General features: G+C 32.8%; 106 protein-coding genes and 1 pseudogene (1 of these 107 running past the window's edge). 66 read left to right on the top strand and 41 right to left on the bottom strand.

Translation table 11 applies throughout. The features are described from left to right. From BOW57_RS20890 to BOW57_RS11450, 9 genes are all read right to left on the bottom strand, one after another. On the bottom strand, nt 1-1,215 hold the 5' portion of the coding sequence (locus BOW57_RS20890) for a pitrilysin family protein (protein ID WP_256371869.1). It extends 840 nt beyond the left edge of the window; only the first 1,215 of its 2,055 coding nucleotides appear in the window; it begins with the start codon at nt 1,213-1,215; the stop codon falls past the left edge of the window. Continuing rightward, complete coding sequence (locus BOW57_RS20975) at nt 1,154-1,894, bottom strand: pitrilysin family protein (RefSeq protein ID WP_256371868.1); 741 nt, start codon at nt 1,892-1,894, stop codon at nt 1,154-1,156. Before BOW57_RS20975 ends, BOW57_RS20890 begins: the two co-directional genes overlap by 62 nt. A gap of 241 nt (nt 1,895-2,135) precedes the next feature. Then, nucleotides 2,136-3,752: an asparagine synthase B gene (gene asnB, locus BOW57_RS11480; RefSeq protein ID WP_129054385.1), complete on the bottom strand. Its 1,617-nt coding sequence runs from the start codon at nt 3,750-3,752 to the stop codon at nt 2,136-2,138. 313 nt (nt 3,753-4,065) lie between these two features. After that, nucleotides 4,066-5,742, bottom strand: coding sequence for an asparagine synthase B (gene asnB, locus BOW57_RS11475; protein ID WP_129054383.1), 1,677 nt, complete (start codon nt 5,740-5,742; stop codon nt 4,066-4,068). Nucleotides 5,743-6,370: 628 nt separating this feature from the next. Beyond that, nucleotides 6,371-6,820, bottom strand: a complete 450-nt coding sequence (locus BOW57_RS11470) for a hypothetical protein (protein WP_129054381.1) — start codon at nt 6,818-6,820, stop codon at nt 6,371-6,373. Nucleotides 6,821-6,885: 65 nt separating this feature from the next. Further along, nucleotides 6,886-7,416: a GNAT family N-acetyltransferase gene (locus tag BOW57_RS11465; RefSeq protein WP_089055460.1), complete on the bottom strand. Its 531-nt coding sequence runs from the start codon at nt 7,414-7,416 to the stop codon at nt 6,886-6,888. Between the two features lie 169 nt (nt 7,417-7,585). Next, nucleotides 7,586-9,337 (bottom strand): TonB-dependent receptor, encoded by a 1,752-nt coding sequence (locus BOW57_RS11460; RefSeq protein ID WP_129054379.1) that lies wholly within the window; start codon nt 9,335-9,337, stop codon nt 7,586-7,588. A 122-nt stretch (nt 9,338-9,459) separates the two neighbouring features. Next, nucleotides 9,460-10,323: a PhzF family phenazine biosynthesis protein gene (locus BOW57_RS11455; protein WP_129054377.1), complete on the bottom strand. Its 864-nt coding sequence runs from the start codon at nt 10,321-10,323 to the stop codon at nt 9,460-9,462. A gap of 85 nt (nt 10,324-10,408) precedes the next feature. After that, the gene (locus tag BOW57_RS11450; RefSeq protein WP_129054375.1) at nt 10,409-13,423 is read right to left on the bottom strand and encodes a tetratricopeptide repeat protein; all 3,015 of its coding nucleotides are present in this window, start codon (nt 13,421-13,423) and stop codon (nt 10,409-10,411) included. Nucleotides 13,424-13,765: 342 nt separating this feature from the next. Between BOW57_RS11450 and BOW57_RS11445 the strand changes: the two genes are divergently transcribed. Both BOW57_RS11445 and BOW57_RS11440 read left to right on the top strand, forming a co-directional pair. Beyond that, nucleotides 13,766-14,449, top strand: coding sequence for a cell division ATP-binding protein FtsE (locus BOW57_RS11445; protein WP_089055468.1), 684 nt, complete (start codon nt 13,766-13,768; stop codon nt 14,447-14,449). Continuing rightward, complete coding sequence (locus tag BOW57_RS11440) at nt 14,450-15,328, top strand: glycosyltransferase (RefSeq protein WP_129054373.1); 879 nt, start codon at nt 14,450-14,452, stop codon at nt 15,326-15,328. An 8-nt stretch (nt 15,329-15,336) separates the two neighbouring features. Here BOW57_RS11440 and BOW57_RS11435 read toward each other — a convergent pair whose 3' ends face one another. The 3 genes from BOW57_RS11435 to BOW57_RS11425 are packed head-to-tail and all read right to left on the bottom strand — an operon-like array spanning nt 15,337 to nt 17,925. Further along, nucleotides 15,337-16,422 (bottom strand): glycosyltransferase family 4 protein, encoded by a 1,086-nt coding sequence (locus BOW57_RS11435; protein WP_129054371.1) that lies wholly within the window; start codon nt 16,420-16,422, stop codon nt 15,337-15,339. After that, nucleotides 16,419-16,823, bottom strand: coding sequence for an FdtA/QdtA family cupin domain-containing protein (locus BOW57_RS11430; RefSeq protein WP_129054369.1), 405 nt, complete (start codon nt 16,821-16,823; stop codon nt 16,419-16,421). Before BOW57_RS11430 ends, BOW57_RS11435 begins: the two co-directional genes overlap by 4 nt. 4 nt (nt 16,824-16,827) lie before the next feature. Further along, nucleotides 16,828-17,925: a glycosyltransferase gene (locus tag BOW57_RS11425; RefSeq protein ID WP_129054367.1), complete on the bottom strand. Its 1,098-nt coding sequence runs from the start codon at nt 17,923-17,925 to the stop codon at nt 16,828-16,830. A 167-nt stretch (nt 17,926-18,092) separates the two neighbouring features. Between BOW57_RS11425 and BOW57_RS11420 the strand changes: the two genes are divergently transcribed. Then, a complete protein-coding gene (locus tag BOW57_RS11420) occupies nt 18,093-18,989 on the top strand; it encodes a glycosyltransferase (protein WP_129054365.1) in 897 nt (298 codons plus the stop codon). A 94-nt stretch (nt 18,990-19,083) separates the two neighbouring features. On the opposite strand, the gene BOW57_RS11415 is transcribed toward BOW57_RS11420, so the two are convergent. The 7 genes from BOW57_RS11415 to BOW57_RS11385 all read right to left on the bottom strand — a co-directional run bounded on the left by BOW57_RS11415 (nt 19,084) and on the right by BOW57_RS11385 (nt 26,151). Beyond that, nucleotides 19,084-19,830, bottom strand: coding sequence for a transferase (locus BOW57_RS11415; protein ID WP_129054363.1), 747 nt, complete (start codon nt 19,828-19,830; stop codon nt 19,084-19,086). After that, nucleotides 19,811-21,319 carry an oligosaccharide flippase family protein gene (locus BOW57_RS11410; RefSeq protein WP_129054361.1) on the bottom strand — a complete coding sequence of 503 codons (1,509 nt, stop codon included), beginning with the start codon at nt 21,317-21,319 and terminating at the stop codon, nt 19,811-19,813. The genes BOW57_RS11415 and BOW57_RS11410 overlap by 20 nt, the downstream gene beginning before the upstream one ends. A 3-nt stretch (nt 21,320-21,322) precedes the next feature. Further along, nucleotides 21,323-22,477 (bottom strand): DegT/DnrJ/EryC1/StrS aminotransferase family protein, encoded by a 1,155-nt coding sequence (locus BOW57_RS11405; protein WP_129054359.1) that lies wholly within the window; start codon nt 22,475-22,477, stop codon nt 21,323-21,325. Nucleotides 22,478-22,601: 124 nt separating this feature from the next. Then, nucleotides 22,602-23,552 carry a FemAB family protein gene (locus tag BOW57_RS11400; protein ID WP_129054357.1) on the bottom strand — a complete coding sequence of 317 codons (951 nt, stop codon included), beginning with the start codon at nt 23,550-23,552 and terminating at the stop codon, nt 22,602-22,604. Nucleotides 23,553-23,636: 84 nt separating this feature from the next. Continuing rightward, nucleotides 23,637-24,239 carry a trimeric intracellular cation channel family protein gene (locus BOW57_RS11395; protein ID WP_089055448.1) on the bottom strand — a complete coding sequence of 201 codons (603 nt, stop codon included), beginning with the start codon at nt 24,237-24,239 and terminating at the stop codon, nt 23,637-23,639. Between the two features lie 84 nt (nt 24,240-24,323). Then, complete coding sequence (locus tag BOW57_RS11390; protein ID WP_129054355.1) at nt 24,324-25,172, bottom strand: hypothetical protein; 849 nt, start codon at nt 25,170-25,172, stop codon at nt 24,324-24,326. A gap of 235 nt (nt 25,173-25,407) precedes the next feature. Continuing rightward, on the bottom strand, nt 25,408-26,151 hold the full coding sequence (locus tag BOW57_RS11385; protein WP_129054353.1) for an RDD family protein: 744 nt from the start codon (nt 26,149-26,151) through the stop codon (nt 25,408-25,410). Nucleotides 26,152-26,171: 20 nt separating this feature from the next. Between BOW57_RS11385 and BOW57_RS11380 the strand changes: the two genes are divergently transcribed. From BOW57_RS11380 to BOW57_RS11315, 14 genes are all read left to right on the top strand, one after another. Next, nucleotides 26,172-27,152: a stage II sporulation protein M gene (locus BOW57_RS11380; RefSeq protein ID WP_129054351.1), complete on the top strand. Its 981-nt coding sequence runs from the start codon at nt 26,172-26,174 to the stop codon at nt 27,150-27,152. Between the two features lie 12 nt (nt 27,153-27,164). Continuing rightward, nucleotides 27,165-27,932, top strand: a complete 768-nt coding sequence (locus BOW57_RS11375) for a DUF4129 domain-containing protein (RefSeq protein WP_129054349.1) — start codon at nt 27,165-27,167, stop codon at nt 27,930-27,932. After that, nucleotides 27,932-29,137, top strand: coding sequence for a DUF4350 domain-containing protein (locus tag BOW57_RS11370; protein ID WP_129054347.1), 1,206 nt, complete (start codon nt 27,932-27,934; stop codon nt 29,135-29,137). Before BOW57_RS11375 ends, BOW57_RS11370 begins: the two co-directional genes overlap by 1 nt. Nucleotides 29,138-29,172: 35 nt before the next feature. Beyond that, entirely contained in the window at nt 29,173-30,186 is a 1,014-nt protein-coding gene (locus BOW57_RS11365) for a MoxR family ATPase (protein ID WP_089055441.1), read from the top strand. Nucleotides 30,187-30,276: 90 nt separating this feature from the next. Further along, nucleotides 30,277-31,608 carry a DUF58 domain-containing protein gene (locus BOW57_RS11360; protein ID WP_129054345.1) on the top strand — a complete coding sequence of 444 codons (1,332 nt, stop codon included), beginning with the start codon at nt 30,277-30,279 and terminating at the stop codon, nt 31,606-31,608. A gap of 111 nt (nt 31,609-31,719) precedes the next feature. Further along, nucleotides 31,720-32,805, top strand: coding sequence for a phosphoglyceromutase (locus BOW57_RS11355; RefSeq protein WP_129054343.1), 1,086 nt, complete (start codon nt 31,720-31,722; stop codon nt 32,803-32,805). A 247-nt stretch (nt 32,806-33,052) separates the two neighbouring features. After that, a complete protein-coding gene (locus BOW57_RS11350) occupies nt 33,053-33,844 on the top strand; it encodes an RNA methyltransferase (RefSeq protein WP_129054341.1) in 792 nt (263 codons plus the stop codon). A gap of 14 nt (nt 33,845-33,858) precedes the next feature. Next, nucleotides 33,859-35,397, top strand: a complete 1,539-nt coding sequence (locus tag BOW57_RS11345; RefSeq protein ID WP_129054339.1) for a serine hydrolase — start codon at nt 33,859-33,861, stop codon at nt 35,395-35,397. Nucleotides 35,398-35,580: 183 nt separating this feature from the next. Then, a complete protein-coding gene (locus BOW57_RS11340) occupies nt 35,581-37,803 on the top strand; it encodes a bifunctional (p)ppGpp synthetase/guanosine-3',5'-bis(diphosphate) 3'-pyrophosphohydrolase (RefSeq protein ID WP_129054337.1) in 2,223 nt (740 codons plus the stop codon). An 88-nt stretch (nt 37,804-37,891) separates the two neighbouring features. Continuing rightward, nucleotides 37,892-38,350, top strand: coding sequence for a Fur family transcriptional regulator (locus BOW57_RS11335; RefSeq protein WP_026981862.1), 459 nt, complete (start codon nt 37,892-37,894; stop codon nt 38,348-38,350). 96 nt (nt 38,351-38,446) lie between these two features. Next, nucleotides 38,447-39,718: an adenylosuccinate synthase gene (locus BOW57_RS11330; RefSeq protein ID WP_129054335.1), complete on the top strand. Its 1,272-nt coding sequence runs from the start codon at nt 38,447-38,449 to the stop codon at nt 39,716-39,718. 59 nt (nt 39,719-39,777) lie between these two features. Continuing rightward, nucleotides 39,778-40,359 carry an NUDIX domain-containing protein gene (locus BOW57_RS11325; RefSeq protein WP_129054333.1) on the top strand — a complete coding sequence of 194 codons (582 nt, stop codon included), beginning with the start codon at nt 39,778-39,780 and terminating at the stop codon, nt 40,357-40,359. A gap of 36 nt (nt 40,360-40,395) precedes the next feature. Next, nucleotides 40,396-40,893 carry a hypothetical protein gene (locus BOW57_RS11320; protein ID WP_129054331.1) on the top strand — a complete coding sequence of 166 codons (498 nt, stop codon included), beginning with the start codon at nt 40,396-40,398 and terminating at the stop codon, nt 40,891-40,893. 111 nt (nt 40,894-41,004) lie between these two features. Then, nucleotides 41,005-41,889, top strand: coding sequence for a L,D-transpeptidase (locus tag BOW57_RS11315; RefSeq protein ID WP_129054329.1), 885 nt, complete (start codon nt 41,005-41,007; stop codon nt 41,887-41,889). A 59-nt stretch (nt 41,890-41,948) separates the two neighbouring features. Here the strand turns inward: BOW57_RS11315 and guaB are convergent, their stop codons facing one another. From guaB to BOW57_RS11295, 4 genes are all read right to left on the bottom strand, one after another. Next, the gene (gene guaB, locus BOW57_RS11310; protein ID WP_129054326.1) at nt 41,949-43,421 is read right to left on the bottom strand and encodes an IMP dehydrogenase; all 1,473 of its coding nucleotides are present in this window, start codon (nt 43,419-43,421) and stop codon (nt 41,949-41,951) included. 155 nt (nt 43,422-43,576) lie between these two features. Then, complete coding sequence (locus BOW57_RS11305) at nt 43,577-44,974, bottom strand: DUF5723 family protein (RefSeq protein ID WP_129054324.1); 1,398 nt, start codon at nt 44,972-44,974, stop codon at nt 43,577-43,579. Then, a complete protein-coding gene (locus BOW57_RS11300) occupies nt 44,971-45,522 on the bottom strand; it encodes a hypothetical protein (protein WP_129054322.1) in 552 nt (183 codons plus the stop codon). Before BOW57_RS11300 ends, BOW57_RS11305 begins: the two co-directional genes overlap by 4 nt. 78 nt (nt 45,523-45,600) lie before the next feature. Then, nucleotides 45,601-46,467, bottom strand: a complete 867-nt coding sequence (locus BOW57_RS11295) for a hydroxymethylglutaryl-CoA lyase (RefSeq protein ID WP_129054320.1) — start codon at nt 46,465-46,467, stop codon at nt 45,601-45,603. A gap of 262 nt (nt 46,468-46,729) precedes the next feature. Here BOW57_RS11295 and BOW57_RS11290 point away from each other — a divergent pair, with 262 nt between their 5' ends. Continuing rightward, nucleotides 46,730-47,344, top strand: a complete 615-nt coding sequence (locus tag BOW57_RS11290) for a hypothetical protein (protein ID WP_129054318.1) — start codon at nt 46,730-46,732, stop codon at nt 47,342-47,344. Continuing rightward, nucleotides 47,341-48,048 (top strand): DUF3307 domain-containing protein, encoded by a 708-nt coding sequence (locus BOW57_RS11285; protein WP_129054316.1) that lies wholly within the window; start codon nt 47,341-47,343, stop codon nt 48,046-48,048. Before BOW57_RS11290 ends, BOW57_RS11285 begins: the two co-directional genes overlap by 4 nt. On the opposite strand, the gene BOW57_RS11280 is transcribed toward BOW57_RS11285, so the two are convergent. Further along, the gene (locus BOW57_RS11280) at nt 48,043-49,077 is read right to left on the bottom strand and encodes a quinone-dependent dihydroorotate dehydrogenase (RefSeq protein WP_089055426.1); all 1,035 of its coding nucleotides are present in this window, start codon (nt 49,075-49,077) and stop codon (nt 48,043-48,045) included. The two genes, BOW57_RS11285 and BOW57_RS11280, sit on opposite strands and share 6 nt — an antisense overlap. A gap of 284 nt (nt 49,078-49,361) precedes the next feature. Here BOW57_RS11280 and BOW57_RS11275 point away from each other — a divergent pair, with 284 nt between their 5' ends. From BOW57_RS11275 to BOW57_RS11250, 6 genes are all read left to right on the top strand, one after another. After that, nucleotides 49,362-49,943 (top strand): hypothetical protein, encoded by a 582-nt coding sequence (locus tag BOW57_RS11275; RefSeq protein WP_129054314.1) that lies wholly within the window; start codon nt 49,362-49,364, stop codon nt 49,941-49,943. Nucleotides 49,944-49,985: 42 nt separating this feature from the next. Then, nucleotides 49,986-51,212 (top strand): OprO/OprP family phosphate-selective porin, encoded by a 1,227-nt coding sequence (locus BOW57_RS11270; protein ID WP_129054312.1) that lies wholly within the window; start codon nt 49,986-49,988, stop codon nt 51,210-51,212. 96 nt (nt 51,213-51,308) lie between these two features. Further along, complete coding sequence (locus BOW57_RS11265; protein ID WP_129054310.1) at nt 51,309-52,268, top strand: DUF6515 family protein; 960 nt, start codon at nt 51,309-51,311, stop codon at nt 52,266-52,268. Between the two features lie 96 nt (nt 52,269-52,364). Beyond that, nucleotides 52,365-53,501 (top strand): formylglycine-generating enzyme family protein, encoded by a 1,137-nt coding sequence (locus BOW57_RS11260; protein ID WP_129054308.1) that lies wholly within the window; start codon nt 52,365-52,367, stop codon nt 53,499-53,501. A 118-nt stretch (nt 53,502-53,619) separates the two neighbouring features. Further along, a complete protein-coding gene (pepT, locus tag BOW57_RS11255) occupies nt 53,620-54,897 on the top strand; it encodes a peptidase T (RefSeq protein WP_129054306.1) in 1,278 nt (425 codons plus the stop codon). Continuing rightward, a complete protein-coding gene (locus BOW57_RS11250; protein WP_129054304.1) occupies nt 54,898-55,485 on the top strand; it encodes a YdeI family protein in 588 nt (195 codons plus the stop codon). Between the two features lie 244 nt (nt 55,486-55,729). On the opposite strand, the gene yajC is transcribed toward BOW57_RS11250, so the two are convergent. The 3 genes from yajC to BOW57_RS11235 all read right to left on the bottom strand — a co-directional run bounded on the left by yajC (nt 55,730) and on the right by BOW57_RS11235 (nt 58,285). Next, complete coding sequence (yajC, locus tag BOW57_RS11245; RefSeq protein WP_089055418.1) at nt 55,730-56,005, bottom strand: preprotein translocase subunit YajC; 276 nt, start codon at nt 56,003-56,005, stop codon at nt 55,730-55,732. A gap of 69 nt (nt 56,006-56,074) precedes the next feature. Continuing rightward, complete coding sequence (gene nusB, locus BOW57_RS11240) at nt 56,075-56,986, bottom strand: transcription antitermination factor NusB (RefSeq protein WP_129054428.1); 912 nt, start codon at nt 56,984-56,986, stop codon at nt 56,075-56,077. 192 nt (nt 56,987-57,178) lie between these two features. After that, nucleotides 57,179-58,285, bottom strand: a complete 1,107-nt coding sequence (locus BOW57_RS11235) for a Glu/Leu/Phe/Val dehydrogenase (RefSeq protein WP_129054301.1) — start codon at nt 58,283-58,285, stop codon at nt 57,179-57,181. A gap of 203 nt (nt 58,286-58,488) precedes the next feature. Here BOW57_RS11235 and BOW57_RS11230 point away from each other — a divergent pair, with 203 nt between their 5' ends. The 3 genes from BOW57_RS11230 to BOW57_RS11220 all read left to right on the top strand — a co-directional run bounded on the left by BOW57_RS11230 (nt 58,489) and on the right by BOW57_RS11220 (nt 61,401). Next, nucleotides 58,489-60,267 (top strand): ABC transporter ATP-binding protein, encoded by a 1,779-nt coding sequence (locus tag BOW57_RS11230; RefSeq protein ID WP_129054299.1) that lies wholly within the window; start codon nt 58,489-58,491, stop codon nt 60,265-60,267. A 69-nt stretch (nt 60,268-60,336) separates the two neighbouring features. Further along, nucleotides 60,337-60,705 (top strand): PUR family DNA/RNA-binding protein, encoded by a 369-nt coding sequence (locus tag BOW57_RS11225; protein WP_078227816.1) that lies wholly within the window; start codon nt 60,337-60,339, stop codon nt 60,703-60,705. Nucleotides 60,706-60,852: 147 nt separating this feature from the next. Then, the gene (locus tag BOW57_RS11220) at nt 60,853-61,401 is read left to right on the top strand and encodes an alpha/beta hydrolase (protein ID WP_089055415.1); all 549 of its coding nucleotides are present in this window, start codon (nt 60,853-60,855) and stop codon (nt 61,399-61,401) included. 80 nt (nt 61,402-61,481) lie between these two features. Here BOW57_RS11220 and BOW57_RS11215 read toward each other — a convergent pair whose 3' ends face one another. Next, entirely contained in the window at nt 61,482-61,817 is a 336-nt protein-coding gene (locus tag BOW57_RS11215; RefSeq protein WP_129054296.1) for a tRNA-binding protein, read from the bottom strand. A 174-nt stretch (nt 61,818-61,991) separates the two neighbouring features. Here BOW57_RS11215 and BOW57_RS11210 point away from each other — a divergent pair, with 174 nt between their 5' ends. Together BOW57_RS11210 and BOW57_RS11205 are read left to right on the top strand one after the other, a co-directional pair. Continuing rightward, entirely contained in the window at nt 61,992-62,546 is a 555-nt protein-coding gene (locus BOW57_RS11210) for a thioredoxin family protein (protein WP_089055413.1), read from the top strand. A 413-nt stretch (nt 62,547-62,959) separates the two neighbouring features. Beyond that, nucleotides 62,960-63,355 (top strand): GreA/GreB family elongation factor, encoded by a 396-nt coding sequence (locus tag BOW57_RS11205; RefSeq protein WP_089055412.1) that lies wholly within the window; start codon nt 62,960-62,962, stop codon nt 63,353-63,355. A gap of 111 nt (nt 63,356-63,466) precedes the next feature. Here the strand turns inward: BOW57_RS11205 and BOW57_RS11200 are convergent, their stop codons facing one another. The 8 genes from BOW57_RS11200 to BOW57_RS11165 form a co-directional block, all read right to left on the bottom strand. Continuing rightward, nucleotides 63,467-63,781: a cytochrome c gene (locus BOW57_RS11200; protein WP_129054293.1), complete on the bottom strand. Its 315-nt coding sequence runs from the start codon at nt 63,779-63,781 to the stop codon at nt 63,467-63,469. A gap of 94 nt (nt 63,782-63,875) precedes the next feature. Next, nucleotides 63,876-64,808 (bottom strand): peptidylprolyl isomerase, encoded by a 933-nt coding sequence (locus BOW57_RS11195; protein WP_089055410.1) that lies wholly within the window; start codon nt 64,806-64,808, stop codon nt 63,876-63,878. A 46-nt stretch (nt 64,809-64,854) separates the two neighbouring features. Continuing rightward, a complete protein-coding gene (locus tag BOW57_RS11190; RefSeq protein ID WP_241687434.1) occupies nt 64,855-66,006 on the bottom strand; it encodes an MFS transporter in 1,152 nt (383 codons plus the stop codon). Nucleotides 66,007-66,151: 145 nt separating this feature from the next. Then, nucleotides 66,152-66,496, bottom strand: coding sequence for a cupin domain-containing protein (locus tag BOW57_RS11185; RefSeq protein WP_129054291.1), 345 nt, complete (start codon nt 66,494-66,496; stop codon nt 66,152-66,154). A gap of 12 nt (nt 66,497-66,508) precedes the next feature. Next, nucleotides 66,509-67,414, bottom strand: coding sequence for an archaemetzincin family Zn-dependent metalloprotease (locus BOW57_RS11180; RefSeq protein ID WP_129054289.1), 906 nt, complete (start codon nt 67,412-67,414; stop codon nt 66,509-66,511). A gap of 14 nt (nt 67,415-67,428) precedes the next feature. Next, nucleotides 67,429-68,304 carry a sugar phosphate isomerase/epimerase gene (locus BOW57_RS11175; protein WP_129054287.1) on the bottom strand — a complete coding sequence of 292 codons (876 nt, stop codon included), beginning with the start codon at nt 68,302-68,304 and terminating at the stop codon, nt 67,429-67,431. A gap of 131 nt (nt 68,305-68,435) precedes the next feature. Continuing rightward, nucleotides 68,436-68,897 carry a nuclear transport factor 2 family protein gene (locus BOW57_RS11170; protein WP_206734742.1) on the bottom strand — a complete coding sequence of 154 codons (462 nt, stop codon included), beginning with the start codon at nt 68,895-68,897 and terminating at the stop codon, nt 68,436-68,438. Between the two features lie 129 nt (nt 68,898-69,026). Then, nucleotides 69,027-69,353: a hypothetical protein gene (locus tag BOW57_RS11165; RefSeq protein ID WP_129054285.1), complete on the bottom strand. Its 327-nt coding sequence runs from the start codon at nt 69,351-69,353 to the stop codon at nt 69,027-69,029. Between the two features lie 227 nt (nt 69,354-69,580). Here BOW57_RS11165 and trmD point away from each other — a divergent pair, with 227 nt between their 5' ends. From trmD to BOW57_RS11100, 12 genes are all read left to right on the top strand, one after another. Beyond that, the gene (gene trmD / locus BOW57_RS11160; protein WP_089055404.1) at nt 69,581-70,255 is read left to right on the top strand and encodes a tRNA (guanosine(37)-N1)-methyltransferase TrmD; all 675 of its coding nucleotides are present in this window, start codon (nt 69,581-69,583) and stop codon (nt 70,253-70,255) included. A gap of 176 nt (nt 70,256-70,431) precedes the next feature. Next, a complete protein-coding gene (gene rplS, locus BOW57_RS11155) occupies nt 70,432-70,782 on the top strand; it encodes a 50S ribosomal protein L19 (RefSeq protein ID WP_089055403.1) in 351 nt (116 codons plus the stop codon). Between the two features lie 277 nt (nt 70,783-71,059). Then, nucleotides 71,060-73,282, top strand: coding sequence for an NADP-dependent isocitrate dehydrogenase (locus BOW57_RS11150; RefSeq protein ID WP_089054640.1), 2,223 nt, complete (start codon nt 71,060-71,062; stop codon nt 73,280-73,282). A 148-nt stretch (nt 73,283-73,430) separates the two neighbouring features. After that, the gene (locus BOW57_RS11145; protein WP_129054283.1) at nt 73,431-75,812 is read left to right on the top strand and encodes a TonB-dependent receptor; all 2,382 of its coding nucleotides are present in this window, start codon (nt 73,431-73,433) and stop codon (nt 75,810-75,812) included. A gap of 38 nt (nt 75,813-75,850) precedes the next feature. Beyond that, nucleotides 75,851-76,699, top strand: a complete 849-nt coding sequence (locus BOW57_RS11140; protein ID WP_129054281.1) for a DUF4249 domain-containing protein — start codon at nt 75,851-75,853, stop codon at nt 76,697-76,699. After that, nucleotides 76,683-77,165, top strand: coding sequence for a GyrI-like domain-containing protein (locus tag BOW57_RS11135; RefSeq protein WP_089054652.1), 483 nt, complete (start codon nt 76,683-76,685; stop codon nt 77,163-77,165). The genes BOW57_RS11140 and BOW57_RS11135 overlap by 17 nt, the downstream gene beginning before the upstream one ends. Nucleotides 77,166-77,182: 17 nt before the next feature. Next, nucleotides 77,183-77,629, top strand: a complete 447-nt coding sequence (locus BOW57_RS11130; RefSeq protein ID WP_129054279.1) for a DinB family protein — start codon at nt 77,183-77,185, stop codon at nt 77,627-77,629. A 123-nt stretch (nt 77,630-77,752) separates the two neighbouring features. After that, on the top strand, nt 77,753-78,415 hold the full coding sequence (locus BOW57_RS11125; RefSeq protein ID WP_129054277.1) for a thiamine diphosphokinase: 663 nt from the start codon (nt 77,753-77,755) through the stop codon (nt 78,413-78,415). A 214-nt stretch (nt 78,416-78,629) separates the two neighbouring features. Then, nucleotides 78,630-79,580, top strand: a complete 951-nt coding sequence (gene rlmF / locus BOW57_RS11120; protein ID WP_129054275.1) for a 23S rRNA (adenine(1618)-N(6))-methyltransferase RlmF — start codon at nt 78,630-78,632, stop codon at nt 79,578-79,580. Between the two features lie 400 nt (nt 79,581-79,980). After that, nucleotides 79,981-80,922 carry an alpha/beta fold hydrolase gene (locus BOW57_RS11110; RefSeq protein ID WP_129054273.1) on the top strand — a complete coding sequence of 314 codons (942 nt, stop codon included), beginning with the start codon at nt 79,981-79,983 and terminating at the stop codon, nt 80,920-80,922. A 46-nt stretch (nt 80,923-80,968) separates the two neighbouring features. After that, nucleotides 80,969-82,960, top strand: coding sequence for an excinuclease ABC subunit UvrB (gene uvrB / locus BOW57_RS11105; protein WP_129054271.1), 1,992 nt, complete (start codon nt 80,969-80,971; stop codon nt 82,958-82,960). A 103-nt stretch (nt 82,961-83,063) separates the two neighbouring features. Next, nucleotides 83,064-85,247, top strand: coding sequence for a prolyl oligopeptidase family serine peptidase (locus BOW57_RS11100; protein WP_129054269.1), 2,184 nt, complete (start codon nt 83,064-83,066; stop codon nt 85,245-85,247). Between the two features lie 45 nt (nt 85,248-85,292). Here BOW57_RS11100 and BOW57_RS11095 read toward each other — a convergent pair whose 3' ends face one another. Beyond that, nucleotides 85,293-85,694 (bottom strand): excinuclease ABC subunit B, encoded by a 402-nt coding sequence (locus BOW57_RS11095; protein WP_089054632.1) that lies wholly within the window; start codon nt 85,692-85,694, stop codon nt 85,293-85,295. 57 nt (nt 85,695-85,751) lie between these two features. Here BOW57_RS11095 and BOW57_RS11090 point away from each other — a divergent pair, with 57 nt between their 5' ends. The 4 genes from BOW57_RS11090 (at nt 85,752) to BOW57_RS11075 (ending at nt 89,220) form a co-directional block, all read left to right on the top strand. Next, complete coding sequence (locus tag BOW57_RS11090) at nt 85,752-86,549, top strand: alpha/beta hydrolase (RefSeq protein WP_129054267.1); 798 nt, start codon at nt 85,752-85,754, stop codon at nt 86,547-86,549. 31 nt (nt 86,550-86,580) lie between these two features. Then, the gene (locus BOW57_RS11085) at nt 86,581-87,591 is read left to right on the top strand and encodes a dipeptide epimerase (RefSeq protein ID WP_129054265.1); all 1,011 of its coding nucleotides are present in this window, start codon (nt 86,581-86,583) and stop codon (nt 87,589-87,591) included. A 3-nt stretch (nt 87,592-87,594) separates the two neighbouring features. Beyond that, entirely contained in the window at nt 87,595-88,617 is a 1,023-nt protein-coding gene (locus tag BOW57_RS11080) for an aminotransferase class I/II-fold pyridoxal phosphate-dependent enzyme (protein WP_129054263.1), read from the top strand. A 135-nt stretch (nt 88,618-88,752) separates the two neighbouring features. Further along, nucleotides 88,753-89,220: a DUF1456 family protein gene (locus BOW57_RS11075; protein ID WP_129054261.1), complete on the top strand. Its 468-nt coding sequence runs from the start codon at nt 88,753-88,755 to the stop codon at nt 89,218-89,220. A 67-nt stretch (nt 89,221-89,287) separates the two neighbouring features. On the opposite strand, the gene BOW57_RS11070 is transcribed toward BOW57_RS11075, so the two are convergent. Together BOW57_RS11070 and BOW57_RS11065 are read right to left on the bottom strand one after the other, a co-directional pair. Beyond that, nucleotides 89,288-89,995, bottom strand: coding sequence for a LytTR family DNA-binding domain-containing protein (locus BOW57_RS11070; protein WP_129054259.1), 708 nt, complete (start codon nt 89,993-89,995; stop codon nt 89,288-89,290). Nucleotides 89,996-89,998: 3 nt separating this feature from the next. Beyond that, nucleotides 89,999-91,039, bottom strand: coding sequence for a sensor histidine kinase (locus BOW57_RS11065; protein WP_129054257.1), 1,041 nt, complete (start codon nt 91,037-91,039; stop codon nt 89,999-90,001). A 222-nt stretch (nt 91,040-91,261) separates the two neighbouring features. Here BOW57_RS11065 and BOW57_RS11060 point away from each other — a divergent pair, with 222 nt between their 5' ends. Further along, the gene (locus tag BOW57_RS11060; RefSeq protein ID WP_129054255.1) at nt 91,262-92,059 is read left to right on the top strand and encodes a DUF5694 domain-containing protein; all 798 of its coding nucleotides are present in this window, start codon (nt 91,262-91,264) and stop codon (nt 92,057-92,059) included. A gap of 210 nt (nt 92,060-92,269) precedes the next feature. Here the strand turns inward: BOW57_RS11060 and sucC are convergent, their stop codons facing one another. Continuing rightward, complete coding sequence (gene sucC / locus BOW57_RS11055; protein ID WP_089054649.1) at nt 92,270-93,463, bottom strand: ADP-forming succinate--CoA ligase subunit beta; 1,194 nt, start codon at nt 93,461-93,463, stop codon at nt 92,270-92,272. A 415-nt stretch (nt 93,464-93,878) separates the two neighbouring features. On the opposite strand from sucC, the gene gltB reads away from it, so the two are divergent. The 18 genes from gltB to BOW57_RS10965 all read left to right on the top strand — a co-directional run bounded on the left by gltB (nt 93,879) and on the right by BOW57_RS10965 (nt 112,564). Next, entirely contained in the window at nt 93,879-98,393 is a 4,515-nt protein-coding gene (gene gltB, locus BOW57_RS11050) for a glutamate synthase large subunit (protein ID WP_129054253.1), read from the top strand. 93 nt (nt 98,394-98,486) lie between these two features. Continuing rightward, on the top strand, nt 98,487-99,941 hold the full coding sequence (locus tag BOW57_RS11045; protein WP_129054251.1) for a glutamate synthase subunit beta: 1,455 nt from the start codon (nt 98,487-98,489) through the stop codon (nt 99,939-99,941). 672 nt (nt 99,942-100,613) lie between these two features. Continuing rightward, nucleotides 100,614-101,906, top strand: coding sequence for a diaminopimelate decarboxylase (lysA, locus tag BOW57_RS11040; protein WP_256371702.1), 1,293 nt, complete (start codon nt 100,614-100,616; stop codon nt 101,904-101,906). A gap of 359 nt (nt 101,907-102,265) precedes the next feature. Next, a complete protein-coding gene (locus BOW57_RS11035; protein WP_129054248.1) occupies nt 102,266-102,577 on the top strand; it encodes a GIY-YIG nuclease family protein in 312 nt (103 codons plus the stop codon). 159 nt (nt 102,578-102,736) lie between these two features. Continuing rightward, nucleotides 102,737-103,135 (top strand): helix-turn-helix domain-containing protein, encoded by a 399-nt coding sequence (locus tag BOW57_RS11030; RefSeq protein WP_129054246.1) that lies wholly within the window; start codon nt 102,737-102,739, stop codon nt 103,133-103,135. 93 nt (nt 103,136-103,228) lie between these two features. Further along, complete coding sequence (locus tag BOW57_RS11025; RefSeq protein WP_129054244.1) at nt 103,229-103,870, top strand: hypothetical protein; 642 nt, start codon at nt 103,229-103,231, stop codon at nt 103,868-103,870. A 64-nt stretch (nt 103,871-103,934) separates the two neighbouring features. Continuing rightward, nucleotides 103,935-104,384 carry a hypothetical protein gene (locus tag BOW57_RS11020; protein ID WP_129054242.1) on the top strand — a complete coding sequence of 150 codons (450 nt, stop codon included), beginning with the start codon at nt 103,935-103,937 and terminating at the stop codon, nt 104,382-104,384. A 58-nt stretch (nt 104,385-104,442) separates the two neighbouring features. Further along, a complete protein-coding gene (locus BOW57_RS11015) occupies nt 104,443-104,805 on the top strand; it encodes a hypothetical protein (RefSeq protein ID WP_129054240.1) in 363 nt (120 codons plus the stop codon). Continuing rightward, the gene (locus tag BOW57_RS11010) at nt 104,802-105,182 is read left to right on the top strand and encodes a VOC family protein (protein ID WP_129054238.1); all 381 of its coding nucleotides are present in this window, start codon (nt 104,802-104,804) and stop codon (nt 105,180-105,182) included. Before BOW57_RS11015 ends, BOW57_RS11010 begins: the two co-directional genes overlap by 4 nt. Nucleotides 105,183-105,428: 246 nt before the next feature. After that, entirely contained in the window at nt 105,429-106,613 is a 1,185-nt protein-coding gene (locus BOW57_RS11005) for a hypothetical protein (RefSeq protein ID WP_089054617.1), read from the top strand. A 43-nt stretch (nt 106,614-106,656) separates the two neighbouring features. After that, nucleotides 106,657-107,211, top strand: a complete 555-nt coding sequence (locus BOW57_RS11000) for a hypothetical protein (RefSeq protein WP_129054236.1) — start codon at nt 106,657-106,659, stop codon at nt 107,209-107,211. Between the two features lie 207 nt (nt 107,212-107,418). Continuing rightward, on the top strand, nt 107,419-107,745 hold the full coding sequence (locus tag BOW57_RS10995; protein ID WP_089054615.1) for a helix-turn-helix transcriptional regulator: 327 nt from the start codon (nt 107,419-107,421) through the stop codon (nt 107,743-107,745). Next, the gene (locus tag BOW57_RS10990) at nt 107,735-108,235 is read left to right on the top strand and encodes an SRPBCC domain-containing protein (RefSeq protein WP_129054234.1); all 501 of its coding nucleotides are present in this window, start codon (nt 107,735-107,737) and stop codon (nt 108,233-108,235) included. The genes BOW57_RS10995 and BOW57_RS10990 overlap by 11 nt, the downstream gene beginning before the upstream one ends. A gap of 43 nt (nt 108,236-108,278) precedes the next feature. Next, on the top strand, nt 108,279-108,776 hold the full coding sequence (locus BOW57_RS10985; RefSeq protein WP_129054231.1) for an SRPBCC domain-containing protein: 498 nt from the start codon (nt 108,279-108,281) through the stop codon (nt 108,774-108,776). An 83-nt stretch (nt 108,777-108,859) separates the two neighbouring features. Beyond that, the gene (locus tag BOW57_RS10980; RefSeq protein ID WP_129054229.1) at nt 108,860-109,726 is read left to right on the top strand and encodes an alpha/beta hydrolase; all 867 of its coding nucleotides are present in this window, start codon (nt 108,860-108,862) and stop codon (nt 109,724-109,726) included. Between the two features lie 5 nt (nt 109,727-109,731). Continuing rightward, on the top strand, nt 109,732-110,418 hold the full coding sequence (locus tag BOW57_RS10975) for a GNAT family N-acetyltransferase (protein ID WP_129054227.1): 687 nt from the start codon (nt 109,732-109,734) through the stop codon (nt 110,416-110,418). A 35-nt stretch (nt 110,419-110,453) separates the two neighbouring features. Further along, on the top strand, nt 110,454-110,822 hold the full coding sequence (locus BOW57_RS10970; RefSeq protein ID WP_129054225.1) for a nuclear transport factor 2 family protein: 369 nt from the start codon (nt 110,454-110,456) through the stop codon (nt 110,820-110,822). Nucleotides 110,823-110,974: 152 nt separating this feature from the next. Further along, complete coding sequence (locus BOW57_RS10965; protein ID WP_129054223.1) at nt 110,975-112,564, top strand: ABC-F family ATP-binding cassette domain-containing protein; 1,590 nt, start codon at nt 110,975-110,977, stop codon at nt 112,562-112,564. Nucleotides 112,565-112,756: 192 nt separating this feature from the next. Here the strand turns inward: BOW57_RS10965 and BOW57_RS10960 are convergent. Further along, nucleotides 112,757-113,650: pseudogene (locus tag BOW57_RS10960) on the bottom strand (YifB family Mg chelatase-like AAA ATPase); the annotation flags it as partial. Nucleotides 113,651-113,686: 36 nt separating this feature from the next. On the opposite strand from BOW57_RS10960, the gene BOW57_RS10955 reads away from it, so the two are divergent. Continuing rightward, on the top strand, nt 113,687-115,343 hold a 1,657-nt coding region (locus tag BOW57_RS10955; RefSeq protein ID WP_164973695.1), incomplete at its 3' end, for a recombinase family protein.

Here is a 115,343-nt window from a genome sequence, read left to right as displayed (position 1 = left end):
AACTTGTACAAAAGCAACAGCCTGAGGATCATTTAAACTAGACTCTAAATAAGTATTGTATTCATTGATTGTTTTGGTTAACTCATTTTGAGGGAAAGTTGAATTCACCAGCAAATCACCCAAAATTTCCATAACTTCTTTGAAGCTTTCTTTGTACGTATTAATGCTTACTGACAAATTTTGCCCAGAATAATTAAAATTCAAACTAGATTTTAACTGATCTAATCGATCACTTATTTGTTCTTTTGTTTTGGTTTTAGTTCCTGTTTTTAGTAATTGAGCGAGGATGGCTCCTGTATCTGTTTTTCCAGCTAAATCTTTTTCATTACTTACAGGAAATTTAAAACTAGCTTGAACTTTTCCGCCTTTTATTTCTTTTTTAATAAGACCATATTTTGCTCCATTACTTAATTTTCCTTCAACAAAATTTTGTTTTAAGTTTTTTATTGAAGCTTCAAAAGCTGCCGTTTCTTTCTCTAAAGCTTTTCCTTTGTAGTCTTTTGTAAAAGCGGCTAACTGCTCATCTGTATACTCTGAAGGTTTAACTCTTTGCTCGTCTTTTGATGGAATAAATATCCCGATTGTTCTATTATTACTTCTAAAATAGCGTTCTGCAACTCTTTGAATATCTTCTTTAGTAAGGTTTTCGATTGCATCTCTGTATAAAAAGCCCAATCTATAATCACCTGCACCAATAATTTCAGTAAGATTTATAGCAAATGAAATTGTGTTATTTTTTACACCTTCAATTTGCTTAATAAGCTTCGCTTTAGCTCTGCTTACATCTTCATCTGTATATTTTGTAGAAGCTATTTTGTCTAACTCAGTTCTTACCAGATCTCTTGTTGCTGCTACATCTTTATCATTAGGAACTGCAACTCCAAAATACATAAAACTAGCGTCTCTTGTAGTTGGCTGCCAGAAATATATACTAGACACTTTTTGAGTTTCTACCAACGCTTTATACAAATATCCTGAAGGATCTGCAGTCAAAATTTCACCTAAAGCATCAATCGCTGCATAATCTTTATCGACATAAGCTGCTGTGTGATACAAAGCTCCAACATTTTTACTATCACCGGCTCTTTTAAGTTCTACATACTTTTCACCATCTTGCGCTGGTTCAATTGTATAGGTTTTGTTTAGAACTCTTTTAGGTTTGGCAATTGCTCCAAAATATTGTCCGATATATTGCAGTGCTTTTTTTCTCGTCAAATTTACCCGCTATAATCAGAGTTGCATTATCCGGCTGATAATATTTCTCATAAAAAACTCTAAGCGTATTAGCTTTTACTCTTTCTATATCTTCTTTACTTCCAATAGTACTATTTCCGTAATTATGCCAAAGATAAGCTGTAGATAAAATTCTTTCTTGTAAAATGCCATCAGGATTGTTTTCCCCGATTTCAAATTCGTTTCGAACTACCGAAAACTCTTTATCTAAATCAGTTTGCAAAATGGTAGCATTTATCATTCTGTCCGCTTCCATTTCAACACTCCATTTTAAGTTTTCATCGGTTGATGGAAAAACTTCATAATAATTAGTACGATCTAACCAAGTAGTTCCGTTTGCGCTTCCTCCTTTATCGGAAAGCATTTTCTTAATATCACCTAGATTTTTTGTGCTTTTAAAAAGCATATGCTCTAATAAATGCGCCATCCCTTTTTCGCCGTAACCTTCATGTCTAGATCCTACGTTATAGACAATATTTACAACCATATTGCTTTGTGAAGCATCTGGAATCAGCAGCACTTTTAATCCATTATTCAAAGAATATTCCTTTACACCTTCAACATTTTTAATGTATTTTGGTGCTTCAATCTTTTGTGCATTAACAGGACTCATGGAGGCAAATGCACAATACAACGCTCCACTTAGTAATAGTTTTCTCATAGGTAATAGTTAGTGATTAAAAAAGCAGTAATTTTTTTGGTAATCAAATATAGTATTTTTCCTAACTAAGACAAATTGAAATTAACTTAGTTTTAGCATTTTATCTTTGAGCTAAACTTCTAACTGACTGCACAATAAAACTTCTCAATTCTAAACAAAAAAAATCCGAAACTCACCTTTAAAATGTAGTTTCGGATTTTATACTTTATATTTTTAATCAACTTAAAATAGACTTCTAACTTTAGATTGCCAATCCTGATTTTATAGTTTCAACATCATCAGAAATGTGCGCTGCATTTGCTCTTCCGCTTGGATCAAGATTGTCCTGCCATTTCGGAATCCATTTTCTAACGGTTTGTCCCGCACTAACCTGTGGATAGTATTTATGGAATATTGACCTGTAATAATAAGCTTCTTTTGTTGTTGGTGTATTGTACGGGAACTCAGCAGCTGCACCAGCCAATTGTTCATCTGTAACTTGAGACGAACAATATTCTATAAGCTCATCAACCCAGCGATACCCAACTCCATCAGAAAATTGTTCTTTCTGCCTCCATAAAACACTCTCTGGTAAATATGGATCTTCTGGTGTATCAAAAGCTTTACGTAAAATGTATTTTTCAATTCCATCGTACATCTTAGGCTGTTTTTCTTCTGTTTTAATTCGAATTGCAGCATCTAAAAAATGAGAATCCAAAAACGGAATTCTTGCTTCTATTCCGTTTGCCATTGTTGTCTTATCTGCACGAAGTAAATCTGCTGTAAATAACTTTTGAACTCTTTCGATTGTTTCGTCTTGAAATTCATCTGCCGAAGGCGCATTTCTAAAATACAAATGACCTCCAAAAATTTCATCAGCACCTTCTCCTGAAAATATTATTTTTATTCCTTTTTCGCTGATAACTTTCGACAATAAATACATTGGAACTCCCGAACGTACTGAAATAATATCATATGTTTCAATGTGATATATTACTTTTTCTAATGCTTCTACTCCTTCTGCAACAGTAAAATGAATCTCATGATGATCTGTTCCTAAAAATTCAGCTGCTTTTCGAGCTTTTTTATTATCTGGTGAATCAGCATCTAAACCAATAGAAAATGTTGGCAGTTTTTTGCCTTTTTCCTTAAAGAAACGTGAAGCAATCGAGGATATTAAAGAAGAGTCTAAACCTCCTGATAATATAGCACCAACCTGCACATTACCCATCAAACGTTTACGAACAGATTCTACCAATGTATTGCGAATCAAATCTAAATCAAGAGATTTATTAGCCTTTGATCGATCTTCATATTCTGGATTATAATATTTTACAAAACCTTTCTTTGCTGTATAATAGTGTCCCGGAGGGAATGTTGAGAATGATTTGCATTGGTCTGCGATCGATTTCATTTCTGAAGCGAAATAAATTCTTCCTCTTTCATCTAAACCATAATACAAAGGTTTAACACCAATTGGATCACGTCCGGCAATATAATTATCTCCGTCGATAATCACAAAAGCAAAATCACCGTCTAACTTATTACAAAAATCATATCCAAATTCTTCATACAAATGCACGATAACCTCAGAATCTGAATTTGTTCTGAATGTATGCTCTTTTAAAATCGTATTTTTTAATTCCTGATAATTGTAAATTTCACCATCATGAACCATCCAGGCTTTTTTAGTTCCCTGAATAGGCTGTTTCCCTGACTGCAAATCTATAATGGATAAACTTTCATGACAAAGTATACTGCCATTCTCCATAATCTGTAAATCACTCTCATCGGGACCACGATATGACATTCTTTTAGAAAGCTCTTTTACAAGCTGCGGGTCTTTTCCTTTGCCTATAACGGCTAATAATCCAGACATACTATTCTATTTTTTTATTACATTCCCTTCAATGAAAATTCAAATTGAATCCAACATTAAAAAATCATTAAAATTTCTATTAAAAGCAAAGCTAAATATTAATTCTTTCTTTTCTAATTTTTTAGTATTAAAAAATGCTTCGATTTTATTTTATTTTGATAAATATCAAATATAAAACGAAAGCTAAATCAATTTTCCATTTTTCACTCTTAAAAAACTAAAAATCAAACAATTTAACATTCTTAGACAAGAAAAACGTCCTCGGGAAGAGAACGTCTTTCATCAAAATATACTAATTCTAAAATAAACTTTTTTATGCTTTAGCATAAGCATCATCATGAACACTTGCAACTGCTCTTCCAGAAGGATCGTTCATGTTTTTAAATGCTTCATCCCATTCTAAAGCGATTTTTGTACTACAAGCTACACTTGCTTCCTGAGGCACACATAATGCTGCTGCATCACTTGGAAAATGTTCTGCAAAAATAGAACGATAGTAGTACTCTTCTTTTGAAGTTGGAGTTTGCAATGGGAACTTGTATTTTGCATTTGCCAATTGCTCATCCGAAACTTCTCTTCCTACCACTTCTTTCAAAGTATCAATCCAGCTGTATCCTACTCCATCAGAAAACTGCTCTTTTTGTCTCCATGCAACACTTTCTGGAAGCATATCTTCAAAAGCTTTACGAACCACCCATTTTTCCATCGGATGTTCTTTGTTGATCATTTTATCTTGCGGGTTGATGCGCATTGCAACATCCATGAATTCTTTATCTAAGAAAGGCACACGACCTTCGATTCCCCACGCCGCTAAACTTTTGTTAGCACGCAAACAGTCGTACATATGAAGTTTTCCTAATTTACGAACGTTTTCTTCGTGAAATTCTCTAGCGTTTGGTGCTTTGTGGAAGTATAAATACCCTCCAAATAACTCATCTGCACCTTCTCCAGAAAGAACCATTTTAATTCCCATTGATTTGATAACTCTCGCCATTAACCACATAGGAGTTGAAGCTCTTACAGTCGTTACATCATAAGTCTCTAGGTTGTAAATTACATCACGAACTGCATCTAAACCTTCTTGAATAGTAAATTTAATTTCGTGGTGAATAGTTCCAATATGATCTGCTACTTTTCTTGCAGCTGCTAAATCTGGCGAACCTTCTAAACCAACTGAGAAAGAGTGCAATTGCGGATACCATGCATCTGTTGTATCATCTGACTCAATTCTTTTTTGTGCAAATTTTTTGGCTACAGCCGAAGTAATAGACGAATCTAAACCTCCTGAAAGTAAAACACCGTAAGGAACATCACTCATTAATTGTCTGTGAACCGCAGCTTCTAATGCTTTTTTGATTTCCGGAATACTTGTTTCGTTATCTTTTACTGCATCATATTCTGTCCAATCTCTTTTATACCATTGTACAAATTCACCGTCTTTACTAGTCATATAATGTCCAGGAGGAAATAACTCAATTTTTGTACAATATCCTTCTAAAGCTTTTAATTCAGAAGCAACGTAAAAAGTTCCGTGCTGATCCCAACCGATATACAAAGGAATAATTCCCATATGGTCACGAGCAATAAAATACTCATCTTTATCGACATCATAAATAGCAAATCCAAAGATTCCGTTCATTTCATCTATAAAATGAGGTCCTTTTTCTTGGTATAAAGCCAAAATAACTTCACAGTCACTTTCAGTCTGAAAGTTATATTTTCCTTCAAATTGTTTACGCAGCTCTCTGTGGTTGTAAATTTCACCATTTGCAGCCAAAACCAATTTTTTATCTTCTGTAAATAATGGTTGTTTTCCTGAAGCTGGATCTACAATAGCCAAACGCTCATGAGAAAGAATTGCTTTATCATTGCTGTAAATCCCGCTCCAGTCTGGTCCGCGGTGACGAATGATTTTAGACATTTCTAATACTTGAGGTCTTAAAGTCTCGGCTTTTTGTTTTAGATCAAAGGCACATACAATTCCACACATAATCTTATATTTTTATTTTTAAATTTTAATTTGATAAGGCAAAGATGCGATATAAGTTACAATTTAAAAACACAAACACTTAATTCGATTACAATTTGAAACCATAAAACAAATTTTACATGTAAAATGTAAAATTTTAGCACAAAAAAAAGGGCTAAACTTATAATTTTTAATTTTAGAGATAAAACATGAGTAAAATTTAAAGTTTTACAGAAATCTTTAAATTAAATGTTTAGATATTTAAAAAACATTAAAAATATACCAAAGCACAAAGAAGTTTTAAAAAGGAAAAAGAATTTTTCTCAATATTGTCATTTCGACTGAAAGGAGAAATCACACATGTATATCGACAAAGATTGGTGTTTTTCTTTGCGGAGTTTCTAGTGCGATTTCTCCTTTCAGTCGAAATGACAAGATTGCGGTTATGGTAATGCTTTAAAAAAATAGATTATTCCTAAAACTATAAACGTAATTATAGTAGTCCAATTTTTGAACGTCTTAAAATTAACTTCAGATTTATATCGTTTATTATTTTCTGTAACATCTTTTTTCCACAGTTTATGAAGTTTATAAAAAGCAAAAGATGCTCCAAAGAAAGAAAAACTGCATATTAAATAAGGGTAATCCATTAATTGATTTCTTGAATGAGATACTTTGTACCGTTAATCTCAAACTCAAAACCAACTTTATTTCCCATTAAATGATTCCCCAGCGGAGATTGCGGAGAAAGTGCAATAACATTAATACCGTCGATTGTAATTTTTGGAAGCGCAACACTTAAGTACAAATAGATTCCATTTGCTTTTACCAGACTTCCTAAAATAATATTCTCGGTAGTTTTAGATGGATCAATTTTATCCAAAATCGCTTTCTGCGCAATTGCTTCTTTCAATTTATTGGTCAACTTTTCCTGTTCGATATGCATCATCGACAAAGCCGTTTCGTGCTTATCACCGGCAGATCCTTTAGCATCATTTTTAGAATCTTCTGTCAATCCCGAAATCATGTCTTTAAAAACATCAATTCGATCCTGAACCATTTGTAGATAATGATTGTATATTTTTTGTTTGAATTCCATTCTATAAAGGTAGTGAGGTTCTGAGTCGCAAAGATGCAAAGGTTTTTTTTCTTTGTCTATTTTTTTTATTCAAAAAAAGTACTTGGATAAACTACATTTCCGCTAATACCAGATAATCCATTTTCAGTCAAAGAGATTACCATACAGTTTTCAGCAGGAACATCAAAAGGCATTTTGATATTGTATTTTTCACAAAGTTCATAACCAAATCTTGGGTAATAATCTTGATGTCCCAATAAAATCACCGATTTATACCCTAACTCTTTTGCCAATTCATGACCGTATAAAATAAGTTTTGAGCCAATTCCTTTTCCTTGAAATTCTGGCAAAACCGAAACTGGAGCAAGTGCTAAAGACTGAAACGATTGAAATTCATTTTTAATCTCCAATTTTGTAAATAAAATATGCCCGACGATTTTATCCTCAACTTCGGCAACAATCGATAACTCTGGAATAAAAGCTTCCGATTTTCGCAGTCTTTCAACCAAAAATTGTTCTTTGTGATCGCTGTATTCTTCTTTTTCAAAAGCTTTTTCAATCAGCTGAAAAACACTTTTGTAATCATTTTCATTTTCTTGTCTCAGTTTGATTTCCATCTTCTTCTCTAAAGTTACAAAGGTTCTAAGTTACAAAGATGCAAAGGTTTTGTACAGTCACAAAAAAAGTTAGCCGCGAGTTCACGAATTTTTTAATTAATTCGTGAATTCGCGGCTAAAAATTTATACTAAAAACTTCGTGTCTTTGTGCCTTCGCGGCAAATAGCTTTTAAAAATCGAATTTATAATTTCCTCCAGCTAAAACCTGAAATCCTTGTACGGGATAATTCAACCATCTTTCATACGCTTGATTTCTTATATTATTCAGTTTTAAGAAGAAAGTCAAACGTTCGCTGTATTTGTATCCTAAATGCGCATTGGCATCAAAGTAACTTTTTAAGGTAATTGGATTTCCAAGAGTCGCAACATTTAAATTAGTCTGCATGTCTTTACGTTCACCTACATAAAAAACATTTAAACCTGCATACCATTGTTTTGTAATATTAACATCTAGGTTTGAACTCAATTTCATAGAAGGCAGATTCCATGCTTCTAATCCGTCTGTTTTATAACTATTAAAAGTTCCGTTGATTCCAAAAGAAACATTCTGAGAAAAATCAGCTTTTAATTCTCCGTAGAAACGCAAAGTTCTAACATCATCATAAATTACCCCAAACGAGTTTCCGAAAGCATAATTTTGATTTGAAAAATCTTCTGTATAATCATTGCTTTTAAACAATGCTTTGTCTTTCTCATTCAAATAGGAAGCAGTTAAATTATAATTGATATTATTAGCCAGCTTACCTTTTAATCCTGCAAAAACATTATATTGAGTACTGCTTGGTCTCATATTTAAAGTTGGAGACAAAAATGGATTTTGAGTAACAAAATCAGCATAAGAGTTTTGATTTAAACTTCCGTTTACTCCTGTATAAAAAATCATTAAATCGCCTACCAATTTGTATGAAGCATTTACTTTTGGATAAACATAAAACTTGTTACCGCTGTTTTCCGAATCTAAAGCATAAAATAATCCAGCTCCTAACTCAAGCGTCCATTCGTTTTCATGAATCACAAAACTTGGTTCAACTCCAAAATTTGTTAAACTATATTTTAATGGCTCTAAATTATTATAAGCATAATTATGGTCAAATGAACCGCTAACATGATCTATAATAATATTGGTATTGATTGCCTGATCCATAACATCAACTTTAAAAGTCGGCTTCAAATAAAAACGATTCTCTGAAGAAGAAAAACTATCCGAAAAATGCGTAAATCTCGCATCGATTTTATTGAAAATACTTTCACTGAACTCTACATTTCCTCCTAATGAAATAGTATTATAAGAATGATTTGGATTAATGCCTCTAATCAAATCTTCTTGTGTTGCAGGCGGCAGCGTCATTCCAAAATCAGAAGGCAGCCCGTACCAGTTGTAAATTTGGTTTTGATAACCCAAATCAACTCCCCAAGATACATCACGATTTATTACGCCATAGCCTACATTTAATGCTGTATCATAAAACTCATCGTTCAGATTAACATCTTTAATTCCTCCTTGTGAAGAATGATGACGAAACATTCCAGCTAAATAATCGTTATTTCCTAAATCCTGCGTTACAAACAACTCAGCATTTAGTGTTCCGTAATTTCCAACACCTAAAGTCGCATAATTATTAAACAATCTTTCTTTTTTAGATTTTTCAACACCTTCTGCTTTTCCTTTTGATGGTGTAAAAGTCGACGCTACAGGAACTGACAAAATACTATATTTTATCGTTTCTTTAGGCTGATTTCCAGCATCATCCAGCGAAGGAGTTTCTTTTACTTTAAAAGCGTCTGAGATTGTCGGCGAATAAGGTTTTACCACATTTACAGTTTCAGTTCCGATGTTTTCATTTTTCTTTTGCGAAAACGAAAGCTGACCAACAAGCAACACTAGTAAAACGATGATTTTATTTCGGCAATTAATTTTCATATATCTTTTTTTTTGTAAAATGTAAAATGTAAAAACTACTCCAGAAGCATTTCACTTATCACATTTCACTTTTTTACATCTTACAATTATCTAATTTTCTAATTCTCTCAATTTTCTAATTTTTAAGCTTCCCACTCGCCTTTTGCAACAAATTGAGCTTTTCCACCAATTTTGATATCAAACTCATTCTCCTTTAATTCTCCCTTAAAATAAATTTCTGAAGGACGATTAATATAATCTCCTTGATAATTAACTATTTCAAGTTCTGGTTTATGGTATTTTAATAAAAATGCTTGTAAACAAGTACTCGCGCTTCCTGTTGCCGCATCTTCAACTAATTGGTTATGTTCAATACACAACATTCTGCTGAACAATTTTGATCCTTCTAAATAATAGAAGTACAATGCTCTGTGTGGAGTTTTGCAATTCTTCTTCAACCATTCATCGGTTTTATCTTTGTCTAATACCAAATCTTCAAGCGCTCTTTTACTGCTTAATCCAACCATTACAAAAGCACTTCCGGTTGTAACTTCCTGAATTGGAAATTGATTTTCAAAATCGTGATTTTTCAAATTACTGAATATCGAAAAATCTTCTTTCGAAAAAATATCCCAAAATTTTGGTTGTGCTGCTTTTAACCAAATCAAATCTTCAGATTGTTGAATTGAAATAGGCCCAATTGGCACATTTAGTTTTATACTCTCTGGCGAATTATCAAATACTTTATTCATCAAAACCCACGAAGTTCCAATTATCGGATGTCCTGCAAATTGCATTTCATGAGCCGGAGTAAATATTTTTATTTCTGCTTTATTATTTTCTTTGTCCAGTTTGGTTACAAATGTGCTTTCTGCAAAATTTATTTCTCTTGCAATCTGCTGCATTTGATCCTTACTTAAATTTTCTGCCTCTAAAAAAACCGCCAGCTGATTTCCAGCATATTTTTTATCAGCAAAAACATCAACTATATAAAAAGGTAAACTCATTTCTTTCTTTTTTTTTGAGAATAGAGGAAAGAATAAAGAGGAAAAACTTTAGCAATCTTTCTTCTTGCCTCTATTCTCTTTTTTCTTATTTATTAATCGACGAATTGGTTTTAGACTCTTCCATTTTAATCGCACTCAACTCTTTTTTAGCCTCATCGACAACATCTGGAAAATCGGTAAAATTGTTAATTACGTTATCCAAAATATAAGTTGCCTGATAGCTGTCTTTTAATCCGTAGAAGTTTTTAGCCATTAAAACCAAGCCTTTTGCTCCATAATATTTATAAGCCGAATAATTCTTCGCTAATTTTTGTACTGAAACATTTGAAGCATCAAACTTGCCTTCTTTTGTTTTAAAATAAGCGTCATAATACAAAGCTTCTGCTGCTAATTCTCCTTTTGAAGTTGCCGAAAGTTTCGCATAAGCCGTTTTTGCCTTTTCTTCGTCACCAGTCTGCATTGCCGCACGCGCTACAATAATTTGAGCATCAGCTTTTACGTTTGCATCCGTTTTTGCATTTTGCAATACTTTATCTGCATAAACAACTGAATTGTTATAATCCTTTTTATCATAATAACATTTCATCAAATTAGCCTGTGCAAAACTTTTATTTTGAGGAAAATCAGCTTCGTTTTCTAAACGAACTAAAACTGGAATCGATTTATCACAATCTTTTGCTTTTAGGTAAATTTGAGCCAATCTGCTTAACGATTGTTCTGTAAATTCACTTCTTGGCTGATCAATAACATATTGATAATTTGTTGCAGCTTTTGTTTCAGAACCTTCAGCATAAGTCAGCTGTGCTAAATAAAAATTAGCTTCAAGTGCGTGTAATCCTGTTGGAAACTTGCTCACATAACCTGCAAAACCAGTAACTGCAGCTTTGTTATTACTTTGGCTGTATTGTTTGAAAGCGGCATCGTAAGTATCATTATCCAACTCAGCATCTGTAACCGAAACGAAATCCAATGTTCGAACCCAAGTTGCATATTCATCCACTTTTCCTAAATCTACATAAATCAATCTTGCAGTCGAAACAGCTTCAAGCGCTTCTGGTGTTTTTGGAAATTCAGCAGCCACTTTTTTGAATTTTGTTAAAGCTTGTTCGTCACGATCTGAATTGTAATAAATCAAACCTTGTTTTAAAATCGATTTTGAAGTAAATGAACCATTTTTATATTCTGAAATCAACTGATCGAAAGTTTTAATCGCTAAATCATTCTTTTTATCAGCCACATACGTATTTCCTAATTCATACAAAGCATCATCACGATACTCTGATTTTTTATACATTTTAAGAAAGTTGTTCAACTCAGCAATTTTCTGATCGTCTTTAGACATAAAACCATAAGAAAGTGCTTTTTGAAATTGAGCGTAATCAGCATCAACTCCTTTTGCATCAATTGCTTTTCCGTAAGCTTCATTTGCCTGCGCATATTTTGAAGTCACAAAACGTGAATCTCCTAAACGCAAATACGAATCGTTTAAACGAACTTTATCTTCTTTTGAATTATCAATTTGAGCTTGAAATGAATTAGCCGCCTGATCGTATTCTTTCAGTTTAAAATAAGTATAACCAATGTTATAATTGATGTTTTTATATTCAGCAGTAGATTTTGCCACAGCAAGTCCAGCAAACTGTTTGTAAGTCAATAATGCATTTTGAAAATCATCTGTAACATACTCTGTTTCTGCTTTCCAGAAAGTAGCGCGAGCTGTAAACTCAGGTGTTTTTTGTTCGCTGATTGCATTTTTAAACATTTTTCCAGCCTCAGCATAATTCGATTCATTAAACAATTCTACACCTCTGTAAAAAAGCACTTTTTGATAAGCTGCTTTATTTTCGGCAGTTCTATTTTTTTCCAATAAAGTCAAAGCCTCTTTATAATTTTTTGTAGAAATATAAGAATCTACCAAAAGTTTCTCTACTTCTGCTCTGCTGGAATTATTTGGATACTTTTTCAAGAAATCAAGTAAAACACCAGGAACCGTTTGATAAGCATTTCCAATATCATAACTTACTTTAGCATAATTTAATGCTGCATCTTCCTGAATCTGCGCATTAAAATCCATTTCCGAAGCATTTTTAAACGCATTCAGCGCTTCTTGTTTTTTGCCTGTATTCAAATAACTTAAACCTAAATGGTAGTATGCATTTTGCGCTACAAAATCCTTTCCTTCAATGATTTTATTGAATTGCGAAATGGCTTTTTCGTAGTTTTTCTGCTCATAATACGCATAACCTAACTGATAAAAATCGGTATTATTCCACTTCCCTTTTTTTCCTGCATATTGCTCCAAAAACGGAATGGCTTTATCGTATTGTTTTAAATTGAAATAACTTTCACCAATAATTTTATTCAATTCTGATTTTTCTATTTCATTTGATTTTGCCATTGCCTTTTGACCCAAATCAATTGCTTTTTGGAAATTTCCAAGTTTAAAATTCATATCGGCTTGATAATACGAAAGCTTTTCTTTGTATTTTTCTTCACCTGAAACTTCATCAAAATATTTAGTTGCTTCTTTGTAGTCGTCGCCTTCATAAGCCATAAATCCTAAATAATACTTGGCTTGAGAACCAAAAACAGGAGAATTCACCACTTTATTAAAATAAGTTGTGGCTTCTTTTTTCTTCTTAGCAGTAAAATAGCTGTATCCTTTTTGGAAATTGAATTTATCTGAGTCCGATTTACTCATGTAACTTTCATCTACTTTATCGAACCATTGCAACGCTTTTGGATAATTTCCCTGCTCAAAGAAATATTGCGCAACTTCGATATAAGCCTGATTTTGCTTTGTACTTGTTGGATAATCGTCAACAAATTTTGCCATTAACTCATCGGCATTAACCTGATTTGTTCTAATAGCGCAATTGGCAATATAATAAGCGCAGTCAGATTTTACTTCTTCAGTATCTGCATGATTTTTTACATACTCAAAAATATGTTGTGCCGAAGCATATTGTTTGTCATTATATAAAGCCAGTGCTTTGTCAAAATCCTTTAAATCGTAAGTATAAATAGCTGATTTTTGTGCTGAAATCGTGGTCGAGATAAGGATAATTTGGAATAAAAAGAACCAGGAAAGTTTACGCATTTTAGTTTTATTTAGTATTCAAATTTATCATTTTATACCGTTTATAACGAAACGTTTCAGACTTTTATTATGAACAAAAAATTAAGATCTACAGTTTAAAAGCATAATTCAAACCATATAAGTCTTATAAGTAATTATAAGTCAAGAGTTTTATAATCTTTTTCCAATGCTGAGAAATCATATAAGCTGCCGTAGTAAAAATCCCAAACAAACATCTTTAAAATGGACTTATATGACTTATATGGTTTAAAATCACATTTCGATTTTTTATAAGAAATGATTGAAATTTATTTTGAATCCAACCGTTATCTTATTACTTTTACCAATCAAATCAATTTTATTATGTCACAAACCGTACTATCTCTTAAAGAAGTCACTATATATCAAGAAGGAAGAAAAATTTTATCTCACATTAATTTAGATGTTCAACATGGTGAATTTATTTACATCATTGGTAAAACCGGTTCTGGAAAAAGTAGTTTCTTAAAAACTTTATATGCAGATTTACCACTTACGGAAGGTGAAGGTCACATAGTCGATTTTGATTTGGCTACTTTAAAAGAAAATGATATTCCGTATTTAAGACGTAAAATTGGAATTGTTTTTCAAGACTTCAAATTACTTCCAGATCGTTCTATAAAAGACAACATGCTTTTTGTTTTAAGAGCAACCGGCTGGACTGAAAAAGAAGCCATGGAGCATAAAATCGATGAAGTTTTAAACAAAGTAGGAATGGGAGATTTCCTAAACAAAATGCCTCACCAACTTTCTGGAGGAGAGCAGCAGCGTGTTGCAATCGCAAGAGCTTTGCTTAATGATCCAGAATTTATCTTAGCCGATGAACCAACAGGAAATCTTGATCCTCAAACGAGTTCTGAAGTTTTAGAAGTACTAAAAACGATTAACGCTAATGGTAAAACTATTATCATGGCAACTCACGATTATGCATTATTGATGAAATTTCCATCTAAAACATTAAAATGTGAAGATGAAAGAATCTTCGAAGTGGTGCAAAGAAACGTGTAAATGCTTTCGATTTTAATTCCGGTTTACAATCAAAATGTTTTATCGCTCGTTAACGAACTCGTAAAACAATGCCGTTTATGTGGAATTAATTTTGAAATAATTGCTCAGGATGATGCCTCAAATTCTGTACTAAACAAGGAAAATGAGTCTATAAATTCTTTGCAAAATTCTTCTTTTATTTCTTTAGAAAAGAACATTGGGTTAAGCTCTAATCGAAATTTACTTGTTTTAAAAGCTAAATACGAGAATCTTCTTTTTATTGATGGAGATTCTATTATTATCAATCCCAGTTTTATACAAAATTATCTCGATACTATTTCTTTTGACATCGTTTATGGCGGCAGAATTCATCCGCTGAAAGTCGAATCTAAAGAACAAAAATTAAGATGGAAATATGGACGATTGATTGAAGACAAAACTGTTTCTCAAAGAAATTCTTCTGTTTTCAAAACCCTGATGTTCAACAATACTTTGATCAAAAAAAATTGTTTTAACACCATACAATTTGATGCGGATTTAACAAAATACGGTCACGAAGACACTCTTTTTGCTTTTCAAGTCAGTAAATCAAACTTTAGCGTAAAACATATTGATAATGCTGTTGAACATGGAGAAATTGACAACAGCGATACTTACCTTTCTAAAGTAAAAAACAGTCTGGAAAACCTGATTATTTTAGATCAAAAAAAACAAATTGATTCTAGTTTTGTAAAAATATTATACGCACACAATCTGCTCAAAAAATATAAACTAAAATTTGCTTTAGGATTCTTTTACAGTTGTTTTAATCGAATTATCTGCAAACAATTAAACTCCCACAATCCTTCTTTAATGCTGTTGAACGTATTCAAAATAAGTTATATCTGCAGCTTAAAATAAAGTTGCAACTATAAACTTTCCAGCAATTTCTTCCATTTTTCCATTACAGCATCAATTTCGTAAAACTGCATTGATTCTTTTGCATTTGAACCTAATTGTTTTCGTAAATTTTCATTCTCAATCAAAACTGAAATTTTCTCTGCAAACAATGCTATATTTCCATCAGGAACCAAAAATCCATTTGTTTCATTATTAATAATAGATCTCGGACCCGCGGAACCATCGTAAGCAATACAGGGCAAACCAAAAGACATTGCTTCGATTAAAGTCATAGAAAAAGCTTCAAATCGAGAAGTTGTCACGTAAATAGATGCTTCTAAATATATACTCTCAATATTTTTTTGAAAGGAAAAAAAATTAACTCTTGAACTTAATCCTAAACGAATAATCTCTTTCTTCAACGAATCGGTTTCATTTGTATAAATATCCAAAACCCAGTCAGAATGTTTTTCATTTACTTTTGCCCAAATGGGTAATAATCGGTCTAAACCTTTTTCGTATGAATTTCTGGCAATGGCGATTACTTTTTTGTTTTGTAAAGAAGCCGTTTCTTCCGTTTTAACCCAAGATGGATTAGGAATTACAATTGCATTTTTCGCATTCCATTCTTTTAAATTCTCATTTGATAAAACAACAACTTGCGTAAAATTTTGTGCACCAAAATCTTTAAAACGATATTTTATTCTTGAAACTAATTTTGACAAGAAACCTGATTTCTGTTGTTTCTCTTCAATAAATTTAGAGCTGTGACATTCTAGAATAATTGGACTTTTTGTACTAATTAGAAAAGGAAAAGCAAATGCTTTTAAACCGTTATCAGCGACCAAAATAACATCAGGATTTATTTCCTGTATTTTTTGACTGATTTGTTTTTGGTAGGATTTCAAGAACTTAAAAGCATTTCCCTTTAGTTCAATAGAATAAAATACAACGTTAGAATTGAAGTCATAAAAAGGCAATTCATCATTTTCATTTTGAGATAAAATATGCACTTCATAATTAAAATGTTCAATAAAATAATTGACTTTAACAGATAAAACTCTAGCAACGCCATCGGCATTTTTTATTGTGGGAACAATATAAAGCAGTTTCATTTTTTAGACTTCAAAAAAGTTTCATAATCTCTGATATAATCTATTTCCTCAAAAACATCTGAAGCTAAAACAAGACAAACTGAACCTGAAGAAAAATTTTCTAATTCACGCCAAATGCCGTTTGGTAAATGTAATCCAACATTTGGTTTATTCAGCAGATAGCTTTTTTTCTCAATTCCATCATTTACAATCACTTCAAAACTGCCGCTCAGAGCAATTAAAACTTCGTGTTGATCAATATGCGAATGTCTGCCGCGAAAAGCTGTACTTGGCACATCAAAAAGATAATAAACCCGCTTGAATTCAAAAGGCAGAATTCCGTTTTGAATAAAAGCCAAATTCCCGCTTAAGTCTTCTATTACAGGAATTTTTACCAATGTTATATCTTGAATTGTGGTCATATTTTTAGTTCAAATTCATTAAATTCAACCATTGTTCGCCTATTTTTTCTAATAAAAAAGGGCTGATACTTTTAGTTGCATTTTTTTTACAATGCAGATATAAATTCTCATCTGAAACAAACAAATTGATTGTTTCGGTAAACTTTTCCCAATTTTGATTTTCGACTAAAATACCATTTTCAAAACTTGAAATCATATCTCTTGGGCCAAAATCACAATCGAATGAAACAACCGGAGTTCCGCACGCCAAAGCTTCTAAAATAACATTTGGAAAACCTTCATTTTTACTGCTTAAAACCAAGAATTTTGCTTTGTTGAGATATTTAAATGGATTGTTCTGAAAACCTAAAAGATGAACAAAATCAGCAATATTATTCTCTAAAATTACTTTTCTGAGCTTATTTTCATTCCCATTTCCAATTATAACCAAATGAATTTTATTTCGAAGCAAATCAGATTCAGCGTAACTCGAAATGAGTTTATCAAACTGTTTTATTTCATTTTCATATTGTCCAATTGCAATTATAAAATCAAACTGTAAATCTATCTTTTCATTCTGTTTTTGCACAATCTCATCAAAATTTACAGGGTTTGCAATCGTTACCACATTTTTTAATTGATGTTTCGTTTCTATCAATGTTTTCATTTCTTCGGTAATGGCAACATTTGCCAAACAATGATTGTACATTAATCGTGTGAGCCAAGAATTATTTGGCATATAATGATCAATTAAAAAACTGTGAACCGTAAAAATAGTCTTTGCATTATAAATAAATCGAGCCAAAATAAGCTCTTGAATAACCTTAGTTCGAAAGCGAAAATCAATAATAAAATCAAATTGATTTTGATTCAAATAATCTCGTAAAGCCTTTAATCTTTTGGCTTTATTAAAGAAACCATTGCTTTTATTTTTGAGCAAACCCAGGTTTACCAATTTCCCAGAATAGAGATAACTTACTTCGTCTAAAACAATAATTAAATCAACTTCAAAACCTTTACTTTCAAAAAAAACAGACAAATTTGCCATTACTTTTTCACTTCCGCCTCCGCTTAAGCGATAACCAATCAGCGCAATTTTCTTTTTTTTGTGAGACAATATCATTCGTGATTTCTTATTTTCGTATCAAATATAACTTTTTAAAATAAAATAAGATTTAGAACCATTAAGACATTAAGTTGCATAAAGCTTTGTCTTAATTTTCTTAAAGGAGAAAATTAAGCTTGTGTTTAACTTTATTTCCTTAATCTCTTAATGGTAAAACAAAAAACATGAAGGATAAATCATTAGTGACTATAATTTGCTTGTGTTATAACCACGAAAGGTTTATTGTCGAGAGCTTAATGTCGGCCGTTAATCAAGATTATCCTTATGTTGAATTAATTATTGTTGATGATTTCAGCACCGATAATTCAAAAAAAGTCATCAAGAACTGGCTTATCAATTATCCTGAGATTTTATTTATTGAAAATGAAACGAATCTAGGAAGTACCAAATCGTTTAATAAAGCGCTTCGGCATGCAAAAGGCAGCTTTATAATTGATTTAGCCTGCGACGATATTTTAGCAGCAAATTGTGTTTCATTGCAAATAAAAGCATTTCAAAAAAGTCAATACAAAAACCTTGGTGTTGTTTACGGAAATACGGAACTGATTACTGAAAATGGCGAGTTTGACTCTTATTACTTTCCTGTTGATTCCTCAAAAAAAACAATCGAAACCCGAAAAACAGGCGATATTTATTTAAGTGTCATTTCTGGCGGTAATAGTATTTGCTCTGTTTCATCGATGGTTAAAAAATCTGTTTTTGATGATTTACAAGGTTATGACGAAAATCTTGCTTATGAAGATTTAGATCTGTGGATTCGTGCTTCCCGTAAATATGACTTTGATTATATTGATGAAATTTTGATCCAAAAACGAATTGTCTCAACTTCTCAAGGAACTCATTTTTTTCTTAAAAATGACGAAAGATCTAGAAAAATAAATTATTCTACTTATTTGATTATTCAGAAAGCAATTGCTTTAAACAGAACAAAAGAAGAACATAAAGCCATTTTAAAACGAATGCACTATGAAATGATTTTGGCGTTTAAAACTTCGAATTTTAAATTATTATTTAAATATATTCTGCTTGAAGTAAAACAACGAATTAAAATACTTTTGTAAATAAAATACAGCCACGAATACACGAATTTTTAATCATTAAAATTGGCAAAATAATTCGTGAATTCGTAGCTGTTTTTACCAAATTCTATTTTTACTAAATAGACAAAAAATCATCTAATTGCTGTTTTTCTCCCTGCCAGTCTCTGGAAATATTATTTCGGATCAATTTAGCAGGAATACCGCCAATTAAAATATTTTCGCCTAAAGCTGTATACTCTTTTGTACATAAACTATTTGATGCAACGGTGCAAAAATCTGGCGTTTGAGTTCCTTTAAGAATCGAAACTCTGTTACTCATAAAATTATAATTTCCGATGTGAATTGGAGCTGATTTTTTAAACTTCTCCCCTGTTTGAGTATCAATTAAATCATGAAAATTAGTATCTATAATCTGCGATTCAGAACCAAATCTGGCATAATCTCCTAAAACAACTTTTTCAGTACAAATTACTTTTGAACTCGAAGCCATTGAAGCCATATTGCCAAGTTCACAAACGGCATTTTCGCCAACAAATAGAAAGTAATCTTTTCCAAATTGAAACTTTCCTTTAAAGAGCAATGCTCCATAAACAGCAATTTCAGCAATTCCTTTATGAACAGAATTCAATTCGTAAGGCTGACCAAAACCTATCATTCCTTTTTGAATTTTTCCGCTAAGCTGAATCTCGCCTTTTATCGAAGTAAATTTCACAGGCCCATAAAAGAAAACAGGAAGTTTTTTTGCTGTTTTAAAAGGGAATTTCTTGAAATTAAAATACAGCGTTTTGATCCAGTTTACTTTGCAGTAAAACTTGGTTTTATTGTAAAAAGAACGGCATTTTTTATAACTGCTCTGAATCATTTCTGTCTTTTTTTCGCTTCACAAATGAAGTAAATATTTCGCTTAAATTTATCTTTTTATTGATTTGGAACCAACTAAACCAAAAAGAAAGCAAAATCATAATGGATAAAAAAGTGTATTTTAAAACCTCAATTTCAATATATCTAACTAAAAATGCAGTGAGACAGATTGCAAAACACACGAGGTAAACTGCATAGAAATCTTTCTCAAAATACAAATTGTACCGTTTTTTAGTAATTATTTTTAAACCAATAAAATGGAATAAAAAATAAAAACAGAAACTAAAACCAAGACCTTCTAAACCATAAAAATAATAGCCTGAAATATTCATCAATAATGACAATATATTAAAACCAACGGCAGTTTTTACAAACATTTTCGAATCACCTTTGGCAATTAAAATAAATCCTATTGCCCATGAAACGGCACGAAACAACATTCCTAAAATTCCAATACAAATCATTGGAATTACAACATCAAATTTTGTAGTATAAATAAGCCGAACAATTACCGAACTTAAAGTAAGAAACAAAACAATGATTGGCGTGATAAGTAAAATTGAAATAAAAGCTTGCTGCTGTACACTGGTTCTAATTTGATTGTTATCTGTATTTACAGCCGCTAATTTTGGAAAATAATCGGTGCTCATCACTGTAAAAATAATTCCAACATAAGAATTCAGCAAAGTAAATCCTGCATTGTAAAAACCTACTTGTTCCAATCCGCCGGTTTTACCAATATAAATCTGAACTAAATAGGTTGACAAAAGCGTTAAAACACTGCTTATAGTCAGCATAAAACCCAATTTTACAATCCATTTTCCTTCGGCAATTACTGCTGTTTTTGAGATTTTTTCTTCCTCCATTTTTATTTTACTGGAATAATAAAATGAAAAAATTAAAGCAAATAATGACGCAATGAAAATGGTGGGAACTATGGCATTAATTCTTAAAAAATAATACAACGGAATGGAAAATAGCAATCCAAATAAATTACCATATAGATTGGCTACTGCTAAAAATCGGAATTGACGCAAGCCTTGCAAAACAGCTAATTGCCCTGAAGATAATTGTTTAAATAAAACGGTTACAGAAAGTAATGCAAACGAATAGGTTTGACTTGAATCGCCAAAAGCAATGATACTTAAGGCTTTTGAAAAAATTAAAGTAAGCAGCATTCCCACTATTCCAGTTATAAAAACAATCTTTTTTACAATTTGAATTGTTTTTGAAACTGTTTTTATATCATCGTTTTTATAATTTTCGGAAATGCTTTTTACTGCGCTGGTTTCAATTCCTAAACCTGAAATACTGTTTAAAACACTCAAAGTTGAGTTCAGCAAAGCAACAATTCCCATTCCTGCAGGACCGATAAAAACAGCAATTAACTTCGTCCTAATAACGGAGATTAAAATCAAAAAAAACTGTACTCCTCCAAAAACAGAAGTTGTTTTTAAAATATCTTGATATGATTTTTTACTATCAGACACTAATTAATATTGATTAAGTGTTTCGATAATAAAATCAACCTCTTCTTCTGTTAAAACAGGACTTATTGGTAAACTTAAAACTTCGTTGTGAATTTTTTCGGTGATAGGAAAAGATAAATTATTCCACTCTTTAAATGCATTTTGCTTGTGCGGCGGCACTGGATAATGAATTACGGTTTCAACATTATTATCTTTTAAATAATGCTGCAAATCGTCTCTGTTTTCAGTTCTAATGATAAATAAATGAAAAACGTGGTTATTAGAATCATCCCAATAAGGCAATATGATTTTATCGTTTTTAATTTCAGTCAAATAGCGTTTTGCAATTGCTCGCCGTTTACTATTATCAGCATCTAAATTGGGTAATTTTAAATTCAAAAATCCTGCCTGCAATTCATCTAATCTCGAATTTACGCCTAAATATTCGTTATAGTATTTTTGCTGCGAACCATAATTTCGAAGCGTAAAAAGCACTTTTGCCAACTCAAAATCGTTTGTCGTAATCGCTCCACCATCGCCCAAACAACCCAAATTTTTCCCCGGATAAAAGCTGTACGCTGCGCTTGACTTTAGATTTTTGACTGCTGATTTTTGATTGCTGATTTTATCTTCCTTTCTGTTTGGAATTTGGAATTTAGAATTATTAGAATTTTCAATCGCTCCATGCGATTGTGCGGCATCTTCTATTACTAAAAGATTATTTTGAACAGCAATTTCATTTATTCTATCCATTTCGGCCAATTGTCCGTAGAGATGAACTACTAAAACAGCTTTTGTTTTTGTTGTAATTTTCTCCTGAATCAAATCAGGATTTATATTGTAGGTTTCTAATTTTGGTTCCACTAAAACGGGAACTAGATCTTCTTGCAAAATGGCCAAAATACTGGCAATATAAGTGTTTACAGGAACAATAACTTCGTCGCCTTTTTGCAGTTTGCCAAGTTGTATGTAACCCTTAAAGATTAATACTAAAGCATCAAAACCATTTCCTACTCTAATACAGTATTTTGTTTGGCAATATTCGGCGAAAGCCTTTTCAAAAATTTCAACTTCTTTTCCTAAAATGTACCAGCCATTGTCTAAAACCATTTTCAGTTTTTCCTGAAAAGCAGTTTCATAAGGCTCGTTAATTTTTTTTAGATCTAGAAATGGTATCATATTTTGTATCAGCCACGGATTAAAAAGATTCACATAGATAATTCTAAAAATCTATTTGAATTAAATTGTGATCTCAAAAATAGGTATTTCGCTTATCAAAATACGTATAGCTCTCGAATAGAAATTATTTTATCTCGATTTTGTAAAAATCTTGATTGTAAATCGTACAGCCTAACTCTTCTTTTTGTTTGAGTAATCCAGCGTGATAACCTGAATCATTGTCATCATTTACAATTCCCATATCAAAAAAATGCTTTCCTTTTCGTTTGTATTTATGGATCAAATTGATGAATAAAAAATCGAGTGCTCTTACTTCTTCTCCTTTTTTAGAAGTGGCACCGTATTGTGATTTTACAATATTCTTGGTTTCAAAAATCGTTATGCCGGCAATAATTTCATCATACTGATATACAGAAAACTGTTTTATATTTTGAGGAAACCTGTTTTTCAATAAGGCAATTTCTTCTTTTGAATGAACTGGCTTTACATTAAACTTTTCTGATAATCTTGGTTCCAGAACTTCATTCCAAAAAGGCTGAAAATCTTCTTCTTCAATGATATCTAAATCAAGATTTTCAATTCGTCTAAAATGCTTTAGTTTACTTTTGGAAATCTTTAAAGGCAGATTTAAATTTACAGCTAAATTCATTTCTTTTCGTTCTAACACGGCACCTCTTTTAAATAAAAAAAAGTCGATTTCTTGATTTCCACCTGAAAGATAAAAACTTGGAATTGGTTTATAATAAAAGGTTTCAATGCTGTTTTCATTCAAAAAAAACAAAACGGCATCTAAAATTGACACTGCTTTTTCTCCGTTTAATTTGGCTGAAAAAACCAAACCGCCGTATGTAAGTCCTTGATGTGAATAAACAGAATTTGATCGTTTATTTGCAGGCAGAATAGCTCGTAATTTTTCATCCTCAAAAATTAAAAGCGAAAAATCTTTAAAACGATCTGCGTGATATTCCATAAAATCACGATGAAACAAAAACGTAGCATTTTTGGCCTGATCGATAAAATCATTCCAAATATCGTAATCGCTTTTCGTGTATTTTTTTACTATAAGGTTTTTCATTTTTCGACAGATTAAGTGATTTTTAAAATCATTAGCCAAAAAAAACCTTCTGATCCATTTAATCTGTGGCTAAAAATAAAAATCTTATTTATGATCAAATGCTTGTAAATGCCATTTGTATTTTACTGCAAGTAAACGTACAGAAATAATAACTACAGAAGTTACCAGATACAACGCATCGTCTGCCAGATTCCATTTTCTTAAAACAAAAAACACAACTCCGCCAAAAATACAGATGGTTGCATAGATTTCTCTTCTAAAAACGGTTGGGATTTCATTGCATAAAATATCTCGAAGTACACCGCCAAAACAAGCTGTCATTGTACCAAGCGCCACACAAATTACTGGATGCAGACCAACCATGATTCCTTTTTCAAGGCCTATCAAAGTAAAAACACCTAAACCAATTGTATCAAACAAAAACAAAGAGGTTCTAAGTTTATCAAATTTTTTTCTAAAAAGAATAGCCAGAAAAAAACCTAAGATAATAACATATACATATTGTAGATTGAGCATCCATCCCACTGGGGTTCTGCCAATTAAAACATCTCGCAGAGTTCCGCCTCCAACGGCGGTTACAAAAGCAATAATAAAAACACCAAACGGATCAAGCCTTTTGTGCATTGCCGTTAAAGCGCCAGACATTGCAAATGCCATTGTGCCGATAATATCTAATAAATGAAACATTCTTTTTTAAAGTTGCAAAGGTTTAAAGATGCAGAGATACAAAGATTAAACCATTTGCAACTCTATAAGTTGTTCTTTAAGTTGTTATTTTTTTACGTAAATCGGGCTTCTTTTTAGCAAATACTGCACAGAATCAATCCAGCTGTCTTTTACTGCTAAGAAAGGTTTACGTGTTTGCGAATATATTTTTGATGCATTTTTATACATATCAAAATATATGGTGTAATAGTAATACTCTTGCGTATTGGCTGTTGTAGTCGAAATATCGCTGGTTTTTACCTTCTTGTTATTGTCACTTACTTTTGCATTCCCGCTGTTGTAAGTCGTTGCCGTTGTGCCAGATCCAATAGTATATGAAATTTTAGCCGCTACAATATTATCAACGCCTAGAATTTTTTCAAGATCTTCAATTGGCGTTTCGTCAATATTTTTATAATCAATTCCAGCTTTACGAAGCAAACTGTTAGTCGTTCTTAAATCCTGAACCGTTAAAGGAAAAATATTTGATGATTTATCCAGCAGTTTATTGTAAAGATCATTTTGTGCAAATTTGGCCATATCTTCAGAACTTTCTTGTGTATCTGAGTTTAAATATGGAACTGGAAGTACTGCAATTGTATTTTGTTTCATTTCAGAAGAAACAACTGCTGTTGATCTTGTTGATGGAGAACTGCTTGCTGGCGTTACATCAAATGTTTGTGAACGTCCGCTTGCAAAATCAATACGAGCAATTTGTCCCGTATCTAACGAAATTTGCAGTGTTTCTCCCGGAAGAGAATATTCAACTGCTTTATCAGACATTTTACTAATTGTACATTCAATTACCTGATAATCTCTTTTTATAATTTTATCTAATTTTTTTGTGCCCTGAGCAAAGGCTGCAATAGATACCAAAAACAGTATCAAAACAACATGTAAGTTTTTAATTTTCATTATTTTATATTTAAATCTTCCTACTCTTTGGCTTTTCGGTTACGCCATTTTTAAAGAAACTTAGTGCTAAGTTCTTTAACAAATTTAAGAAATCATCTAACCCATTTTTAGCTTAAAAGCATTTTTTTTCGACGATTTGCGAAGTATGTTAAAAAATTATACTACAAATTTGAAAACTATCATTTTTCTGAATAAACTCTGCAGTATCGAACGACTAATTACAAAAAAAGTAACATTACATGTTTTGAGTGTAAAAATTATAATCTTTTAACACTATTCTAATAAAATCAACATTATTTCCGGATTGATTCTTTATTCCTGTTACATTTTCAATCTTAGCAACTAATTTATAAATCACTTCGTGATCGTTTTTTGCCTCAGCTTTTTGATATGTTTCTTTGATGATTCTCATATCATTATCAGATAATTTAATAACCAAAGGATAGGTTGGCACATAAGCGTCTCCAATTTCCTCAAGAATAGTGTGACTTATATTGATTTTGTTTTTTAGTGTAATTACTGCCGTTCCTGCAGCCATATCGCCTAAACGCTGTGCTTTTTTGCTCGAAACAACTGAAATTAAACCAACTAACCCGTAAAATGATGAAAAATCAATTATTCTAAAAAACCATCTCATTAAATAATCACCAAATCCTGCTTGATAACCATCTATTTTAACCACTTTTATTTTGACTAATTTCTTTCCAAAAGACTGACCTTCAAAAATACTTTCTAGAGTAATAGAGTAAATAATTAGAGGGAAATAAAGCATTAAAAATATTGCACCTCGTGACCAAGTATCTAAATTATCCATCAACGGACCAAGGTCAAGCCAATAAAAAACAAGCAGTGAAACAACAATTATGTATGATAATTTAATGCCTAAATCTATAAAATAAGCACCCATTCGCTCACCTACCGTGGCGGCGATAAAATTTATTCGAACATTTTGTGTCGTATTAATAGATAATTCTGACATATTTTATATTTTAGCCTTCAATGAGAGAAGTTGCATTTATAAAACAAAATAAAGAAAAATGGCTGGAATTTGAGCTAGCTATTTTCGGCAAAGCTAAGAAAAATCCTGACGAATTAGCTAATTTGTACATTCAATTAATGAATGACTTGTCGTATGCACAAACTTATTACCCTAAAAGTAAGACGGTTGTATACTTAAATCATCTTGCTTCGCAGATTTACCAAAAAATTTACAAAACGAAACGAACTGAAAAAAATAGAATCGTTGAATTTTTCAAAACCGAAGTTCCGCTGCTTTTATTTGAATACAAAAGATATTTGATGTACGCTTTTGTTTTATTTTTTGTGACTGTCGCAATTGGAGTCGTTTCGGCACGATATGATTCAAATTTTGTTCGTTTGATTTTAGGCGATGACTATGTAAATATGTCTCTGGATAACATCAAAAAAGGAAATCCAATGGCGGTTTACGGATCCGGATCAAACTGGGGAAGTTTTATCGGCATTACGATGAATAATCTTTATGTTGGTGCAAAATGTTATATGTTCGGAATTACCGGCGGTATTGGCACATTTTACATCTTTCTTCAAAATGCAATAATGCTGGGATCTTTTCAGTATTTTTTCTACGATCAAGGCGTATTCTGGAAAAGCGTTCGCGGTATTTGGATTCATGGTTCAATGGAAATTTTTGCAATTGTTATAGAATCTGCTGCAGGATTTATTTTAGGAGCTTCTATCTTATTTCCTAAAACTTTTTCGAGAATGAATTCATTTAAAATTGGTTTTAAAAACAGCTTCAAAATATTCTTGAGTACTTTTCCTTTTACAATAGGTGCTGGTTTTTTAGAAGGTTTTATAACCCGATATTCTATTGATATGCCTAATTGGTTAAGCAGTTTTATCATCCTGTTTACGTTAGCGATAATTTCATTTTATTACCTGATTTATCCTTTTATCGTTCATAAAAAAGTACAAAAACTATCTGCCAAATCGAATTAATCTACACCAGTAATGAATAAATTTTTATTTATTTTATCTTTTCTCTTTTTCTGCAGCATCTCGCATGCGCAGGATTCTTTGGTGACAGAAGAACCTCCAAAAATTAATTCAGTAAAATATACCGAAGCTGATATTCAAATTGATTCGAGTACTGTAGAAGCAAAAACATTCTCAAAAAATTTCAAAAAGAAATATACCGATCAAGATTTTATCTACGAGCAGAAAGCTCCAGAAAAAAGCTATTGGGATCGCTTTAAAGATTGGCTTGCCAGTATTCTGAGAAATATTTTCTCTTTCAGTACAACTGAAGCTTCATTAAAATTTACCGTTCTTTTTCTAAGAATCATCGCTATTCTGGTTATTGTTTTAGTGATTTATTTAATTGTAAAAGCCATTATCAATAAAGAAGGGCAATGGATTTTTGGCAAAAACTCGCAGAAAAGAACAGTTCATTATTCTGATATTGAAAAAAATATTCATCTTCTAGATTTCGAAAAACTGATAAAAGAAAGCCTTGCTTCGGGCGAAAAACGCACCGCTGTTCGATACTATTATCTTTGGCTTTTAAAAACGATGGCAGAGCATAATTATATTGAATGGGATATTGAAAAAACCAATTCAGATTATTTGTACGAACTTCAAAAACCAGCTCACAAAGAAGAGTTTACCTATTTATCTTATCTCTATAATTATATTTGGTACGGAGAATTTGAAATTAACGATACAACCTTCAACAAGGCTGAAAATCGATTTAAGAATGCTTTAAAAACCTTTAGCTGATGAGTAAAAATATCAAAATTTACATTGGAATTCTGGTTTTTATCTTGATCTTAATTTTAGTTTCAGATTACAACAAACCAAAACCTGTTGATTGGAGACCAACCTACTCTGTCAATGACAAAATCCCTTTTGGGTTGTATGTTTTTGACAAAGAAATTGGCGGTATTCTTAAAAATCAAAAAATTGAAAAAATTGCTGATGTCACACCGTATGAATTTTTAGATTCAAAATACGATGAAGACACTTTAGTGCAAACTTATACTGTAAAAGGTACTTTTCTAAACATTTCGGCACAAAATACTATTGATGATCAATCTATTAAAGAGATCATGTATTTTGTTTCACATGGAAATAATGCTTTTTTAAGCATGACCAATTTTCCAAAACCTTTATTAGACAGTCTTAAAATAGATTACAATTCTGGTTTTCTTCAAACCGATAATAATTCTGTTTGGATGGCGAATAAAAAACTGAGTTCAAAAATCTATAAATCATCAGGCAATATTGTTGATTACTTTTCTAAAATCGACACTTTAAACACTACTGTTTTAGGTTACCAAGGAAATCCAAAAGAGAAAAAAAATATCAACTTTATAAAAGTTGCCTACAAAAGCGGTTATTTCTATCTGCACATGAATCCCGTGGCTTTTACCAATTATAATTTGCTAAAAGAAGATCGATATCAATATACTGAAAATGTATTATCATACATTCCGAAAGGCAATATTTACTGGTATACTAAAGGACAAAACAATGAAAATATTTCAGAATCACCGCTTCGTTATATTCTAAGTCAGCCCGCATTAAAATGGGCTTGGTATTTATTTTTAATCGGAATGCTGATTTTTATGATATTCAATGCAAAACGAAAACAGCGTATTGTTCCTATTTTGCAGCCATTAGCAAATTCTACTATAGATTTTACTAAAACAATAGGTAATTTGTACTATCAAGAAGGAGATCATACCAATATTATTGATAAAAAAATCATTTATTTCTTAGAAAAAATTCGAACTGAATATTTAATCGATACCACAAAGCTTGATGATGATTTTGTAAAAAAACTGCATCATAAAACTGGAAAAAACGAAACAGATATTCAGGAACTTATATTTTTAATCAACGAACATCGAAACGGTTATCATGCCAGTATTGAACAAGATTTAATTAGAATTAATACTGCAATTGAAAAGATTTTAAACTAATATTTTATACCCTTAAATAAAAAACATACACAATCATGGACGATATTAATACTCAAGAAACTGAAATCACCAATGAAAATGTGAATTTTGAAGCCAGAATAAATCTAGCTCCGCTTTTAGAACACGTAAACGAGATCAAAAAAGAACTAGAAACTGTAATTGTTGGCCAGCACAAAATGGTCGATCAGCTTTTAGTTGCCATTTTATCAAACGGTCACGTTTTATTAGAAGGTGTTCCTGGAGTTGCAAAAACAATTACAGCAAAGCTACTTTCAAAAACATTAAACATTGGCTTTAGCCGAATTCAGTTTACGCCGGATTTAATGCCTTCGGACATTCTGGGAACTTCAATTTTTAATTTGAAAAGCTCAGAATTTGAATTTAAAAAAGGCCCGATTTTTTCTAACTTAATTTTAATTGACGAGATTAATCGTGCTCCAGCAAAAACTCAGGCCGCACTTTTTGAAGTTATGGAAGAACGCCAAATTACAATTGATGGTTCTGCCTATCAATTAGAAACTCCGTTTTTAGTAATTGCAACCCAAAATCCAATTGAGCAAGAAGGAACATATCGTTTGCCAGAAGCACAGTTAGACCGTTTCTTGTTTAAAATTACAATTGATTATCCAAAATTAAACGAAGAAATTTTAATTATCCAGAGAGAACATTTATTGCAGGATCATGGCAAATTAGAAGCCATTAAAACCATTCTTTCATCATCTGAAATAAACAACTATCAAGCTTTAGTAAAACAGATTAGAGTAGAGCAAAATTTATTAGAATACATTGCAAGAATCGTAGTTAACACTCGTGAAAATGCCTTTTTATATTTGGGAGCTTCGCCTCGAGCGTCTATTGCGATTTTAAATGCTGCCAAAGGATTTGCTGCTATTCGCGGACGTGATTTTGTTACGCCGGAAGATATTAAAGAAGCTGCTATTCCTGTTTTACAACATCGTGTGATTGTCACTCCAGAACGTGAAATGGAAGGAATTACAAGCTCTGAAATTATCAAACAAATTATCGAAACAGTAGAGATTCCGAGATAAAATGTTAATAGTGAATTATAACTTTCAATTCTGTCCTGCTGAGCGAAGTCGAAGCAAACTTGAAACGTGAAACCTGAAACTTGAAAAAAAGTGAATTTTATAAAAAGTCTATATCTGAATAATTTCTTTTTCTATGTGCTTTTGGGCATTATAGGATTATTTGTCTGCGCTTTTATTTTTCCAAATTTGTACAATGCTGTATGGTTTGTATTTTTGATTCTATTCACTTTCTTAGCCCTTGATATTCTGATATTATATCTCACAAAAACTGGAATCGAAGCAGAAAGAATTACGCCCGAAAAGCTTTCAAATGGAGATTTAAATCCTGTAAATATTCAAATAAAAAACTATTATACCTTTCCTATTTTAGTTAAGATAATTGATGAAATTCCATTTCAATTTCAAGTGCGCGATTTTAAAATCGTAAAAAAAATCAAAGCTTCAGATCAAAAAGAAATTGGCTATGATTTACGCCCAACAGAACGTGGTGAATATTATTTTGGCTATTTAAATATTTATGTATCATCTCCTTTACGATTAATTTCCCGCCGATTTTCATTTGCCAAAGATCAAATGGTTCCAACATATCCGTCGTATATTCAGTTGAGAAAATACGATTTATTGGCGTTTTCTAATAATTTATATCAATACGGAATCAAAAAAATACGCCGAATTGGTCACACAATGGAGTTTGAACAAATTAAAGAATATGTTCAAGGCGACGATCTTAGAACTATAAACTGGAAAGCCACTGCAAAGAAAAACACTTTGATGGTGAACCAATTTCAAGACGAAAAATCGCAATCGGTTTACATGGCAATTGATAAAGGGCGTGTGATGCAAATGCCTTTTAATGGATTAAGTTTATTAGATTATGCGATAAATTCGACTTTAGTTTTATCCAATGTAATTCTGAAAAAACAAGATAAAGCAGGTCTTTTCGCTTTCTCTAAAAAAGTAGAAAACAGAGTTTTTGCTGAAAGAAGAGGCTCTCAAATGCAAAAAATACTGGAAACTTTATACAACATTAAAACTGATTTTTTCGAAAGTGATTACAGCAGATTGTATGTCGATATTAAGAAAAATATCAACCAAAGAAGCTTAATAATCCTGTACACCAATTTTGATACTATGGACGGTTTAAATCGCCAATTACCATATTTAAAAGGAATTGCAAAAAGCCACTTATTGGTAGTTGTCTTTTTTCAGAATACAGAATTAAACGATATCATCAACAAAAAAACGGATACTATACAAGAAGTTTACGATAAAGTTATTGCCGAAAAATTCATGTTCGAGAAACGCCTTATTGCAAATGAATTAAAGAAATACGGAATCCATTCCGTTTTAACGCAGCCAGAGAATCTGACTTTAGATGCTATTAATAAATATTTGGAAATTAAGGCGCGAGGGATTTTATAACAACGTAAATTGCAGTTTAAAAAATGAATTGTATCAAACAATTATTTTCAAAACTATATTTTTAAAATCTTTGAACCTTTGTAACTTACAACCTTTGTAACTAAAAAAAACATGAAAAAACTATTTTTAACCGCATTTATTTTAATAAGCTTTTTAAGCAGCGCACAAAAAACAGAAAACATTATTGTAATTACCACAGATGGCTTTAGATGGCAGGAAGTTTTTAAAGGACTAGATCCTGCAATTGCCAATGATAAAAAATTCAATCAAGGTGACAGCACTTATATTTATAAAAACTACGCTGGTGCTGATTATGCATCATCTCGTAAAAAAATAATGCCTTTTTTCTGGTCAGAAATTGTTTCAAAAGGACAAATTTATGGCAATCGTGATCTTGGCAACAAAGTCGATGTCGCAAATCCATATTGGTTTAGTTATCCTGGGTACAGCGAAATCATGACAGGAAATGTTGATCTTAAGGTAAATTCAAACAGCTACAAAGCCAATCCGAATGTAAATATTTTAGAGTATTTAAATCAGCAGCCAAAAATAAAAGGCAAAACCGCAGCTTTTGGGGCTTGGGATGCTTTTGACCGAATTCTAAACGAAGAACGAAGCGGTTTCCCTGTTATTTCAGCTTTTGATAATGTGGGAGGAAGTAAACCAACGGCAACTCAAAAATTGTTGAATGATATGCGTAATAACTCGTACAAACCTTTTAATGAAGGTGAATGTCTTGATGTTTTTACACATTATCAAGCGATGAATGAGCTAAAAACCAACAAACCAAAAGTACTTTATGTTGCTTATGGAGAAACAGATGAATGGGCACATCATGGACAATACAAATCGTATCTTGACGCTGCCAATCAAGTAGATAAATGGATTAAAGAAATCTGGGATTTTGTACAAAATGACCCGCAATACAAAAATAAAACAACCATTTTCATTACAGTCGATCACGGACGCGGCGACAAAATAAAAACACAATGGACAGATCATGGTTCTGACATCGCCGGCGCATCACAAATTTGGTTTGCAGCAATGGGCCCTGAAATTGCTCCAAAAGGTGAAATCAAAACAGAATCTCAAATTTATCAAAAACAGTTTGCTCAAACTATTGCCAAAATTATGGGATACACTTTTAGCGCAGATCATCCTGTAGATATTGAGGTTAAAGAAGTTTTTAAGAAATAAAAATCTTGCTTTTGCCACGAATTTCACAAATTTACACGAATTAAATTTTACTTATCACTGGTAAAAATTTGTGAAAATTTGTGAAATTCGTGGCAATTTTTTTATTTCTATTTGTTCAGTAAACACCAGCAAGGTTTTCAAAACCAAGTAAAAAAATAACCTATCAACCTTTGCTGCTTTGAACCTTTGTAACTTTTAGAAAAAACTCTGTACCTTTGAACCTTTGCAACTTTGAGCCTTTAAAAAAATGAAACAAATTACTTCAGTCCAAAATCCGTTTATAAAATCGCTTGTTTTATTACAAGAAAAAGCAAAAGCCCGAAAACAAACCGGAACATTTTTGATTGAAGGACAACGCGAAATTTCACTTGCTATAAAAGGCGGCTTTGAAATTGAAACGGTTTTATTTTTACCTGAATTAGTTACAGAAAATCAAATTTATGAACTAGTTTCTAAATCGGTTCAATTGATCGAAATTAACAAAGAAGTTTACCAAAAACTGGCGTATCGAGATACAACCGAAGGTATTTTGGCAGTTGCCAAAACCAAATCTTTAAAACTGTCTGATTTAAAATTATCAAACAATCCTTTAATTTTAGTTGCCGAATCTCCTGAAAAACCAGGAAACATTGGTGCACTTTTACGTACTGCAGATGCAGCAAACTTAGATGCCGTATTAATTGCAAATCCAAAAAGCGATTTATACAATCCAAATATAGTACGTTCCAGCGTTGGCTGCTTATTTACCAATCAAATTGCCACAGGAAGCACAGAAGAAATCATTACTTTTTTGAAAGAAAAAAAGATCGATTTTTACTGCGCTACCTTACAAAATTCAACTTCTTATCATACCCAAAACTTCACAACTCCAACCGCTTTAGTTGTTGGCACAGAAGCCACTGGATTAACCCAAGATTGGCGTGATGCAGCAACACAAAATATCATTATCCCGATGCAGGGCGAAATAGACAGTATGAATGTTTCTGTAGCCGCCGCGATTTTAATTTTTGAAGCCAAACGTCAAAGAGGATTTAACTAAAAAAACTTTCCATCATGAATTACAAATTATCGCTTTTAGCATTATTATTTAGCTTTTCTGTTTCAGCACAAATAACCAATCAAGAAGTAGATGACTTGGTAAATCGAACTATAAAAACTTTTAATGTTCCAGGAATTGCAGTTGCGATTGTAAAAGACGGCAAAGTAGTTTTATCTAAAGGATATGGCGTAAAATCAGTTCTAACACAACAAAAAGTAGATGAAAATACATTGTTTGGAATTGCTTCAAACAGTAAAGCTTTTACATCTGCGGCGTTAGCAATGCTGGTTGACGAAGGTAAAATAAAATGGGACGATAAAGTAATTACTTATCTTCCAGATTTTAAAATGTATGATGATTTTGTAACTCGCGAATTTACAATCCGTGATTTACTAACGCACAGAAGCGGACTTGGTCTTGGCGCAGGTGATTTGATGATTTGGCCTGACGGAAGCGATTTTAAAGCTCAAGATATTATTCATAATTTACGTTATTTAAAACCTGTTTCGAGTTTTAGAACAAAGTACGATTACGACAATTTAATGTATATAATTGCGGGCGAAATTGTACATGTGGTAAGCAAACAAACTTGGGCTGATTTTGTTGAAGAACGAATCATGAAACCATTAGAAATGACCAATAGTGTGGCATCAATAAAACGTTTAAAAGATACCACAAACGTAATTACGCCACACGTTCCGATTGATGGAAAATTGAAAACAATAAAACGTTATGAAAATCAGCTTTTTGATGGCGCTGCGGGAATTTATTCTAGTGTAAACGACATGAGTAAATGGGCAATTCTGCAAATCAATAACGGAAAATACGGCGACAATAAACACTTATTTTCAGAGAAAGAGCATGACGAAATGTGGCAGTTACAAACTATAATTCCAACCAAAACAAGACCTCCTTACAATACTCATTTTAACGGATATGGTTTAGGCTGGTTTTTAAGCGATGTAAAAGGATACAAACAAGTTTCACACACAGGCGGATTAGAAGGTAATGTTACACAAACTACTTTGATTCCAGAATTAGGATTAGGAATTATCGTTTTAACCAATCAACAGTCTGGAGCGGCATTCAGTGCCATTACAAATACAATTAAAGACAGTTATTTAGGCATAAAATCTGATGATTATGTCACGGTTTACAGCAACCGAATGAAAGCCAGCGAAGAATCTGCTGATAAAGTTACTGACGAAGTTTGGGCTGTTGTGGCAAAAAATAAAAAAGACAAGCTAAAGGTTGATTTTTCGAAAATTATTGGCACTTACAAAGACAATTGGTTTGGCGAAATAACGATTACAGAGAAAAAAGGAAAGCTGTATTTTGCTTCAAAACGTTCGCCGCAGCTTGCTGGTGAAGTCTTTTTCTATAAAGATGGCAATTATGTTGTAAAATGGAATAATGCCTTTTTTCATGCAGATGCTCATTTGCTTTTCAAATACGATGAAAACGGAAATGTGGTTAACTTAAAAATGCTTCCAATTTCTGACCTGACTGATTTTAGTTATGATTTTCAAGATTTAGATTTTTCTAAAAAGTAATTTTTGTTTCAGGTTTCAAGTTTCAGGTTTCCGGTTTCAGGTCGAAAACTTGGTTTGAAAAGTGGATTCAAAAACTTGAAACTTGAAACCTGAAACCAACTAATTTCATTCTAAAAATCAGAGATCGATTCCCTTGCGTATATTCATTTTTTTTCCTATTTTTAGTACTTGAACCATGCCGTTATGATAGAAATAGATACAGAAAAAGAAAACAAAGCGATTGCGCAGGAGTACAAAGAATTACTACGAATTAGTTATCAGACTTTATCACCCACTGATAAAAAACTGATTAGAAAGGCTTTTGATGTAGCTGTAGATGCTCACAAAGAGCAAAGACGCAAATCTGGAGAAGCGTATATCTTTCATCCTATTGCAGTTGCAAAAATTGTTGCCTCAGAAATTGGTCTGGGAGCAACTTCTATTGCCGCAGCTTTATTACACGATGTTGTTGAAGATACTCCAATGACTGTAGAAGATATTGAGCGATTATTCAACCCAAAAGTCGCACAGTTAGTTGAAGGTTTAACAAAAATTTCATTAGTACAAAAAGATCTAAATGCCTCTATGCAGGCAGAGAATTTTAGAAAAATGATCTTGACGCTTAATGATGATGTACGTGTAATTTTGATTAAACTCGCCGATCGTTTACATAATATGCAAACGATGGATTCGATGGCGGAATACAAGCAGACCAAAATCGCCTCTGAAACACTTTATATTTATGCTCCTCTCGCTCATCGTTTAGGACTTTATAATATTAAAACTAAACTAGAAGATTTAGGTTTAAAATATACAGAACCTGCCGTTTACAATGATATTGTAAGCAAAATTAGAGAAACTAAGGAAGAGCAAGATGCTTACATCAAAGACATTTCGGATGTTTTGAAGAAATCTTTAGATGCTGAGAATGTTGATTACATTATAAAAGGCCGTCCAAAATCCATTTACTCGATTCGTCGAAAAATGCGCGCTCAAAATGTAAGTTTTGATGAAGTTTATGACAAGTTTGCATTGCGAATTGTTTACAAATCTGATCCGCATGACGAAAAATTTATTGCTTGGAAAATCTATTCGATTGTAACAGATCATTACAGACCAAGCCCTAGTCGTTTACGCGACTGGATTTCATCACCAAAATCAACAGGTTACGAAGCACTTCACATTACCGTTATGGGACCAAAAGGCCGTTGGGTCGAAGTTCAGGTAAGAAGTGAACGTATGGATGAAATTGCCGAAAAAGGATATGCAGCACATTACAAATATAAAAACGGTGCAACTGAAGAAAGCGGTTTAGATACTTGGCTGAATTTACTTCGTGAAGCACTCGAAAATCAGGAAACCAATGCGGTTGATTTTGTTGAAGATTTTAAAATGAATTTATATTCTAAAGAAATCTTCGTGTTTACTCCAAAAGGAGAAATCAAATCACTGCCCAAAGGTGCGACTTCGCTTGATTTTGCATTCAGTATTCACTCTGAAATTGGAATTAAAACAAGAGGTACTCGTGTAAATGGTCGTCTGGTTCCTTTAAATCATGAACTTAAAAGCGGCGATCAAGTTGAAGTTATAACTTCTGTAAATCAAAAACCAACTGTAAACTGGCTCGAATATGTAACAACTTCTAGAGCAAAAAATAAGATTAAAAACGTTCTAAACGAGAACACCAAAAAAATTGCTGAAGAAGGAAAAGAATTACTTACCAGAAAATTAAAGCATTTAAAAATTACGCTTAACGAGCAAACTACAAACGAATTAGTTAACTTTTTTAAATTAAAAACAAGCTTAGATTTATTCTATCGTGTTGGGATTGGCGCTATCGAAAATCAACAGTTAAAAGATTACGCGGCACAAAAAAGCAATACATTTATTAATTTCTTTAAAAATAAAATTAAAAGGAATAAAGATACAACCTCTTCAGAGGACATCCACAGACCCGTTATCAGCAGTAATTACGATATGTTGGTTTTTGGAACTGAACATGATAAACTGGATTACAAACTATCGCAATGCTGTAATCCTATTCCAGGTGATGACGTTTTTGGTTTTGTAACCATCAACGAAGGAATCAAAGTACATAAAAAAGACTGTCCGAACGCTATTGGAATGCAGTCTAATTATGCATACCGAATTATGAGCGCCAAATGGATCGATTCTTCTCAAGAAGAATTTAAGGCGATTATAAATATTACCGGAATGGATGTTTTAGGTCTTACCAATCAATTGACTCGTGTCATTTCAAACAATATGAGCGTTAATATTCAAAGTATTTCATTGAGTACTGATGCGGGAATTTTTCACGGACAGATTGCTGTTATTGTTCAAAACAATACTATTTTGAAAAAAATGATCAATGCAATTAAGAAAATTGACGGTGTTGACAAGGTTACGAGAGAGTACAGAACCTAACTTTTTAGGGAAACTATAAGAATTTTGTAACGAAACTTTAAACCCGAAACTTTTATTCATTAAAAATAAAAAATTATCTTTGCCGGATATGACACTCATTTCAACTGACAACACTAAGAATCAAGAAATTGTAAAAAATGTTTTTACAATGTATCTTGAACAAAAAGGGCATCGCAAAACTCCTGAGCGTTATGCTATACTTCAGGAAATCTACGATAGCGAGGAGCATTTTGATATTGAAAACTTATATATCAAAATGAAAAACAAAAACTATCGTGTGAGCAGAGCTACTTTGTACAACACGATCGAGTTATTGTTAGACTGCGCTTTGGTTAGAAAACATCAATTTGGGCAAAATCAAGCTTATTATGAAAAATCGTATTTCGACAAACAGCACGATCATATTATCATGACTGATTCTGGCGAAGTAATTGAATTTTGCGATCCAAGAATTCAAACCATCAAAAAAACAATCGAAGAAATATTTGATATCGAAATTACGAATCATTCACTTTATTTCTACGGAAACAAAAAGCAAAAGCAATAATCCCGAACAGGCATTATTTACAAAATAAAAATAAAAAAAATTAACTACATTAATCAGTAGGACAACTCAGCTTGTCCCAACGCAAATTAAAACAGAATGACGGTAGATTTATTACTAGGATTACAATGGGGAGATGAAGGTAAAGGGAAAATTGTTGACGTTCTTACCTCAAATTATGATATTATTGCACGTTTTCAAGGAGGACCAAACGCAGGACATACACTAGAATTTGACGGAATTAAACACGTACTTAGAACCATTCCTTCAGGGATTTTTCATAAAAACTCAGTAAATATCATCGGAAATGGAGTTGTAATTGATCCAGTAGTTTTTCAAAAAGAAATTGAAGGTTTAGAGAAATTTAAACTTGACATCAAAAGCAAATTAATCATTTCTAGAAAAGCACATTTAATTTTACCGACACACCGTTTACTTGATGCCGCTTCTGAAGCGTCAAAAGGAAAAGCTAAAATTGGTTCTACTCTTAAAGGAATTGGACCAACTTACATGGATAAAACAGGTAGAAACGGTTTACGTGTTGGAGATATTGAATTAGAAGACTTTAAAGATCGTTACAGAGCTTTAGCTGACAAACATGAAGCAATGATTGCTTTTTATGATGTTAACATTCAATATAACTTAGCAGAACTTGAAAAAGAATTTTTCGAAGCTATCGAAGAATTGAAAAAATTAGATTTTATTGATAGTGAAGAATACATGCACCAAGCTCAAAAAGCTGGTAAATCTATTCTATGTGAAGGCGCTCAAGGTTCATTATTAGATGTTGATTTTGGAACTTATCCATTTGTAACTTCATCTAACACTACTGCTGCTGGAGCTTGTACTGGTTTAGGAATTGCTCCTAACAAAATCAAAGAAGTTTATGGAATTTTTAAAGCTTATGTAACACGTGTTGGAAGCGGACCTTTCCCAACTGAACTTTTTGACGAAGTTGGTGCTACTATGGCAAAAATTGGTAACGAATTTGGATCTGTAACAGGAAGACAAAGACGTTGCGGATGGTTAGACCTTGTAGCTTTAAAATACGCCGTTCAAGTTAACGGAGTTACTCAGTTAATGATGATGAAAGGTGATGTACTTTCTGGTTTTGAAACTTTAAAAGTGTGTACAGAGTATAACTATAAAGGACAAAATATTGCTCATTTCCCTTACAATATTGAGCCAGAAAACGTTACTCCAGTTTACAAAGAATTTAAAGGCTGGAAAGCTGATTTAACAGGTTTAACAACTTACGATCAATTGCCAATTGAGCTAAAAGAATATATTGAGTTTATTGAGAAAGAAATCGAAGTGCCAATCAAAATTATATCGGTTGGACCAGACAGAAAGCAAACAATAACAAAATAATACCTTTAAAACGCTCTGATAATCAGGGCGTTTTTTTTTTATACAAATCTATTCGCCATATGAAAAACCCAAAAATTAAAATTACAGAAACATCTTTACTGTCAGACAATTGGTATATTTTAAATAAAGTAAATTTTACTTATCAAAAAGAAAACGAAAAAATTCAGACGCATGTACGCGAAGTTTATGACCGAGGAAATGGAGCTGGAATTTTATTATACAATACCACAAAAAAAACAGTTATTTTAACGCGTCAATTTCGTTTACCAACTTTTTTAAATTGCAACAAAACAGGAATGATGATTGAAGTTTGCGCAGGACTTCTAGACCAAGATAATCCTGAAGAATGCATCATTCGTGAAACTGAAGAAGAAACAGGTTATCGTATAAAAAAAGTTCAAAAAGTAGTAGAAACCTACATGTCTCCAGGTGCTGTAACCGAAATTTTATATTTGTTTACGGGTGAATATGATGAAAGCATGAAAGTCAGCGATGGCGGAGGATTGGATTCTGAACAGGAAAATATAGAAGTTCTGGAATATACCTTTGACGAAGCTTATGCAATGATCGAATCTGGAGAAATTGTTGATGCTAAAACTATTATTTTATTGCAGCATGCTAAAATAAAAGGTTTAATTTAAAGTTTTTTAGTATTTTAGATTTGAAAAACAATAAAAATGTCTAAATACAAAACAATCTTTATTTTACTTTTTTCATTTTTTCAACTATTCTCACAAAACAAAATAGATTCGTCTGAACTTAAAAAAACTGATTCTTTGCAAATTTTTCCAAAAAACAATTTAATGAGTGAATTAATTGGAAACTGGAGAATGATTGATGACACACCGTCATGGGTTATGAGAGAAGACGATGCTATTGTTGGACAAATGATAACAATTACTACAGAAGAAATCCAATTTTTCGACTTAACCAAACATGCTAAAAGTTGGAAAAAAGTCAATACTGAAAAAATAACATATTTTAACCAATTAGGCAATCAATCCTCATATTCAGAATTAGTTTATGCAAATAATCAAATTTGGCTATTTTACATTGATAAAAAATCAGGATATTTAAAACTAACACACACAGGAGATAAACTATCCGATTCTGATACAGGAAGAACTGAATTTCTTTGCTCAGTGCTTACAAAAAAATATTTTAAGCTACTTTGATTTTCTCAGATAAAAAAACAGGTAGATGAAAATCAAACAAACATTTCTAAAAATTATGTAACCCTTTTATTCCATTCTATTTTTAACTTTATTTTCATAAAAGTTCATCTTATGAAAAAGTTATATTATACAGCGAATTTATCGTTCTTCTTAATGTTAGTTTTATTAGGAGCGTGCAAGAAAAACGACAAAGCAAACCTAACCGAAAATACTAAGCCTAAAAAAACGATTGAATACAAGAAACCAAAATCATCTGTTTCCTTTCAAATTGAAAAAACAAAAGATTGGTTAAAAATTAATGAAGCCGACAGTAGCAAACTTGATATTCTTTATGCTTTAAACAGAACGGATAAAGCAAATTTAAAAAAACTCGACTCTGTTGTTATTCCAACAGATTTTAGCGGTGATTTGGTTTATTACATGCCATTTCCCTTGCATATTTCTGCATTGGAAGAAGTATCTAAAATTATTCTTTTCTCTTATCCTGCACAAACTTTTGCCGCTTATGAAAATGGAGAATTAGTTTATACTGGACCAACAAATATGGGAAGAAAAAAAGATCCTACACCAACAGGATTATTCTTCACGAATTGGAAAGCTGAAAAAACAACAAGTACTTTTAATGACGAATGGGATTTAAAATGGAATTTCAATATAGAGAACAAACTAGGTGTTGGTTTTCATGAATACGAACTTCCTGGTTATCCAGCATCACATTCTTGCTTAAGATTATTAGAAAAAGATGCTAAATATCTCTACAAATTTGCTGATGAATGGATTTTGAAAGACAAGGAAAATGTAAAAGTAAAAGGAACTCCAGTTATAGTTTTTGGAAACTATAATTTTGACGGTCCAAAACCTTGGCTGCAATTAACTTCTAATCCAAAAGCTCTAAATATTTCTGAATCTGAAATTGAAAATGAAGTAAAACCATTTATTCCACAGATTTTAGAGAATCAAAAATTGAGAGAAGCGGAACAAAACACTTCACTATAAAATTAAAAGGCGTAAGAATTAAATCTTACGCCTTTTTTTTATATAATTAAAACTAAAAATTATCTAGAATAATTTGGAGCTTCCTTTGTGATCGTTACGTTATGCGGATGACTTTCTGTAATTCCGCTTGAAGTAATTCTAACAAAACGTCCTGATTCTTGTAAAGTAGGAATATCTTTTGAACCACAGTAGCCCATTCCTGCACGAAGACCTCCAATAAATTGAAGCATACTTTCGTTTAATTCTCCTTTGTAAGGAACACGACCAACAATTCCTTCTGGAACTAATTTTTTAACATCGTCTTCAACATCTTGAAAATAACGATCTTTTGAACCAGTTTGCATTGCTTCAACAGATCCCATTCCGCGGTAAGATTTGAATTTTCTTCCTTCAAAAATAATAGTTTCACCTGGAGACTCTTTTGTTCCTGCTAATAATGAACCTAACATTACACAGTCAGCACCTGCAGCGATTGCTTTAGGAATATCTCCAGTATAACGAATTCCACCATCAGCAATAACTGGAACTCCAGTTCCTTTAATAGCTGCAGCAACTTCTAAAACTGCTGAAAACTGAGGAAAACCAACACCTGCAACGATACGTGTAGTACAGATTGAACCTGGTCCGATTCCTACTTTTACACCGTCAGCACCATTTTCTACTAAATATTTAGCAGCTTCCGGCGTTGCAATGTTTCCAACAATTACATCTATTTGAGGGAATTTTGATTTTACTTCTTTTAATGTGTTTACCACACCTTCTGTGTGTCCGTGTGCAGTATCTATAATGATTGCGTCTACACCTGCATTTACTAAAGCTTCAGCTCTTTGAACTGCATCTCCAGTAACTCCAATTGCAGCAGCAACTCTTAAACGGCCAAATGAATCTTTATTAGCGATTGGTTTTTGAGTCAGTTTTGTAATATCTCTGAAGGTAATTAAACCAACTAATTCATTCTTAGCGTTTACAACTGGCAATTTTTCAATTTTATGCCCTTGTAAGACAACTTCCGCCTGCTCTAACGAAGTTCCTTCGGCAACAGTCACTAAATTTTTGCTTGTCATTACCTCAGCGATTGGTCTTGCACCATTTTTCTCGAAACGTAAATCACGATTGGTAACAATTCCTTTCAGAATTCTATTTTCGTCAACGATTGGAATACCGCCAATTCCAAATTCTTTCATAGCATTTTTCGCGTCTGCAATAGTCGAAGTTGTTGGTAATGTTACCGGATCGATAATCATCCCAGCTTCTGCACGCTTTACTTTTCTAACCTCTGCAGCTTGCTGCTCGATAGTCATGTTTTTATGTAAAACACTAATTCCTCCTTCTTGCGCCATAGCGATTGCCATTGCACTTTCGGTAACAGTATCCATAGCAGCAGATACGATTGGAACGTTTAATGTTATGTTTCTTGAGAATTTCGATTTGATGCTCACTTCGCGGGGAAGCACATTCGAGTAGTTAGGTACTAATAATACATCGTCGTAAGTTAAACCTTCGCCGATAATCTTGGAGTTGTGTGCTATCATGTTGCAATTTCTAGTTGAATTGCGTGCAAATATAGTGAATAAATTGGAAACTTGAATACTAACTTATTCATAAATTTACTCTTACAAGGAAATACTTACAATTTAAAACTTCAAATACGAAGTTTCAAATTCCAATAAAAGCAAAACCTGAGATATTAATTCTTTGAATCTTGAAAAACAAAATTGAACCCAAATTGAAATGCAATACTATTTGCTTTTGAAACATCTTTGTATTCAAAAACATTATCTACAAGAACATACATATTTAATTTTCCAAGAGTTCCAGAAACACCTAAACCGATGTTCGTATAAGAATAGGGATCAACTGTATAAGTTGCTTTTACATCCAATTTCTCCGTAATACTGCGTTTATAAAAAGCGGTTAATGCAGCGTAAGGATCTTTTGGCATCGTCATGGCAAATAATTGTACTCCAACTGCATTAAGGTATTTTCGTTCGCTAGAACCTTTGCAATTACAATCTTCGTCTGATCGTGTTTCACCAAAAGAATACTGAATAGAAGAATTAAATTTAACAGGACGCCAAGTTGTATATTTATTATAAAGTTTCTCTTCTGGAATAGCCTTTTCAAAATCATCTATAATATCATTGGGTTCATCAGTCGCGCCAAAACTAGGATTTACTCCATCGTACTTATAACTTCCTTTGTAAGTTCTGGTTTCAACATCTTTTGATTGTCTTATAAAACCAACATCAAGCACACTTGCAGTAAGCTGAAGATTGTCTTCGATATTATAAGTAAGTCCGGCATCGAATCCTAAACCAAGACTTCCATTAAAAAAAGTATTGTGTGCAATATCCTTAGGAATACTTCCATCATACTCGTCTTTTGTAAACTTTGCTATTCCGGCGGTTCTAAGCTCTAAATTTGATTCAATTATTTGCGTATACATATTTGTTCCCGTGCCTTGTGCTGTATAAATGTATCCTGAATTTTTGGTTGAAGTTGCATTAGCACCGCTCGAATAAATTTTAGCACGTCCGCCCAAAACGAGTTTTTTATTTAATTTTTTATGAAAACCAACATGAAAAACAGAAAGCACTTCGGCACGAACATTTATATCGGCTAGATTGAAAGATTTCCCCATATAATTCTGATTTCCATCAACAGCTAAAATTGCAGCATCTTTTGGAAAATACATTAAAAAATCAAATTCCTGATAAGCTCCGAATGAAACATAAGATTTACTTTCCTGACCTCCCACTCTAAATCCGCCAGAGAATATTTCAAGCTGTTGATTAACCTGTGTTTTATCATTTGCCGATGATTTATTGATAACATTTCGAACTTTATCATTAAAATCTACACCATTATTAGCAAACAGATCATAAGCAGAAAAGCTGCTTGAACCAACATTTCCTGAAACTCCTGATAGAACTGGAATCCCAAAATAGAATTTATAAGACACATCAGCACCTGGATTAACGAGGGAAGACTGTGGAATTGATGTAAAGTTGTATAATATTTGTTTATTCTGAGCGAAAGATGAAAATTGAAAAATCAAGATCACAATTAAAAGTGTTTTTTTCATTGTATTTTCATATAAACAATTGCACCTGATTTTAGTTTTAAGTTACCTGAAATTGTTCCTGTACCTGATCCTGAAACTATACGCACAACAAAGGCTATTTTTACAGACTTTTTCAGTCTGACTAATCGCTCTCCTTCAAAAATCTCAGCGGGATATTTTATAATATTTGAACCTCCTGTATAGGTTGGAACATTTAAAGAAATAGTTTCTAACGGCGTATTATTAGTATCAATTAGTATCAAATCAACCTCAAAAGCTCTATTAATTGTATTTTCGATTTCAAAATTAAACTCAGTTTTTATCAAATTTTCATTGAAGAACTTGTTTTTAAAAACATCAAAATCTTCTAGAGCCGGTGGTATTGGAAATCCAGAACCATTGTCTACAATTTGATCTGCAGTAACACTAAAATAAGCCAGATTGGCAACAAAAGTTGGTTGAAGTACCAGATCATCGACCTGATCAAAATCTAAATCACTCGAACAGGAGAGAAATAAAATCGACGAAAACAAAACTATAGCTATTCTATTTATGAAATTTGATCTCATGCTTGTTTTATATAGTATAAATAAAAACGTCTTTCGTTAATTAGATATTGCTTAATTACTAAATTATTGTAATCTTTTTCAATGGAACTTTCCAAACAATTTTGAAGCTTCGTTATAAGCACTTTCAAAGCTTAAGGAATTAAGTCCCGTTGTTTTTTTATTAGCAGTAAAATAAGAGATCAATTTTTCGGTTGGCATATTTCCTGTTAGTTTATCTGTTGCCATCGGACAGCCGCCAAATCCTTGAATTGCTCCATCAAAACGTGTACATCCTGCTTTTGCAGCGGCATCAATTTTCTCAAACCAACTATTGGGAGTAGTGTGCAAATGCGCTCCAAACTCAATTTGCGGATATTTCGGAATTAAATTGGAAAAAAGATAGGTAATAACTTCTGGCGTCGAACTTCCAACAGTATCTGAAAGTGATAAAATTTTTACGCCCATTCCTGCCAGTTTTTCTGTCCATTCAGCCACGATTTCAACATTCCACGGATCTCCATAAGGATTTCCAAATCCCATTGAAAGATAAGTAACAACCTCTTTCTTTTTTTTATCGGCAATCTCTAGAATTTCTTCAAGAGTTATCAAAGATTCTGCAATGGTTTTATGGGTATTACGCATTTGAAAATTCTCTGATATCGAAAAAGGAAAGCCTAAATACTGAATTGACTCATGTTCTGAAGCCAAAGCTGCTCCTTGTGTATTTGCAATTATCGACAAAAGCTTACTTGTAGTTTGAGACAAATCAAGTTGTGCTAAAACCTCGGCAGTATCTTGCATTTGCGGAATTGCTTTAGGCGATACAAAACTTCCAAAATCAATAGTATCAAACCCTACACGAAGTAAAGCCTGAATATAGGTCACTTTATTTTTTGTGGGAATAAATGCTTTAATACCTTGCATGGCATCTCGCGGACATTCGATAATCTTGATTTCTGTATTCAAAACTTACTCTTTTGTAAAGGCTAAGTTAGTTCCTTTTTTAAAGAAATAAAAATTAAGTCGTTTTGTATAATTCGTTTTTTTAACCATGTAAGTGTCATAACTATTAGCACATTTATTCCTATGCTATTACCAAAAATAGTAATAAAAATAAATATTCCTAAAAACGGTAATAAATACAAATATTACCTATAAATGTAATATTTAAAAATATTACCTATATTTGTAATAGAAATTCTATCATTTTTTAATTATATTTGATGTTATGATTAGTGTAATTACAGGCGACATAATTGATTCCAGACAACAGCAATCAAAACATTGGGTTGAGGATTTAAAAAAAATCCTAGCTCAATTTGGCGATACACCAAATCAATGGGAAATCTACAGAGGCGATGAATTTCAAATTGAAATTGAAAATCCCGAAGAGGCTTTATTAACTGCCATTTTAATAAAAGCACGTTTAAGAGCTATAAAACTAGATGCCCGAATGAGTATTGGTTTTGGCAGCAAAACACATAATGCCGCAAAAATATCCGAAAGTAACGGAACTGCTTTTATTCATTCCGGCGAACTTTTTGGAACTTTAAAAAAACAAAAGGTAACACTGGCTCTACGAACTGCCGACATTGATTTTAATGAAAAACTGAATCTAATGTTGCAGCTGGCTTTAACCTTTATGGACAACTGGCTGGTACAATCTGCTGAATTTACAGCTTTGGCAATAGAAAATCCAACTCTGTCTCAAGAAGAAATTGGTCATAAATTAGGTATTAACCAAGCCGCTGTGAGCCGCAGGCAAAAACGTGCTCAATTTGATTTGGTTATCACTTTAGACCGCTATTTTAGAACGCAAATAAAACAACTTACAGCTCCATGATTTTATTTATAAAACTGTTTTTAGCTCATTTATTAGGAGATTTTATATGGCAGCCCAACAAATGGGTCGCTGATAAAGAAACGAAGAAACATAAAAGTTTTTATTTATATCTTCATGTTTTACTGCACGGAATTTTGGCAGCAATTCTAGTTGGAGAAATCAATTTTATACCTTACGCAGCATTCATAGCCATTACCCACGGCTTTATAGATTTTATCAAACTTAATTTTCAGAAGAAGAAAACGAAACGCACTTGGTTTGTTGTAGACCAAATTGTACATATTTTGATTCTGATTGGCATCAGCCTTTTATACCAAAATAAAAATATGATTCATTTTTGGCTTGATGATAAATTTTGGATTTTAGTAACGGGAATTATATTTATAACTAAACCTGCTTCTATTTTTATTAAAACCATCATCTCAATTTGGAGTCCTGAAAGTCAAAACAGTAATCAAGATAACTCACTTGCCAATGCAGGAAATTACATTGGCCTATTAGAGCGTTTATTTATATTCTGCTTTATCCTTTTGGGGCATTTTGAAGCAATTGGATTTTTGCTGGCCGCAAAATCTATTTTTAGGTTTGGAGATTTAAAAGAAGCCAAAGATCGAAAACTAACTGAATATGTTTTGATTGGCACTTTAATCAGTTTTGGAATCGCAATACTTGTTGGACAAGTTGTTCAGATACTAATTTTATAACTGACTTAAAACTTTCTTGTTTATAGCTTTTATAAGTGCAGGGCCTTCATAAATAAAACCTGTGTATAATTGCACTAAACTTGCACCTGCATTAAGTTTTTCGATTGCATCATCTGCAGAATGAATTCCTCCTACTCCAATAATTGGAAATGCTTTATTGCTTTTTTCCGAAAGAAAACGAATTACTTCTGTAGAACGTTTTGTTAACGGCTTTCCAGACAAACCTCCCGTTTCAGATTGGTTTTGAGATTGTAAACCATCTCTTGAAATAGTCGTATTTGTAGCAATTACACCCGCAATTTGAGTTGTTTTTACAATATCAATAATATCTAACAATTGCTCATCTGTAAGATCTGGAGCAATTTTTAAAAGAATTGGTTTTACTTTTTGAGTGCTAGTTTTTTGTTTCTCGATATTTCGATCTTGCAAAGTCTGCAATAAAGCTGTTAAAGGCTCTTTATCTTGTAATGCTCTTAGATTTGGTGTATTTGGAGAGCTTACATTTACCACAAAATAATCAACATGATTAAACAAAGCATCGAAACAAATGATATAATCATCAACCGCATTTTCATTTGGTGTCACTTTATTTTTTCCGATATTTCCACCAATTAAAACTCCTGAATTCTTTTTCAAACGTTCTACAGCTTCAATAACTCCGCCATTATTAAAGCCCATTCGGTTAATAATTGCCTGATCTTCTTTTAAACGGAACAAACGTTTTTTAGGATTTCCTTCCTGACCAACCGGCGTTACAGTTCCAATTTCGATAAAACCAAAACCAAAATCAGAAAGTTCCTTATACAACTTGGCATCTTTGTCAAATCCAGCCGCAAGTCCAACTGGATTTTTGAATTTAATTCCAAAAACTTCTCTTTCTAAACGAGAATCTTTTACCTCATAAATAGATCGTATAATTGATGAAACTCCAGGGATTTTTGAAATGAATTTTACAAATGAAAAAGTAAAGTAATGCACTTCTTCAGGATCAAACCAAAAAAGTATCGGACGGATTATCAATTTATACATAAGTGTGTTGTTGTTATTTTTTTCGGATGCAAATTTAAATATTATAGTTTAAAAAGGTGCTTTTTACAGAAAACAAATTACAAGAGTTTTCAAATCAATTTTAACATAAAAATTAAAAACATTTTAAAAAACTAAAAATATTGAGTCAAAATTTACTTTTTTGACGTTGCAAGTTATAAAATGAAACGATTTAAGCTCTTCGCACAAACCTGTTTGGGTCATTTATTATTTAATTTTGAGCTATTTACAGCTTTAAACTAATATTTCATTAATACAGACTCTAAATGTTTTCTACTATTAATCATATTAAGATAACAGTTTTCCTGGCAACGATTTTTTATTTAGTCAGTTACAACAGTATTACAGCTCAAGAAAGCGAAAAGAAAACATTTAGTCCGCATCATCAAATAGGAATATCAATTAATCATGCTCATGTTTTTGAAGGGCGTGATGACGAAGGAAATCATGAAGTATTAAATCTCCCTGCATGGGGAGTTGATTACACGTATCAATTTCACGAAAAATGGGCAATTGGTCTGCATACCGATTTTATTATTGAAAAATTTAAAGTCGAAAAAACATATGCAAGCGGTGACGATAAAGAAACTGTCGAACGCAGTTATCCTATCGCTCCTGCAGTTATGGGAATCTATAAACCTAGCGAATCATGGAGTATTCTTTTAGGATTTGGAGGAGAATTTGCCAAAGAAGAAGATTTCTTTTTGACGCGAGCCGGAGTAGAATATGGTTATGAACTTCCAAAAGATTGGGAAATATTTGGAACTTTCAGCTACGACTTAAAATGGAATGCATATGACAGTTGGGGAATTGGTTTAGGAATTGCAAAAAACTTTGGAAGAAAATAGCCGTACTAAGTAACTATAAATTATTACAAACATTCTAAACATATGCATAACGCAAACATTCTAACAAACGTATCGAATACTTTTCTTCTCAGCTTAGTACTATTATTTAGTTTAGATGGTTCAGCGCAGCAATTGAAAGAAAAAGATACTACTAAACTAATGAATGTTCGTTATGGAGATAAGGGAATAGAACTACAAACCAAAGACAATAAATTTCTATTTCAATTACAAAGCCGATTTCAATTTAGATTTTCTACTCCCTATGATACTGATCCTTTAACTTATGATGATTACAGCCAAGATGCCAAAACCACCTTTAAAATAAACCGCGCCAGACTTAAAATTGGCGGACACGCTTTTGAACCTTGGTTGAAATACTACTGGGAATATGAATTAAGCCAGTCCAATTTACTAGACTTTAGAATAATGATTGAAAAATGGGAATGGCTGAGCTTTAAAGTCGGGCAATGGAAAACTGAATTTACCCGCGAACGTTTTATCAGCAGCGGTGAACAGCAAATGGTCGAACGATCACTTATTAACCGCCCTTTTACCGTCGATCGCCAATTGGGTTTTGAAGTGTACGGACATTTGAAAGGGAGCGGTATTGCCGATTTTAATTATTGGGCAGCTGCTTTAACAGGAACAGGTCGAGGCAGTACTTCAAACGATGACAATAATTTAATGTACTTTGGAAGAGCACAGTGGAACTTTTTGGGACGCTTTCTTGATTTTGAAGGCTGCGATTTAGAGTTTCATGAAAAACCCACTCCAATTGTTGCTTTTTCTGCCATAACCAATAGAAGCCCTTATACTCGCTTTTCTCAAGCAGGAGGAGGTTCTTTAGACGGGTTTGAAAATGGCTTACCTGGTCAATACAGAGTAAATCAATGGAATTTAGAAACTGCATTTATGTATCGCGGTTTTTCTTGGCAAAGCGAATTGCATACCAAAGAAATTATTGATAAATTGAATAATAATGACATAACAACTTTAAAAGGATACTATGTTCAGGCTGGTTATTTTTTTCACAATGTACTTGATTGGTGGCCAAAACACTTAGAAATGGCAGGAAGACACGCTTCCTATCGCCCAGATAACAGTATAAAACAAAATTTGCAAAACGAAACAACCCTTGCTTTTAACTGGTTCTTTAAGGGGCATAAAAACAAGCTCACTTCAGAGGTTTCCTATTTTAGTTTTCAGGACAAAACCTTGCCTTTAGAACAAGGCTGGCGTTTTAGAATACAATGGGATATTTCTCTATAACAGTTAAAATGACATTGCAGCAATTCAAAATATTCGATTTAAAATTCTATACAAAGTATATTTTTTAATAACTTTAACCAACATAAAAATCTGAAAATGAAAAACTTAACTAAAACTCTAAAAAAAGGTGCATTACTATTTTTAGCTGGATCATTTTTTTTGATTTCAATAGATAGTACTGCACAGCGTCGAGGCGGTGGTGGCGCACATAGACCTGCCGGCGGAATGCAGAGAGGCGGTGGTGCAATACAAAACAGACCAGCAACTCAAGCGAGACCAGCAGCAAATAGACCCGGCGCAAATAATTCGGGAACTAAAATAAACAGACCTTCTAACTCTTCCAACTCAAAAATTGGTGGTAGAACTACAACCAACAATAGAAATTCAAATACTGTAAATAGAAACAAAACAGGAAACAGAAATACCAATATTAGCGGCAATACTGTTAATCGAAATAGAAACAACGTCAATATTAATGTTAACAACAGCGTTCACGTTCGCAACAACCGTAATACGGTAGTGAGACCAGGCTACAGACCATATACACGTCCTCCTTATGTATATGGCGGATATCGCTACAACTGCTATCACCCGTATTACCCACGTCCTTACGCACCATTTTATTGGGGACCAGTTTGGCATCCTTGGGGATTTTTCGTAGCAACTCTAGCAGTTACAGCAATCGTAGTCAGCGTCGAAAATGAAAAATATCATTACGATCAAGGCGTTTGGTACAGCTCTACAAATGGAGGTTATACAGCAGTGCCTGCTCCAGTTGGAGGTACCGTAAACAATATTCCGAGTGGAGCCGAAACTGTCAATACTGGAACAGTCAATAACTATTATTACGGAGGAACGTATTATGAAAAAGACGGAAGTAATTATAAAGTTGTTGCACCAACAGCAGGAACTTTAGTAGACAATCTGCCTGAAGGCGGTGAAGAAGTAACTATTGGAGACAATAAATACGTAAAATTTGGAGAGACCTACTACCAATCCGTTCAAGTTGATGGAAAGAATAAATATGAAGTTGTGAATGTTGAAAAAGACAATTAATTTTTAAATTCTACTAATTCAGTATACTATTAAAAATAATTTTATTTACTTTTATACCTATCTATTAACAACCATTATCAGCTTAAAATTTTTACAATGAAAAATAAAACCTACTGGATATTTGCCGTGCTGACTATCTCTATTATTTCAATTGCTTATGGCTACACCAAACTAATCTCACCAAAGCAAAAAATGGCAGTAATGGATTGTGCCGAAAAGCCTGATACATCTATAGCTTCAGTTTTTACTCCAACTATTGAAAATAAAAATAAACCATCAGGAACAGCTCCAAAAGGAATGGTTTGGATTCCTGGAGGCGAATTTTCAATGGGAAGCAATGTTGAAGATGAAAGTTTATGCAGTATAAAAGGTGTTACAAAAGATGCCGCTCCTGTACATAGAGTTTATGTTGACGGGTATTATATGGACGAAACCGAAGTTACAAATGAACAATATGCTGAATTTGTAAAAGCTACGGGATACATAACTGTTGCTGAACAAAAACCAACTAAAGAAGAATTTCCAACAGCTGCCGAAGAAGATCTAGTAACGGGTTCTGTAGTATTTAATCCTACTGATGCTGCTGTAAATTTGAACAATTTTCTGCAATGGTGGGCCTATATTCCTGAAACGGACTGGAAACATCCGCTTGGTCCTCAAAGTTCTTTAAAAGGAAAAGAAAAATATCCAGTTGTACATATTACTTACGAAGATGCTGCTGCCTATGCAAAATGGGCAGGAAAAAGACTTCCAACTGAGGCGGAATGGGAATTTGCGGCAAGAGGTGGTAAAACGGGAGAAATTTACGCTTGGGGAAATGTTTTAAAACCTAAAGGAAAATTTCAAGCCAATATTTACCAAGGACATTTTCCAATTAAAGATGGAGATACAGGCGAAGATGGTTTTAAAGGCATTGCTCCAGTAAAACAATATGCTCCAAACTCCTACGGTCTTTACGATGTTGCTGGAAATGTTTGGGAATGGACAAGCGATTGGTACAGTGTAGATTACTATAAATCTTTAAGCGAAAGCGGAAAAGTAGCCAAAAATCCACAAGGTCCCGATGCTTACAATGATCCTGCAGATCCAAGCCAAATAAAACGCGTGCATCGAGGCGGTTCATTTTTATGTACAGATCAATATTGCACCAGATATATGGTTGGAACCAGAGGAAAAGGAGAAATTCGATCTGCAGCCAATCATCTTGGTTTTAGATGCGTTAAAAGTATTTAAAGGAAAAAATCATATTAAAAAAGGATTCTGTTTTCAGAATCCTTTTTTTGTTTTTAGAGACAACTTACTCAATATATCTGCTGAAAAAATTACTTATATTTGCTAAAAATTAAAAAAAATGCAACACATCATAGATCGTTTTATCAGTTATGTAACAATTGATACTGAATCAGATCCGAATTCGAAAACTACTCCAAGTACAGAAAAACAATGGAATCTTGCTAACAAATTAGTTGAAGAACTAAAAACTATAGGTTTGACAGAGGTTACTATTGACGACAAAGCTTATATCATGGCGACTTTGCCAAGCAATGTTGATCATGAAGTGCCTACAATTGGATTTGTTTCTCATTTTGATACTTCTCCAGATTTTAGCGGTGCAAATGTAAAACCACAAATTGTAGAAAATTATGATGGAAAAGACATTGTTCTAAATGCGGAAAAAAACATCATTTTATCTCCAGATTATTTCAAAGATTTATTGCAATATAAAGGACAAACTATTATTACAACTGACGGAACTACTTTGTTGGGTGCCGATGATAAGGCTGGAATTACTGAGATTGTTTCCGCAATGGAATATTTAATTCAGCATCCGGAAATTAAACACGGAAAAATTAGAATTGGTTTTACACCTGACGAAGAAATTGGCCGCGGTGCACATCATTTTGATGTTGAAAAATTTGGTGCTCAATGGGCATACACGATGGATGGAAGCCAAATTGGCGAATTAGAATACGAAAATTTCAATGCAGCGGGCGCGAAAATTACTTTCAAAGGAAAAAGCGTTCACCCAGGATATGCTAAAGGAAAAATGATAAACTCAATGCTGCTGGCAAATGATTTTATCAATGAACTTCCAAAAGGTGAAACACCGCAAGAAACAAAAGGTTACGAAGGTTTTTTCCATGTACATCATATAAAAGGCACTATCGAAGAAACTGTTTTAGAATTAATTATTCGTGATCATAACAAAAAGAAATTCGAAAAACGTAAAGAGTTAATCGTTAAAATTGCTAAAAAATTCAACAAGAAGTTTGCTAAGAAATTTGGCGAAGATATTGTAATTGCTGAAGTAAAAGATCAATATTACAACATGAAAGAAAAGGTACTTCCTGTTAAACATATTGTAGATATTGCTGAAAAAGCAATGCGAGAACTAGACATTAAACCAATCATAAAGCCAATTCGAGGTGGAACTGATGGCTCTCAATTGTCTTTCATGGGATTACCTTGCCCAAATATATTTGCAGGTGGACATAATTTTCATGGAAAGTACGAATATGTTCCTGCCGAAAGTATTCAGAAAGCAACAGATGTTATTGTAAAAATTGCAGAACTTACTGCAATTCCAGGAATTTTTGAAGCAGCCGAAAAACCTAAAAAGAAAAAATAATTGGAACCTAATTCTGATAAAAAACACGTTTGGGACAAAGTCAATAATTGGCAGGAAGAATTACTTTTCCTTAAGTCAATTATTGATAAAACTGAACTAGTTGAAACGATAAAATGGGGCGGCCCTATTTATGTTTACGACAAAAAAAATGTTATTGGAATTGGAGGTTTTAAAAATTACTTTGCTATTTGGTTTCTTAACGGAGTTTTTCTAAAAGACGAAAAAAAGAGACTTATCAATGCTCAGGAAGACAAAACAAAATCTATGCGTCAATGGCGTTTTACTTCGAAAGAAGAGGTTAACGAAAAAGAGGTTTTAGAATATATCTTAGAAGCGATTGAAAATGAAAAGCAGGGTAAAATCATTAAACCTTCAAAAAAGGAAATGATAGTCTCTGTACTTCTTGACAAAGAAATGATTCAAAACCCAGCCTTAAAGGAAGCTTTTCATAAGTTTACCCCTTACAAGCAGTACGAGTTTTTAGAATATATAGAAAGTGCTAAGCAGGAAAAAACGAAACTTTCGAGGATCGAAAAAGTGATTCCGATGTTATTAGCAAATGTTGGACTGAATGATAAATACAGATAGTATTTAAAAAATTAAATTCCACGTTATACAAAACCTTTGTCAAAGTTTAAAACTTTGACAAAGGTTTTTCTTTTTTGTCATTTCGAGGTACGAGAAATCGCACTAGAAACTCTACAAAGATTGACGATATGCTTTGCGGAATTTCTAGTGCGATTTCTCCCTTCGGTCGAAATGATAAAAAACAACAAAAAAAATCCCAAACTCCTTTTGGAATTTGGGATTTCAAATATTGTAATTTAAAAAATTAAGCCTTTTTATTCAAAGCAGCGCTCATTTCCATAGAAATAGCCGAACGCTCTATTTTTAATTTTCCAGACATTGTTTCAATGATAACTGAAGTTTCAGCAAGCTCAACAACTTTACCGTGGAAACCGCTTTTTGTAATTATTTTATCACCTACTTTTAGGCTGCTTTCAAATTCTTTTTCGTTTTTTGCTCTTTTTTGCTGTGGTCTGATCATGAAGAAATAGATTACCACAAACATTAATAGAAATGGCGCAAATTGAGTTAATTGTCCCATAATTGAAATTCTGTTTTTGATTTATATTAATATTTTCTTTTGGAATTTATAAACTGGAATTTATCCTTTTTACATTAGTCCTCTTCCAACTTTAACCATTTTTTTATTGGTTGTAAGTTCCTTAACAAGATTATCTAAAATTCCGTTGATAAAAATACTACTTTTTGGTGTAGAATACTCTTTTGCAATTTCTAAATATTCGTTAAGAGTTACTTTTACTGGAATTGAAGGGAATTTCAAGAATTCGCAAATTGCCATTTTTAAGATAATCGTATCAATTTCGGCAATCCTTTCACTGTCCCAATTTGGTGTTTTATCATCATATTCTTTAGCTAAAACAGCTTCGTTTAAAACTGTTCTTCTAAATAAATCTTTAGCAAAATCCTTATCCTCAACATCTTTATACAATTTAGGAACTCTAAAATCGTCTGGATCTTCAGTTTTAATTGCTTTCAATTGTTTAATGATATGTGTATTTACAACCGGAATATCATCAACCCAAGTTAATTTATCGTCTTCAAGATATTCGTATAATTTATCATTTGGAACAATAACTTCAGCAAATAAATCAGCAATAAACTGTTTGTCTTCCTCAAAAGTATTAACGTTGTTGCTCATGTATTTTTTATACAAATCGCTTGCTTTAATATCATTTAAAAGTAAAATGATATAATCATCGTTTAACGTCCAGTTGTTGATTTTACGATTTTCTAAAGCGATACTAAGGGAATTGCTCTCGGCAAGAAGTTGAAAAATTTTGTTTTTAATAAATTTTTCGTTTGGATTACGTTCTGCAGCAGTTGCAAGATGTTTTTTGCTTGAAAGATGTAAAAAAACAGATTCTTTTTTGCAAATTTCAATCAATGAAGAAAGCATTATAAGATATAAATCCTGAATATTATCAATGCTGTAAAAAAGAAACTTCTCTTCTTTTTCCATATTATCAGAACCGCTTTGATGCATTGCATAAATGGACTGCATTACTTTAACGCGTATGTGTCTTCTATTTACCACCTTGTAAGAACATTTAAAAATTAGTCTGCAAAATTAGGAATTTCAATCCTTATATTAAAATTAAATCAACAAAAAAAGTCTCGATTATTAGCCCTATTTTAAAGATTACTTAAAAAATACGACTAAAACCGAGACTCTAAATTCTAAAATAAGCTTTTATTACTTTTTGCTGTTTTCAATTTTTCTTGCATCAATACGATTTTGAGCAATTGTAAGTGCAGCTTTATGCGTAGTCATTCCGTTTTTCACAGCATAATCGATAATCTCTAAAGTAGTATTGTAGATATTTTCTGTTTTCGCCATGATTTCTGCTTTACCGTAATGCTCTAATTCAGCATAAACATTGATAATTCCACCAGCGTTGATTAAGAAATCTGGAGCATATAAAATTCCTCTTTCTTGTAATCTCGCACCGTGAACATTCTCATCTGCCAATTGGTTGTTTGCAGCACCAGCAATAACTTTAGCTTTAATTTTGTTAACTGTATTATCGTTAATAGTTGCTCCCATTGCACATGGCGCATAAATATCAACATCTGCAGTATATAAATCCTCACCAGTATAAATTGTCGCATTGTATTTTGAAGCAACCTGATATAATTTTTCTTCGTTAATATCAGTAATGGTTACCTGAGCTCCTTCTTTAGTTAAATATTTAACCAAAGTTTCACCCACGTGTCCAATTCCTTGAACTAAAACTTTTTTACCATCTAAAACATCAGAACCAAATTGGCTTTTTGCTGCCGCTTTCATTCCTAGATAAACACCGTAAGCTGTTACAGGAGAAGGATTTCCAGAACCACCTCTTTCTTCAGAGATTCCAGTTACGTAAGGAGTTACATCTCTTACTGTATCCATATCTTTAGTTTCCATTCCAACATCTTCAGCAGTAATATATCTTCCGCTTAAAGAGTGAACAAACTCACCAAATTTACGCATTAATTCAGGTGTTTTTTGCGTTTTAGCATCACCAATAATTACTGCTTTACCACCTCCGATATTCAAACCGGTGATAGCTGATTTATAAGTCATACCTCTTGAAAGACGCAAAACATCGTTTAACGCTTCCCATTCAGTATTGTAATTCCACATTCTAGTACCACCTAAAGCTGGACCCATAACCGAATTATGAATACCAATAATTGCTTTTAAACCTGTATCTTTGTCATTGCAAAATACAATTTGTTCGTGATCGTCAAAAGATAATTGACCAAAAACAGGATCCATTTTTTGAAGTTCCTTTCCAGTTGCGAAAGCTGCATCCATAGCGCTAGTATTAATTAGTTAAAATTATGAATTTGTCAAAAAGACTTCTCAAACTTAAACAAAAAATACACTTGTGCTAATTTTTTATCTATATAATAACAATTACACAATATATTATTTCTGATTTAATTGCATTTTATTATAATTTTAATTAAGAATAATTCATAAAATTAAATCAATTCAATATTGAATCTCTTAAAAAAATGAAAGAATTAAGCTATTTAAACAAATATTTCATTAAGTACAAATACAGTTTTTCTTTAGGTATTTTAATCACCATAATCGCACAAATATTTTTCTTATTTACTCCAAAATTAGTCAGCAAGTGTTTTGACGTCATCGAGCGCTTTCTAAAATTATCAGAATCAGATCGAAACTCTGCAATCATTGTCGATTTCTATCAGCGAGAATTAATTCATAACGCACTATTAATCACTGCAAGTGCTATTGTTGGTGGATTTTTAACCTTTTTAATGCGTCAAACTTTGATTGTAATGTCGCGTCATATTGAGTTTGATTTGAAAAATGAGGTTTTTAAACAATACGAAAATCTTTCTCAAAATTTCTACAAGCAAAACCGAACGGGAGATTTGATGAACAGAATCAGCGAAGACGTTTCTAAAGTTCGTATGTATGTAGGTCCTGCAGTAATGTATTCTATAAATACTTTTATTCGTTTTGCGATTGTTATACTATATATGTATAATGTTTCGCCTTTACTTACTTTATATACCATTCTGCCTTTACCAATTTTATCCTATTGTATTTTCAAACTAAGTTCTGAAATCAATAAGCGTAGCACCACCTTTCAACAATACTTATCAAAAGTTTCGAGTTTTTCGCAGGAAATATTTTCAGGAATTAGAGTTATAAAAGCATATTCCCTAGAAAACCAACATCAAAACAACATGATTGATCTTGCGGAAGAGAGCAAACGTAAAAGCTTAAGTCTAGCAAGAGTTCAATCGCTATTTGGTCCTTTAATGATTGCTCTGATCGGAATCAGTAATTTAGTTGTGATTTATTTTGGAGGCGTAATGTACATTAACGGAACCATTCCGAATATTGGAACTATTGCCGAATTTATACTATATGTAAATATGCTTACATGGCCTGTTGCTTCCTTAGGATGGGTTTCATCAATGGTTCAAGAAGCCGAAGCGTCTCAAAAGCGTCTAAATGATTTTTTGAAAATCGAGCCAGAAATCAAAAACAACAATCCAAACTCATCTGATATTCAAGGTTCAATTGCTTTTGAAAATGTAAGTTTTACTTATGATGACACTAATATTGAAGCTTTAAAAAATGTCACTTTTACGGTAAAAAAGGGAGAAACATTAGCCATTTTAGGAAAAACTGGTTCTGGAAAATCAACTATCTTATCTTTAATATCACGTTTGTATGATGTTACTGATGGAAGAATAACGATTGACGGAAATGAAATCAGTACTTTAAACTTAAATGATTTGCGAAATAATATTGGAATTGTTCCTCAAGACGCATTCTTGTTTTCAGACACAATCAAGAACAACATCAAATTTGGCAATCAAAATGCAACAGATGAAGAAGTGATTGAAGCCGCCAAAAGTGCCGTTGTACATGATAATATTGCCGCTTTCAACAAACAATACGACACTATTTTAGGTGAAAGAGGCATAACGCTTTCAGGCGGACAAAAACAACGTGTGTCGATTGCGAGGGCAATTATAAAAAATCCAGCCATTTTACTTTTTGACGATTGTTTATCTGCGGTAGATACCGAAACAGAAGAAACAATCTTAAATAACCTTTTTGAAATTTGTAAAGATAAAACTACAATAATAGTAAGCCATCGTGTTTCCTCTGCAAAGAATGCTGATAAAATTATAATTTTAGAAGATGGTAAAATCATTCAACAAGGCTCTCATAATCAATTAATAAATCAGGAGGGCTATTATTCATCGTTATATTTAAAACAACTTTCGGAAAAAGAATTACTTTAATTGTTGCGTAATAGATAATTTTTTATGATTTTTGAGTACTATTAATTCCAAAAAATGATAGAACGTATTATGAGAGAAAATGACATGTTAGAAAAAGAAGAGATTTTTTCTAAAGTATTACGAGCAGGAAGAAGAACTTATTTCTTTGATGTGAGAGCTACTAAAGCTGACGATTATTATATCACAATTACTGAGAGTAAAAAATTTACTGAAGAAGATGGTTCTTTTCATTTTAAAAAACACAAAATTTATTTATACAAAGAAGATTTTAGTGCTTTTGCCGAAATATTAGAAGAAATGACTTCATACGTTTTGAACCACAAAGGCGAAGAAGTAATTTCTGAGAGACACCAAAAAGATTTTAAAAAAGAATACAGTTCTGATAAACCTGAAGGACAAAGATCTAGCTTTACAGATATCGATTTTGACGATATTTAGTCCCATTATAACTTTTTAAAAAGTACAAGTCCAAAATGCTAAACATTTTGGACTTTTTTTATATATTTAAACTCTATAAATTTAGTCGAGATAAAACTAGACCTAAACTTTTAAACTAACCATTTTAATATATAAAAATTCCACGAAATGGAAATACAACTATTAATATTACCAGGCTTGGGAAACTCAGGCGACAAACATTGGCAGACCTTTTGGCATGAAAAATTTAAAAATTCTATTCGTTTAGTTCAGGATAATTGGGATGAACCTGTTCGCGAAGATTGGATATTCCGCTTAAACGAAGCCGTTTCTAAACTTGACAAACCAACTATTTTGATTGCACATAGTTTAGCCGTTTCTTTAGTATTGCACTGGGCAGAAACGAATAACAACAAAAATATCGCAGGCGCATTACTGGTCGCTCCCGCAGATGTCGATTCGCCCGAACACACACCAGATGTTATTAGAAATTTTTCGCCAATGCCGCTTTATAAATTACCATTTCCGTCGATAGTTGTAGCCAGCGAAAATGATCCTTACTCTTTGTTTGAAAGAAAGCGGTATTTTGCTGAAAAATGGGGAAGTGATTTTGTAAATGTCGGGAGGCAAGGCCACATTAACTCCGATTCTGATTTAAAATATTGGGAAGAAGGACAAGCGATTTTGCAAAAGCTGATATCGAATATTAATAAGTAACAAGTAATCAATATTCAGATTTTTAATGTTCAGTTATTTACTTATCTAAAACTGAACATTAAAAATCTGAACACTGAACACTATCCTATACGAAGCCCGTTTTCAACCTTAAAATCTGGAGCTAATAAAATAACATCTCCTTCCTCACCTACAGCGCCCAGAACAAGACATTCGCTCATAAATTTTCCTATTTGTTTTTTAGGAAAGTTTACAACTGCCACAATTTGCCTGTTTAGTAAATCTGCTTTTTGGTAGCGTTTTGTAATTTGTGCAGATGATTTTCTAATGCCAATTTCGGCACCAAAATCTATCGTTAGTTGATACGCAGGTTTTCTCGCTTCAGGAAAATCATTTACCTCTACGATAGTTCCAACTCTCATATCTGTTCTTTCAAATTCGTTCCAAGTTAAATCCATTTTTTAATTTTTGATTATTTACAAACCTATAAATTTTGTCCATAATATCATTATTTCTACAATCTATTTTTTAGAGTTCACTTTACTCTTGAAAGCAGCTCGAGAAGAATTATTCTTGTGCTCTTTTTTTTACAGAAATTAAACCCTATTTTTGAGAACTAATTTTTCATAAAAATGGCACGAACTCCTTCAAATATGATTCCTTTGGGAACAATTGCTCCCAATTTTTATCTAAAAGATACCAATTCTAATAATGAATATTCATTTGAAGATTTGAAAGGATCAAAAGGAACTCTTGTTATTTTTATGTGCAATCATTGCCCGTTTGTTCTTCATGTAATCAAAGAAATCGTAATGATTGCAAATGATTATCGCGTTCAAGGACTTGGTGTAATAGCCATTTCAAGCAACGACATTGAAAAATATCCTGAAGATTCGCCAGAAATGATGACCGAATTTGCTTTTAAAAACAAAATTGATTTTCCTTATCTATTTGATGAAACGCAGGAAATTGCAAAAGCTTATGATGCGGCCTGCACTCCGGACTTTTATTTATTCGACAGCCAAAATCGATTATTTTACAGAGGGCAGCTTGATGATTCAAGACCTGGAAACGGAATTCCGTTAAGCGGAAGCGATTTAAGAAGCGCCATTGATGCCTTAATTTACAATCGTTCTTTAAATACAATTCAAAAACCAAGTATAGGCTGTAATATCAAATGGAAATAAAGAGTGTACACCTTTAAAAAAGTTTACCTATCTTTGTCCTTTCTAATAAACAAATACTCATTTTGAGCACTATAACAATATTTACAGTTTGCCTCCTGCTGTTTTCTTTACGAAGAGAACTGTCTGGTGCTGTTTTTATTTCACATAGTAAGGCCTTTATTAATTAGGCCTCCGTCTATTCCAATTTCTTCTTTCAGGCGGAGGATTTATACCACATTTTAATATTTATTTTTATTTGAAAGAGTAACTTCTCTCAAATAATTTTTTGCTTTTTTTAATTCAACAATTTCAAAGCATTTATTGTACGAAATCTACAATTTGATTTTTTTTGAATTAACAATTATCTAACCAGCCTGAACGAAGAACAAAATTAAAACACAAACATTTAAATTATAATAATAAAATATAGATATATGAAACCAACACCCACATTCTGTAAAACAGATTATCAATTTTTAAGAGAATTGATATTAAAAAGTAAAAACTCAACAAATACTAAAGAAGCAAATCAGCTTTCGCAAGAACTAGATCGTGCAGTTATCAGCAAGGAAGGCGAAATGGACAGCTCTGTTATCCGAATTAATTCTTTTGTAACAATCGAAGATGTAAAGGCAAATAAACAAATGAAAATTCAGATCGTTTTACCTTCATCTGCAGACGTAAAACAATCTAAAATTTCGATTCTTGCTCCACTAAGCGTTGCTATCATCGGATTTAAAGAAAATGACGAAGTCGATTGGGAATTACCTGCTGGTATAAAGACTTTAAAAATAATAGCAGTAGACAATACGGCTGTACATAATTTATAACTTTTTAAACACCTCATTCTGTGACGGTGTTTTTTTTATATCTATCTAAAACAAAAAAAACTATTCAATAGACTTACTGAATAGTTTTAATTATCATTTCTTAAGAGCAAATTATAATTGCGAATGAATATAATTTGTTATTGATGCCATTTTCACATCATCTAACTTTGCTTTCTTCTGCATACGCACCAAAATTGGCTGCCAATCTTCTTTCGTAAAATCTTTTGGTTCGTACAATTTGTGACATCTTGCACAACTATTATCATACAAATTTTTACCCTCTGCTAATTCAGGAGTTAATTCGGCTGCTTTTACCGTTTTAGAAGCCGGCACAGTTGTTTCTGCTGTCGCGGCAGTTGTTTTTTTTGTACCGCACGATGCTAAAAGTAACGTTACAACTGCTAAAGTTAGAATTTTTGTTTTCATTGCCTTGATTTATTTTTAAGTAAATATAAAAAAAATCCCATTCGTCTTGCGAATGGGATTCTATTTAAAATCAATTTAAACTTTATCAGTTTTATTATTTTACGTCCATTAATTCAACGTCAAAAATCAAAGTTGCGTTTGGCGGAATTACTCCTCCTGCACCTGATGGTCCGTAAGCTAAATCAGAAGGAATTACAAAACGAGCTTTGTCTCCAACTTGCAATAAAGCAATACCTTCATCCCATCCTTCAATAACTTGACCTTGACCTAATCTAAATTCGATTGGTTTTTTACGTGGGTAAGATGAATCAAAAACTTTTCCGTTTTCTAAAGATCCTTCATAGTGAACAGAAACTGTTTTTCCAGCTTCAGCTTGTTTACCATCACCTTTTTGAATCATTTTGTAACGTAAACCGCTTTCTGTTTTATCAAAACCAGCAGCTAATTGCTCCATTTTTGCTTCTGATTCTGCTTTTAAAGCTGCTTCACGTTTCAAACGAGCACCTTTTAAACCAATAAAAGCTTCAATTGCATTCCATTTTTGAGCTTCTTCACCAACTCTAATAATTTCTAAAGTTTCAAGTCCGTCACCTTGAGCAACAGCATCAACTACATCTTGTCCTTCGATAACATGGCCAAAAACAGTATGTTTCCCGTCTAACCAAGGAGTTGGAACGTGAGTGATAAAAAACTGAGAACCATTACTTCCTGGACCAGAATTTGCCATAGACAAAACTCCTGGACGATCGTGTTTTAAACTTGACACAAATTCATCATCAAATTTATAACCTGGATCTCCAGTTCCAGTTCCTTTTGGGCATCCACCTTGAATCATGAAATCAGGAATTACTCTATGAAAGTTTAATCCATCATAAAATTTTTGTCCTTGAGGTTTTACTTTATTCTCCATATTTCCTTCTGCAAGAGCTACAAAATTCCCTACGGTTCCTGGTGTTAAATCGTGTGTTAGTTTTACTAAAATCGCACCTTTACTAGTGTTAAATTTAGCGTATATTCCGTTTTCCATTGTTGTTATTTTTAATTTGATTGCAAATTTACAAATTAATTTTTTATCAATTTGTGCTTTCTATTTTTTTAGATTTTGATTTATAAGTAAGTCCATAAACGGTTAATGCCAATAATGACAATACCATACAGCCAATTGCCACAGCGTGCCATCCTCCGAATTTCCACAACAATAATCCGTATGCAGATCCCGCAGCGGTTCCTAGAAAACTAAATGACATAAATACGGTATTTAATCTGTTTCTGGCTTCGGGTAATAGAGAATAAACTCTCGTTTGGTTTGAAATGTGCACTCCTTGAATTCCAATATCAATAAACACAATTCCAATCGCAATTCCGATTACACTTTCTATAGAAAAATAGAAAATTAAAAAGCTTATTAAAATCAATAAACATCCATAGCCAACTGCAATTCTAGAATTTCCTTTGTCTCCAATTTTCCCAACCAAAGGCGCTGCCAATGCTCCAGAAGCACCAACTATACCAAATAAACCAATTGTTGCACTATTAAAATGAAATGGTTCTCCTGAAAGCAATAAAACCATAGTAGTCCAGAATGCCCCAAACTGAGCAAAGCTAAAAACATTAATTAGTGTAGCTTCACGCAAAACGGGCTGTGTTTTTATAAGTGTAAACAAAGATTTTATCAACTCGCCATAAGTACCTTTAAACTGAGGTTTATTCACAGGAAATTTACTTTGGATGACAAAAAAGATCAAAAGACAAATTCCGGCTGCGATATAAAACATGGATCTCCAACCTAAAATCTGACCGATAAAACCACTTAGAGTTCTAGAAAGAAGAATTCCTACTAACAAACCGCTCATAATGGTTCCAATTACTTTTCCTCTTTGTTCAGGAGTACTTAATGAGGCTGCTAATGGTAAAATTAACTGTGGTACAATTGATGTAATCCCAATTAGTAAAGACGCAATTTGTAAAACCAAAAAGCTTTTGGCCACTGCTGCAATAAGTAATGCTATTACAGAAGCAAAAGTGGTTATTAAAATTTGTTTTTTACGTTCTAGTTTATCACCAAGCGGCACCATAAAAAACAACCCAATAGCGTAACCCGCCTGAGTTAAATACGTTATAGTTCCGGCGCTGGCTTCTGGAATTTTAAATTCGTTGGCAATTAAAACAATTAAAGGCTGGCAGTAATAAAGATTTGCAACGATAAGACCAGTGCAAACTGCCATAAAAAGGACATTCGTTTTGGATAAATTCATTTTGCAAAAATACTATTCTAATTGGAACCAAAACTTTAAAAAAAATATAAAATTTCTAAAGTCTCCATTAAAACCAAGCCTTTTTATACCAATTATGCAGTATCTGAAAACTGTATTATTTCATAAAACCTTCACGCATTGGACTAAAAACATCGGTTAGAAGACCGCTTTCTAAGCAAACAACACCATGAATAGCATGAGGCGGAATGTAAAAACTATCTCCTTCTTTCAGAGTCTGCGTGACACCGCTTATTGTAACATCAAATTTACCGCTTGAAACGTAAGTAACTTGAGAATGATAATGTTCATGCAAGACACCAATTCCTCCTTTTTCAAAATGCACATTAACAAGCATAACGCGATCATCAAAAGCCAATATTTTACGTTTGATTCCTTCGCCTACAACTTCCCATTCTATTTCATCTCCTTTAATAAACTCTTTACTTGTTCCGAAACTCATATTATTTTATTTTTATTGAATGCTTTTAAGGTCTTTTCTTATTAACTGTAATCCTTCAACTAAATTGTTTTCCCTAAAATACTTTTCTAATTCATTTAACCTTTTTACATTATCATACTGAAACCCCGAATATAATTTTCTTTGACAAAGAGAACATAGTCTAATAGAATGTCTATCTGTTTCTATCATACTATTGGTTCCATTCATGACGCAATTTACTTCAATACAATGATGCAAACCAAACATATGCCCAATCTCATGCGAACAAATTTTCAGCAATCGATCTAAGCATAAATTAAAATCAGCCTCTTTCTGCATTCTATAAATAGAACTTACTGCAATTTTATCTCTGTAAGATGCCAGACCAAAAACATAATTCCATTCTGGTTTTGGATACAAATCCTTTTCAGTTATTGCCATTAATGCAATTCTTTTATCAGGACTTTCTTGTTTCAAAACATCTGTCAAAATATATCCTGCTAAAAATTGTTCTTGTCCAACATCTCCAATTCGTCTGGCATGATTTGGAATAATATCATTTGAAACCGTTTCCAAAACCTTGGTTTCAAGCTGAAAGAATATTTGCAAGTATTGACGAACCAATTCAATTTGCTTTAATTGTGAAGAATTAAATTTTCCAATTGGTTTTAAATAGATAATATCCTCTTCTTTTGTTGGAACAACATGTTTAGTCCGAACAAATTGTTCAAAACTTTGTCCTTTCTCTTTATGAGAAAACAACCAATCTCCAAAAACTGGTTCCTCAAGCTTAACATCATTAACTTTAATAGCTACAAAATAAGGTTGAGGCGGTAAAATTTGCTGGGCGTTTAACTGTGACTTTGAATTATTTTCTTCTTTCTTATTCGAATGACAAGAACAAAAAATTACAAACACCAACAAAACAAGTTTCTTCATAAATTATTACTTATTCAGATTAAATTTTTTGAAATAAAATCGCAGCTGGTTTTAATTGAATCAATAGTATTGGGGATATAATTATTCTCCTGTTCTACAAAAAAATACGTCATTCCTGATATTTTTCGCTGCTTGAAAATAGGTTTAAAATCAATAGATCCAGAACCAATTTCAGCATTCAAACTCTGGTTTTCTTTATCCATATCTTTTACATGCCACATTTTAAAACGCCACGGATTTGCAGCAAACAACTCAAGAGGATTGTTGCCTGAGCGAGCAACCCAGTATAAATCTAATTCAAAAAACACTAAATCTTTTTCTGTTTCCTTTAGCAAAATATCATAACCTGTAGCACCGTTTTCTAGTTTTTGAAACTCAAAATCGTGATTATGATACGCAAATTTCAACCCTTCTTGTTTACACATTTTGGCTGCTTCATTCAAACGTGCAGCAATCTTTTTATAATCATCACTATTTTTTCTATACGCTTCATCAATCCATGGAACGGTTAAGAAATCACTTTTTAAAACTTTTGCTGCCTTAATAGCAGCAACCAATTCTTCTTTATTTCCATCATAAAGAAAACTCCCTAAATTATAATGACCGCTGACGGCTTTCAAATCATTTTCATCCAAAATCTTTTTCAATTCTGAAGGAGTTAATCCCCAAAACTGATCTTTGATTGAAAATCCGTAAGTTTCAACAATAGAATAACCAGAATCTGATACTTTCTTTAAAGTTGATTTTACATCTTTTTGAAGTTCCTCACGCAGTGTATATAACTGCAAGCCAATTTCTTTTTTTTCCATATTAAATGCTAATGAGGGCAAAACTAAAACTGCCGCTCCTGCCAAACTACTGTTTATTATAAAATTTCTTCTTGTTACCATCTTTATAAGAAAAAGTAAAACTTAAAACTACACAAATTGATTTTCAAAATCACGAATAAAGTCATCTAGAGCAATTGTAATCTCTTTATTTATGATTTCTCTTTTTTTATTCCTTTTTTCCTTACTCTATTTTACTTTGAGTCTTCTTCTTCAAAGTTATCGAAATAAGTAAAATCTTTTGTAATCATTCCATTTTCGATTGTAAAAATAGTACAGATTGGCAGTTCAAATTTTGAATTATCAGGCGCAGTACCAGTTGAAACAAATTCAACAATTATATGTTTCTCTCCAGAGGGATATATTTGAACAATATTGTCTTTTAAATCTGGAAAAACTTCATTTAATGCTGCATATTTTTCCTGAATTTGTTTGCGAGTTTGCTTTACAATTCCTTGTCCTAATGATGGATCTTTAAAATCGGCAGTTTCAGTATACATTTCTGCCATTTTTTTCCAATTATGGCTATTGAAATATTCAAAATATTGTTTTACTACTTTTTCGTTTTGTGTGGTATCCATTGGTTTTGATTGATTTTGGTTGTTACAGGAAGCAAGTACAAAAATTATAGCAAGTATTATTATTCCATTTTTCATCTATTATTGATTTTTAAGCTTCAATAAAAGTAGTTAAATTTAACAATAATTCACTTAAAGAAACAACAAAAAAGACAACCTTATCCCATTGATTACAAACTACTAAACAAAAAAAAGGCTGTATTAAAATTAATTCGTAAAAACGATTTGCTGAGGAGGATAATTCTGCTTTTCATTTTTATACGAATACACTTTCCCTTCAAAATCAATGTATATATAGGTATAATTCCAATAACTAGGTCCAGCAATTCTCGATTCTGTATTATTAGAATTTTTATAAACTTGATCTGCATAAACCAATATCTGCCCTCGAGCATTGTCAACAGTTCGAATAGGAAAACCCCAGCTTTTAATAAGACTATGTCTCGTTTTACCCGTTAAACCGTCTAAAGTATTTTTTGAGCTTGAGCAAGAGGCAAGAATTACGATCGTGATTAATACTATATATTTTTTCATCTTTTATATTTTGGCTTATTACTTCATATATTGCTTTATAAAAATAATCTTTCTCTCAAAAGAAGAAATAAACCAAGGATTATCAATAGTTTAAATAAACATTAACTTAAACTATTCTCAATGCTCAAATATTTCCATTTAACACACCTAAATGTTTCAAATATTAAATCATTAAAACTTCAAATATTAACTTTGTATCTTTGCAGCAAAACTTTTGAAGAAAAACAATGCGAATTGACATTATAACGATTTTGCCGGAATTATTAAGAAGCCCGTTTGAGGCATCGATTATGAAACGTGCTATTGATAAGGGTTTAGTAGAAGTACATTTTCATAATTTACGCGACTATACAACCAACAAACAAAAAAGTGTTGATGATTACCCTTTTGGCGGAGGTGCCGGAATGGTAATGACTGTACAGCCAATTGACGATTGTATCACACACTTAAAAAGTGAACGCGAGTATGATGAAATCATTTATATGTCACCAGACGGTGAAACATTAAACCAAAAAATGGCCAACAAAATGTCTATGTATGAAAACATTATCATTTTATGCGGACATTACAAAGGTGTTGATCAGCGTGTAAGGGATCATTTTATTACGAAAGAAATTTCTATTGGCGATTATGTTTTATCTGGTGGTGAATTAGGTGCTCTAGTTTTATCTGATGCTTTAATTCGATTAATTCCAGGAGTTTTGAGCGATGAAACCTCAGCATTAACAGACAGTTTTCAAGATAATTTACTTTCGGGCCCCATTTATACAAGACCGGCTGATTATAAAGGATGGAAAGTTCCTGATGTTTTAACGAGCGGACATTTTGCCAAAATTGATAAATGGCGCGAAGATATGGCTTATGAGCACACTAAAAATAGAAGACCTGATCTTTTAGAATAAATTTCAAATATTTAAAATTCCAAACACCAATTAATCAAACAGTTAACAAATTGAAATTTGGAATTTATTTTTATTGGAATTTTATTTTTTTTACTTACATTTGCACCCGAATTGGACTAACCTCTGGCGAGATCCGTGAATGTTACTCTAAATAAAACTATAATAATAAAATTATCATGGCAGATTTATTAAAATTCGTTCAAGACGAATTCGTTGCTAGAAAAGATTTCCCTGAATTTGGAGCTGGAGATACTATTACAGTATTCTACGAAATTAAAGAGGGTGAAAAAACAAGAACTCAGTTTTTTAAAGGAGTTGTTATTCAAAGAAGAGGTTCTGGTAACACAGAAACTTTCACGATTCGTAAAATGTCTGGAGCTATTGGAGTTGAGCGTATCTTCCCAGTAAACTTACCAGCTTTACAAAAAATCGAAATCAACAAGAAAGGTTCTGTTCGTAGAGCTAGAATTTTCTACTTCAGAGAACTTACTGGTAAAAAAGCTAAGATTAAAGATAAAAGAAGATAATCATTTATCTAATTGTTATAAAAAACTCGTTTCATATCATTTGAAACGAGTTTTTTTTTGGTCCAAATTTCCAAAATAATAAAACCGCAATTTTTTAATATCAAAATCATCGATTTGGCAATTTAACGTGTGCGAATTAGCAATCTGATAATTCCAGTATTTCTCGGTAAAACTATACCGTTTTCGGACTGTTTTTATTATATTTGCTCCGCTCATTTTGAGCCGACTATATCATTCACATCGCCATTCTTTGACGACACGATTATAAAAAAAAAAAATGACACAGAATTCAAAAATTTTTTACACCTTAACTGATGAGGCGCCGTTATTAGCGACTTACTCTTTATTACCTATTGTTCAAGCTTTTACTTCCACAGCTGGTATTGCTATTGAAACTAGAGATATCTCGTTAGCAGGAAGAATTTTATCTAATTTCCCTGAGTCTTTAACAGATGCTCAAAAAACAGGTGACGCTTTGGCTGAATTGGGTCAATTAGCTACAAAGCCAGAAGCTAATATTATCAAGTTACCAAACGTTTCTGCATCTGTACCACAATTAAAAGCTGCTATTGCTGAATTGCAATCACATGGTTATAACATCCCTAATTTCCCAGAAGATCCACAAAACGATGCTGAAAAGGAAATTAAAGCAAAATATGCAAAAGTATTAGGTTCTGCAGTAAACCCAGTTTTACGTGAAGGAAACTCTGATCGTAGAGCTCCAAGAGCCGTTAAAAACTTTGCAAAAGCAAATCCGCACTCAATGGGCGCTTGGTCTGCTGACTCAAAAACTAAGGTAGCTTCTATGCCTAATGGTGACTTTTACGGAAGTGAAAAATCACTTACGGTTACTGAAGCTAATGATGTAAAAATTGAATTTGTTGCTAAAGATGGTTCTACAACTGTTCTTAAAGCAAGTACTCCTTTAAAAGCTGGTGAAATTATCGACAGCTCTGTAATGCATTTAAAAGCTTTAAAAAGTTTTGTTGCCGAAGCAATTGCTGAAGCTAAAGCTGCTGGAGTTTTACTTTCTGTGCACTTAAAAGCTACAATGATGAAAGTTTCAGATCCAATTATCTTTGGCGCTATCGTTGAAGTTTATTTTGCAGATCTTTTCAAAAAATACGAAACTTTATTCAAAGAATTAAACATTGACACCAGAAATGGTTTAGGTGATATCTATGCAAAAATTGCAGGAAAACCTGAGCAGGCTGAAGTTGAAGCTGCAATCAATGCCGCTATCGAAAACGGACCAGCTCTTGCAATGGTAAATTCTGATAAAGGAATTACAAACTTACACGTTCCTTCTGACGTAATTGTAGACGCATCTATGCCTGCAATGATTCGTACTTCTGGACAGATGTACAACAAAGAAGGAAAACAACAAGATACAATCGCCATTATTCCAGATCGTTCTTATGCTGGAATTTATACTGCAACTATCGATTTCTGTAAAAAACACGGTGCTTTTGATCCTAAAACAATGGGAAGTGTTCCTAACGTTGGATTAATGGCTCAAAAAGCAGAAGAATACGGATCTCACGATAAAACTTTCCAATTGAAAGAAGAAGGTGTTGTTCGCGTTGTTGATGCAAATGGAACTGTGTTAATGGAGCAAAACGTTGAAGCAAATGATATTTTCAGAATGTGTCAGGCAAAAGACGCTCCTATTCAAGACTGGGTTAAACTAGCCGTAAACAGAGCTCGCTTATCAAGTACTCCTGCTGTTTTCTGGTTAGACGAAAACAGAGCGCATGACAGAGAATTGATTGCAAAAGTTCAAAAATACCTTAAAGATTACGATACTACAAACCTAGATATTCGCATTTTAAACCCAGTTGCTGCAACTGAATTTACTTTGGATAGAATCATCAAAGGTTTAGATACTATCTCTGTAACTGGAAACGTTTTACGTGACTATTTAACAGATTTATTCCCAATTTTAGAATTAGGAACTTCTGCAAAAATGTTATCTATTGTTCCTTTAATGAACGGTGGCGGATTGTTTGAAACTGGTGCTGGAGGATCTGCTCCTAAACACGTTGAGCAATTTACAGAAGAAGGATATTTACGTTGGGATTCATTAGGAGAGTTTTTAGCTCTTGGTGCTTCTTTAGAGCATTTAGGACAAACTTTAAACAATTCTAAAGCAATTGTTTTAGCTGAAACTCTTGACGAAGCAAATGATAAATTCTTAGCAAACGATAAATCTCCAGCTCGTAAAGTTGGACAAATCGACAACCGTGGTTCTCACTTTTATCTTGCATTCTATTGGGCTCAGGCTTTGGCTGCTCAAAATAAAGATGCAGAATTAAAAGCTATCTTTACTCCAATTGCTGCTGAATTTGAAGCTAATGAAGCTAAAATTGATGCTGAATTAATTGGTGCACAAGGAAAACCTCAGACTCTTGGCGGATACTATCAGCCAACGCCTGAATTGGTAAGCAAAGCAATGCGTCCTAGTGAAACATTCAATGCAATTATTGCTAAAATAAAATAATTCAGCCGCACTGTTGTGCGTCTCTATAACAAATACAGAAAGGACAACTCGCAAGGTTGTCCTTTTTTTATTCTTAACTAATGTTTAACAAAATTCAGTCTGCTATATTTAGTAAGAATTATTAACTATGTAGTTCAAAACCAAAGCAATGATTACAAAAAAGATTAGTTTACTTCTTATCCTTATTTTTACCACATTTGCTTCTTTTTCTCAGGAAAAATTTACCCTCAGCGGAACCATAAAAGATTCTAAAAACAACGAAAGTTTAATTGGTGTAAACGTTTACATTCCTGCTTTAAAAATTGGAACCACAACAAACGAATATGGTTTTTATTCCCTTACAGTTCCTAGCGGCGAACATGAAATTGAAATTAGTTATTTAGGTTACCAAACTATTCATAAAACCATTATTTTAGATCAAAACACTAAAAATAACTTCTCTATCAGCGAAAGTGGTCAAGAACTTCAAGAAGTTATTATTAAAGATAATAAAGGCAAAATAAATATTAAGTCGCCAGAAATGAGTGTCAACAAACTCTCTATTTCTACCATTAAAAAAATGCCTGTAGTATTAGGTGAAGTCGACGTTATTAAATCCATTTTACTGCTTCCCGGAGTAACTAATGCAGGCGAAGGCGCATCTGGATTTAATGTGCGAGGCGGCGGCGCTGATCAAAATTTAATTTTATTAGATGAAGCTACTATATTTAACTCTTCACATGTATTTGGTTTTTTCTCTGTTTTTAATCCAGATGCAATCAAAGATTTAAAATTGTATAAAGGAGGAATCCCTGCCAGATTTGGCGGCCGTGCCTCTTCAGTTTTAGATATTTATCAAAAGGACGGAAGCAGTAAAAATTTTCACATGAATGGAGGAATTGGTTTAATATCAAGCCGATTACTTTTAGAAGGTCCAATTGTAAAAGACAAAGGTTCTTTTTTAATTGGCGGAAGAGCTTCATATGCTCATTTATTCTTAAAACTATCCGAAGAAAACAAAGACAACTCTGCTTATTTCTATGATCTAAATGCGAAATTCAGTTATAAATTAAACGATAACAACAGCTTATATTTATCTGGTTATTTTGGAAGAGACGTTTTCAGCCTTAATAAAAACTTTACGAATACTTACGGAAACTCTACTTTAAATCTTCGTTGGAATCACTTGTATTCTAATAAACTATTCTCAAATTTATCCTTGATATACAGTGATTATTATTATGGTCTTGATCTGGATTTTGTTGGTTTCAAATGGGATTCAGGTATCAAAAACTATAATATTAAATACGATTTCAAGAACTACATTTCGGATAAATTCAAACTAAATTATGGCTTAAACGGGATTTATTATGATTTTAATCCCGGAACTATTAAACCAAGCAATACTACATCTGGAATAAATCCAGATCAACTGGATCGAAAATATGCATTTGAACCATCAATTTATTTAGATGCCGAAAATCAGCTTTCTAAAAAAATAACGCTGGCATTTGGATTACGCTACAGTTTGTTTTATCGTTTAGGTGCATCGACCATTAATTATTATGACAATAATAATCCTGTCCTTTTTAACACGGATATGCAGATTTACGAAAAAGCAACTCCATCTTCTACAAAATATTTTGGTTCTAATAAAGTCATTCAGAATTACAACAACTTAGAACCAAGATTCTCTATCTCTTATCAATTAAATGACGATCAAGCAATAAAAGCAAGTTACAATCGCATGGCGCAATATCTTCAGTTAATTTCGAATACCTCATCTCCTACTCCGCTGGATGTCTGGATGCCTAGTGATAATTATATTAAACCGCAGCTTGCTGATCAAGTCGCTTTGGGGTATTTTAGAAATATTAATAACGGTGTTTATTCTCTTGAAGTTGAAACCTATTATAAGAAAATCAAAAATAGACTAGATTATATTGATGGCGCTGATTTAATTGCAAATGACGCGATTGAGCAAGTAATTTTAAACGGACAAATGCGTGCATATGGCTTAGAAATTATGATGAAGAAAAATGAAGGTAAATTTAATGGATGGATTTCTTATACATTATCTAAGTCAGAACAACAAACACCGGGAAGAACTCCTGAAGAAACAGGCATCAATAACGGACAGTGGTACAGTTCTGCTTATGACAAAACACATAATTTAGCCGTAACATCAGCTTACAATTTAAACGATAAATGGTCATTTGGCGCTAATTTCATTTTACAATCCGGACAACCTGTAACTTACCCAAACGGTCAATATGAATATTTAGGAATTACAGTTCCAAGTTATGGGCTTCGAAATAAAGATCGCTTACCTGCTTATCATCATTTAGATATTTCGGCCACTTTAACACCAAGAAAAAACAAAGACAGAAATTGGAAAGCCGAATGGGTTTTTAGTATATACAATCTCTACAATCGCCAAAATGCAGCATCAATCAACTTTAGGCAAAACCTAGATACAGGAGTAAATGAAGCTGTACGATTGTCAATCTTTGGTATGGTGCCTGCTGTTAGCTATAATTTTAAATTTTAAAGAAATTTCAGTTCTGTAGAGAAACAAAAAGATATGTTATGAAAAAAATTATTTTATTAATCGTATTATTTACATCTGCACTTTTTACAAGTTGTGAAGAAGTTGTAGAGGTAGATCTTGATACAGCGCCTCCAAAATTAGTAATTGAAGCCTCTATAAACTGGCAAAAAGGCACAACGGGAAAACAGCAGGCAATAAAACTAACTACAACTACGGGCTATTTTGAAAATAAGGTACCAATAGTTTCTGGAGCTGTTGTTTATATTAAAAACAGTAAAAACAAACGATTTAATTTTACTGAAGTCCCAAAAACAGGTCGATATATTTGTAATGATTTTGAACCAAAAATTGAAGAAACCTATACATTAACCATTATTAGCAGCGGAAGCACTTACACCGCAAGTGAAACTCTAAAATCTGTAGCGCCAATAACTAGAATTGAACAGAATAATAAAGGCGGTATTACAGGAACTGATATAGAAATAAGAGCCTTTTATAACGATCCAGCAAATGAGGATAATTTTTACTTATATAAATACGAGTATTCAAAAAAAGTAACCTCTACTTATTATGTTGCCGAAGATAAATTCTATCAAGGCAATGAATACTTTAGTAAATCAGATGATGAAGATATTGAAGTAGGCAATGAGATTCAAGTAACACATTTGGGCATCTCAAAACAATATTACAATTACATGAGCATTTTAGTAAGCATTGCGGGAAGTAATGCTGGAGGTCCATTTCAATCACCGCCTGCAACTGTAAGAGGAAACATTATCAACACAACAGATAAGACAAATTATCCGTTAGGGTATTTTGCACTCAGCGAAACTGATTCAAAAAAATATAAAATTGAACTAAATGATAAAAATGGAAGCACAAATTAAAATCGCAACCGAAAAAAAACTCATTGGAAAACGAATCAATATGTCATTTATTGAAAATCGAACGTTTCAATTATGGAGCAGCTTTATGCCAAAACGCCGTGAAATTAAAAATTCAATTGACTCTAATTTATATTCTTTAGAAGTTTTTTCACCAAACCATTTTGACAATTTTGATCCCAATAAGAGTTTTCAAAAATGGGCAGCAGTAGCCGTTACTAATTTTGACGTAATTCCGTCAGAAATGGAAACACTTGTAATTCCAACTGGTTTATATGCCGTTTTTATTCATTATGGTCCGGCATCTGAAGGACATAAAACCTACCATTCTATTTTTGCAGAATGGCTTCCAAAATCAGAATATACTGTTGATGACAGGCCTCATTTTGCAGTAATGGATCATAAATACAAAAAAGACGATCCAAACTCTGAAGAGGAAATCTGGATACCGATAAGAAATAGAGACTAATTTTCAACTAAAAAAATATGCTGATAGAAACATTAAAATCACTATTCAATCGGGATTTGAACAAATTAAAAGTCGAAATAGAATCATACCAAAATGAAAATCAACTTTGGGCAATCGACAAAAATATTTCAAACTCTGGTGGAAATCTCTGCCTTCATTTAATTGGCAACATCAACACTTATATTGGTGCCGAAATAGGAAAAACAGGATATGTTAGAAATCGTCCATTAGAATTTTCTCTAAAAGATATTCCTAAATCCGAATTAATTGGTAAAATCGAGGAAACCATTATCGTGGTAAACAATACTCTTGATCTTTTATCCGAAGAAGATTTAAACACTATTTATCCGCAGATTGTTTTTGAAAAAGAAATGACTACAGGATTCTTTTTCGTTCATCTTTCTACACATTTAGCCTATCATCTTGGACAAATTAATTATCACAGACGATTATTGGATTTATAATTGTAGATTTTAGAGTGTTGCTTTTAAATTGTTCGAAAATCTTTTTTCAAAAAAAACTAAAATCTAAAATCAGAAATCTAAAATTGTAAACAGTACCTTTGCGTCACATTCAAAAAAAATAACATGTCATCACACCATATAGTTCGCGACGATCAGGAACCCGCTTTAATAATTGCAAACGGCGCCGCCTGCAATCCTGAATTATTAGGTCAATTATTAGAATGGTCTCCGCTTGTTATTGTATTAGATTCAGCCATTGAACGCGTTATAGATTTAGGCATTAAAATCGATGTCCTTTTAGGTGATTTTGATCGTGGTTTTGATCCCGAAGTATATAAAACTTCACAATATCCTATCGAAATCGTTCACACGCCAGATCAAAATAAAACTGATTTAGAGAAAGCTTTTGATTATTTAATAGAAAGAAAAATTCCTGCCGTAAATGTAGTTTGGGCTACCGGAAGACGCGCAGATCATACGATTACCAATCTTACCAATATTGTTCGTTACCGCACTTTACTTAAAATTGTGATTCTCGACGATCATTCAAAAATATTTTTACTGCCAACAAAATTCGAAAAATGGTATACTGCCAAAACACCTATTTCGTTAATTCCAATTGGAGTTGTAAATGGCATTTTTTCCAAAAATCTAAAGTACGAATTGCAGGACGATACGCTTACAATGGGTTACAGAACAGGAAGCAGTAATTCTGTAGAACAAGATGGACTCGTAACTATAACGCATCGTGAAGGTGATTTACTTTTAATGGAGTGTTTTGATTAGAAACATTTAAAAATAAAAAGTCCCAGCGGGACGCAATATTTATAGATCAAAATCTCTTGTTCTAATTAAAGCCCCAGCGGGGTGACACACAAAACCTATGTCACTCCGCTGGAGCTTTTGTTTTAATTATAAATTAATTGGCTATAAATATTACGCTCCTCTGGAGCATTCTTTAAAGGAAGGAATACCTATCTTTGCACAGAAATCAATAAAAATGAAAGCAGAAAACAATTCTCAAAAAGACAATTTACATCATAGAAATATTCATCGCTCACGCTATGATTTTGAATTGCTTATTTCAAATTGTCCTGAATTAAAAACTTTTATTTCTATTAATAAATATGGTATTGAAACTATTGATTTTAGCAATCCGCTTGCTGTAAAAACGCTAAACAAAGCTTTACTTCAAACCTATTACGAAATTCAAAACTGGGATATTCCTAAAAATTATCTTTGCCCTCCAATTCCAGGCAGAGCCGATTATATTCACTATATAGCCGATTTATTGGCAGAAACGAATAATGGTCAAATTCCCGAAGGTAATTCTGTTTTAGGATTAGATATCGGAACGGGTGCAAATTTAATCTATCCGATATTAGGAAATTCCATTTACAATTGGAGTTTTGTCGCAACAGATATTTATAAAACTTCAATCGAAAACTGCAGTAAAATTATCGAAGCAAACCCAAAATTAATTGATGCAATTAGTTTACAACAGCAGACAGAATCTCGATTTATTTTTAAAAACATAATTATTCCCGAAGATCGTTTTACATTTACTATGTGTAATCCACCTTTTCACGCATCGGCAGAAGAAGCGAATAAAAGCACTTCTAGAAAAGTATCTAATTTAAATCCGAAGGAAAAGAAAAACACAAATCCAGTATTAAATTTTGGCGGTCAAAATGCTGAATTATGGTGTAATGGCGGCGAAATTGGTTTTGTAACTCAAATGATTTACGAAAGTGTAAAATATGCTTCGCAAGTTTTATGGTTCACAACATTAGTTTCTAAAAAAGAAAATCTACCCTCTATTTACAAAACCCTGAAAAAAGTAAATGCAGTTTCGGTAAAAACCATCGAAATGTCGCAAGGGCAAAAAAACAGCCGTATCGTGGCTTGGAGTTTTTTGAGTAAACCCGAGCAGCAAAAGTGGACGCTTTAAAATATTGATTTTCAACTTCAAAACCTTGATTTTATAATTTGCTTTTGGTAAGTTTACTATAAACTATTCAATATCAAAATCATGGCAGATTATATTGGTTACCTAGCATCATTTTTTATTGTAGGAGGTTTTTTATTGAAAGACCTCAAAAAAATACGTCTAATTAATTTTTTCGGATGCATGTGTTTTGTGATATACGGTATCTTTTTAAAAGATTACAGAGACGTTAGTCAATGGCTTCTCCCTGTTATTATTCCCAACGGAATTTTAGCATTGGTACAAGTCTATCACTTAACTGTGCAAAAAAACGAACCTTAGAATTATGATATTTTAAAACAAAATTCTGATACAGAAACGCTTTTCTAGAATTGTATCTTTAGCTAAATTGAATTTTATTGCAATGCAAAAATTATACTTCAGATTAGTCCTAATATTATTAGTAATCACAAGCTGCTCGTCAATTAAAGAAGCAAAATTTAATGATTATATATTCGAAACCAAAAGCGAAAAAAAGACGTATTTAAATGCGTACGACAAAGCATTAAAACTTTGGGATATTCCTTATACCGAAGAAAATGTAAAGACAAGTTTTGGAACGGCACATGTAAATATCGCGGGACCAAAAAATGCAAAAAGTTTGGTTTTACTTCACGGAATGGACGCAACCTCAACCATGTGGTATCCTAACATTAAGGCTTTAGCAAAAAATCATAGAATTTATGCGATCGATTTTTTGATGGAACCCGGAAAATCAATTTTAACAACAAAACCGCTTTCTTCAAAAGAAATTGTGATTTGGTACAATGAAATTTTCAGTTTCTATAAATTAAAACAATTCGATATTATTGGAGCATCAAGAGGCGGCTGGATTGCAGCATTATTAGCTTCTGAAAAAACAAATTCTATTGATAAAATAGTTCTACTAAGTCCCGCACAGACTTTTAAATTCATAGATAAAGTCAGAAAAACAAGTTCTGCATTGCTGTTGAAGCTTTTCCCAAGTGAAAAAAAATTCAATAAAACACTAGAAACATTCTCAACGCATCCCGAAAACATAAACCCTATTTACAAAAGGCAGTTTTATTTGGCAAACAAATATGCAAAATCAAATTCCAGTATGCTTAAAATGCGTCCGTTTTCAGATGAAGAATTACAATCAATTACAAATCCAGTATTAGTATTAATTGGAGATCATGACGTTATTAACTCTGAAGAAAGTCTAACAAGAGCTCAAAAATTTTTAATAAACTGCAAAACTCAAACTATTAAAGATGCGGGGCATTTTTTAACCATTGACCAAGCGAAAATTACAAATGACGCTGTCATTAAATTTTTAGAATAGAATTCAAACTTTGTATCTTTACAAAACTAATCTTCATCCACAAAAAATGAATTTCCAAGTAACTTCAGAATATAGTCCAAAAGGAGATCAACCTCAAGCAATTCAAAAATTGTCGCAAGGTATAGTCGACGGCGAAAAATATCAAACTTTATTAGGAGTTACAGGATCTGGTAAAACATTTACAGTAGCCAATGTTATTCAAGAAGTACAGCGTCCAACGTTGGTTTTAGCGCATAATAAAACTTTGGCGGCACAATTATATTCAGAGTTCAAACAATTTTTTCCAAATAATGCGGTTGAGTATTTCGTTTCTTATTACGACTATTATCAGCCTGAGGCTTTTATGCCAGTTACAGGGGTTTTTATTGAAAAAGATTTATCTATCAATGAAGAACTCGAAAAAATGCGTTTAAGCACTACTTCTTCTTTACTTTCAGGAAGACGTGATGTTTTAGTTGTAGCTTCAGTTTCTTGCTTGTATGGTATTGGAAATCCTGTAGAATTTCAAAAAAACGTAATCGAAATAACTCGAGATCAAGTTATTTCGAGAACTAAATTACTGCATAGTCTTGTACAGAGTTTATACGCTAGAACCGAAGCCGATTTTAATCCGGGAACTTTTAGAATTAAAGGGGATACTGTTGAAGTTTATCCCAGTTATGCTGATGATGCGTATCGAATTCACTTTTTTGGAGATGAAATTGAAGAAATCGAAGCTTTTGATCCCAAAACTTCACAGGTTATTGAAAAATTTAAAAGATTAACGATCTATCCCGCCAATATGTTTGTGACTTCTCCTGAAGTTTTGCAAGGAGCAATCTGGGAAATTCAACAAGATTTGGTAAAACAAGTTGATTATTTCAAAGAAATAGGCAAACATTTAGAAGCCAAACGTCTTGAAGAACGAACCAATTTTGATTTAGAAATGATTCGAGAATTGGGATACTGTTCTGGAATTGAAAATTATTCGCGTTATCTTGACGGACGTGAAGCCGGAACAAGACCTTTCTGTTTATTAGACTATTTTCCAAGTGATTATTTAATGGTTGTTGATGAAAGCCACGTAACGGTTTCGCAAGTTCACGCCATGTACGGAGGCGACCGCAGCCGAAAAGAAAATTTGGTTGAATATGGTTTTAGACTTCCTGCCGCAATGGACAACAGACCTTTGAAATTTGAAGAATTTGAAGCTATGCAGAATCAGGTTATTTACGTTTCGGCAACTCCTGCAGATTATGAATTGCAAAAATCTGATGGAATTTATGTAGAGCAAATTATTCGTCCGACAGGATTATTAGATCCGATTATTGAAGTAAGACCAAGTTTAAATCAGATCGATGATTTGATCGAAGAAATACAAGTTCGATGTGAACTTGATGAAAGAGTTTTGGTAACTACCTTGACGAAAAGAATGGCCGAAGAATTAGCCAAATATTTAACTAAAGTAAACATTCGATGCCGTTACATTCATTCTGATGTTGATACTTTAGAACGAATCGAAATCATGCAGGATTTACGAAAAGGTATTTTTGATGTCTTAATCGGAGTCAACCTGCTTCGTGAAGGTTTAGATTTACCCGAAGTTTCTCTTGTTGCCATTCTTGATGCTGATAAAGAAGGTTTTTTACGTAACCATAGATCTTTAACACAGACTATTGGGCGCGCAGCCAGAAACTTAAATGGAAAAGCGATTATGTATGCTGATAAAATTACCGCAAGCATGCAAAGAACAATAGACGAAACTAATTATCGAAGAACTAAACAGATTAACTACAATACAGAGCACGGTATTACACCTCAGGCACTAAACAAAAAAATAGACAGCGCTTTTACAAAAAATCCTTTGGTAGAATACGAATTAGGACATACGTTACCTGCTGCTGCTGAACCTGAAACGGCTTATTTATCTAAATCTGAGTTAGAAAAAATGATTCGAGAAAAAAGAAAATCAATGGAAAAAGCAGCAAAAGAGTTAGACTTTATGCAAGCTGCCAAACTGCGTGACGATATTAAAAAACTACAAGATCAATTAGCTTAAAAAAAACACAATACACTAATTATCAATTATTTAAAATAATTTCATACATTTACTCGTCCATAATCTATCTGGAATTTTTTCTTACTTCAAAACTAGATAAATTATGAATACTAAATTTATTCTTACTACTGCAGCACTTTGCGGCGTAGTAGTATCAAATTTCGGGCAGATTAAACCACAGCCCGCCCCAGAAAAAATCGTCGTAGATGAATATTTCGGTGAAAAGATAGAAGATCCCTATCGCTATCTTGAAAATCTAAATGATCCCAATGTGGTTACTTGGATGAAAGCTAATGCTGATTATGCACGGGCAAAACTAAATGAAGTACCAGAACGTCAAAATCTCTTTAAAAAACTTAAAGAGCTTGATGCAAGAAAAGAAAGCACTATCTCTGATTTACAAATTACAGAAAACGATCATTATTTCTATTTAAAACGAAATGCCAACGAGGAAAATGGTAAACTATATCAGAGAATTGGCTACAAAGGAACAGAAAAACTGCTTTTTGATCCAGAAACTTATAAAAAAATAACGGGAGTAAATTACAATATAAGCTCTATAACGCCTAATGAAAAAGGAGATAAAGTAGCCGTAGAAATTGCTCCAAGCGGTTCTGAAAGTGCTGAATTACTTATTGTAAGCAGCAATGGAAAAGTTTATCCTGAAGTATTCGACAGATGCTGGTTCAGTACCCCTTCCTGGATGCCTGACGGAAATTCATTTACATACGGAAGGTTAAACTCTGCAAATGTTACCGATCCAAACAGATTATTAAACTCTAAAGTGTATTATCATAAATTAGGTGAAGACCCAAATAAAGATGTAGAATTTTTGTCGAGTGCAACTAATCCAGAACTTAATATAGGAGCTGAAGAATTTCCCTTGAATCTCTATCATAAAAATTCAAATAAAAACTATGGCTTGGTTCTTACTGTAGACAATCGAATTAAGTTGTACGATACTGATTTAAAAGACAATTTCAAACCCACAAAATGGACCAATTTAGTTGACAAAAAAGATGAAGTAACGAATTACAATGTTGATAAAGAGTTTATTTATTACTTGACTTATAAAAATGCTTCTAATTATAAAATTATCAAAGTTCCCATTTCAGACCCAAACATAGAAAAAGCAGAAACAGTTATTCCCGAGCCAAAAAATGGAAATATTACCAATTTTACACTTACAAAAGATGGTTTATATTATTCCCTTACTGAAAATGGTGTGCAGGCAAAAGTATTTTTCTTAGCAAAAGGAAAAAAGGAACCTATCGAATTAAAATTGCCTTTTCAAGCAGGTTCAGCTTCATTTTTAACTGTAAATGAAAATAAAAGCGATATTTGGATAACACTATCAGGCTGGACTTCTCCCACAAAACGCTATTTGTATAATCCATTATCAAATACATTTACTTTTCAGCCCATGACAAAACCTATTGAATATCCAGAATTCAAAGATATAGTCTCTAAAGAAATCATGGTTCCCTCCCATGATGGCACTTTGGTTCCTGTTTCGATCATTTATAATAAAAACACGAAACTAAATGGAGATAATCCAGTTCTAATGGTAGGATATGGCGCTTATGGAATCTCTATGGAACCACGATTTAGTGCCGGTTTTGCATTACCTTATTGCACTTATGGAGGCATTTATGTTGTTGCACATGTTAGAGGCGGCGGAGAATTAGGAGAAGCTTGGCATAAAGCAGGTTTTAAAACGACTAAACCTAATACATGGAAAGATTTAATTGCGGTTACTGAATATTTAATTAAAGAAAAATATTCTTCGCCTAAAAGAATCGCTATTTGGAGCGCAAGTGCAGGCGGTATATTAATTGGAAGAGCAATTACAGAACGACCTGATCTGTTTGCCGCTGCCATTCCCGAAGTAGGCGCATTTAATACAATCCGCTCAGAACTATCACCAAATGGTCCGGGCAATATTCCTGAATTTGGAACTGTAAAAGACAAAACAGAATTCAAAGCGCTGCTAGAAATGGATTCGTTTCATCATATTAAAAAAGGAACTGCATATCCAGCAACATTAATAACGGCAGGAATGAATGATCCGCGTGTAATTGCTTGGGAACCGGCAAAATTTGCAGCTTCACTTCAAAATGCAAATACTTCCAGTAATCCTATACTTTTTTTAACGGACTTTGAATCCGGTCACGGAATGGGCGACAGTGCAACAAAAAGCATAGAAAAAAATAGTGACTTAATCAGTTTTGCCTACACTCATACTGGACATCCTAAATTTCAGCCTTCAAAAAAAATAAAACCGTAATAAAACAAGAATTTAAAACGGTATATTTTATTCCTTTTTCTTGACCTAATTGTGTTGTTCCTGAAATACTTTGAGCAGTACTTTTGGGTCAATTAAAGCATTTGGTGCTTTTTCCATAAGATCCAAAACACGTTTTACAGCGCCCGGATTTAATCCCATTTCAATTGCAATCTGCTGAATTGCTTTTGCTTCTTTTTCATGCAAAATGCCGTCACAGTGCATAATCAGCGCCAATCTGTAAAATTGTTGAATACGCTGAAATTCAGATTTAATTACTTTAGCAGTATATTCTTGATGAAATAAATCCTGAAAAAGAGCACGATCAACATTCAGTTCCTGCGCAACCAGCCACAAAAATTCCAGCTCGCGTTTATGCAATTGACCATCAACTGTCGAGAAAGCAATCATTTCTAAAAGTAAACTTCTCTTTTCTTCTTCGGTATTCATCAAATTTGTTATTTTTAGCTAAAATATTATATTTAAATCTAAAACACAAAAGAACTGATGATTAGAGGGGTTTTCTTTTTTATTTTTCTCTGTTTTGCAATTGGAAATGCTCAAGAAAGCACCGCTTCAAAAAACGTATCAACTTTTACAATTGAAGCTCCTCAACTCAAAACCACCAAAAAAATCTGGATTTATTTACCCGAAGGTTATTTGGCTTCAGCCAAAAAATACAGCGTTATTTATATGCATGATGCTCAGAATTTATTTGATGCTAAAACTTCTTATTCCGGCGAATGGAATGTCGATGAAAAATTAGACAGTCTTAAAGCTCCAGTAATCGTAGTTGGAATTGAACATGGCAATGAAAAACGCATTGATGAATTAACGCCATACAAAAATGAAAAATACGGCGGCGGAAAAGCAGACGATTATCTTGATTTTATTGTAAAAACTTTAAAACCTTACATCGACACACATTATAGAACCAAAACCAAAGCAAAAAACACTGCCATAATGGGAAGTTCACTTGGCGGTTTAGTTTCTTATTATGCTATTCTTAAATATCCTGAAGTTTTTGGCAAGGCGGGTGTTTTTTCCCCGTCATTTTGGTTTTCAAATGATATTTATACTTTAACGGAACAGACGCCAAAAAATAAAACGCAAATTTATTTTCTCTGCGGAGATAAAGAGAGCGACGATATGGTAAGCGATTTAAATAAAATGGAACGTTTAGTGGACAAAAACCGCTGCTATTGCCTACATCTTACTAAAACAAAGATTGTACAAGGCGGCGAACACAAGGAAAAACTATGGCGAGACGGCTTTACAAAAGCGGTTCTTTGGCTTGGTTATTGAGCAAAATACAGACAAAAAAACAGCATCAAATATGAAACTAATTTTAAAAGAATATAACCTAAAGCTAAAACATACTTTTACTATTTCGAGAGAATCAATTGATTTTCAGCCTTCGTTAATCGTTGAGCTGCAAAGCGATGGTTTTTCGGGTTTTGGAGAAGCTACTTCAAACCCATATTACAAAACCACAGTTCCAATGATGATGGAAGATTTAGAAAAAATCAGAACCATTATTGAAAGTACTGAAAATGAAACTCCCGAAGTATTTTGGTCAAAAATTCATCCGTATTTAAAAGATGATATGTTTGCACTTTGCGCTTTAGACTTGGCTTATAATGATTTGTATGCACGCAAAAAAGGCAAAAAATTATATGAGTTATGGAACTACACCATCGAAAGAAATCCAATGACAGATTATACAATCGGGATTGCTTCTATTGAAAAAATGGTTTCAAAAATGCAGGAACTACCGTGGCCGATCTATAAAATTAAATTGGGAACTAAAGAAGATATTGCAATTGTAAAAGAGCTTCGTAAACACACAAACGCCGTTTTTAGAATTGATGCAAATTGCGGCTGGGGAGTAGAAGAAACGATCAACAATGCTATAGAACTAAAAAAACTAGGTGTAGAATTTTTAGAACAGCCTATGAAAGCAGACAATTGGGAAGCACATAGAGAAGTTTTCAAACATTCTGTTTTACCTATTATTGCTGACGAAAGTTGTATTATTGAAGAAGACGTTGCTAAATGTTTTAATCATTTTCACGGTGTAAATGTAAAATTGGTAAAATGCGGCGGATTAACTCCAGGAAAACGTATGATTGAAGAAGCTAAAAAACTAGGATTGAGAACTATGGTGGGCTGTATGACCGAATCTACTGTGGGTATTTCTGCAATCGCTCATTTATTGCCTCAACTTGATTATGTGGATATGGATGGAGCACTGCTTTTAGCGGAAGATATTGCAACTGGCGTAACTATAAAAGATGGTGTTGTAAGTTATTCTAATCTAAACGGAACTGGTGTTACACTGTTGTAAAAAATGAAAGTCGAAAAATTTCCCGATCGAGTTATTGAAATTGACCAAGAACAGTTTTTGTATTTTGGCGGAACTGCTTATTTAGGACTTCCAACCAATAAAGCTTTTCAGAATCTGGTCGTTAAAAACATTTTAAACTGGGGAACTACTTATGGCAGTTCAAGAACCGCAAACATCAAATTAAAGGCTTATGATGAAGGCGAAACCTTTTTAGCTTCACATATTGGTTCAGAAAGTGCTGTTACTGTTTCTTCTGGAATGCTGGCGGGAAAATTGGTTATAGATTTAATAAAGAAGCAAACTGACTGTTTTTTTCATTTGAATGATACACATAATGCAATCCGAATCGAAAGTAGCATTCCGTTATTTGTAAATAATCAATTAAACGAACGTTTATTAGATTCAAAGCGGGAGAAAATAGCGATTCTTACTGATGGAGTTCCTTCGTTTGAAACAAAACCTGTTGATTTGTCTTTCTTAAAGCAAATTCCAAATCATAAAGAAATTACATTGCTTATTGACGAATCTCATTCATTGGGAATTGTCGGTAAAAATGGTTCTGGAATTTATTCTTCAATTGACTTTTCTATTAAAAGAAAAATAATGGTTTCGTCTTTAGGAAAAGCATTTGGATTAACTGGCGGTGTTATTGCATCTGATTTAAAATTTATCAATGAAATAAAGGAGTTAGAAACTTTTACCAGCGCAGCTGGAATGAACCCTGCATTTGTGCAAACACTTTCAGATGCGGCAGAAATCTACACTTTGCAACACAAAAAACTCTTAGACAATTTAGAATATATCGATTCGATTTTAATCAAAAACAACAATATTCTATTTGATAAAAACTATCCTTTGATTTATCTTTTATCAAATGAATTAGTAGAAAAACTAAAACAAGAAAAAATAATTATCGCCAGTTTTAAATACACCAAAGAAGCAGAACCATTAAATCGCATAGTAATTACCGCAAACCATTTAAAAGAAGATTTAGATAAGTTAGTTCAGGTCTTAAATCATAAATAAAAAAGTTTGCCGCGAATTACACAAATTTTCACGAATTAAAATTTTAAATAAATTAGTGGAAATTTGTGTAATTCGCAGCGAAAAAAAATACTCTAAATCTTTGCTTTTAAAACGTACCTTTGTAAAAAATAAACGATGACAAATAACGATATACTTAAAAAACTTCGCGTGGCTTTGATGCTCCGTGATGACCAAATAGTTGAAATTTTAGAATTAGTAGATTTTAGAATTTCAAAATCAGAATTAGGTGCTTTTTTTAGAGCCGAAGATCATCCAAACTATATGGAATGCGGCGATCAGGTTTTGCGTAATTTCTTAAACGGATTGGTAATTCATTTGAGAGGAACTAAAGAAAATCCGAAAAACCCAACAGATGTTTTAGCAAAACATAAATCTGAAATTCCAAAGAAAGAAACTTCTAAAGAAAGACCAGAATTTAAAGCTTCTCCAAAAGATTCAGAAAAATATAGAGGTGATCAAAGTTCATCAAAGTCAGGTTCATCAGCTGGAAAACCTAAAAAGAAAGCATTTCCTAAAGGAAATGGAAAACCATCTGTTGTAGAAAAAGTGGTTTTCAAAAACGGCAATAAGAAAAAATCGTAATTGAGAATTTAACCGCAAAGCACGCAAAGTTTTTACTTAAAAAATCGCGTGCTTTGCGGTTAAAAATCTATATCTTATTCTCTTCTATTTTATCAAAAAAAGCATCTTTAAAAGTAGCACCAATTGGCAATTCTTTTCCGTTTACAAAAACAGAAAAATTATCAGTAGATTCAATATGCTGTAAAGAAATCGCATGCGATTTATGAATCTGAATAAAATCATTTTCAGGAAGTGATTCTATTACATTTTTTAATGACGAATGTGTAATAATCTGCTGTTTCGAAGTATGAATACAAACGTAATTCTGCAGACTTTCTACATACAAAATATCGTTTAGAAAAATCTTCTGGAATTTATTCTTTCCATCTGTTTTGATGAATAGAAAATCGGGAGTATTATTCTGACTTGAAACAATCGTTTTTGATTCCGAATTCAGCTTTGAAACTGCTTGATAAAAACGTTCAAACGAAATGGGTTTTAATAAATAATCAACCGCGTTCAATTCAAAACCTTCCAAGGCAAAATCAGGATATGCCGTTGTAAAAATAACTTTAATATCTTTTGAAATAATTTTAGAAATCTGTAAACCTGTTAATTGCGGCATTTGAATATCTAAAAAAATAACATCAACTGCTTGTGTATTTATAAATTCTAAAGCCTTTAATGAATCATTAAAAACTCCCGTTTTTTCAAGAAAATTAACTTTACCAATATAATTCTCCAGAATACGAGTTGCCGGCGGTTCATCGTCAACAATAATACATTTAAAAGCCATAAATTATTTTTTTAGTGGTATTTTTAAGTAAGTTTTAAAGGTATTATTTTCTTCTGTTTTTTCAAGTACAAATTTACCTTTATACATATACTCTAATCTTTTGGTTAAGTTATCAAAACCAATTCCTGTCGAAGAATAATTCTCGCCTTCAACAATATAATTAAATGTTGAAATCTCTAAAAAATCCTCTTTTATTTTAATCAAAATAACTGCTTTTTCCTGTTCACTATTAAATTTTCCGTGTTTAAAAACATTCTCTACAAAATGAATCAAAGCTGATGAAAGAATTCTTTCATTCGAATAATTTCCTTCAATAGAAAAATCCAGATACAATTGATCTTCAAATCGTTTTTTCTGTAAATGAATATAATTCTGAATAAATTGAACTTCTTTTGAAAGTACTGCCTCATCTTTATCAGTTTCAGTAATAACATAGCGCAGTAAATCGGAAAGCACTAAAACATCCGAGGCCATTTCATCATCTTTTAAAACCAACTGACTGTAAAAAGAATTCAGCGTATTAAACAAAAAATGAGGACTCACCTGAGCTTTCAACATTTGAAATTGAGCTTTTTTATTCTCTAAAAGTAATTCTTGATTTTGCTGCTGTGCACTCTGAAACTGCCAAAACAAATAACTCAGCGCGCTAAAAATAACAGCAGGTAATCCAAAAAAGAAATTATCACGAATATAAAAACTCCATTCTAAATCGCCAACATGATAGTTATGCACTCCAATAATATTAAACATAATTACTTCCTGAAAAACATATCTGACTCCAGCAAAAAGGGTTAACGAAAATGGAATGCTTAAAAAATAAAAATGAATTTTCTTTCGATTCAAAAACCAATCACAAACCGTATAAAAATTGACTATATAAACTACAAAAACAGAAAGAAAAAAAGTCGATGTAATCCAAAAGTAAAGCTTGGTTCGCTCGACCATTATTATTTTATTGTTAATTCCATAATCCCAAAGACAGTAGGTTAAAAACAATCCAAGAAAAAGGATAATGTGGTAGTAAAAAGGAATTTTAAGTTTCATAAATATCAGTTATAAGTTCAAAAATACAATTATGACTTTAAATCTAAATGGTATTTATATGAAACCCCATTTTTTTAATGATGAACCATGAAAAATAGTATACCAACATTTTGAAAACAAAATATCGACAGTTGGTCAAGTGAAACTAAGTGTTCATCAAAACCGAAAAAAAAGCCTAGAATCTGCCCCTACATTTGCAATGAATTTAAACACAAAATCATCATGAAAAAAATCATCTTATTACTAGCCCTTATTACATTTAACCTATCATCTGCTCAAACAAAAAAGAAACAAATCTTGTTAATTGGAACTTTTCATTTTGCAAATCCAGGAAATGATGTTGCCAAAATAAAGACATTTAATGTTATGTCTGAAAAAAGTCAAAAAGAGCTTGAAACCATGAGCGACAAAATCAAGAAATTTGGCCCAGACAAAATTTTTGTTGAATGGAGATTCACCAAACAAGCTGAATTAGATAAGTTTTACAATAAAAACACTGATAGTCTTTTCAAAAAAGATGCAAACGAAATTACGCAATTGGCACTTCGCACGGCGAAAAAACTAAATCACAAAAAATTATACGCAATTGATTATCGCACTCCTTTTCCTTACGATAGTTTAATGATGAGTATGGAAAAAGCGGATCAAAAGGATTTGATGGAGAAGACTAAAAACATGATGGCACAATATCAGAACGAACAAAATGAGAGAATTTCAAAAAGCACTTTAACAGAACTTATGCTTTATTTCAATGAAAAAGAAACGGACAAAGATAACTTACAATGGTACTTAGAAGTAGCAAACAGAACTGGAAAACCAGATGATTTTACAGGCGCCTCTTTAGTGACAAATTGGTACAAACGAAACTTATACATGTATTCTTTAATCCAAAAGCTAACTGAAAGCAAAGATGATAAAATAATGGTTCTAGTTGGCGGCGGCCATGCTGCGATGTTTAGACAGCTTATTGAAAATGATCCAACGTTTGAACTTGTAGACTTATCGACTGTTTTGAAATAAACTGAGTGATTTAACCGCAAACACGCAAAGATTTTTTAAATATAATACTCTTCATAAACGTAAAGTTCGCAAAGCTTATCATATAGCTTTGCGAACTTTGCGTTTGTATTCACAATCCTTAGCAAAAAAACTTTGCGTGCTTTGCGGTTAAATAAAAAAATCCACTCCGAAGTGGAATGGATTTTCTATATAATTTGATTTCTTATTTAATTAAGAAAGAGCAGCTTTAACTTGGTCAGCAGCTTCCTGGAATTGAACTGCAGATAAGATTGGCATACCTGAATTGTCAATTAATTCTTTTGCAATTTCAGCATTTGTTCCTTGCAAACGAACAATGATTGGCACATTGATAGCGTCTCCCATGTTTTTGTAAGCATCAACAACACCTTGAGCAACACGGTCACAACGAACGATACCTCCAAAGATGTTAATTAAGATAGCTTTTACGTTTGGATCTTTCAAGATAATTCTGAAAGCTGTTTCAACACGTTTTGCATCAGCAGTTCCACCAACGTCAAGGAAGTTAGCAGGCTCGAAACCAGCGTATTTAATTAAATCCATAGTCGCCATTGCAAGACCAGCTCCGTTTACCATACATCCTACAGTACCGTCAAGGTCAACATAGTTTAGACCAACTTCTTTAGCTTCAACTTCGATTGGATTCTCCTCACGGATATCTCTCATTTCAGCATATTTTGGTTGTCTGTATAAAGCGTTATCGTCGATATTAACTTTAGCATCAACAGCTAAAATTTTGTTATCAGATGTTTTTAAAACTGGGTTGATTTCAAACATTGAAGCATCAGAACCAATGTAAGCATTGTATAATGCATCGATGAACTTAACCATTTCTTTGAAAGCATTTCCAGAAAGACCTAAGTTAAAGGCAATTCTTCTTGCTTGGAAACCTTGTAATCCAACAGATGGATCGATTTCTTCAGTAAAGATTAAGTGTGGAGTGTGCTCAGCAACTTCTTCGATATCCATTCCACCTTCAGTAGAATACATAATCATGTTACGACCTGTACCTCTATTCAATAAAACAGAAACATAAAATTCAGAAGTTTCGCTTTCACCTGGATAGTAAACATCTTCAGCAACTAAAACTTTGTTTACTTTTTTACCTTCAGCAGATGTCTGAGGTGTAATTAATTGCATTCCGATGATTTGTCCAGCGATTTCTTCAACTTGTTGCAAGTTTTTAGCCAACTTAACTCCACCACCTTTTCCACGACCACCTGCGTGAATTTGTGCTTTAATAACATGCCATCCTGTACCAGTTTCGGCAGTTAATTGTTTTGCAGCAGCTACAGCTTCAACCGCATTGTTAGCCACAATTCCGCGTTGAATGCGTACTCCGTAACTTGCTAAAATTTCTTTTCCTTGATATTCGTGTATGTTCATAATATAGAATTTGTCTGGTTCTGAATTTATTTCAGAATAAAAGTGCGACAAAAGTAGCAAAATTCAACTTAATAGTAAAATCTTTTTCAATTAAAAAACACCTCAAATAGGTATTATAGGATTATTCTTTTTCAAAGCAAACAAATCGTTACCGAAACACTTTGTTAATGTTAACTTAAAATCACTATATCGTTTGAGATTTAACAAAAAATTCACCGAATTCAGTAGCTCAACGACGATTTTTCTTAATATATTTTAAAGTGCATTGTCATTTTATCATTTCGCAATGGTCAATATAACATTATTATCAATTAAGAAGCGTTTTTCTATTATTACAACAAAAATGTAAGTCAATTTATAATTTCAATACATTATGTTTAACGAAATCTTTATTTTTGTAGAAAAAATATCAAGAATGAAAGTTAAAGAACAAGGGCTTTATTTGCCTGAATTTGAACACGACAATTGTGGTGCAGGATTTATTTGTAATTTGAATGGTATTAAATCAAACGATATTATTCACAAAGCATTAGACATCTTAATTAAATTGGAACATCGTGGTGCCGTTAGTTCTGATGGAAGAACTGGAGACGGAGCAGGGATTTTGTTTGATATCCCTCATGATTTTTTTAAAAAAGTTTGTGACTTTGAAATCCCAGAAGCGCGTGAGTATGCAGTAGGAATGGTTTTTTTACCAAAAAGCAAAAACCAAGTTTCTTTTTGTATTAATGCATTTGAGGCAACTATTAAAGACCAAAACTTAAAAGTTTTAGGTTGGAGAGATGTGCCAGTTGACGTTGAAAATTTAGGGCAGATCGCCGCAGAAAAAGAACCAACAGTTAAACAAGTTTTCGTTTCTAAAAACGGACAAGATTTAACGGAACAAGAATTTAATGCAAAACTTTTTGCTGCTAGAAAAATTGCTGAACATGCTGTAAGAGGATCTAAAACCTCTGAAAGCCACATGTTTTATTTTACTAGTTTATCGACAACTACTATAATATATAAAGGTCTATTGATGCCGGAAGACATCAGCCGTTATTATATAGATTTGAAAGATCCAGACTTGGTGACTCGTTTAGCACTTGTACACCAACGTTTCTCTACAAATACATTCCCATCTTGGGACTTAGCTCAACCGTTTAGATACATGTGTCATAATGGTGAGATCAACACACTTCGTGGAAACGTAAGCCGTATGCGTGCTCGTGAAGAGCTTATGCAAAGCAAAGTTTTTGGCGATGATATCAAAAAATTATTCCCAATTATCTTAGAAGGAAAATCAGATTCTGCTTCTATGGATATGGTGGTTGAACTTTTATTAATGACAGGTCGTTCTCTTCCAGAGGCAATGATGATGGTTGTTCCTGAAGCTTGGGAAAAACATCAAACCATGTCTCCAGAAAAAAGAGCTTTCTATGAATACAACGCTTGTATCATGGAACCTTGGGATGGCCCTGCTTCTATTCCATTTACAGATGGAAACGTAATTGGTGCTTTACTAGACAGAAACGGATTGCGTCCTTCTCGTTATACATTAACACACAGTGGTTTCGTAATCATGTCATCAGAAATTGGTGTATTAGATATCGATCCAGAAGATGTAATTCAGCACGGACGTTTAGAGCCAGGAAAAATGTTCTTGGTTGACATGAATGAAGGTCGTATCGTCGAAGACGAAGAAGTAAAAAAATCAATCGTTACAAAACGTCCTTACCAAGAATGGTTAGATGCTAACTTATTGCCTCTTGCTAAAGTTCCTTATACCAACAACCCTACTCCTGTTGAAAAACTAGATTTTTTAACAAGACAGCGTTTGTTTGGTTACACAATTGAAGATTTAAAAACAATCATCAACCCAATGGGAGGTCAAGGAGCTGAAGCAATCAGTTCTATGGGTAACGATACACCATTGGCAGTATTGTCAGATCAGCCTCAATTGTTATACAACTATTTCAAACAATTATTTGCTCAGGTTACCAATCCGCCTTTGGATGGTATTCGTGAAGAAATTATTACTGATATTAGTTTAGCGATTGGCGGTGATTTCAATATTTTTGAAATTGAGTCAAAACAATGTAAAAAACTAAAAATTCAAAATCCAGTTATTTCTAATGAGGATTTAGATAAAATCAGAAACATTGACCACGCAGATTTCAAATCGGCTACCATTTCTACTTTATACAAAATAGAAAAAGGAGTAAATGGTTTAGAACGTGCTCTTGAAAAATGTGTTCAAGCAACTTTTAAAGCTGTTTCTGAAGGATGCAACATTATCATTCTTTCTGATAGAGGTGTTAGCGAAGAACTAGCTCCAATTCCAATGTTATTGGCTTGTTCTTACATTCACCACTCTCTAAACATTTTACAGGTTCGTTCTAAATTCGGAATCATCATCGAATCTGCTGAACCACGCGAACCTCATCATTTTGCTTTATTATTCGGATACGGCGCAAGTGCAATCAATCCGTACATGGTAAACGAAATCATTTACGATCAAGTTGCACAAGGTTTCATCACTGGAGTAAAAGCAGATTACGCTGTAGTTAACTACAATAAAGCGATTGCAAAAGGAATCGTTAAAATCATGAACAAAATTGGTATCTCTACTTTACATTCATACAGAGCTGCTCAAATTTTCGAGATTTTAGGTTTAAACAAAACATTTACTTCAAAATACTTCCCTTACACTCCATCAAGAATTGAAGGAATTGGTTTAATGGAAGTTGAAAAAGAGGTTAAAAAACGTTTCCAAAAAGCTTTCCCAAATTCAAAAGTAGCAAGTTTGCTTTCTCTTGAAATTGGAGGTATTTACAGATGGAGACGTGGTGGTGAAAAACACATGTTTAACCCAACCACTATTTCTAAATTACAACAAGCGGTTCGTTTAAACAGCCCAGAAAGTTATAAAGAATACTCAAATGCCGTTAATGAGCAAAGCTCAAACTTAATGACGATTAGAGGTTTATTTGAATTCAATAATTTAGATCCAATTTCTATTGACGAAGTAGAGCCTTGGACAGAAATTGTAAAAAAATTCAAAACGGGTGCAATGTCTTACGGATCTATTTCTAGAGAAGCACACGAGAATTTAGCGATTGCAATGAACAGAATCGGTGGAAAAAGTAACTCTGGAGAAGGTGGAGAAGATCCAAAACGTTTCCAGAAAGAAATTAACGGAGATTCTAGAAACTCTGCAATCAAACAAGTTGCGTCAGGACGTTTTGGTGTTTCGATCAACTATTTGACAAACGCTAAAGAAATTCAGATTAAAATGGCTCAAGGTGCGAAACCTGGTGAAGGTGGACAGTTACCTGGAGAAAAAGTTGTGCCTTGGATTGCTGAAACAAGAAACTCTACACCTTATGTAGGTTTAATTTCGCCTCCTCCTCACCACGATATTTATTCAATTGAGGATTTATCTCAGTTAATTTACGATTTGAAAAATGCAAACCGTGAAGCACGTGTAAACGTAAAATTAGTTTCTGAAGTTGGAGTTGGAACCATCGCTGCCGGTGTTGCCAAAGCAAAAGCTGACGTTATCTTAATTTCTGGTTACGACGGAGGAACGGGAGCTGCACCATTAACATCTTTACAGCACACAGGTATTCCATGGGAACTTGGTTTAGCGGAAGCGCAGCAGACTTTGATATTAAATGATTTAAGAAGCCGTGTAGTTTTAGAGTGTGACGGACAGCTGAAAACAGGTCGTGATGTCGCTATCGCAGCTTTATTAGGAGCTGAAGAATTTGGTTTTGCAACTGCACCGCTTGTAGCTTCTGGATGTATCATGATGAGAGCTTGTCACTTAAATACTTGCCCGGTTGGTATTGCAACTCAGGATCCTGAATTAAGAAAAAATTTCAAAGGAACTCCAGAGCACGTAATCAACTTCATGTATTTCATTGCTGAAGAGCTAAGAGAAATCATGGCGCAGTTAGGTTTCAGAACTTTAAAAGAAATGGTAGGTCAGTCACAAAAATTAAATGTGAACAAAGCCATCAAACATTATAAAGCAAATGGTTTAGACTTGTCACCAATTCTATACAAACCGGAAAAAGCGAAAACGCAGCCAAATCACAACACAACTACTCAAGATCACCAACTTGAAAACGTATTAGATTTTGACATTATTAAAGAAGCGATTCCGTCTATTTATAGAAAAGAGAAAACAAGAGTAACCTTTAAAATTAAAAATACAGACCGTTCTGTAGGTGCGATTTTGAGTAACGAAATCTCAAAAATCTACGGCGCACAAGGATTACCTGATGACACTATTTTAGTTGATTTTGAAGGTTCTGCCGGACAAAGTTTTGGTGCTTTTGCAACAAACGGATTGTCATTTAAAATTCACGGAAACTGTAATGATTATTTAGGAAAAGGTCTTTCTGGAGGAAAATTAATTGTAAAAGTACCTCCTACTGCAACTTTTAAACCTGAAGACAATATCATTATCGGAAACGTTGCCCTTTACGGAGCTATTACCGGAGAGGCTTATATTAATGGAATGGCCGGAGAACGTTTCTGTGTGAGAAATTCTGGAGCAACAGCAGTTGTTGAAGGAATTGGAGACCACGGATGCGAATACATGACCGGTGGTACAGTAGTAGTTTTAGGAAAAACAGGAAGAAACTTCGCAGCTGGTATGAGCGGTGGTGTAGCTTATGTTTACGATCCAAATAAGAAATTCGATTCGACAGTTTGTAACATGGAAATGGTTGCATTCGATCCGTTAGAAGAAGAGGACGTTACGAAACTAAGACGATTGATCAAAAATCATTCATTGTACACAAGCAGTCCATTAGCAAAAAGAATTTTAGCAGACTGGGAAAACCAACAACAGCACTTCGTAAAAGTAATGCCAACTGATTACAAAAAAGCATTACAAAGAATTGCAGAAGAAAAACAAATAGAAGAATTAATAGCTTAATTAAAAGGTTCTGAGATACAAAGGTGCAGAGGTGCTAAGTTTTTAACTCACCTCTCACATTTTACAACTCACAACTAAATTTATTTAAATGTCATGGGTAAAATAGGCGGATTTAAAGAATATAACAGAGCCGACGAAAGTAATTTAGCAGTAGCAGAACGTGTTTCTAACTACAACGAATTCACTATTCCGTTAGCAAAAGATAAAGTAAAAGAACAAGGTTCAAGATGTATGGATTGTGGTATTCCTTTTTGCCACAGTGGTTGTCCGTTAGGAAATTTAATTCCGGACTTCAACGATATGGTACATCAGGAAGAATGGCAAAGTGCATTAGAGATTTTACAATCGACTAATAACTTTCCAGAATTTACAGGTCGTTTATGCCCTGCTCCATGCGAAAAAGCATGTGTATTAGGAATCATTAAAGATCCAGTATCAATCGAAAACATTGAGAAAAACATTGTTGAAATTGGTTTTGCTGAAGGCTGGATCAAACCACAGACTCCAAAAACAAGAACTGGTAAAACAGTTGCCGTTATTGGTTCAGGACCTGCGGGACTTGCAGCTGCACAGCAATTAAACAGAGCAGGACACACCGTTACCGTTTTTGAAAGAGACAATGCAATTGGAGGTTTATTACGTTACGGAATTCCGAACTTCAAATTAGAAAAAGGAATCATCGACCGTCGTGTTGCAATTCTTGAAGCAGAAGGAATCACTTTCAAAACTGATGTAAATGTTGGTGTTAACTTTAGTGTAGCAGAATTAAACGCATTTGATTCTATCGTTTTATGCGGAGGAGCAACTGAAAGAAGAAGTTTGCCAACTAAAGGAATCGAAAGCAAAGGCGTTGTTCAGGCAATGGATTTCTTAACACAACAAACTAAAGTTTTATTTGGAGAATCAATTCCAGATCAAGTTAAAGCAACTGGTAAAGATGTAATCGTTATTGGTGGTGGAGATACTGGTTCTGACTGTATTGGAACTTCAAACAGACACGGAGCAAAATCAGTAACTAACTTTGAGATTTTACCAAAACCTCCAGTTGGAAGAAGCGAGTCAACTCCTTGGCCTTTCTGGCCGTTGCAACTGAAAACATCATCTTCTCACGAAGAAGGCTGCGACAGAAACTGGTTAATCAACACTAAAGAATTTATTTCTAACGATAAAGGCGAATTAACTGGTTTAAAAACCGTTGAAGTACAATGGAAAATGACTCCAGGTCAGCGCCCTGAATTAATCGAAAAAGAAGGTTCTGAGAAAATTTGGCCTTGCGATTTAGCTTTATTAGCTTTAGGATTTACAGGTCCAGAAAAAACTTTAAGCGAGCAATTAGGAATCGAAACTGATTTTAGAAGCAATTACAAAGCGCATAACTATCAGACAAACGTTCCTCACATTTTCACTGCGGGTGATATGAGAAGAGGACAATCATTAATCGTGTGGGCTATTTCAGAAGGTCGCGAAGCAGCAAGAGAGGTAGATTTGTTCTTAATGGGCTCTACTAACTTGCCTACTAAAGGAAAAGGAGATTTACCGAGCTTATAATTTAAGGTTCTGAGGTTCTTAGATGCTAAGATACTAAGTTTTTTTCCTTGCATTTTATTAATCTTTTCCGATAAACAACATAACTACTAACAAACCCTTGAATTTATATTCAGGGGTTTTGTTTTTTTTATTTGCCACGAATTACACAAATTTCCACTAATTTCTCTTTTTTGCTCGCTTCTAAAATTAAATATAGCACGTGGTTTCAACCACGGGGACACAATATATGATGACGTCCAATCCGCAACGTTTCCCGTGGTCGAAACCACGGGCTATGTTTTAGTATTTTGCGAAAAATAAAAATTAAAAAATCTGATTTTCAAATATTGCCCGTGGTTTCAACCACGGGAACTCAATATATAATTACGCCCAATTCGTAACGTTTCCCGTGGTTTCAACCACGGGCTATGTTTTAGCATTTTGCGAAAAATCTTAGACTAAAAAATTCGTGTAAATTAGAGAAATTCGTGGCAAACAAAAATAATCTGTGAAAATCATTTTAATCTGTGGCAAAAAAACAATTTTAATAGCATTTTAGAATTAGTCAAATCCGTGTAATTCGTGGCGAAAAAACTTAGTATCTTAGCATCTAAGAACCTCAGCATCTCAGAAAAGGTTACAAAAACTCAAAATAAGCAACTTTTTGTTCAAAATTAAACAATTTGTTACAATTTGTTATTTTTCTACAATTTATTTGCTGGTAATCAAAAGTGTAATAACTTTGCCCAAAATGATTTAAAAATGCAAGCAAAAGATTTACTGCAGTTAGCAGACCAATTTGGAAGTCCATTGTATGTTTACGATGCCGAAAAAATCCAATCTCAGTACAACAGGTTAACTAAAGCTTTCTCTAAGGTAGAAAACTTAAGAGTTAATTATGCCATGAAGGCATTGTCAAACGTTGCGATTCTTCAGTTATTAAAGAACATGGGGTCTGGCTTAGATACTGTATCAATTCAGGAAGTTCAGTTAGGACTTCATGCTGGCTATGAACCCGAAAAGATTTTCTTTACACCAAACGGCGTTTCTCTTGAAGAAATCGAAGAAGTTGCTGCAATGGGTGTACAAATCAATATCGACAATTTATCTATTTTAGAGCAATTCGGAACAAAACATCCACATATTCCAGTATGTATTCGTATCAATCCACACGTAATGGCGGGCGGAAATGCTAATATTTCTGTTGGACATATCGATAGTAAATTCGGAATTTCTGTTCACCAGATTCCGCATATCTTGCGAATTGTTGAAAACACAAAAATGCACATTGTAGGTATTCACATGCACACAGGATCTGATATTTTAGATATTGAAGTATTCTTGTATGCTGCTGAAATCTTATTTGATACGGCTAAACATTTCAAAGAATTACAATTCTTAGATTTCGGAAGCGGATTCAAAGTTCCTTACAAAAAAGACGATATCGAAACAGACATCGAAGAATTAGGTAAAAAACTATCTAAAAGATTCAACGCTTTCTGTACAGAATACGGCAGAGATTTAACTTTGATTTTCGAACCAGGAAAATTCTTGGTGAGCGAAGCAGGTCATTTCTTAGTAAAAGTAAACGTAGTAAAACAAACAACATCTACAGTTTTCGCTGGAGTTGACAGTGGTTTCAACCACTTAATTCGTCCAATGTTGTACGGATCTTCACACCATATCGAAAACATCTCAAACCCAAAAGGAAAAGAGCGTTTTTACTCAGTTGTAGGATACATTTGCGAAACGGATACTTTTGCAAACAACCGCAGAATTCAAGAAATTACTGAAGGTGACATTTTATCTTTCAGAAATGCTGGCGCATATTGTTTCTCAATGTCTTCAAACTACAATTCAAGATACAAACCGGCCGAAGTTTTATGGATGAACGGACAAGGAATCTTAATTCGTCAAGCTGAAACATTTGAAGATTTACTTAAAAATCAAATTCCGTTGCCACAAGAAATTGCTGCAACAGTTTAAAATAAAAAAAAAAGAGAATATCATTTTAATCCCGTTTCTTAATTGAGGCGGGATTTTTTTGTTTCTCGCAGATTTTTCTATCTAGTATAATTGTCAGGCTGAGCGAAGTCGAAGCACACGCACATTAACCACAATATTTGTCATTTCGACCGAAGGAGACTCGAGCGATAGCGAACAGACGAAGCAAATCTTCGCAAGAAAATCCGCAAAAAAATCAACACAAACGCAAAGCAACCATCAAGTTTGTCATTTCGACGGAGGAGAAATCCTAGCAAGTAGCTCCACAAAGATTAGAAACAAAACCACATCAAAAAAGAAAGAAAAATCTTAAAATAAATTTTATCTTTAGCATCAAAAAAATGCATCAAGAAGGCTATCATACTTACTACGTATACATCCTAACCAATAAACACAAAACCGTTTTCTATACTGGAGTAACAAATAATTTAAAAATTCGTTTAGGCCAACATAAAGAAAATAATACAAATAAAAACAAAAGTTTTACGTCAAAATATAATACCACATACTTACTATATTTCGAAAAATTCACTTGGATTCAAGAAGCCATTGCCCGAGAAAAAGAAGTAAAAGACTGGCGAAGAGAAAAGAAATTTGAATTAATCAAAACTATTAATCCAAATTTGGATTTCCTTAATTATTTATTTGAATAACGTTTCTAATCTTTGTGGAGCTACTTGCGAAGATTTCTCCTTCGTCGAAATGACAAGATTGTGGATAATTGAAAACTAAAACTTCGAATAACAAATCACCTCAGAAAAATCATATATTTACTCTTCAATAAAATCAAAAAAATTAAATACCTTTGAAATATGAGCACAACAGCAAAACCAAAACATATCGGCAGAAACATCAGCCGAATTAGGGAACTTCGAGGTATGAAGCAGGAAATACTTGCAGAAGCTATTGGAGCAAGTCAGAAAGCAATTTCCATAATTGAATCAAATGAAACTATAGATCCCGAAAAACTTGCTCAAATTGCAAAAGCATTAGACGTTTCGGTAGAAACTATTGAAAGTTTCTCAGAAGAAAATGTATTCAATTATTTTAATAACTTTTACGATAATAGTACAGCAGGAAACGGAATATTTAATAATCCAAACAATTGCACATTCAACCCACTTGACAAAGTTGTAGAACTTTACGAACGTTTGGTTCAGGCTGAAAAAGACAAAAACGAATATTTAGAAAAATTACTAAAAGGAAAATAATTCCTCAACAATAAATTTAATGAAAGCACAAATATCTTTTTATTTTGTGCTTTTTTTGTGCACAACCAAAATTCCAATCCAAACTTTAAACCTATGAAATTAAATCTACTCACTTTATTTTTTGTCTTATCAGCAAATTTTATTTATTCTCAAAAAACAATCAAAATAATTTTAGACCCAAAAATAAAAGCATTGGCTCTTGAAAATATAAATACAACAAACAACGGATCACAATATGCGATAGATTCGATTTATGGAACAGTTTATAGAGGAAAAAATATGGTCGAAGACACTATATTTTATGATCATCTAAAAAATGATTTTACAAAAAAAGATTTTATGTGCAATCATTATTACGAAAATGACACACTTATTATTAAAGGTGGTTTTGGCAGTAGATTTCAGGTTTACGGTTTCGTTGCAAAAGTATTTCCAAATAAAACCGCAGAAATAAAATTGCGCAAATTTTGGGGTTATCCCTCTTATTTTACAAGTAGAGACCAGGTAGATGCTAAAAGCGAAATACTCGTTTACACAAGAACTTCAAAACTTGTTCTCAACAGATTACCTAACAATAAATCTGATCGTAAACATATTTATGGCTGTGTCGATTTTTTAAGCGAAGATTTTTTTATTGAAATGAAAGACAAAAAAACTGGAGAACCTTACAAAGAAAAAAACACAATGGAATACAAGATTTATTTTGACAGCAGGTATCTCAAAGATGATGAATAACACAACCTTTTTACTCCTGCAGTAAAAAATTCAATAGAACTAAACAAATCAAACCACCAAATCAATGAAAATCACGATTTCCTTATCAATATTTTCCCTACTGCTTACAACCAATATATTCAGCCAAACGATCACAAACTTAAAACTAAAACCAAAAGAAATTCCAAAAACCTATACTTTAAGCGACGGTAATATTTGTGTAACACCTCAGGCCTGTACTTTTTACAACGACATTGAAACCTACAGTAATATTGTTGGAACTGTAAAAAGTAAAGCTATTCAGAGTTTTAAAAGTAAAACAGACCGCAGTTCTATACTATATTTTGAATTTGAACACGTTTTTAAAGGCGATCGTTTTCTTCAAGGATTATTATGGGGAAAAGAAGGTCAGCCAACTAAAGAACATCCAGAAGAATATCTCGTAAAAGGAAAATTTCTAGTTATTTGGAGTTTGCATTCAGACAGTCCGCTAAAAGAAAAGTCCGAAACTAAAATAGAAACACTTTTACAATAAAATCCTAATCAAAGCTTCATTTTAAATGATTAATTTTACTCGATAAAAAACTACAAAAATGAAACTACAAATACGAATTCTACTTTATTCCATTTTATTCTTTTTATACCTTACCTCAACTCATTTTTTTCTATCACTTGGCGAAATATTAAAAACGGATCCTTATATAACTATGGGCTGCGGTTTTGCGGTTTTAAATAGTATTTATGCTTTTTTAGGATTAAAATGGAAACCAATTTTAAATATAATTTGTTCTATTGCCATTGCCGCCTTAGCATTATTTTTAGCGGTGCAGTTTGCCAATTTGCATTTGCTTTCAAATTATGATCCTTACTTAGTTAAAACAGCCATATTTACAAATGCTCTTTTATCTATTATTTTTTGGGAAATTGTGTATCAGATAAAAATTAGAAAATCATGACAAACAAATCAAATCCAGTTGTTTATTTTGAAATTCCGGTACTCGATATCGAAAGAGCAATACAATTTTATTCGGCTGTATTTAATTTTGATTTTGAACGAGATGTTATTCATGGAAACGAAATGGCTTTTTTTCCTGTTTCGGAAAACGAAAGCGGAATTTCGGGAGCATTGGCACAAGGCGAAATATACAATCCTACAATAAATGGAACGCTGATATATTTTGCAACAAATAATATCAACGAAACTTTAGATTTAGCGGTAAAAAATGGTGCCGAAATTTTATTTCCTGCAACATCAAATGGAGAATTTGGCTGGGTTGCAGAATTTAAAGACTGCGAAGGAAATCGAATTGCACTTCATATGGCGGGTAAATAAAACCGTCAAAAAACATTTCTTGTAAAACAACAAACGTTCTAATCTAGTCCCGATTACTTCACTAAAGATGTATTTTAATTTTTGTTCGGTGAACTTCATTTTAGCCAATATCTTCACAGATATAAAGGCGAAAGCGGGATTAAAAGTTCCTGTAAAAACATAAAGCTCTGCTCCTTAAAATAAATTAAAAAAAGGCATGGTTGTTGAAAATTAAATGAAATATATTTGCACTTTCAAAAAAATACTATGCAAAAAACTACTTTATTATTCTCTATATTCTTTCTAATTCTCTCATCGTGCGGCGTAAAAACAACTCAGGCTTTAATAAGCGATGGTAATTATGACGGTGCTATTGATCGCGCAGTTGAAGCTTTGAGAACAAAAAAAGATTCAAAAGGAAAACAAGATTATGTGTATTTACTAGAAGAAGCTTTTGCAAAAGCCAAAGAAAGAGATCTTCGTGATCTTGATTTAATGATTAAAGAAGCTACTCCTACAAATGCTGAACGTGTTTACAATACCTATTTACAATTGAATAACCGTCAGGAAAAAATAAGACCGTTATTACCTCTTCCGTTATTAAAACAGGGAAAAAATGCTTCTTTTTCTTTTGATAACTATTCAAACCAAATTATAAGCAGTAAAATTGCTCTTACCAGATATTTATACGAAAATGCTTTGACTCTTTTAAAATCAAACAATAAACTTGATTATAGAAAAGCCTATGACGATTTAACGTATTTAGAAAACATTAGTCCAAACTATAAGAATGCTAAAAAACTAATGGAAGACGCACTGTTTAAAGGAACTGATTTTGTAGATGTTTATGCTAAAAATCAAACCAATATGGTGATTCCGAAAATGCTTCAAGACGATTTATTGGATTTTAAAACGTACGGACTAAATGATAAATGGACCGTTTACCACAGCGCCCGACAAAAAAATGTTACTTACGATTACAGCTTAATAATCAATTTTAGACAAATAAATATTTCACCAGAACAAATTAAGGAGAAAGAATTTATAAAGGAAAGACAGATTAAAGATGGTATGAAAACACTTTTAGACAGTCGAGGAAGACCTGTAAAAGACAGTTTGGGCAAGGAAATAAAAGTGGATAATTACAGAATGCTTCGTGCAAATGTTTATGAATTTAGACAATTTAAGTCTTGTCAAGTTACTGCAGTTGTAGATTATGTTGATGTAAGAACAAATCAATTACTACAGTCATTTCCTGTAACCAGCGAATATTTCTTTGAGAATATTTATTCGACTTACAAAGGCGACAGAAATGCCTGCGACGATAACTATATTAGTTATTTTACAAAACGCGCAGTTCCTTTTCCTAACAACGAACAAATGGTTTATGATACGGGCGAAGATTTAAAAGCAAAAATTAAAGATATTATTGTTCGAAATAAATTCAGATAATAATACCATTTAACTTAAAATAGAAGTAGTTAAAAAATAAAATATGAAATTTAGAATTTTAATTATCACCACACTCCTTTTTATCTCTTGCAAAAAAGAAGATAAACAACCGGCTGACTCAACTGTAACTACGAAAAAAGATACACTTCAAAAAGCGGAAAAAACAGAAATCAAAAATACTGCTGATACAATCGTATTATCAAAAAAACATAAGACAAATAAAATTTTATGTGATCTTGATGGAGATGGTGTAAATGAAACTGTCGAAATTGTAAGAAGCACTAAAAATGGAAAAAGCGGTTTGAAAATCATTTTCGGGAACGGAAACAAAACCGATTATTTTGGCATGGGAAATGACATTTTGGATCAAGGTTTTGATGAGATCGACTGGGCTGGAATATTTGAAAAAGCACCCAAAAATGAATTGTACTGGGATAACGTAGGCGAAAATGGCGATATACTTGCAGATGAAGAAATCAAAGAAGAAGACAAAATAAAACTGCTAAATGACGGAATATTTATTCACGCCGAAGAAAGCTGCGGCGGTGGAATAATTTATTTGGAAAACGGAAAATACAAATGGATTCAGCAAGAATAATTTTATAGTTTTATAAAAGATTACAATTAGATTTAAGCAGAGGCTCACTTAACACAGTGAGCCTCTGCTTGTTTTACAGCATTACATTGTGCTCTGTTTTACTATATTTTGTAGTTGTGAGGAAAAAAAAAGTCAAAATTTATATTGCGCAACCAAAAAGTTGCGTATATTTGCAACTGATTAGTTGCTTATTTAAATAATTAAAAAATGAAACGAGATATTTTTCAAGCCATTGCTGACCCAACCCGAAGAGCAATTCTGGTTTTAATTGCTTCTAATGCATTAACACCCAATGCAATTGCAGAACAATTTAATACAACAAGACAAGCAGTTTCTAAACACATTAAAATTCTTAACGAATGCGAATTGTTGAATGAAACTAAGATGGGAAGAGAAATTTATTATCAACTCAAAATTGACAAAATGAAAGAAATTGATCAATGGCTTGAACAATTTAAACAAATATGGGAAAGCCGTTTCAGTCAATTAGATCAAGTATTAATGAACTTAAAATCTAAAGAAAATGGAATCTAATTTAGTAATGAGTTTTACTGTAGATAAAGAAAATAAAACAGTAAACATAAAACGTGAATTTAATGCTCCTATATCAAACGTTTGGTCGGCATGGACCGAGCCCGAAATTTTAGATCAATGGTGGGCGCCCGCTCCATTTAAATCGAAAACAAAAAGTATGGATTTTAAAGAAGGCGGACGAAGACTGTATGCTATGGTTGGTCTGGAAGGCGAAGAACGATGGAGTTCTTTTGATTATACTTCTATTTCTCCAAAAACAAACTTTAAATATTCAGCTGCCTTTTGTGATGCTGATGGAAATCCAAATTCAGCTTTTGGAAGCTCATATTGGGATTTAACGTTTTCTGAAAAAGGGAATCTGACGGTTGTTGATATTGCAATTAAACGAGATAGCTTGGAGGAATTAGAAAAAATAATCGAAATGGGGTTCAAAGAAGGAATTACAGCCACTATGCAAAGTTTGGACAAAATCTTTGAAGCACAAAAATAAAAAGAGAGTCAAAAAAAAGTAATAAATCTAAAATCTAAAGAAAATGAAATCTAATCTATTAATGAATTTTACTGTAGACAAAGAAAATAGCACCGTAAATGTAAAACGTGAGTTTAATGCTTCTCTAGCAAATGTATGGTCGGCATGGACAGAACCAGAAATCCTAGATCAATGGTGGGCGCCAGCTCCTTGGAAAGCCAGAACAAAAAGCATGGAATTTAAAGAAGGCGGCCGTAGACTTTATGCTATGGTAGGACCAGAAGGCGAAGAACACTGGGCAATAGCCGATTTTACATCGATAACGCCTAAAACTAATTTTAAATATCTAGATGCTTTTAGTGATAACGAAGGAAACTTAAACGCAGATTTCCCACGTTCTGACTGGACCGTTAACTTTTCTGAGCAAGGAAATTCAACAATTGTAGATATTGCCATTAAACACGATAAATTATCTGATCTAGAAAAGATTATCGAAATGGGCTTCAAAGAAGGTTTCACAATTGCTCTTGAAGGCTTGGATGAAATTTTTGCAAAAAAATAAAAAAAGTCATTAAAATAGTATAAAGACGAAAGCTTCAAAAAATAAAATCGTAACTTTCGTCTTTATACTATTTCTTTTAAACAATGAACAATTTCTCTACTTCAATCCTCTTATTCCTTTTTTCAATTTCTATTTTCAGCCAAAATAACAAATCAAAATCAACAGACACCAGCAAACCATTTGTACTTGGGGTTATTGATGAAATACAATCGAAAGAATTAGGCGAAAATCGAATTTTAAACATTTATCTTCCTGAAGGCTACACAACAAAAGACACCACAAAATACCCTGTAATTTATTTATTGGATGGTTCTGCAAATGAAGATTTTATCCATATCTCAGGTTTAGTACAGTTTAATAGTTTTGAATGGATCAATCAAGTTCCAAAATCGATTGTTGTAGGTATTGCAACCGTAGATCGAAGAAGAGATTTTACTTTTCCTACAACTGTTCAAAATGATAAAAACCGATTTCCAACAACGGGGCATTCGGATAAATTTATTGCTTTTATCGAAAAGGAATTACAGCCTTTTATTGATAAAAAATACAAAACCAACCATTCGAAAACCATTATCGGACAATCTCTAGGAGGGTTACTGGAAACAGAAATCTTATTCAAAAAACCATTACTATTTAATAAATACGTAATTGTAAGTCCGAGTTTATGGTGGAATAATGGCTCTATTTTAAATCAGAATCCAGAAATTCTTTCGGAAAATTTCAAACAGAAAACAGAGATTTATATTGCAGTCGGTAAAGAAGGACTTACGCCTACAGAAATTCCGCGTGTCATGGAAGTTGACGCGAATCTATTGGCAGAAAAAATAAAAGCATCTCAGAGCAAAAACATAAAAGTCTATTTTGATTATTTCCCAGAGGAGAATCACGGTACAATTTTACATCCTGCCGTTTCAAATTCTTTTAAATTCTTTTATCCTCAAAGCAAATAATAAAAATGAAAATTACTGAAGAAAGCAAATTAGACAATCCCGTTTGGAATTCATTATCAGAAAGTCATCAAAAATTTGCTTTAGAGTATAACGGAACCAAATTTTATAATCCTGATTATTGTCCGTTTGGAGGATTTTTGGAACTTGAGAACACTCTAGAATCAGCACGCAAATATGCTTCATTATGCGAAAATTTCTTTATTGTTGGCGAAAAGCCTAAAATTGGTGACACTTTAAAAATTGCCAAGGAACTCGTTTGTCTTCAAATGATTGTTCGTGAGAAAATTCAAATAACATTTGATAATGAAATCATTAAACTCACCAAAGAACATAAAGAAGAATTATTTGAATTGGTAAATTTGGTTCAACCCGGATATTTTAAAACCAATACATTTTTGTTAGGCAGTTATTACGGAATTTTCTCCAGTGGAAAGTTAGTATCAATTGCTGGCGAAAGAATGAAAATGAATAATTTTACCGAAGTCAGCGCCATTATAACACATCCAGATCATACCGGAAAAGGTTACGCCAAACAACTGACTTCGCATGTTGTAAACAATATTTTTGATGAAGGCAAAATTCCGTTTCTGCATGTTGTTGAAAGTAATATTGGTGCAATAAAACTTTATGAAAAACTAGGATTTACTGTGAGAAGAAAAATGAGTTTCTGGAATATTTCTAAAAAGTTGTAAATTTAGACCTCTATTCATTTATCACTCTTCGAATTATGACACCAAATAAACAAACCGTAAACGAATATATGGCTGCTTTTATGGTAAGCGACCATCAAAGAATTCTTGCCTGTCTTACTGATGACGTAGTTTGGGAAATGCCTGGAATATACCGACATGTGGGTAAAGAAGCTTTTGACAAAGAAATTGAAAATGACAATTTTATTGGCAGTCCAACGATTCAGATTATAAAATTAATTGAAGAAAATGACATTCTGATTGCCGAAGGTGCTGTTCAAGGAAATATGAAAAATGGTAACAAACTGGATGCCGTTTTTTGTGATGTTTTTGAAATGGAAAACGGAAAAATAAAAAAACTCACCTCCTATTTAATGTCTAAAAATGCCAATTTAAAATTTGAATAATCTGGAATTCAAATCTTAAAAAATATTTTTTATATCTTTGCGACACTAAATAAACCGCACAAACTCTATGTGATTAAAAATTTCTTTCGGACAATTTTAAGGTAAGCCGCAAAAAGGCTTGCTCATTTGTTTATTCCTTAAAGAAAGAAATTATGGTTATTTTACAAAATATCTCATACCTGCAGTCAAACAAAGATTTGCTGTTTGATAAAATCACTTTTACAGTTAATCCTCGCGAAAAAATTGCTTTAATAGGAAGCAACGGCGTTGGAAAATCGACATTATTAAAAATTATTGCGGGTGAATTACAACCTGCTGACGGAATATTAAAAACCGATTCTAAGCCATATTATCTGCCGCAAATATTCGGACAGTTTAATCATCTTAGTATTGCTCAGGCTTTACAAGTTGAAGATAAAATGAATGCGCTTCAGGAAATTCTTAACGGAAATGTTTCCGAAGAAAATCTCAGCACTTTAAACGACGACTGGACAATTGAAGATCGCTGTAATGAAGCACTGCAATATTGGCAATTGCAGGATTTAAATTGGAATCAAAAATTGGAAACACTAAGCGGCGGACAAAAAACAAAAGTTTTTCTTGCTGGAATTTCAATTCATCAGCCTGAACTTATTTTACTTGACGAGCCAAGTAATCATTTGGATGTTTCGGGAAGAGAATTGCTATACAATTTTCTAAAAAGTACTTCTTCAACTTTGGTTGTTGTAAGTCACGATCGAAAACTGCTTAATTTATTGCATTCGGTTTACGAATTATCAAAATACGGAATTACGATTTATGGCGGTAACTACGATTTTTATACTGAACAAAAACGTATTGAAAACAATGCTTTAAGCCAAGATATTCAAGGTAAAGAAAAAGCTTTACGCAAAGCAAAAGAGAAAGAACGAGAAACGCTCGAACGTCAAAACAAACTTGATTCCCGCGGTGAAAAGAAGCAAAAGAAAGCTGGAGTTTCTCGAATTATGATGAATACTTTGCGCAACAATGCCGAAAACAGCACCGCTAAAACGAAAGGTATTCATGCTGAAAAGATTAACGGAATATCAACCAAATTACAGGAATTGAGATCCTCTTTACCTGATATTGATCAAATGAAATTTGGCTTTGCCAAAACAGATTTGCATAAAGGCAAAACACTTTTTTCAGCAACTGCTATTAACCACAGTTACGAAGATCATTTGCTATGGAAAGAACCGCTCAGTTTCCAAATTCTAAGTGGTGAGCGTGTGGAGCTGAAAGGTTTAAATGGCTCTGGAAAAACAACTTTGATTAAAATAATCATGGGTGAATTGCATCCCAAAATAGGAACAATTTACAAAGCCGATTCGAAAATTATTTATATCGATCAAGATTATTCACTTATCGAAAATGGAATTTCGGTTTATGAACACGCTCAAAAATTTAATGTTTCGGGTTTACAGGAACATGATATAAAAATGAAACTGAACAAGTTTCTGTTTTTACAAAATGATTGGAATAAATCCAGCTCGGCTTTAAGCGGAGGTGAAAAAATGCGTTTGATGCTTTGTTGTTTAACGATTAATAATCAAGCTCCAGATATCATTATTTTGGATGAACCTACAAACAATCTTGATATTCAAAATATCGAAATTTTGACGGCTGCAATTAATGAATACAAAGGAACTTTAATTGTAGTTTCTCACGATGCTGTTTTTTTGGAGGAAATACATATAGAGGATTTTATAGAGTTGAATTGAGTTAAAAATTCAGTTTGTCATTCCGAGGAACGAGGAATCTTCGTCAGTAGCTCCGCAATCAAAAGACTCAATCTTTGTCGAGTTTCTTATGAAGATTCCTCGTTCCTCGGAATGACAAGATTAAACAGAACTTTGTCAAAGTTTGAAACTTTGACAAAGTTTTCTGTACAAAGTATTACAATCTAAAGTCAATTACCCAAGCCATCCTTCACGATCTAAACTTCGATACTGAATAGCTTCGGCGATATGCTGGGAAATTATATTTTCTGAATTATCTAAATCGGAAATCGTACGTGCTACCTTCAAAATTCTATCGTAAGCTCTTGCGGAAAGATTTAAACGTTCCATAGCTGTTTTTAAAAGCTCTTTAGATTGTTCGTCTAAGGCACAAAATTCCCTAATAAGTTTACTGCTCATTTGTGCATTATAATGGATGTTTTCTACGTTTTCAAAACGTTTGGTCTGGATTTCACGCGCTGCAGTTACACGCTTACGGATTTCGACACTGCTTTCGGCTTTTCGGTCGTCGGCTAATTTATCAAATGGAACTGGAGTAACTTCAATATGAATATCGATTCGATCTAATAATGGTCCAGAAATTTTGCTCATGTAACGCTGCATTTCGTGCGGCGATGAAGTATTCGGCATGCTTGGATCATTAAAAAAACCACTCGGGCTTGGATTCATACTTGCCACAAGCATAAATGATGAGGGATAAGTTACGGTAAATTTCGCTCTTGAAATTGTTACTTCACGATCTTCTAACGGCTGACGCATTACTTCTAAAACATCACGCTTAAACTCTGGCAATTCATCTAAAAATAAAACACCATTATGTGCCATCGAAATTTCTCCAGGCTGCGGATAACTTCCTCCTCCAACTAGTGCCACATTCGAAATAGTATGATGCGGACTTCTAAAAGGCCGTTGATTCATTAAACCTACCTCTTTTAACTTTCCGGCAACACTATGAATTTTAGTAGTTTCAAGTGCTTCTCGTAATGTCATCGGAGGCAAAATACTCGGAACACGTTTTGCGAGCATCGTTTTACCAGCTCCGGGCGGACCAATTAAAATGATATTATAGTACACAAATACCCCTCTTTTGTATATCTTTGGAAAATGGAAAAGAAAGCAATACTGTTAGTTAGGGTGTCAAGTCTTGAACAAGACTATCAAGCACAAATATATGACTTAAAGAAGTATGGAGCATCTCTAGGTTATACAGATTTTCACGTTGTCCAAACAAAAGAAACTGCATTTGCAGACCTAACACATAAGGTTGGAACAAATGATATGTTCAAGTACATTGAAGACAATCCACAATTCAATACAGTACTAACAACAGAGATTTCAAGACTTGCTAGACGACAAAGTATCTTACATCAAATCAAAGAACATTGTGTAAATAGAAATATCCAAATAATAATAAAGGATATGGATTTTAAACTGTTTGATAATGATGGTAAAGTTAACCAACAATCTGAAATGATATTCGCTTTATTTGGAATGTTTGCCGAAAGTGAAGTTAAACAAAAGCTGGAACGGTTCACCCGAAAAAGAAAAGAATTAATGCAATTGGGTGTTTCAATTTCAGGAAAGCTTTTATTCGGTTATGATAGGTTTAAACTTGAAAACGATAAGAACACACTTATTGTAAATGAAGAACAAGCAACAATAGTAAGAACAATATTCAACTGGTATTTAAACGGCTTAAACAACATTAAAAATCCGTCAATCAAAGCAATCAGCATTGAATGTATTAAGCGTGGCTATCATCCTTACACACATAGCAAACGTAACGTAAATAAACTACTGAAAGAAGAAGCCTATACTGGTGATAAAACAACAAACAACAAGCGAAAAAATCCAAAGTTTGGATTGGTATCAAATGAACCTGAGTATCTAGTATCAAGTACCAAAATAAAATATCCTGTAATTATTGAGAGAATGATATTTGATAAGGTTCAAATTAAACTTAAATCAAATATTACACAAGGCGATAAAGAAACAAAACACATTACCATACTATCAAAATTATTAAGTTGTCCTTCTTGTGGTCGGAAGATGCAAGGCAATTACAGAAAATCAACAACTGGAAATAAGAATAGTTATAGATGCACATCAAGAGGTGATTCAGTATCTTGTGCCAGTGTTGGGAAATCGTTATCAATGAATTTAATTGATTCGGCAGTATGGTCACTTATTAAAACTGATTTATCAGCATTATCAGCAAAGATAAATGAAATCAATCCTGATGAATACATAGTTGAAATAGAAAACCAATTATCAAACCTTAATCAACGTGAAAAACAAATTCAAAATGAAATTGATGAAAACCTTGCTATACTTTCATCAGTTGGTAGGTTAAAAAGTATTGGTGTATTACAATTGATTGAAGATACCAGTAAGAAGATTGAAAAATTAGAATCCGATTTAAATAAAATCCAACAAGAAAAATCAAAGCTTGAATCTAACAAGTTGATGATATTTGAAAAACAGTCAGATATTGAATCAGTTATTAAAGATAACATTGAAATGATTGAAGGTTCAAAGGAATTGTTGAAAAAATACATAAATACATTTGTAAGTTGGATAACTATTCTTGAACATAATGTAAAATATACTATTCTTGATGTTAATATAAGAGATTATACTTATTTGAATCATCCTGAGCTTGCAAAACACGTTCCTGATAATTTTCCAGTATCAAAAGGTTCATCTTATATTTTTCTTGACAAGACTGTTACGAGACAAATAAAAGGTGTTTATTATGAAG

This window comes from Flavobacterium sp. YO64 (genome assembly GCF_004119505.1).
Lineage (GTDB): Bacteria > Bacteroidota > Bacteroidia > Flavobacteriales > Flavobacteriaceae > Flavobacterium > Flavobacterium oncorhynchi.
Note: the sequence above shows the minus strand (reverse complement) of the source record. Positions and strands in the feature narration are given on the sequence as shown.

Excerpts from the sequence above, each read along its gene's own strand:
- BOW57_RS11385 (WP_129054353.1), bottom strand. The coding sequence starts at position 26,151 with ATGTCAGAATTATCTATTAATACGACACAAAATGTTCGAATAAATTTT.
- BOW57_RS11285 (WP_129054316.1), top strand. The coding sequence starts at position 47,341 with ATGATTTTATTTATAAAACTGTTTTTAGCTCATTTATTAGGAGATTTT.
- BOW57_RS11230 (WP_129054299.1), top strand. The coding sequence starts at position 58,489 with ATGAAAGAATTAAGCTATTTAAACAAATATTTCATTAAGTACAAATAC.
- gltB (WP_129054253.1), top strand. The coding sequence starts at position 93,879 with ATGAAAGTTAAAGAACAAGGGCTTTATTTGCCTGAATTTGAACACGAC.
- BOW57_RS10995 (WP_089054615.1), top strand. The coding sequence starts at position 107,419 with ATGAAACGAGATATTTTTCAAGCCATTGCTGACCCAACCCGAAGAGCA.
- BOW57_RS11430 (WP_129054369.1), bottom strand. The coding sequence starts at position 16,823 with ATGACCACAATTCAAGATATAACATTGGTAAAAATTCCTGTAATAGAA.
- BOW57_RS11065 (WP_129054257.1), bottom strand. The coding sequence starts at position 91,039 with ATGAAACTTAAAATTCCTTTTTACTACCACATTATCCTTTTTCTTGGA.
- BOW57_RS11210 (WP_089055413.1), top strand. The coding sequence starts at position 61,992 with ATGGCACGAACTCCTTCAAATATGATTCCTTTGGGAACAATTGCTCCC.
- BOW57_RS11325 (WP_129054333.1), top strand. The coding sequence starts at position 39,778 with ATGAAAAACCCAAAAATTAAAATTACAGAAACATCTTTACTGTCAGAC.
- rplS (WP_089055403.1), top strand. The coding sequence starts at position 70,432 with ATGGCAGATTTATTAAAATTCGTTCAAGACGAATTCGTTGCTAGAAAA.
- BOW57_RS11235 (WP_129054301.1), bottom strand. The coding sequence starts at position 58,285 with ATGGATGCAGCTTTCGCAACTGGAAAGGAACTTCAAAAAATGGATCCT.
- BOW57_RS11215 (WP_129054296.1), bottom strand. The coding sequence starts at position 61,817 with ATGGATTTAACTTGGAACGAATTTGAAAGAACAGATATGAGAGTTGGA.
- BOW57_RS11170 (WP_206734742.1), bottom strand. The coding sequence starts at position 68,897 with ATGAAAAATGGAATAATAATACTTGCTATAATTTTTGTACTTGCTTCC.
- BOW57_RS11185 (WP_129054291.1), bottom strand. The coding sequence starts at position 66,496 with ATGAGTTTCGGAACAAGTAAAGAGTTTATTAAAGGAGATGAAATAGAA.
- BOW57_RS11355 (WP_129054343.1), top strand. The coding sequence starts at position 31,720 with ATGAAAAAACTATTTTTAACCGCATTTATTTTAATAAGCTTTTTAAGC.
- BOW57_RS11175 (WP_129054287.1), bottom strand. The coding sequence starts at position 68,304 with ATGGTAACAAGAAGAAATTTTATAATAAACAGTAGTTTGGCAGGAGCG.
- BOW57_RS11420 (WP_129054365.1), top strand. The coding sequence starts at position 18,093 with ATGAAGGATAAATCATTAGTGACTATAATTTGCTTGTGTTATAACCAC.
- BOW57_RS11400 (WP_129054357.1), bottom strand. The coding sequence starts at position 23,552 with ATGAAAAACCTTATAGTAAAAAAATACACGAAAAGCGATTACGATATT.
- BOW57_RS10975 (WP_129054227.1), top strand. The coding sequence starts at position 109,732 with ATGAAAATTACTGAAGAAAGCAAATTAGACAATCCCGTTTGGAATTCA.
- BOW57_RS11125 (WP_129054277.1), top strand. The coding sequence starts at position 77,753 with ATGTCATCACACCATATAGTTCGCGACGATCAGGAACCCGCTTTAATA.
- BOW57_RS11275 (WP_129054314.1), top strand. The coding sequence starts at position 49,362 with ATGTTTTCTACTATTAATCATATTAAGATAACAGTTTTCCTGGCAACG.
- BOW57_RS11060 (WP_129054255.1), top strand. The coding sequence starts at position 91,262 with ATGAAAAAAATCATCTTATTACTAGCCCTTATTACATTTAACCTATCA.
- nusB (WP_129054428.1), bottom strand. The coding sequence starts at position 56,986 with ATGCAGTCCATTTATGCAATGCATCAAAGCGGTTCTGATAATATGGAA.
- guaB (WP_129054326.1), bottom strand. The coding sequence starts at position 43,421 with ATGATAGCACACAACTCCAAGATTATCGGCGAAGGTTTAACTTACGAC.
- BOW57_RS10970 (WP_129054225.1), top strand. The coding sequence starts at position 110,454 with ATGACACCAAATAAACAAACCGTAAACGAATATATGGCTGCTTTTATG.
- BOW57_RS11455 (WP_129054377.1), bottom strand. The coding sequence starts at position 10,323 with ATGAGTTTACCTTTTTATATAGTTGATGTTTTTGCTGATAAAAAATAT.
- BOW57_RS11085 (WP_129054265.1), top strand. The coding sequence starts at position 86,581 with ATGAAACTAATTTTAAAAGAATATAACCTAAAGCTAAAACATACTTTT.
- BOW57_RS11465 (WP_089055460.1), bottom strand. The coding sequence starts at position 7,416 with ATGGAAATCAAACTGAGACAAGAAAATGAAAATGATTACAAAAGTGTT.
- rlmF (WP_129054275.1), top strand. The coding sequence starts at position 78,630 with ATGAAAGCAGAAAACAATTCTCAAAAAGACAATTTACATCATAGAAAT.
- BOW57_RS11020 (WP_129054242.1), top strand. The coding sequence starts at position 103,935 with ATGAAAATCACGATTTCCTTATCAATATTTTCCCTACTGCTTACAACC.
- trmD (WP_089055404.1), top strand. The coding sequence starts at position 69,581 with ATGCGAATTGACATTATAACGATTTTGCCGGAATTATTAAGAAGCCCG.
- BOW57_RS11395 (WP_089055448.1), bottom strand. The coding sequence starts at position 24,239 with ATGTTTCATTTATTAGATATTATCGGCACAATGGCATTTGCAATGTCT.
- BOW57_RS11015 (WP_129054240.1), top strand. The coding sequence starts at position 104,443 with ATGAAACTACAAATACGAATTCTACTTTATTCCATTTTATTCTTTTTA.
- BOW57_RS11375 (WP_129054349.1), top strand. The coding sequence starts at position 27,165 with ATGAATAAATTTTTATTTATTTTATCTTTTCTCTTTTTCTGCAGCATC.
- BOW57_RS11195 (WP_089055410.1), bottom strand. The coding sequence starts at position 64,808 with ATGGAAAACGGAATATACGCTAAATTTAACACTAGTAAAGGTGCGATT.
- BOW57_RS11440 (WP_129054373.1), top strand. The coding sequence starts at position 14,450 with ATGCTTTCGATTTTAATTCCGGTTTACAATCAAAATGTTTTATCGCTC.
- BOW57_RS11225 (WP_078227816.1), top strand. The coding sequence starts at position 60,337 with ATGAGAGAAAATGACATGTTAGAAAAAGAAGAGATTTTTTCTAAAGTA.
- BOW57_RS11290 (WP_129054318.1), top strand. The coding sequence starts at position 46,730 with ATGATTAGTGTAATTACAGGCGACATAATTGATTCCAGACAACAGCAA.
- yajC (WP_089055418.1), bottom strand. The coding sequence starts at position 56,005 with ATGGGACAATTAACTCAATTTGCGCCATTTCTATTAATGTTTGTGGTA.
- BOW57_RS11190 (WP_241687434.1), bottom strand. The coding sequence starts at position 66,006 with ATGGCAGTTTGCACTGGTCTTATCGTTGCAAATCTTTATTACTGCCAG.
- BOW57_RS11035 (WP_129054248.1), top strand. The coding sequence starts at position 102,266 with ATGCATCAAGAAGGCTATCATACTTACTACGTATACATCCTAACCAAT.
- BOW57_RS11095 (WP_089054632.1), bottom strand. The coding sequence starts at position 85,694 with ATGAATACCGAAGAAGAAAAGAGAAGTTTACTTTTAGAAATGATTGCT.
- BOW57_RS11300 (WP_129054322.1), bottom strand. The coding sequence starts at position 45,522 with ATGAGATCAAATTTCATAAATAGAATAGCTATAGTTTTGTTTTCGTCG.
- BOW57_RS11435 (WP_129054371.1), bottom strand. The coding sequence starts at position 16,422 with ATGAAACTGCTTTATATTGTTCCCACAATAAAAAATGCCGATGGCGTT.
- BOW57_RS11090 (WP_129054267.1), top strand. The coding sequence starts at position 85,752 with ATGATTAGAGGGGTTTTCTTTTTTATTTTTCTCTGTTTTGCAATTGGA.
- BOW57_RS11260 (WP_129054308.1), top strand. The coding sequence starts at position 52,365 with ATGAAAAATAAAACCTACTGGATATTTGCCGTGCTGACTATCTCTATT.
- BOW57_RS11305 (WP_129054324.1), bottom strand. The coding sequence starts at position 44,974 with ATGAAAAAAACACTTTTAATTGTGATCTTGATTTTTCAATTTTCATCT.
- BOW57_RS11025 (WP_129054244.1), top strand. The coding sequence starts at position 103,229 with ATGAAATTAAATCTACTCACTTTATTTTTTGTCTTATCAGCAAATTTT.
- BOW57_RS11315 (WP_129054329.1), top strand. The coding sequence starts at position 41,005 with ATGAAAAAGTTATATTATACAGCGAATTTATCGTTCTTCTTAATGTTA.
- BOW57_RS11390 (WP_129054355.1), bottom strand. The coding sequence starts at position 25,172 with ATGAAAATTAAAAACTTACATGTTGTTTTGATACTGTTTTTGGTATCT.
- BOW57_RS11280 (WP_089055426.1), bottom strand. The coding sequence starts at position 49,077 with ATGTATAAATTGATAATCCGTCCGATACTTTTTTGGTTTGATCCTGAA.
- BOW57_RS11200 (WP_129054293.1), bottom strand. The coding sequence starts at position 63,781 with ATGAAAACAAAAATTCTAACTTTAGCAGTTGTAACGTTACTTTTAGCA.
- BOW57_RS11100 (WP_129054269.1), top strand. The coding sequence starts at position 83,064 with ATGAATACTAAATTTATTCTTACTACTGCAGCACTTTGCGGCGTAGTA.
- BOW57_RS10965 (WP_129054223.1), top strand. The coding sequence starts at position 110,975 with ATGGTTATTTTACAAAATATCTCATACCTGCAGTCAAACAAAGATTTG.
- BOW57_RS11180 (WP_129054289.1), bottom strand. The coding sequence starts at position 67,414 with ATGAAGAAACTTGTTTTGTTGGTGTTTGTAATTTTTTGTTCTTGTCAT.
- BOW57_RS11135 (WP_089054652.1), top strand. The coding sequence starts at position 76,683 with ATGGAAGCACAAATTAAAATCGCAACCGAAAAAAAACTCATTGGAAAA.
- BOW57_RS11070 (WP_129054259.1), bottom strand. The coding sequence starts at position 89,995 with ATGGCTTTTAAATGTATTATTGTTGACGATGAACCGCCGGCAACTCGT.
- BOW57_RS11345 (WP_129054339.1), top strand. The coding sequence starts at position 33,859 with ATGAATTACAAATTATCGCTTTTAGCATTATTATTTAGCTTTTCTGTT.
- BOW57_RS11450 (WP_129054375.1), bottom strand. The coding sequence starts at position 13,423 with ATGCGTAAACTTTCCTGGTTCTTTTTATTCCAAATTATCCTTATCTCG.
- BOW57_RS11220 (WP_089055415.1), top strand. The coding sequence starts at position 60,853 with ATGGAAATACAACTATTAATATTACCAGGCTTGGGAAACTCAGGCGAC.
- BOW57_RS11470 (WP_129054381.1), bottom strand. The coding sequence starts at position 6,820 with ATGGAATTCAAACAAAAAATATACAATCATTATCTACAAATGGTTCAG.
- BOW57_RS11405 (WP_129054359.1), bottom strand. The coding sequence starts at position 22,477 with ATGATACCATTTCTAGATCTAAAAAAAATTAACGAGCCTTATGAAACT.
- BOW57_RS11350 (WP_129054341.1), top strand. The coding sequence starts at position 33,053 with ATGAAACAAATTACTTCAGTCCAAAATCCGTTTATAAAATCGCTTGTT.
- BOW57_RS11150 (WP_089054640.1), top strand. The coding sequence starts at position 71,060 with ATGACACAGAATTCAAAAATTTTTTACACCTTAACTGATGAGGCGCCG.
- BOW57_RS11330 (WP_129054335.1), top strand. The coding sequence starts at position 38,447 with ATGACGGTAGATTTATTACTAGGATTACAATGGGGAGATGAAGGTAAA.
- BOW57_RS11045 (WP_129054251.1), top strand. The coding sequence starts at position 98,487 with ATGGGTAAAATAGGCGGATTTAAAGAATATAACAGAGCCGACGAAAGT.
- BOW57_RS10985 (WP_129054231.1), top strand. The coding sequence starts at position 108,279 with ATGAAATCTAATCTATTAATGAATTTTACTGTAGACAAAGAAAATAGC.
- BOW57_RS11265 (WP_129054310.1), top strand. The coding sequence starts at position 51,309 with ATGAAAAACTTAACTAAAACTCTAAAAAAAGGTGCATTACTATTTTTA.
- BOW57_RS11205 (WP_089055412.1), top strand. The coding sequence starts at position 62,960 with ATGAAACCAACACCCACATTCTGTAAAACAGATTATCAATTTTTAAGA.
- BOW57_RS11365 (WP_089055441.1), top strand. The coding sequence starts at position 29,173 with ATGGACGATATTAATACTCAAGAAACTGAAATCACCAATGAAAATGTG.
- BOW57_RS11165 (WP_129054285.1), bottom strand. The coding sequence starts at position 69,353 with ATGAAAAAATATATAGTATTAATCACGATCGTAATTCTTGCCTCTTGC.
- BOW57_RS11425 (WP_129054367.1), bottom strand. The coding sequence starts at position 17,925 with ATGATATTGTCTCACAAAAAAAAGAAAATTGCGCTGATTGGTTATCGC.
- asnB (WP_129054383.1), bottom strand. The coding sequence starts at position 5,742 with ATGTGTGGAATTGTATGTGCCTTTGATCTAAAACAAAAAGCCGAGACT.
- BOW57_RS11380 (WP_129054351.1), top strand. The coding sequence starts at position 26,172 with ATGAGAGAAGTTGCATTTATAAAACAAAATAAAGAAAAATGGCTGGAA.
- asnB (WP_129054385.1), bottom strand. The coding sequence starts at position 3,752 with ATGTCTGGATTATTAGCCGTTATAGGCAAAGGAAAAGACCCGCAGCTT.
- BOW57_RS11080 (WP_129054263.1), top strand. The coding sequence starts at position 87,595 with ATGAAAGTCGAAAAATTTCCCGATCGAGTTATTGAAATTGACCAAGAA.
- BOW57_RS11005 (WP_089054617.1), top strand. The coding sequence starts at position 105,429 with ATGCAAAAAACTACTTTATTATTCTCTATATTCTTTCTAATTCTCTCA.
- BOW57_RS11130 (WP_129054279.1), top strand. The coding sequence starts at position 77,183 with ATGCTGATAGAAACATTAAAATCACTATTCAATCGGGATTTGAACAAA.
- BOW57_RS11145 (WP_129054283.1), top strand. The coding sequence starts at position 73,431 with ATGATTACAAAAAAGATTAGTTTACTTCTTATCCTTATTTTTACCACA.
- BOW57_RS11140 (WP_129054281.1), top strand. The coding sequence starts at position 75,851 with ATGAAAAAAATTATTTTATTAATCGTATTATTTACATCTGCACTTTTT.
- BOW57_RS11075 (WP_129054261.1), top strand. The coding sequence starts at position 88,753 with ATGACAAATAACGATATACTTAAAAAACTTCGCGTGGCTTTGATGCTC.
- BOW57_RS11030 (WP_129054246.1), top strand. The coding sequence starts at position 102,737 with ATGAGCACAACAGCAAAACCAAAACATATCGGCAGAAACATCAGCCGA.
- BOW57_RS10980 (WP_129054229.1), top strand. The coding sequence starts at position 108,860 with ATGAACAATTTCTCTACTTCAATCCTCTTATTCCTTTTTTCAATTTCT.
- BOW57_RS11370 (WP_129054347.1), top strand. The coding sequence starts at position 27,932 with ATGAGTAAAAATATCAAAATTTACATTGGAATTCTGGTTTTTATCTTG.
- BOW57_RS11335 (WP_026981862.1), top strand. The coding sequence starts at position 37,892 with ATGACACTCATTTCAACTGACAACACTAAGAATCAAGAAATTGTAAAA.
- BOW57_RS11000 (WP_129054236.1), top strand. The coding sequence starts at position 106,657 with ATGAAATTTAGAATTTTAATTATCACCACACTCCTTTTTATCTCTTGC.
- BOW57_RS11445 (WP_089055468.1), top strand. The coding sequence starts at position 13,766 with ATGTCACAAACCGTACTATCTCTTAAAGAAGTCACTATATATCAAGAA.
- BOW57_RS11415 (WP_129054363.1), bottom strand. The coding sequence starts at position 19,830 with ATGATTCAGAGCAGTTATAAAAAATGCCGTTCTTTTTACAATAAAACC.
- BOW57_RS11340 (WP_129054337.1), top strand. The coding sequence starts at position 35,581 with ATGATAGAAATAGATACAGAAAAAGAAAACAAAGCGATTGCGCAGGAG.
- uvrB (WP_129054271.1), top strand. The coding sequence starts at position 80,969 with ATGAATTTCCAAGTAACTTCAGAATATAGTCCAAAAGGAGATCAACCT.
- BOW57_RS11270 (WP_129054312.1), top strand. The coding sequence starts at position 49,986 with ATGCATAACGCAAACATTCTAACAAACGTATCGAATACTTTTCTTCTC.
- BOW57_RS10990 (WP_129054234.1), top strand. The coding sequence starts at position 107,735 with ATGGAATCTAATTTAGTAATGAGTTTTACTGTAGATAAAGAAAATAAA.
- BOW57_RS11460 (WP_129054379.1), bottom strand. The coding sequence starts at position 9,337 with ATGAAAATTAATTGCCGAAATAAAATCATCGTTTTACTAGTGTTGCTT.
- BOW57_RS20975 (WP_256371868.1), bottom strand. The coding sequence starts at position 1,894 with ATGAGAAAACTATTACTAAGTGGAGCGTTGTATTGTGCATTTGCCTCC.
- sucC (WP_089054649.1), bottom strand. The coding sequence starts at position 93,463 with ATGAACATACACGAATATCAAGGAAAAGAAATTTTAGCAAGTTACGGA.
- BOW57_RS11110 (WP_129054273.1), top strand. The coding sequence starts at position 79,981 with ATGCAAAAATTATACTTCAGATTAGTCCTAATATTATTAGTAATCACA.
- BOW57_RS11010 (WP_129054238.1), top strand. The coding sequence starts at position 104,802 with ATGACAAACAAATCAAATCCAGTTGTTTATTTTGAAATTCCGGTACTC.
- BOW57_RS11320 (WP_129054331.1), top strand. The coding sequence starts at position 40,396 with ATGTCTAAATACAAAACAATCTTTATTTTACTTTTTTCATTTTTTCAA.
- pepT (WP_129054306.1), top strand. The coding sequence starts at position 53,620 with ATGCAACACATCATAGATCGTTTTATCAGTTATGTAACAATTGATACT.